This window comes from Parabacteroides sp. AF27-14, from assembly GCF_003635425.1.
GTDB lineage: Bacteria > Bacteroidota > Bacteroidia > Bacteroidales > Tannerellaceae > Parabacteroides > Parabacteroides distasonis.
In genome coordinates this window covers 288358-373579 of the sequence record NZ_QTLZ01000003.1, presented here as the reverse complement: position 1 = coordinate 373579, position 85222 = coordinate 288358, and the positions used below count along the sequence as shown (strand labels likewise).

The 85222-nt window shown below is 43.3% G+C and carries 63 protein-coding genes and 1 pseudogene (1 of these 64 cut by a window edge); 27 read left to right on the top strand and 37 right to left on the bottom strand.

Translation table 11 applies throughout. From position 1 onward, the window contains the following. Positions 1-798 precede the first annotated feature (798 nt). From DWY79_RS05435 to DWY79_RS05380, 13 genes are all read left to right on the top strand, one after another. On the top strand, positions 799-1335 hold the full coding sequence (locus DWY79_RS05435; RefSeq protein ID WP_122368977.1) for a DUF4255 domain-containing protein: 537 nt from the start codon (positions 799-801) through the stop codon (positions 1333-1335). A 91-nt stretch (positions 1336-1426) separates the two neighbouring features. After that, a complete protein-coding gene (locus DWY79_RS05430; RefSeq protein ID WP_122368976.1) occupies positions 1427-2182 on the top strand; it encodes a hypothetical protein in 756 nt (251 codons plus the stop codon). A gap of 19 nt (positions 2183-2201) precedes the next feature. Continuing rightward, a complete protein-coding gene (locus DWY79_RS05425; protein ID WP_122368975.1) occupies positions 2202-3710 on the top strand; it encodes a phage tail sheath subtilisin-like domain-containing protein in 1509 nt (502 codons plus the stop codon). Positions 3711-3747: 37 nt separating this feature from the next. Then, a complete protein-coding gene (locus DWY79_RS05420; RefSeq protein ID WP_005861441.1) occupies positions 3748-4200 on the top strand; it encodes a phage tail protein in 453 nt (150 codons plus the stop codon). Next, positions 4200-4703 (top strand): phage tail protein, encoded by a 504-nt coding sequence (locus DWY79_RS05415; RefSeq protein ID WP_005861439.1) that lies wholly within the window; start codon positions 4200-4202, stop codon positions 4701-4703. The genes DWY79_RS05420 and DWY79_RS05415 overlap by 1 nt, the downstream gene beginning before the upstream one ends. Beyond that, complete coding sequence (locus DWY79_RS22690; protein WP_199705192.1) at positions 4694-4861, top strand: hypothetical protein; 168 nt, start codon at positions 4694-4696, stop codon at positions 4859-4861. The genes DWY79_RS05415 and DWY79_RS22690 overlap by 10 nt, the downstream gene beginning before the upstream one ends. Positions 4862-4864: 3 nt before the next feature. Further along, entirely contained in the window at positions 4865-5521 is a 657-nt protein-coding gene (locus tag DWY79_RS05410) for a hypothetical protein (RefSeq protein ID WP_122368974.1), read from the top strand. A gap of 5 nt (positions 5522-5526) precedes the next feature. Beyond that, complete coding sequence (gene vgrG, locus DWY79_RS05405; protein ID WP_122368981.1) at positions 5527-7284, top strand: type VI secretion system tip protein VgrG; 1758 nt, start codon at positions 5527-5529, stop codon at positions 7282-7284. Between the two features lie 12 nt (positions 7285-7296). Beyond that, positions 7297-7701, top strand: a complete 405-nt coding sequence (locus DWY79_RS05400; protein WP_005867028.1) for a GPW/gp25 family protein — start codon at positions 7297-7299, stop codon at positions 7699-7701. Beyond that, a complete protein-coding gene (locus tag DWY79_RS05395; protein WP_122368973.1) occupies positions 7698-11069 on the top strand; it encodes a hypothetical protein in 3372 nt (1123 codons plus the stop codon). Before DWY79_RS05400 ends, DWY79_RS05395 begins: the two co-directional genes overlap by 4 nt. A 12-nt stretch (positions 11070-11081) precedes the next feature. Further along, the gene (locus DWY79_RS05390; protein WP_005861427.1) at positions 11082-11822 is read left to right on the top strand and encodes a hypothetical protein; all 741 of its coding nucleotides are present in this window, start codon (positions 11082-11084) and stop codon (positions 11820-11822) included. 2 nt (positions 11823-11824) lie between these two features. Next, positions 11825-13543 (top strand): hypothetical protein, encoded by a 1719-nt coding sequence (locus DWY79_RS05385; RefSeq protein WP_122368972.1) that lies wholly within the window; start codon positions 11825-11827, stop codon positions 13541-13543. 10 nt (positions 13544-13553) lie between these two features. Then, positions 13554-15677: a hypothetical protein gene (locus tag DWY79_RS05380; protein WP_057325980.1), complete on the top strand. Its 2124-nt coding sequence runs from the start codon at positions 13554-13556 to the stop codon at positions 15675-15677. A 1-nt stretch (position 15678) separates the two neighbouring features. Here the strand turns inward: DWY79_RS05380 and DWY79_RS05375 are convergent, their stop codons facing one another. The 3 genes from DWY79_RS05375 to DWY79_RS05365 are packed head-to-tail and all read right to left on the bottom strand — an operon-like array spanning position 15679 to position 20720. Beyond that, positions 15679-16986 carry an ATP-binding protein gene (locus DWY79_RS05375; RefSeq protein ID WP_057328099.1) on the bottom strand — a complete coding sequence of 436 codons (1308 nt, stop codon included), beginning with the start codon at positions 16984-16986 and terminating at the stop codon, positions 15679-15681. Further along, the gene (locus DWY79_RS05370) at positions 16983-17570 is read right to left on the bottom strand and encodes a DUF4157 domain-containing protein (RefSeq protein ID WP_005867018.1); all 588 of its coding nucleotides are present in this window, start codon (positions 17568-17570) and stop codon (positions 16983-16985) included. The genes DWY79_RS05375 and DWY79_RS05370 overlap by 4 nt, the downstream gene beginning before the upstream one ends. 21 nt (positions 17571-17591) lie before the next feature. After that, a complete protein-coding gene (locus tag DWY79_RS05365) occupies positions 17592-20720 on the bottom strand; it encodes a contractile injection system tape measure protein (RefSeq protein ID WP_057328098.1) in 3129 nt (1042 codons plus the stop codon). Between the two features lie 410 nt (positions 20721-21130). On the opposite strand from DWY79_RS05365, the gene DWY79_RS05360 reads away from it, so the two are divergent. Then, complete coding sequence (locus tag DWY79_RS05360; protein WP_122368971.1) at positions 21131-22423, top strand: DUF1080 domain-containing protein; 1293 nt, start codon at positions 21131-21133, stop codon at positions 22421-22423. Positions 22424-22527: 104 nt separating this feature from the next. Beyond that, entirely contained in the window at positions 22528-25344 is a 2817-nt protein-coding gene (locus DWY79_RS05355) for an NPCBM/NEW2 domain-containing protein (protein ID WP_122368970.1), read from the top strand. A gap of 57 nt (positions 25345-25401) precedes the next feature. Here DWY79_RS05355 and DWY79_RS05350 read toward each other — a convergent pair whose 3' ends face one another. The 13 genes and pseudogenes from DWY79_RS05350 to DWY79_RS05290 form a co-directional block, all read right to left on the bottom strand. Continuing rightward, the gene (locus tag DWY79_RS05350) at positions 25402-25785 is read right to left on the bottom strand and encodes a hypothetical protein (protein ID WP_005861419.1); all 384 of its coding nucleotides are present in this window, start codon (positions 25783-25785) and stop codon (positions 25402-25404) included. Between the two features lie 121 nt (positions 25786-25906). Next, complete coding sequence (locus tag DWY79_RS05345; RefSeq protein ID WP_057328096.1) at positions 25907-27085, bottom strand: glycoside hydrolase family 172 protein; 1179 nt, start codon at positions 27083-27085, stop codon at positions 25907-25909. Positions 27086-27118: 33 nt separating this feature from the next. Continuing rightward, on the bottom strand, positions 27119-28534 hold the full coding sequence (locus tag DWY79_RS05340) for a glycoside hydrolase family 140 protein (protein WP_122368969.1): 1416 nt from the start codon (positions 28532-28534) through the stop codon (positions 27119-27121). Between the two features lie 17 nt (positions 28535-28551). Continuing rightward, on the bottom strand, positions 28552-29892 hold the full coding sequence (locus DWY79_RS05335; protein WP_122368968.1) for a glycoside hydrolase family 28 protein: 1341 nt from the start codon (positions 29890-29892) through the stop codon (positions 28552-28554). Between the two features lie 111 nt (positions 29893-30003). Next, positions 30004-31593, bottom strand: coding sequence for a RagB/SusD family nutrient uptake outer membrane protein (locus DWY79_RS05330; RefSeq protein WP_122368967.1), 1590 nt, complete (start codon positions 31591-31593; stop codon positions 30004-30006). A gap of 12 nt (positions 31594-31605) precedes the next feature. Next, positions 31606-34782 (bottom strand): TonB-dependent receptor, encoded by a 3177-nt coding sequence (locus tag DWY79_RS05325; RefSeq protein WP_233563944.1) that lies wholly within the window; start codon positions 34780-34782, stop codon positions 31606-31608. A 281-nt stretch (positions 34783-35063) separates the two neighbouring features. Beyond that, positions 35064-36074, bottom strand: coding sequence for a FecR family protein (locus tag DWY79_RS05320; RefSeq protein WP_122368965.1), 1011 nt, complete (start codon positions 36072-36074; stop codon positions 35064-35066). A 68-nt stretch (positions 36075-36142) separates the two neighbouring features. Then, entirely contained in the window at positions 36143-36715 is a 573-nt protein-coding gene (locus DWY79_RS05315) for an RNA polymerase sigma factor (protein WP_122368980.1), read from the bottom strand. 328 nt (positions 36716-37043) lie between these two features. Further along, positions 37044-38245: pseudogene (locus tag DWY79_RS05310) on the bottom strand (glycoside hydrolase family 99-like domain-containing protein). 240 nt (positions 38246-38485) lie between these two features. After that, positions 38486-39907, bottom strand: coding sequence for a sulfatase (locus DWY79_RS05305; protein ID WP_122145180.1), 1422 nt, complete (start codon positions 39905-39907; stop codon positions 38486-38488). 15 nt (positions 39908-39922) lie between these two features. Continuing rightward, the gene (locus DWY79_RS05300; protein WP_122368964.1) at positions 39923-41365 is read right to left on the bottom strand and encodes a RagB/SusD family nutrient uptake outer membrane protein; all 1443 of its coding nucleotides are present in this window, start codon (positions 41363-41365) and stop codon (positions 39923-39925) included. Positions 41366-41376: 11 nt separating this feature from the next. Further along, positions 41377-44808, bottom strand: coding sequence for a TonB-dependent receptor (locus DWY79_RS05295; RefSeq protein WP_122145181.1), 3432 nt, complete (start codon positions 44806-44808; stop codon positions 41377-41379). Between the two features lie 184 nt (positions 44809-44992). Next, on the bottom strand, positions 44993-46051 hold the full coding sequence (locus DWY79_RS05290) for a FecR family protein (protein WP_122368963.1): 1059 nt from the start codon (positions 46049-46051) through the stop codon (positions 44993-44995). Positions 46052-46374: 323 nt separating this feature from the next. On the opposite strand from DWY79_RS05290, the gene DWY79_RS05285 reads away from it, so the two are divergent. The 4 genes from DWY79_RS05285 (at position 46375) to DWY79_RS05270 (ending at position 52434) form a co-directional block, all read left to right on the top strand. Continuing rightward, positions 46375-46926, top strand: coding sequence for an RNA polymerase sigma-70 factor (locus DWY79_RS05285; protein WP_122368962.1), 552 nt, complete (start codon positions 46375-46377; stop codon positions 46924-46926). Positions 46927-47056: 130 nt separating this feature from the next. Further along, on the top strand, positions 47057-49876 hold the full coding sequence (locus tag DWY79_RS05280; RefSeq protein ID WP_122368961.1) for a TonB-dependent receptor: 2820 nt from the start codon (positions 47057-47059) through the stop codon (positions 49874-49876). Positions 49877-50140: 264 nt separating this feature from the next. After that, complete coding sequence (locus DWY79_RS05275) at positions 50141-51700, top strand: sensor histidine kinase KdpD (protein ID WP_005861390.1); 1560 nt, start codon at positions 50141-50143, stop codon at positions 51698-51700. A gap of 2 nt (positions 51701-51702) precedes the next feature. Continuing rightward, positions 51703-52434: a response regulator transcription factor gene (locus tag DWY79_RS05270; protein ID WP_005861388.1), complete on the top strand. Its 732-nt coding sequence runs from the start codon at positions 51703-51705 to the stop codon at positions 52432-52434. Between the two features lie 53 nt (positions 52435-52487). Here DWY79_RS05270 and DWY79_RS05265 read toward each other — a convergent pair whose 3' ends face one another. The 14 genes from DWY79_RS05265 to rsmH all read right to left on the bottom strand — a co-directional run bounded on the left by DWY79_RS05265 (position 52488) and on the right by rsmH (position 69359). After that, the gene (locus DWY79_RS05265; RefSeq protein ID WP_008773831.1) at positions 52488-53897 is read right to left on the bottom strand and encodes a carbon starvation protein A; all 1410 of its coding nucleotides are present in this window, start codon (positions 53895-53897) and stop codon (positions 52488-52490) included. 115 nt (positions 53898-54012) lie between these two features. Beyond that, positions 54013-54462 (bottom strand): GatB/YqeY domain-containing protein, encoded by a 450-nt coding sequence (locus tag DWY79_RS05260; RefSeq protein ID WP_005861384.1) that lies wholly within the window; start codon positions 54460-54462, stop codon positions 54013-54015. Positions 54463-54481: 19 nt separating this feature from the next. Beyond that, positions 54482-55846, bottom strand: coding sequence for a cell division protein FtsZ (ftsZ, locus tag DWY79_RS05255; RefSeq protein ID WP_005866974.1), 1365 nt, complete (start codon positions 55844-55846; stop codon positions 54482-54484). 33 nt (positions 55847-55879) lie between these two features. Next, positions 55880-57238 (bottom strand): cell division protein FtsA, encoded by a 1359-nt coding sequence (gene ftsA, locus DWY79_RS05250; RefSeq protein WP_048927970.1) that lies wholly within the window; start codon positions 57236-57238, stop codon positions 55880-55882. 5 nt (positions 57239-57243) lie between these two features. Further along, entirely contained in the window at positions 57244-57972 is a 729-nt protein-coding gene (locus DWY79_RS05245; protein ID WP_005866972.1) for a cell division protein FtsQ/DivIB, read from the bottom strand. Then, on the bottom strand, positions 57969-59357 hold the full coding sequence (murC, locus tag DWY79_RS05240; RefSeq protein WP_122368960.1) for a UDP-N-acetylmuramate--L-alanine ligase: 1389 nt from the start codon (positions 59355-59357) through the stop codon (positions 57969-57971). The genes DWY79_RS05245 and murC overlap by 4 nt, the downstream gene beginning before the upstream one ends. Positions 59358-59362: 5 nt before the next feature. After that, positions 59363-60469 carry an undecaprenyldiphospho-muramoylpentapeptide beta-N-acetylglucosaminyltransferase gene (gene murG, locus DWY79_RS05235; RefSeq protein ID WP_008773833.1) on the bottom strand — a complete coding sequence of 369 codons (1107 nt, stop codon included), beginning with the start codon at positions 60467-60469 and terminating at the stop codon, positions 59363-59365. Beyond that, positions 60466-61773 carry an FtsW/RodA/SpoVE family cell cycle protein gene (locus tag DWY79_RS05230; RefSeq protein ID WP_005866970.1) on the bottom strand — a complete coding sequence of 436 codons (1308 nt, stop codon included), beginning with the start codon at positions 61771-61773 and terminating at the stop codon, positions 60466-60468. Before DWY79_RS05230 ends, murG begins: the two co-directional genes overlap by 4 nt. Positions 61774-61784: 11 nt before the next feature. After that, a complete protein-coding gene (gene murD, locus DWY79_RS05225) occupies positions 61785-63122 on the bottom strand; it encodes a UDP-N-acetylmuramoyl-L-alanine--D-glutamate ligase (RefSeq protein ID WP_122368959.1) in 1338 nt (445 codons plus the stop codon). 3 nt (positions 63123-63125) lie between these two features. Then, on the bottom strand, positions 63126-64385 hold the full coding sequence (gene mraY / locus DWY79_RS05220; RefSeq protein ID WP_005861367.1) for a phospho-N-acetylmuramoyl-pentapeptide-transferase: 1260 nt from the start codon (positions 64383-64385) through the stop codon (positions 63126-63128). 13 nt (positions 64386-64398) lie between these two features. Further along, on the bottom strand, positions 64399-65859 hold the full coding sequence (locus DWY79_RS05215) for a UDP-N-acetylmuramoyl-L-alanyl-D-glutamate--2,6-diaminopimelate ligase (RefSeq protein ID WP_008773836.1): 1461 nt from the start codon (positions 65857-65859) through the stop codon (positions 64399-64401). A gap of 2 nt (positions 65860-65861) precedes the next feature. Then, positions 65862-68057, bottom strand: a complete 2196-nt coding sequence (locus tag DWY79_RS05210; RefSeq protein WP_009276482.1) for a penicillin-binding protein — start codon at positions 68055-68057, stop codon at positions 65862-65864. A gap of 18 nt (positions 68058-68075) precedes the next feature. Further along, positions 68076-68429, bottom strand: a complete 354-nt coding sequence (locus DWY79_RS05205) for an FtsL-like putative cell division protein (protein ID WP_005861360.1) — start codon at positions 68427-68429, stop codon at positions 68076-68078. Between the two features lie 12 nt (positions 68430-68441). After that, a complete protein-coding gene (gene rsmH / locus DWY79_RS05200) occupies positions 68442-69359 on the bottom strand; it encodes a 16S rRNA (cytosine(1402)-N(4))-methyltransferase RsmH (RefSeq protein WP_005866965.1) in 918 nt (305 codons plus the stop codon). A 476-nt stretch (positions 69360-69835) separates the two neighbouring features. Between rsmH and DWY79_RS05195 the strand changes: the two genes are divergently transcribed. Both DWY79_RS05195 and DWY79_RS05190 read left to right on the top strand, forming a co-directional pair. After that, positions 69836-70660: a 1-acyl-sn-glycerol-3-phosphate acyltransferase gene (locus tag DWY79_RS05195; RefSeq protein WP_008780717.1), complete on the top strand. Its 825-nt coding sequence runs from the start codon at positions 69836-69838 to the stop codon at positions 70658-70660. A gap of 12 nt (positions 70661-70672) precedes the next feature. Then, positions 70673-71647, top strand: a complete 975-nt coding sequence (locus tag DWY79_RS05190; protein ID WP_005866962.1) for a GNAT family N-acetyltransferase — start codon at positions 70673-70675, stop codon at positions 71645-71647. Positions 71648-71751: 104 nt separating this feature from the next. Here DWY79_RS05190 and DWY79_RS05185 read toward each other — a convergent pair whose 3' ends face one another. The 3 genes from DWY79_RS05185 to DWY79_RS05175 form a co-directional block, all read right to left on the bottom strand. Further along, the gene (locus DWY79_RS05185; protein ID WP_122368958.1) at positions 71752-72483 is read right to left on the bottom strand and encodes a YjbH domain-containing protein; all 732 of its coding nucleotides are present in this window, start codon (positions 72481-72483) and stop codon (positions 71752-71754) included. Between the two features lie 66 nt (positions 72484-72549). After that, entirely contained in the window at positions 72550-74805 is a 2256-nt protein-coding gene (locus DWY79_RS05180; RefSeq protein WP_008780715.1) for a carboxypeptidase-like regulatory domain-containing protein, read from the bottom strand. Between the two features lie 11 nt (positions 74806-74816). After that, a complete protein-coding gene (locus DWY79_RS05175) occupies positions 74817-76067 on the bottom strand; it encodes a hypothetical protein (protein WP_034527693.1) in 1251 nt (416 codons plus the stop codon). Between the two features lie 597 nt (positions 76068-76664). Between DWY79_RS05175 and cls the strand changes: the two genes are divergently transcribed. Further along, positions 76665-78101: a cardiolipin synthase gene (cls, locus tag DWY79_RS05170; RefSeq protein WP_005866953.1), complete on the top strand. Its 1437-nt coding sequence runs from the start codon at positions 76665-76667 to the stop codon at positions 78099-78101. Here the strand turns inward: cls and DWY79_RS05165 are convergent. Genes DWY79_RS05165 through DWY79_RS05155 form a run of 3 tightly spaced genes read right to left on the bottom strand, consistent with a single transcriptional unit; the run spans position 78073 to position 80093 of the window. Next, on the bottom strand, positions 78073-78630 hold the full coding sequence (locus DWY79_RS05165) for an RsmD family RNA methyltransferase (protein ID WP_005861342.1): 558 nt from the start codon (positions 78628-78630) through the stop codon (positions 78073-78075). The two genes, cls and DWY79_RS05165, sit on opposite strands and share 29 nt — an antisense overlap. Further along, entirely contained in the window at positions 78621-79445 is an 825-nt protein-coding gene (locus DWY79_RS05160; protein ID WP_009018318.1) for a DUF3822 family protein, read from the bottom strand. Before DWY79_RS05160 ends, DWY79_RS05165 begins: the two co-directional genes overlap by 10 nt. Positions 79446-79457: 12 nt before the next feature. Beyond that, positions 79458-80093 (bottom strand): hypothetical protein, encoded by a 636-nt coding sequence (locus tag DWY79_RS05155; protein ID WP_005861338.1) that lies wholly within the window; start codon positions 80091-80093, stop codon positions 79458-79460. A 93-nt stretch (positions 80094-80186) separates the two neighbouring features. Here DWY79_RS05155 and DWY79_RS05150 point away from each other — a divergent pair, with 93 nt between their 5' ends. The 5 genes from DWY79_RS05150 (at position 80187) to DWY79_RS05130 (ending at position 84705) form a co-directional block, all read left to right on the top strand. After that, entirely contained in the window at positions 80187-81602 is a 1416-nt protein-coding gene (locus DWY79_RS05150) for an ATP-dependent RecD-like DNA helicase (protein ID WP_122368957.1), read from the top strand. Between the two features lie 109 nt (positions 81603-81711). Beyond that, a complete protein-coding gene (locus DWY79_RS05145) occupies positions 81712-82407 on the top strand; it encodes a hypothetical protein (protein WP_122368956.1) in 696 nt (231 codons plus the stop codon). Positions 82408-82416: 9 nt separating this feature from the next. Beyond that, positions 82417-83121: a 16S rRNA (cytidine(1402)-2'-O)-methyltransferase gene (rsmI, locus tag DWY79_RS05140; protein ID WP_005861332.1), complete on the top strand. Its 705-nt coding sequence runs from the start codon at positions 82417-82419 to the stop codon at positions 83119-83121. Between the two features lie 19 nt (positions 83122-83140). Continuing rightward, the gene (locus tag DWY79_RS05135) at positions 83141-84013 is read left to right on the top strand and encodes a hypothetical protein (RefSeq protein WP_005861330.1); all 873 of its coding nucleotides are present in this window, start codon (positions 83141-83143) and stop codon (positions 84011-84013) included. Further along, positions 84013-84705 carry a YjjG family noncanonical pyrimidine nucleotidase gene (locus tag DWY79_RS05130; RefSeq protein ID WP_008773844.1) on the top strand — a complete coding sequence of 231 codons (693 nt, stop codon included), beginning with the start codon at positions 84013-84015 and terminating at the stop codon, positions 84703-84705. Before DWY79_RS05135 ends, DWY79_RS05130 begins: the two co-directional genes overlap by 1 nt. Positions 84706-84836: 131 nt before the next feature. Here the strand turns inward: DWY79_RS05130 and DWY79_RS05125 are convergent, their stop codons facing one another. Further along, positions 84837-85222, bottom strand: partial view of an FAD:protein FMN transferase gene (locus DWY79_RS05125; protein WP_122368955.1) — the 3' end only. 622 nt of this gene lie beyond the right edge of the window; 386 of the gene's 1008 nt are visible here — the last part of the coding sequence; its start codon lies off the right edge, out of view — the gene reads right to left on this strand; it ends in the stop codon at positions 84837-84839.

The following is an 85222-nucleotide window of genomic DNA, read 5'->3' as shown; positions in this document are numbered from 1 at the left end:
ATTATGTAAATCTCTCAAAGAACTCTTTTGTCGCTTTCGTTTTGCGAACGTGGCTGCAAAGATAAGGACTTTTATTTTAAACCTCCAAATTATTTCGGAACTTTTTTTTCTAAAAGTTTGTTTCATCATTTTGTACCGGCGTTCTCTCTCGAATGCGGGTGCAAAAGTAGTGCTATAAAACATAACCTCCAAACTTTTTCGTAACTTTTTTGTGATATTTTTTTCATGTCTTAACAAGTTATATAATGTACGTGCAATAAGGCACAAGACATCGTATCCCTTATTTCATAATCCACTCATGTTACCTCCTATTTAAAGTAGCAAACGGTATTAAATAAAAAACTACTAACTAAAAACATTAGAATTAAATCAAAACAGTTTCTAATTCAAAAACATTTTTTTACAAGAACCACAAATTAAATGCGCCCTTTTTAGTTTACTGTATATCACATAATTATAAAGACGCACGTGTTTTCAAAAAAACATGTACGTCTTTTACCAGAAACACGTACGAGAATTTGGAAAAACATGTACGTGTTTTTTGACAAATGCATCAAAAACGGAAGTATTAAGAGAGAAAAATACAATAAGTATGGACTTTATTAATAATTAAAATGTTGGATGCCGATTCCGGTCTTAATATAATCGACGATAGTCACAATCATAGATTCCCCTCCTGCGGCATACAACTCCTCATAGTTCTTGGACGTACTAAGGAACTTTTGGAAATAAAAAACAAGAATAGTATAGAACACATAAATTTATTCCATATCTTTAGCAGAAACAAAATTAGAAACCATGATACACTTATTAATAAACACACTTGCCGAGAAAATGAATGATTTCCTTTCAAGCTATTATGAGCGAGCCGAAATTATAGTAGAAGCAGGAAGCATTGAAGCAACCCCTGCCGAAGATCAATCCGATAAAATCATACTTTCTATCGTAAACATCGAGCGGGAAACAGCCATGGGAATCTCTAGTCCTTACAGAAAGGCACAAGGCAATACATTCCAACGCACATCCCCACCATGGCATTTGAATATATATATTATGGTAGCCGCTATTTTCACCCCCAAAAGATATCTGGAATCCATACAAATACTGTCTGACACCATCTCATTTTTACAGCAAAACCCCAGTCTAAATATACCGGGGCAAGACATAGTAACACTTGAGCCTATTACTACCAGTATACAAGAACTCAGTAATATATGGAGTATTTTAGGTGGACACTATTATCCCTCAGTACTGTGTAAAGCACGAATGATCTCATTCGACGGAAAAGAAATAAAGGATATAAAACAAAGAATATCGAGTCAAGAAATAAATTAGGAAAAATGTTATCAAACATATGACAATGAATGCTTGATGTGTATTTTTTGTCTACTTTTGAAAATATTATTAATTATAAAATGAACCCATAATGAAAATAGAACCTTTAATCAATGTTGCATTTACTCATGAATATAATGACAAAAGCAATTCTTCAAGACTTTTCAACATAGAATCCAAAATAAAATCAAGGGCCGTATTAGGTGGGTCTCTATTTCCCTTCATTCATACAGAAGCAAACCGATACTCAATAGTTGGAGATAAAGAAGAGCTTCTTGATCATCTATCAACAACTCCGGAAGGCCTTAATTTTGAGTTTCGAGCACATTTGGCTGATCCTAATTTCTTATATTATACACGATCCCTTTTGCCTGATGAACAGAATGATCCGGATATACAAATAAGAATTATTGATAACCGGCTCAATCTGATGAGCGTAATCATTCATGTCACCAAGGAATTATTCAAAGCGGGGTGTCCTATAGAGAAAAACATACATTATCAAACAAAAGAAGCTTATTGGGACTTTATTTTGATCCCCCGTAACCCTGATTATATACCCACTGAGATTTTTATGGAGGATAATGGACCGGAAAATATTAGCTTCAAGAATCCCGAGCAAATCCGTTTCATGAATAAGGACATTTTTCGTATCAGCACAGAATATCCGATAAAGATTAAGGAAGAGTCTTATTACCAAAGAAGATCAGATATCACGATTTACGAGAAAAGAGAATATGCTAAAAGAATGCTATTAAGGCATGTTCCTGTTCCCTCTTTGGGACGTTTCCTTATAAAGGAATTACAATCTACCGAGAATTCTATTATACAAATTCTTTATATCTAAATCCTTAAAAAAATAACGTATGGCACAAATGAAAACCCCTGGCGTTTATATCATAGAGAAAAACGCTTTTCCTAATTCAGTCGTAGAAGTCGCTACCGCCATCCCTGCCTTTATCGGGCATACCCAATTCGCACGGGACGGTAACAAGGATTTGACCGATATCCCTTTCCGTATATCTTCTATGGCTGAGTTCCATTCGTTCTTCGGTTTCGCTCCCACCTTGCGATTCGGAATTCGTCCGGAAGATTCCGAGAGTGAGGACACCACCAATGACATAAACGTATTATTCCCCGACGGAAGTTGCCAGCTTACTTTGCCAAAAACGTTCTATGCTTTATATTATAATATGTTGTTGTTCTACGCTAACGGTGGAGGACCGTGCTATATCGTCTCCGTAGGAGATTATGAGCATGACTTTAAAAGCATAGACTTTACAAATGCGCTCTTAGCCTTAAAAAAAGAACAGGAGCCCACGTTGGTCGTCGTTCCGGAAGCCGTATATATGGAGGAAGGCGATTGTTACAAAGTTCAAACTGCCGCTTTGATGCACTGTGGTAACGATATGAAAAATCGCTTTGCCATATTAGATGTTTTCAACGGATACAAAGATGAAAACGGTGCGGTTATCAAAAGTTTCCGGGAAAATATAGGTAGCAATTTCCTTGCGTACTGTGCCTCCTATTATCCATGGATAAATACATCTATCGTCACCGAGAAAGATATCACTTTTTATAATATAGAAAAGGATAGTTTAGAGAAATTGGAGGAACTGATCTTGAACGAATTCTCAAAGAAGTCCGGTGTAACGAATGAGGCTGTCAATGAACTTATGGACAAGTTCAAGCTTTTGCTTACCATGAAAGAGGACGAGGCGGAACGTTTCCATACCTTATTATACCAAGTCAGTTCCGTATACCGCTCCATTTTGAGAGAGATTCGCTTGAGGATCAATTTACTTCCGCCTTCAGCTTCGATGGCCGGTCTTTATACTATGGTAGATAACACCCGGGGAGTATGGAAAGCCCCTGCGAATATTTCCATCAATAACGTAGTCACACCCGCACTCTCGATCACAAATGCCGAGCAAGAAGATCTGAACGTACCGATGAACGGAAAAGCCGTAAACGCAATCCGTAGCTTCCCCGGTGAAGGAATCAAGGTTTGGGGTGCCCGCACGATGGATGGTAACTCGTTAGACTGGCGTTATATTAACGTAAGACGTACGATGATCTTCCTTGAGGAATCAATCAAGAACGCCGCCCGTGCCTATGTATTCGAACCGAATGTGGCAAATACATGGGTAAATATGCGTAGTATGATAGACGGATTCTTACGGGGCGTATGGAAACGAGGTGGATTAGCAGGAACTTCCCCCGAAGACGCATATAGCATTCATATCGGATTGGGAGACACGATGACTCCCGAGGATATTCTGGAAGGTATCCTCAGGATATCTGTATTCGTGGCTATTACCAGACCTGCGGAATTTATCGAGATCACATTCCAACAACAAATGCAAAAAAGCTGATAATTTAAGAATTAAAACCTATTAAAAAAATACGAATATGGCAGGAGAAGCACAAGATAATGTATGGCCGTTACCCAGCTTTTATTTTAAGGTAGAATTAGGTAGCCTCGGGGAAATCGCTTTTAAAGAGGTATCTGGTCTGGATATGGAAGCCCAAGTAATTGAGTACCGACATGGTAATAGCCCGGTTTTCTCAAATATCAAGATGCCGGGACTGAAGAAGACGAGCAATGTCAGTCTAAAGAAAGGGGTTTTCAAAGCGGATAACAAATTATTCGATTGGTTTAACAAGATAAAAATGAACACAATACAGCGAGAAGATGTAACAATCAGCTTACTGGATGAAGCAGGAAGCCCTACGATGGTTTGGAAATTATCGAACGCATGGCCGACTAAGGTTACCGGTGTCAGCTTAAAATCCGATGGAAACGAGGCTGCCATCGAAACCTTAGATTTAGCGCATGAAGGATTGACCATAGAAAACGCTTAATGCTAAGGTTTGATCATATTGTCCCTCCTCCGGTAGCGTTTTATTTCAACGTGACTTTCGAAGGATTGATCGAGACCTCTTTCCAAGAGGTCTCGGGACTACAACTTGAAATGGAGACGGAAACGATTAAAGAAGGGGGAGAAAACAGTTTCAGCTATCAGGTGCCTACCCGACGAAAGCACGGTAACCTTGTGTTGAAACGTTCTTTAATGCCTTTGCCTCATGTGCTAGAGACATATGTGGTTAAAGTATTGGAAAATAATGGAAGTGCCCAGATCGTTCCCGTCAATTTAACTATATCATTGCTGGATGCCGGGCATTTTCCCCTAAATAATTGGTCTGTGCTCAATGCTTACCCTGTAAAATGGGACATTAGCGCATTGAATTCCCAAAAGAATGAGTTGGTGATTGAAACATTGGAGATGGCTTATACTAATTTGATCCGTATGTCGATAAGAGATACAGAAGATACGAAAAAAGAACAATTTAAGCAATGGCTATAACTATAAAAGAAATCCAAGTGTCCGCAAAAGTGACACAACAGAAAAAGGAACCCAACCTCCCTCTCTCCCGTGATTTGATACAACAAATCAAAGAGGAGGTAATTCGTGAGGCCAAGAAAGATTTGTCTAACCTTTTTTCTTGTAGAAAGGAGCGGTAAAACATGAACCAAAAGTTGATCATCGAGGCATATAAATCAATTGAATACAAAGGTGGCGAGAAATTGGGTAATATCACCGTCCAAATCAATCCGGATAGCTATAAGTTAAGCAGATCTACCTCCTATAAGAAAGACAAAAGCATAAAAGAGGATAAGCAACTACCGGAGTATAAACACACCAACCCCTCTACTCTCTCTTTTGATATACACTTCGATGGTACCGGTATTATCCCGACGGGGAAAAAAACCGTGACAGAAAGGATCAAGGATTTGGAGAATATCATTTTTCTACCTAGCGCGGAGATCGATCCACCCAGCCCTTGCTTCCTTAAAGTAATTTGGGGGAGTCTCATTTTCAAGGGGAGATTAACCAGCCTAAATTGGGATTACACCTTATTCTCGCCCAATGGCAATCCTTTACGAGCTAAAGGCTCCTTGTCACTAACAGAGGCGATTAGTAGTAGAGAGACACAAGCAAAAAAGAAAAATCAAAAAGCTGAGGGTAAATTCGTTACTTTTAAACAAGGAGACAGTCTAATCGGGTTATGCGCAAAAGAATATAAAAATTCTGGTTACGCTCCAATGATTGCCTCCATTAATAACCTAATCAGCTTTAGAGATATAAAACCCGGAACTCAATTATGGTTCCCTAAAATATAATGAATATGGATAATTCATTTATAATCAAACTATTCCTAAATGGTAAAGATGTAACGGAGCAATACTCCGTAATCAATGCAAAAATATACAGAGCATGTAATAAGATCGATAAAGCAACGATCTCCATCAGCGCTGATATTATCGACAACAGCCAATTTGAAATACCAGACAACAAAATATTCAATCCGGGTACGGAGCTTAAGTTTCAAGCGGGTCCAACAGATAAGGTCAGCACCTTATTTGAGGGATGCGTTACAACCCATCAGTTAAAAATCAATAGCGAACAACAAACTCTATTTGTTTTAGAATGTAGGGGGTTCGCATATCCTGCAACCTTTGGACGTAAAAATAATGTATATGAAAATAGTAAAGATGATGCCGTTATCAAGAAGATTCTGGGACAATACGGGCTTTCTGCCAAAGTAGATAGCACCGGTATAGAAATTCCACAACTGGTACAATATTATTGTACAGATTGGGATTTTGTACTCACACGAGCACAAAATAACGGATTAGTCGTTATCACTGACGGTAAACAAGTCAAGGTATGTAAACCGAATGTATCTGCCTCCCCGGTCTTAACCATCACCTATGGAGATAATTTAATCGCTTTCGATGGTTCTATATCCGCTTCCGAGCAATACACAGATACAAAAGCCTGCGCTTGGGACGTGAGCCGTCAACAAATTATCAAAGCCACCGCCAGCAAACCTTCTCTCAATGCCCAAGGCGATATCGCCGCAAAGGATCTATCCGGTCTGGCAAATGAAGTGATGCTTTATCAAACCAACGCTCCCATCGGCGACGCTTCTTTACATGCTTGGGCCGATGCGCAAGCTTTATGGAGCGGTCTGGCACGTTTTCAAGGCTCCATCACAATTTACGGGAATGCGTCTATTATTCCGGGCTGTATTATCAAATTAGAAGGATTAAGCAAACATTATAGTGGAAACGCATTTGTTCAATCAGTAGAACATACACTACAAGGAGGCGAATGGAAGACACAAGTCTATATGGGTTTCAGTCCAGTAGTCATTACCGAAGAGCCCGATGTAGTGGCTCCCGCAGCTAGTGGTTTTTTGCCCGGCATACGAGGATTACAAATAGGGATCGTTAAAAAGATCGGAGATAATAAAGATTTCGAGAATTTCATATTAGTCGATATACCCTTGTTACAATGTGAGAAGACGGAGATATGGGCTCGGCCGGTCAGTCCGTACGCAAGCAATGGGGTCGGCATGTTATTTCTACCGGAAGTCGATGATGAGGTAGTCCTGCAATTCATCAATGAGGACCCCTGCCACCCTGTGATTATCGGAAGTTTGTACAGTCGCAAACGAAAAACGCCGGTTTCTTTAGATCCAAAAAATAATTTAAAGACAATTGTTACAAAAAACCAGTTGAAAATTACTTTGGACGATGATAAAAAGATTATCACAATAGGGACTCCCGGAGAGAACACGCTCATATTGGATGATGACAAAAAGCAAATTCTGTTATCCGATGCTAATAAGAACAAGGTCTGTATGGATAAAAACGGAATTATGGTAGAATCCGGCAAAGATCTCATATTTAAGGCAAGAGGGAATGTCAAGACAGAAGGAATGGGTATCGAATCCAAGTCTAAGCAAGATACCAAGATAAATGGCTTGAATATCGAGGTTTCCGCACAAATGGGAGTTAAAGTAAAAGGGTCTGCCACCGCCGAAATATCCGCATCCGGCCAAACCGTTGTAAAAGGAGGCGTTGTAATGATTAATTAAATCGAATGATTTATGCAGAACAAAAATAGTTTTTTAGGTAAAGGATGGGCATTCCCCCCAGAATTCAGCCATAATGATAATCCCACCCGCATGTCTAATTATGAAGAAGACATCCGGCAAAGCTTGATCATCCTTCTCTCCACTCGCACAGGGGAACGAATACATCGTCCGGATTACGGTACGGAACTATATCGTTATCAGTTTGAACAATTAGATCTTACCATGGAGACCATGATTAAAAGCGCTATTGAGAAAGCTGTTCTCTTATACGAGCCTAGAGTCTCGCTTGATCGCATAGAAATTAATAAGGCTTCGATTCAAGATGGCATTCTGATTATCGAACTTTATTATACGATACGTATGAATAATGTCCAACAAGAATTGACCTATCCTATCTATTTTGATTCTAACCGATGAATAAACAATGGAATAAAGATGGATTGACAAGAAAAAAATTGGAGAATGATTTCCGGATACATGAGCCTTTTCAAGTACTCGAGAAAAATCTCTCCAATTTATTGGCTCGTGCCTTTTCGAAATCATCCTTTTTATATCATTACCAATCCTTAGCCATACTCAATGAGATCAAGCAAACAGACACAATCGGGATCGAACAGAGTTTCATTTTGTGGCAAAATGAGAACTCACCGGAAAGTAACAGAGAAATCACCTATCTAAGAAACTCTCTATACCATAAGTTCTCTGATTGGTATCAAAGATTGAATCATCGGATCTTTAGAGATTCCATGTCCGATTTATTTCTGGATATGGAGAAATATAACCAGAGACTTCAGCTAATAACCCTATCCAATCCTAAAACGGTTCGTAGAAGTCTCTACCTATTATTACGTATCCTCCGTAATTTACAAAACAAACGGGAGATTTACATCCAAGAAATCGCTAAAAGCGGAGAGACCGATCCCTCATTAGCTGTTTTAATCGCTTTCTTGAAAAACTATCAATATCTGGTAGATCAGTTCAATAAACGCTGGGAAGCTTATCCGTTATTTTATGTCAACCAAATATTGAAGGAATCTCCCCAAAAAGCGATTATTCCTTCCGCTTGGTTTATCGCCGTGAAGAATAATACCGCACAGCAAGCCCAGTTACCCAAAGGTACAGGTATTATAACACAGGTACCATTTCCTGCGCAAGATATCCAATTTTGTTATCGTACGGACGAAGATTATTCGGTCAATGACATGAAAATAACGAGTATACATTCGTTACTATTGGAAAAAGATCCGAAAAAATATCCAGCGAGCCGATTAGGCTTCGTTACGTCCATCTGGCAAAAACAGTTGAATGACAGGATCGGAAACGTTCCTTCTAAGAAGCCCAATCTGGACTCAGAGCTAATCTTTGAGAACCAATCCTCTATACAAGCTGGACTGATGATCGAATCTCCCATGTTATTACTTCGGGAAGGACATCGGGATATACATATCACATTCGGATTAGAAGAAGACTCCATATCATATTTCAAAGAATTAATCGCTACCACGGAACAATCTTCCCACGAAACCGGGCGTGTATTAAACGACGCTTTCCTATTGGAGTTAAGCACAGAGAAAGGTTGGGCCCCGATATACGCCTACACCTTGACATTCATCAACGAAAACTCCTTTTATCTGAAATTCGTCCTTAATGAGAAATTCGACCCTACAACACCTTGCTCTGAAGCTCATGGTTGCCAAACACGGAACCCAGCGCTCCGTATATTGATGAACACGGATGCTTGGTTATTCCCCTACTCTTGGGTACACCGTATTTTTATTACTAGCTTAAAGATAAAGGTACATGTATCCGGCATGTCATCCTTGAAAATCTATAATCCTCTGGGAGAAGTAGACGCAAGCGTACATTTCCCTTTATTCGGGTTAGAAGCTCAAAAAGGCTCATGGTTCGCATTCGGTAATTATGAGATAGCGATCAAGCCTATCCAATCCATGGGTATTACTTTGCAATGGGCGGATCTACCTTATTCGGAAGGAGGTTTCTATGATTTGTATCAAGCATATAAGACACCTATCGATAATACCACCTTCAAAATTGAATGGGAAAAACTAACAGACCAGAAATGGGTAAAATTACCGGGAAGTACATCTTGTCTTTTCAATACGAAAAACAAGCATACTTCCCCTAGGGGAAAGCTCTCGGAGTACAGCGAGATCGTTTACGACAAACCGTTCAAAAACATTACGGTCTCCACGGAAGAAGAGCAATATCAATATACGAAAACCCAGCAAGGCTTCTTCAGGATTAGACTCACAGATCCGAACGGCGGATTTGGGCAGACGGAGTACCGGATGCTCTTTGCGGATATCATGATAAGAAACAGCCATACCCGTAAACAGACCCCGGTGCCCAAACCTCCTTACAACCCTATGATTGAAAGTATAGGTATCGGTTATAGCGCCGAGGAAGAATACTTTTTCAATGGCGATACCCCAAGAGATAGATGCCGTATCTATCATATCCATCCATTGAGGCAAAAGGAATTACATGAAATCGATCTACGTCATCCGTTCCCAATGGTGGAAGTTCCCACAGAAGATGGGATTATTCTATTCGGTATTGGTAACTCGATCGGTAACGACCAGATCCGTTTATTCTTCGAGATGGCTGCCTTGAAACGGGAAATCGGAAAAGAATATCTTCCTTGCGTACAATGGTCTTTCTTCAACGGCAAGCAATGGGAGTTTATCAAACCGGGTAATTTACTTTCCGATACAACCGGGAATCTGTTGAATACAGGTTTGGTAGACGTCCTGCTTCCCTCACCTATTAGCGAGGAAATGCTAGACATAAATGGAGATTTCTGGCTTTCGGCAAAAGTATCTTGCCACACGCAAAATTGTTCATCCATACGAAATGTCTATCTAAACCCAGTGAAAGCCCGGTTAGAAATCCCCGAAGAAATGGAAGCCCTGATCAGTGAGGAACTCGAAAGCTTCACGGGACTCGTTTCTTTCGAGAAAAGTATGCCGGGACTTACGGATATTTACCAGATCATACCCGCTAAAGGAGGACGTTCGCCGGAAACGCCAGAGGATATGCGGCTCCGGATCACCCAAGAGATGTCCCATCGGAACCGGGCTGTATTGCCTAGGGATTACGAGCAAATAACATTGGCTCAGTTCCCCGAAGTTGAAAAAGTACTTTGCTTGCCCGGAATAGACAGTAAAGCTCAAAACAGGAGCCCGATCGTAACATTGGTCGTGATGCAAAAGGAGAAAGATAAAAAGATCTTGCCTTTATGCGAACATAGGCTACTCATGCGAATCGAAGATTATATAGGTGACAAGACAAGTCCGTTCATTACCGTTGACGCTATCACTCCGGTCTACGAGGAAGTAACCGTTTGCTGTAACCTCCGGATAAAGCCCGGATATCCCGTAGGAGATATACTCCGCCAGACAGAGGCACGCATTAATAATTGTATCGCGCCTTGGCGAGATAAGGAAGAGATCCCGGTATTTGGGCTTTCGTTCTCATCGACAGATCTTTATAACTCCATACGAGAGTGTGAAGCCATCGTGGACATTGATATATTAAGCGTAGCGCATGTCGTATATACGGCAAAAGACCAACAAAAGAGCTATTATCTAAACCGCTACCCGGAAGAGGCAAGGCAAAATTTCAACGTTAGCCCTTCCCAACCTTGGTGCATATTAGTTCCTTCTGATAGGCATTTGCTATATATTGACCAAAAAGACGAACTACTGGAACAACTCGGACTCGGATATTTAGGAGTTGGAAGTAATTTTATTATTAACAAATAAAACAAACCGGATATGCCTCGTACAAACAGAAATACACTAAAAGAATACTTTAAGCGCGGAAGTATGCCCAACCAAAAGCATTTCTACGAATTAATCGATTCCATGGTCAATATTTCCGACGACGGGATCGATAAAAATCCGGATGATGGCTTACGGTTAGCTCCTTCCAAGGAAAACAGTCCCGTCATCAGCTTATTCACGAACATACAAGACAATATTCCAGAGTGGAAAATATACCTAGGTAACAATAGCCAACTCCATATCATACGTCAAGGGCAAGATGAACCGATACTATCGCTTCATCCAAACGGTCGCATCGAGATGAACCAACCCGGTATGGATATACGTATCAACGGCAGTCTTTCCGCAACCCGCTTCGACGGTGCGATACGGGGTAAATTTCCCGCAGATGGCGAATGGCATACCCTGCAAATACCAACGGAAGGATGTCGTGCCTACCGCATCATGGCTGGATGCGGTAAGTTAAAAAGCGGACAATACGCATTAGTGGAAGCCACGGCTATCCATTGTTACGGAAAACATCGAAAAATCCGTACGAATCAATCCTGGTTCGGTTCCTTTTTTAACAAGATCAAATTCCGTTGGTACGGCCCCGGACAAAAATGCAAGTTGCAAATACGTAGCGGACGGGATTATGGAGACAACATCTTTGTTTGTTTCCAGATAACCGATTTATGGAAAGATTACCGGATGGACGCCTCCGACCGGAGAAACACCTTTAATCAAGAATAGCCATGGATGATCTGCCCAACCTGCAAGAGCTAAAAAAGGAGGAATCCATATTCGATAGCCTCCAAAAGAATGCCTTGGAAACAATCCGGGAGCTTTCAGGGCAACTGTGGACAGACCATGCCCCGCACGACCCGGGAATCACGACTCTGGACATCTTAAATTACGCCTTAAGCGAATTGGATTACCAAATGAGTTTCCCATTAGAACAATATCTCACCGGATCGGATAATCGTTTCAATCCGGAGGATTACGGCTTGTTCAGGCCTGAACGGGTTTCCGGGATGGCCCCTGTGACACCCAAAGATTACCGAGACCATTTTTTAGATCAATTAGATAACACTGACTTCTTAGTTAACTTATCGGACATACAAATCCATCCCTATAGATCCAATGATCAGATCTGTCACGGATGGTTCGACATATTTATAGAACTCTCGTCCTTTATCTCAGAAGATCAACACAAACAGGAAGAAAAGAAAATCAAGGAAAAGATTAAGAAACTATATCACGCAAACCGGAATTTAGGTGAACACCTACACGCAATCCATTTCGTAAGAAGGAAACCTTTATTACTCATTGGAAATATCGATATAGACGGTAGCATCTCTCCGGAAAAAACCTTGATCGCCATTTATACGGAGGCGATTCAATTATTCGCACCGGGAAGTCATTATACAGGTAGCGCACTTCCCATATACAAGCTTTTCAAAGGGATCAAGCAGATACAAGGGGTTTTATCGATACACTCTTTGGAATTTCAAGGTTTTGAAGAGGGTGAATACGCCTATACATTGGCATTATCTTCCCCTGAGCAAATCAAGATACGACTTTACCAAAACCAACAAGCGGTAGAGATTAATGCCACAAAAGTATTGAATCGTTTGCATTCGCGGAATAATATCAACCATGCAATACGAGAACAGAAAAAACAAGCCAAATCGATCCTCATGGACAGTCGCCATATCCATCTGAATGATTATAGCGTCACAAATGATTTCCCGATTTGCTACAAGGACTCGTTTACCGATTCATTCAAGGCATATCTTTCTATATTCGACCATCTCTTTTCGGAGGGACATGAAGAAATGAATCATCTAAAAGATTGGATGGCCTTAAATATGGAAACACCCGGTTCCGCTTCTATGGAACAAAACAAAGATCTGCTATTGGATACGTTGGATAAAATCTACGGAGAAAATAGCAACCTGCCTTTTCTCCGCTACTCCCATAAAGAGATAAACCGTCAACGAAGAGTCCGGTTCCTGCGACAACTACCGGAACTTATCCGGGACCGGTATCTGGGCTGTAATCTATTCGACGCAGACTCCCTTTCCGGATTGGAAAGATATCTCTATTCCATACTCGGATGGGAAGATGCGGAAGAGCAAATTTTCATTCTGGAAAACATACTCCTGCATTCACCGGAGGCGACTGATCATCCAGTCCCCTCCCGGGAATTTACCTTAACGGCAATCCTCTCGCAAACAGAACGTACGCAGCAACGGCCGGATTTTCAGCTTCGTCTTGAAGAATTCTTGCGAGAGAAGATACCGGCACATCTACGATTCACGGTTCATTGGCTTCCTCCGAAAGAGCTAGCCCTATTTGTCAAGGACTATAAGGCATGGAGAAAAGCTTGGGCCGATAATGACAACAAAGAGATTGGCCGCACCGGAGAAATCTTAAAGAATAATCTGATACGAATAAATATCGAACTTTAAATTTACCCTTATGTCAACCAGATATCGAACTACCTACCACGGCATTTTATTGGGCTTATTACTTCATGTAATCATGGCACAAGCCGTTAACGCCCAAAGAAGTCTCTCGGAGCGATTGGATTATTTCCGGAGTTTAGGAGAGCGGACCGAGTTGGAACTGGAAGAGATTCGTACCCCGATCGTCTCTTACCAGACTCTTATGGACTCGATCACCCAGCGTATCTTAACGGAACAATGCGGTTATATCGTTTATCCCGCTGAATTGGGGAATGCTTTCACTTTCGTAACAAACCCGGACGCAAACCAAGCGATCTCACGTTTGGGTTATTTACAGTCCCCAAGTTCCTTATTACCCGATCATGTAGAGCAATGCGCATATACACCTTGGCTGTTCGGAAACGAGTTATTAACCGCATCCAAGAATAAAGCCAATGCGGATCCTCTCTGCCGCTTCTTCGATGAAAAGCTTGGCCCAGTCAAAGTAACGCAAGCTTTGTGGTATTATTTCAATAAAAGAGAACCGGAAAAGATCTTGCCTCCCCCTACCGTCGAGAATATGTATTTCTTCAAAGGTAAAACCGGAGATCTGGATAATATGCAATCGTTGCTCAACTCCGATAAACAAGGCTATATCATTTGCCCCGTATGGACAGAAGACGTTACAGGAGTTCTGGACAATCCGGACGAGAATCCCTCCATCAGAGGAAGCGGAACGATTGAGTTTTTCATCAAGGAAGCTCCTCTTTCCATCGCTCTCAACATTACGCCCTGGGAAGAAGACGCCATCGGATACAGGGAAACCGGCTTCATCCCATTCGTCTACGACACCACTTACACGCAGGCCGTAAAGAACTGGTTGCTATCCGTGCGTGAACTGCGCCCCTCCACGGTTCGTACGTTCTTCTGTTATTTCGATAAACGTAGCAAAGAAGAGATCGCCGCACAAAAGAAAAAGGGAAATTGCAGTATTCCCGTATTCAAGGTAGATGGCGCATCATCGGAAACCGAACGCCTATCCGAACGTCTAAGCCAATACAACCAACGAGCTTTTCCGATCGTACCATATTGGCTGCAATCCGTATATGAGCAATTACCGGCAAACCTTATCCGGAAATTCAGCCGAATGGAATATCTAGGGTATGTAGTGGATACAGAAAGCAGGCAACCTAGCCAAGTAAGCGACTGGCAACAACAGGAGTGCTTGATAGATATGCCCGTTTATTCGGATACACCCGTCGATTTACTAGTCCTATTCCGAAACTCAAAAGCGACGAATGATTTCTTAAGATCGAAAGAATCCCAGATGGCTCTTTTAAATAACTTATTCACAAAGGGTACCGGTACGATCAACCGAAACCCGTCTCTCCGGAAACTCAACGGATTGACTCTTTACTTCCCTGATTTCGATTTTAAACTGGAGAACCGGAGAGAACTTGTACAATTCGTGAAGTCCACTAGTTTCGTAATTGATTCCTTTTGCGTGGATGGTAATAAAATATATAAAAACTACGATCTAAATGTCATATTCCCTATCAAGGAGAAAAAACATATCGGTTATCTATCCATTCTATTGAAATACCAATTGGTAGACCGCCTTTGTTTCGTCGATTACGATGAAATGGGCGTTCCCGTAACTACTTGTGAAAATCGAGAGAATAAGCAAGAACCAGTACTCAAGATGGTCATGTATGAGGAAGAATGCGAGGTATCCTTACTAGATAATCTTTTCAACTCTTTATTCTATTTGCTAAATCCTTTTCCGCAAGGCGAGCAACTCACCAGTTGCTCCGATGATCTGGCGCAACTGGCAAATACGGAATTCTCCAACCCGATGCTTATTTATTTCGTATTGGGTGATATATTCCTATTTCTCATACTATTAATCCTAATCACCCTGTATATGACATCCAGTAAGTTCTACATGTTGGCACAACATTATAAGCGATATGTCTTGCCTCTATTACTGGTATTCATATCCGAGATCGTATTGGTATTATACCTAATCACCAATATCGTATCCTCACGGGAAACTTTCGATATATGGACTCAAATGATACTGTTGGCGCTCCCACTCTTCTTTTTTCTCTTAATCATCGTACCGATCGGGCACCGGGAAAGAGAGCCGTTGCCTTAAATCACCACCGGCCCTCTTTATTCAATTCCCGGCGGATCGCCATAGATAAGATATCGGAATCTAGCCGGGGAGTGTCTTGCTTTAGCAACCGAAGGGCACAACGCCTGATCACATTCGAGATGGAGCCACCCGATAACTCATAAGTAGCTGCCATACGGATCATCTTGTCCGCATCCGCAGGTAGCCAAGAAGAGGGAAGCATTCTACGCCATAATTCCTCACGTAAGTCTTGATCCGGCATCGGGAAATAGATAATAGACTGGAAACGACGGGAGAAAGCTTCATCAATATTACTCTTTAAGTTTGTGGCTAAAACAACGGTTCCCGGGAAATCCTCGATCCGTTGCAGCAAATAAGCGATCTCTTGATTCGAATGGCGATCATTAGAAGTGTTCGTCGAGGTTCGTTTACCGAATAAGGCATCCGCCTCATCGAAAAAGAGAATCCAATTTCGGTTTTCCGCTTGGTCGAATACATTCGCAAGGTTCTTTTCAGTCTCGCCGATATATTTGGAGACAATCATGGAAAGATCGATACGATATACATCCATCCCGTTCTTCTTGCCGATCAAGGTTGCGCAAAGCGTCTTACCCGTTCCCGGCGGGCCATAAAACAAAGTGCGGTAACCGGCCTTCAAAAAACGACTCAATCCCCAGTCCGAAAGGATGACCCGATGCCCCGTAATCCAATTATTTATCTCCTCCAACTCCTCACGCACATAATAAGGCAATACGGCATCTTCCCAATTCAAAGCCGTACTAATCCGTTTGGCCGGAAAACCCATATTATAGTCCGGCTTATATTCTCCCTCAAAAGATAAACGGTACAAGAAATCCTCCGATATACGCAGTTGTCCGCTCAAGAACGGTTCACCATTCCCGGCTCCTTCCAAGCCAACGACATGATACATATGGAACCAATGCTCCTCACGAAATAGACGAACCACTTCCAGACGGCGTTCCACACGATCGCCCGCCAACAGGAAAACGACCGTCTCGCCCGTTGGCAAGAATCCTCCGTGCGATAGTCCTTTCCAACCGCCAAATTCCGTATAAGGACGGTCAAAATTCTTATTATGCACAAAAAAAATATCCAACATCTGCGGAGAAAGATGAGGCATTAAGGCCAACATCAACACCATCCACTCGTCGAAAGTAGGATCGACCTGTTCCGGCAACAACGCCTTCCAAAGCGGTCCTGCCTTCGGGAGTGGGATATCATAGACGGAAGATAAATCGCACTCCTGCCGGAAATACAAACGAATGGAGACATCCAATACCCGCTGGAACCAATCGATCCACTCGTTCATAAGACAGAAGCAGCTTTAGCACCCATCACATCCGCCTCGTGTTCCAAGGATAAATCATCGTTAACGGCCATTCCACCTACCTCGGTAGTAGGCTGCACACGTCCCTCGGCTTGCTGGATGACGTGTGTCAACTCATGTCCCAATAGCTGCTGTCCGGCAGACGTATCCGGTTTGAATTGTCCCGGGGCGAAATGGATATCCGTACCTTGCGTATATGCCAAAGCCCCAACCTCCGGCGCTTTCGATGAATCCGGGTGTACACGTACCGATGAGAAATCCGTCCCGAAGGAAGACTCCATGCCTTGGATTACATGATCCGGAATCCCTGTCTGGTTCTTAGTTTGCCGTTGGGCCACAAATTTTCCTTGAAGAAGCTCATCCTCATCTTCCACATCCCGCTGAACGGCGAACTTACCTTGCAGCAAATCATCCTCATCCATTGCGTCACGTTGCATAGTTTCCACCATTTTAGCCTGCAAGGCAGATTGTACCCGGTTATCTTCCATCAATTGTGTTGATTCACCTTTACGGTTTTGAAAGACCCGCGAAGGTCCTTCTTGAATCTGTATCCGATCCGCATTCATAATGTTATCTTTTAATGTTATTTACCGCCACTTTACTCTAAGTATTTTTTCCATCCATGGAGTTTTAATGAACCTGAAGTTCCAAGCAATCGAATCTAATAAGACGTCAAAAGCTCTCTCCTCGACCGTTAGCGTCCAATTATTCTTCTCCATCTTTAACACTCCCTTTCTCCGGATAAAAGTACTTTGAAGACCTTCCCAGCTCGTATTCCTCATCTTATCCCAATTCATAAGTACCGCTTTCTTCAATTGCTCTATCATCTCTAATTCATTCTCAGTTAAATCACACGAGCGAGGAAGCGGTTCCGGACTATCATAGCCCGTCAAGACTTTGTTTAAGAATAATTCTGGCTCCGGGATTTCCTTCTCATCCGTTACAAAACGTTGAGACGCAAAAATGGCCTTCACTTGGCATTCTCTCGATTTAAAGCCACGTCTGTCATCACTCAAGTAGCCTAACCTATGAAAAAGTATTGGCAGATAGACGGCTATGATCGTCAAGCCCGCATTGTTAATAGACACGCCATGATCTTCTAACTGGCCATTCAAAACATCCATATCCATATTATTTTTAAGTTGATATATAAAAACTGACAATTCAGATAAATTAGTTGTATGTCGACATATAAAAGTCTCTATCTTATGCAATTCCTCCTCTGACACAGACTCCCTCAAATGCTGCCAAAAGAGGAACAACAATCCATCTTTGGAGTAATTCCGGTAAACGTTGCCGGAAAGAGCCTGTAACCACCCCAACCAAACGTTCTCTTCCAACCCGAAGTTATTGAGACGAAACAAGCGGATTACCTCCTCGACAAGTAAACGCAAAGCGGGAGTCGCCCCTGTATATAATTCCTCCAATAATTCCATCTTTTGAGAATTGAACGGATAGATAGCGGGAGAAATCGTACGGATGGGAAGCTCGGGCACTTTCCCCTGTTTCGTACCCAGTAAAGCTTCCATAGTACGTGCGAACGCATCCATATCCTCCAACATACACTCATGCAATAATAAGCGCAACCGAGCGGCATCCCCAAAAGTACGGTTCTCTTTTACATTCGTAAGATATTGGATCAAGGATACTTGATTCGGAAAAGCCAGACCGTATTCACGGATGACAAACAGTAATAAGGAAGCGAAGATACGAGCGGCCTCTATCGGCTCTTCCACCCTTATTCCGGATGAAGGAATGTCCTTCAATTGCCGTAATTGGTCCAGTAAGATTTTCGGGTTCGTCTTCTCCAAACCACTCACGTACTCAAATAGATCGCCCAGCGGTTCATCGGAACGGCCCGTGATTATAAATTGTCCCAACCGATACGCTTTCCTCTCCTCATTCAACCAAACAGAGAATAAAAGCTCGGGAGATTCCTTATCCATATCCTCGTACAGCAGGTCTATTATCTCACGTAACTCTTCCGGAACCCACGGATATTCCCCATGTGTTCCCTCATGAAAATAGGAGATCAACTCCCGCACCGTGATATTATAATGAGCAGAGAACTGTCCCAACACCGAACGTACGAATTGTTTCCGGCTAAAAGCGGTTAATGGCCCGCTAAACAGTACCAGAAAAATAAACTCCCATTTCAACAGCCGGAACTCGCCGCCCACCCTTCCTTCCAAACGCCCTTGCTCTTTCCCCTTATCCAGCGTCTGCGCATACCGGATAATGAAATGGCTTTCCACCGGAACGATTTGCCTAACCACCGAATAGATTTGCTCCTCGCGCAAGGAACGGATAAAGCGACGGCACAAACCGGAATTAGACAACCGATCTTTCAAATCTTCCGGGTAATAAACGGATATATCGGCGGGAGAATCATCGAGAGCATTCAAGTACAAAGCAATGATCAATTCCCGAACGGCTGGATAAGCCGTTAGCAGCCCACTTGCCAAGGTACGGTAAAAATATCCCAATAACTCCATTACCGTCAGATTGTAATGCGCCGCCAATTCCTTTAACACGGAGAAGGCAAACTGATGGCGGGAAAATACGCTTCCCCCCCTACCGAAAATAACCTCGAAGATAAACACCCATTTCAGTATCCTGAAATCATTCCCGGCTTTCCCTTCGAGCATACCCAATTCCTTCTCCTTATCCAACGCTCTCGCATAGTCGATGACAAACGGACTCTCCGCAGGGATCACCTGTTCCACGATCTGGTAAATCTGTTCCTCATTATACCCAGATAAGAAAGTCAAGCTCTTCTCCCGCCGCACGAGCAAAGCCTTCAATTCTTCCAGAGAAAAAAGAGAGAGATTTTTAGTGAATTCCTTTTCCGATAATGTCTCTAGCCGGATATCCTTCAAGAGCGACAATAACTCGGGCATGAACAAGCGGGTAGAGGCGAACTTATCTAAATCATACGTCAGCATCCCCAGTAAATCCACAAAAGAAATGGAATAATAGCCGGATAATTCCCGCAGCGTGTACGTCACCATTTGTTTCCGGTTGAAATAGCCTTGATCCTGAGATAATAAATATCCCCATAGGATTATCCAGATGGCGTTTCTGTAATCATTCTTCCCTATCTCCGGACGCTTTATCTCGGGATAAGAGTCTTGCAAGAAACGGGCATAAGCGTTTATAAACGAACTTTCCGAGGGTGCCACCACATGTACCAAACGTTCTTGATAGATATCATCCAATTGAAAGACCAGACGTTTACGAATGGTAAGCGCCTTTCCCTTCTCACGCAGGAAATGACTTAATTCTATCGGGGATATTCGTACTAATTTATCTAGAAGTTCCGGTAAGGTGAGCCTCTCCTCTTCCAGCCAAGGCCAATATCCGTGCGACATATAATAGGTAAATACTTCCAGCCAAGATTGCCTGATGGGAACAACAGCGATTCGGTCGGGATGCTCTTCCTTACTTCGCAAATAAGAAGCGAAAGTCTCGTCCAGTCTCTCCGCTAGTCTACGGGGGAATTGCTCATAGAATTCATCTTCTTCTAGCTCACCTAGATCCAAGTCTAAACTCTCGATCCGGATCAACTCATCTTCCGTATCATAACGGCTTAAAATCTCATCCACGATCCCTTCTAAAGAGGTTCGGTTAAAGGTATCCCAACGACCATATAAATCATGAACGAAAGGTTCCCGATCCGCAACTAAATCTAGTTTTAAGGTGCCTATTGTTATCATATGGTTTGCAGGGTATTTCAGTCTTTATTAGATGCATGCAATATCTATATTATTCTTCGATTAAACAAGTATTATCCAGATTCTTTTCCACAAAAACATATAAAAGTTGATTGTGCCAGAATAAAACTTATGCGTACCTATAGGTAAGCCTGATCGGTACCTATTCTATTCTTAAATTATCGCCACTGATTTTACAATCAGCGGCGGCATTTGTATATTCAGCGGCTGTGAATATAAATTCAGCGTCGCCAAATTAAGAAATAGAGCTTATTCGACAAAGAATATATAGGCTCTTGGAGAAGTATTTCCTAGGGAGAGAAGCGTTTTTCCTCCAACAGAGAGAGATATCAAAGATATTTACGTAAATTTGCCATTCAGTTACAATTTATCAACCTAAATTCTTTATTTACATGGAATCTGTAATGAAAAAAACAGCCGCCACAAGCTTGTTAGCCTCTTGTGCGGTATCGCTGGCCTTGTTTTCCTCTTGTGCCAGTCAAGAACAAAACACACTTACTCCTGAGGAAATCGCTGACGGATGGGTTCTGCTTTTTGATGGAAAGACATTGGATGGCTGGAAAGATTACAACGGGACTACATTGACACAGCCTTGGCATGTAGTGGATGGTTGTATACAAGCCAAAGGAGATGGCAGCGACGCTAGTGGCTACATCGTAACCGATAAAGAGTATGAGAACTTCGAGCTTTCTTGGGACTGGAAATTGTCCAAGGGTGGCAATAGCGGTATGTTGTACCATGTGGTAGAGCGTCCCCAATTCGCTGTTCCTTACGTAACGGGGCCGGAGTATCAATTGATCGACGAGCCGAACTTCCCGGACCCATTGGAAGAGTGGCAGAAATTAGGTGTGGATTACGCAATGCATTTGCCGGATAAATCCAAGATGAAGGTGAATCCGCAAGGCGAATGGAACAACTCCAAGATCGTATTCGATAATGGACATGTGGAACATTGGTTGAACGGACAAAAGATCCTAGAGTTCGAGGCATGGACAGACGATTGGCACGCTAAGAAAAATAGCGGTAAATGGGCCAACGCACCGGAATACGGATTGGCGAAAAAAGGTGTGCTTTGTTTGCAAGATCATGGTTATCCCGCATCTTTCCGTAACTTGAAGATCAAGGAACTTCCTCGTAAGACCGGTAAGGAAGTGAACTTGTTCAACGGCGTGGATTTGACGGGATGGGAACCATACGGTACGGAGAAATGGTACGTAAAAGACGGCTTATTGGTTTGCGAAAGCGGTCCCGACAAACAATACGGTTATCTCGCTACCCGTGATTATTACGATGATTTCGATCTGACCGTAGAGTTCAAGCAAGAGGCTGACGGAAACTCCGGCGTATTCATCCGCTCTTTCGTGGAGGAAGGCGTGAAAGTAAACGGCTGGCAGGTAGAAGTAGCTCCGAAGGGTCACGATACAGGTGGTATCTATGAGTCGTACGGACGTGGCTGGTTGGTTCAGATTCCGGATGAGAAAGAGAATATCTTGAAAGAAGGCGATTGGAACACGATGCGTATCAAAGTACAAGGCGATAACGTACAGACTTGGCTGAACGGACAGGAAATGGTAAACTTGAATGATGAGAAGATCGGAGCGGGTAAAGGCCGCATCGCCCTTCAGATTCACGACGGTGGAGGCATCAAGGTTCTTTGGCGAAATTTAAAACTTACGACATTATAATAGAACGAAGCTAGATTATAAACCAAATAAGGTGTTTCAAAAGAAGTCTTTTTGAAGCACCTTATTTTTATCATTGATAACACCCTCTTTTATCACTGGATTTTATGAATAAACTTATCTTTACAGCTATCCTTTCGGGATTTGCCGGCCTCTACGCCATGGGCCAGAACGAGATCCGGCTTATGGACATGGACCTAAATAAATCCTACCAAACTTACGGTGGCGCCGTCAAAGGGAAATCAGTTACCAACGAGCCCGCCTCTATACAAGGAAAAACGTATGATGACGTGATCGGGGTACAAGCCAAAAGTCATATCAAGATCGATTTACACAAGAATGCGTCACGCTTTCAAGCGCAGGTCGGGATCGCCGACTCACATATCGATTATACGGATAAAAGCCTCACGGTTATCCCTTTTGTTGACGGAACGAAAATGTATTTCGATACCCGAAAAAACGCCAAGACATTTGTTGGTCTAGAAGGTAAAGACGGAAAAATACATCCGGGCTCGGCCTTATTTATCTTGAAAGGAGATGACAAGGAGCTTTATAACAGCGGTATCGTCAAACTTGGCGATGCCCCGAAAACAATCGATATCCCCCTAAATGGCATAAAGATATTGGATCTTATTGTAGAGCCTACCGACGATGGACCTAGCGGAGATCATGCCTTATGGATCACGCCCCAAATAGAGTATATGGAGATCATCCCCTCGATCGTCTCCACGAGCTATCAAGGGAAAGGGCCGGAAGTATCATCCGGTACGGAGAAGAAATTACTTGATAAAATCAAGCAATTACCCCAACAAGGGCTTCCTTTGGAAAACACCTCTTTCGACTGGCTTTTACAACCCTCACGATCAAAAGCCGGCATATATGCGACTCCAGATGGCAAAAGCATCTTATTGTCAAACGGAATGGTAGCACGTATGTTCCGTGTCTTGCCCAATCTTTCCACTCTCGATATCTTTAACCGGATGACCGGAGAAAGTATGCTTCGTGCCGTAAGTAGCGAAGGTAGTTTGACGATTGACGGGAAACGTTGGGAACTTGGCGGGCTGGCCGGCCAGCCCGAGCGCGGATACTTCCAAATGGAATGGGTCGACCAGATGACTACTCGCCCCGGTTCTTTTCTCATTAAGGATTTCCGCATAGAAGAGCTACAGGAAGATATCAAATGGGCCAGAAGCCGCTGGGCACTAAATAAGAACGTACCCACAGGGAAAAGACTGACTTTCGTATTGAAAGGAGAGAAAGAAACAGAAGGTGTCACCGTAGAACTCCATTACGACTTATACGATCACATCCCGGTTATCCGGAAAAGTATGGAGGTTACCAACAATACCCCGCAGTCCATAGATATCGATACCTTTCAATTGGAATATCTGGCATTCGCCGAACCGGAGTCGCCCGGCGGTGGAGATCCCTCTAAATTCAGGCTCCCGAACATACATGTAGAAAGCGATTATGCTTGTGGCGGAGAGTTTACCGAGCGGGAAACCGATATCACGGAGAAATGGGTGGCCGATCCGGAATATACCTCCCAACGCAATTATCCTTTGCTAACGCCTTGTATATTAGACGTATCCCCCAAGCTAGGTCCTGATTATACCCTAGCGGCGGGCCAGAAATTCAAATCCTTTAGCGTATACGAGATGCCGTTCGACAGCGATGATCGGGAACGGAAGGGTTTGTTTAAACGACGCTTACATTATACGGTAGCTCCATGGGCTACGGAGAATCCGATCTTCATGCACCTTACCTCTTCCGATCCGGATGTTATTCGTACCGCTATCGATCAATGCGCTACCGTTGGATACGAGATGGTTATCATCAGCTTTGGATCCGGATTGAACGCCGAGGATATCTCAGAAGAAAATATCGCCAAATATAAATCCTTGGTGGATTACGCCCGCAACAAAGGTGTAGAGTTAGGGTGTTACTCCCTCTTATCAAGCCGTTGGATCAGCGACGAGGTAGATGTTATCAATCCCAAGACAGGTAAACGAGGGGGGATGCGCTTCGGTAGCGCTCCCTGCCTTTGCAGCGATTGGGGATATGAGTATTTCCATCATATACGAACCTTCTTCGAGCATACGGGCATGCGTTGCTTCGAGCACGACGGCTCCTATCCCGGCGACGTATGTGCATCTACCCACCATACCTATCATAAAGGGCTGGAAGATTCCCAATGGAATCAGTTCCATAAGATAACCGATCTCTATCGTTGGATGTGCGAGAATGGCATTTATATCAATGTTCCCGATTTCTATTTCTTGAACGGGTCTACCAAGACAGGCATTGGTTACCGTGAAGCCAACTGGTCGCTTCCCCGGGATCGGCAGATCATCCATGCCCGCCAATTGAATTATGATGGTACATGGGATCGGATGGCTTCGGCATGCTGGAGCTTTGTTCCTCTCGTGGAGTATCAAGGAGGAGGAGAGGCCGCTACCTTGGAGCCCCTTCACGAACACTTGTTCGAATACAAAACACATATGATGCAAAATTACGGAGCTGGTGTCCAAGCTTGCTATCGAGGCCCACGTCTGTATGATACCCCGGAGACCCAAGCGGCCGTAACCGAGGTCATTCAATGGTATAAGAAATACCGCGATATACTCAACAGCGATATGATCCATTTACGCCGACCGGACGCACGAGACTGGGACGGGTTCATACACGTCAATCCCCACAAGAAGGAGAAAGGTCTAGCCATGTTCTTCAATCCGACCCATCAAGAGATCACCCGTACGATCCATATCCCACTCTATTATACCGGCCTGACACAAACAGCCCGCATCCGGGAAAAAGAGCAAAAGCCTGTCACCTACAAACTGAACCGGGACTATACGGTGGAGCTTACGGTTAAAATCCCTGCCAACGGATATACTTGGTATGTGGTTGAAGCAGCCGATTAGAACTAAAATGGCCGGGATAATCGCTACCCCGGCCATTTTATCTATCTATAGACTTCTTTATCTACGTCCGTTACCTAGATGTTTTCTGCCATGTTTATTCCCTTTAGGCTGCTGTTTCTCCAGATATTGTTTGTATTGTTCCTCCGTCAATATCTTTTTCATCTGGGCGTTCTTATCCTCACGCATGGCCAACATCTTTTCCCGTTGCTTCTCACGCTCAGCCTTCATCGCCTCACGTTCTTTCTGAGCCTTTTCCATATACTCTTTTTGAAGTTTACGGAACTCCACCGCTTGTTTCTCATCTAACTTCAAGTCGGCGATCATCTTCTCGCAACGTGCGGACGGATCCATCTTACGCTTGTCCATACGCCTGTTCTCACGAGCGAACACAGAAGTAGAACTCAACAATACAACCAAACACAATCCTATTACCTTTTTCATAAACTACTACTTATTACTTTTATTATAAATTACCTGTTTATGAAGCGCTTCGAAAGAATAGACATCGATAAAAAGGAAAGGTTTAATCGGAAATAACATTTAACATTTTACCACAGGCCATTTACCATCTCGGAATCTCCAAATCATCCTTACTGGGCAATGCCGGGAATTTAGCGTGTGGTTCCACCTGATACCAGAAAGTAGTCGATGAGATATCCGACTTTTGATTATTATACCTACCGTCGTGCCGCCAACCCAAATCTTGAATCGTAACCTTCAGATCCTTTTCAAAACGAACCGGGTCCAAGATATGCCAGCGATACAAGCCGAACGCCGTAACAGCCCGATATAGGCCATCCGGACGGATCACTTGGTGCATTCCCGCATAAGGAGTGGTGAATTCTTGGTATTGATGTGTTTTCTGATTCTCGAAGTTATACGAACCACAGAAATAATCCTCCGTACCTGTTCCACAGATTGTCGGGTATTCCTTGTCGCCATCCATATAGAACTTGATCTCTCCTTCACCCCACCAACAGTTATCATTGACACGCCAAGCTAAATAAGTTCCGACATATTGTCCCTTTCCCTTGATTCCATCCACCAACGTATGGATAGAGCCTTGTGTCGGGTTGGAACGACGGAACTGCGCATGGAAATATCCCTCATCCTCCGGCACTTCCGTCAAGGTATAATTAATCTGGTAATACAAACGCATCTCTTCCGCATTATTAATATTCTCCAACGTTATACGTGCTTTCTTACGGAACGGCATCTTCCAGTAGCAATTGAAAGCGCTCCCGGGATTTACACAGACCGCCAACGAGGAAAGTTGGGCATACTCATTAAAAGCACTGGCGAAGAAATCCCCGACCGGACATTCAACCGAAGGCTCTTTCTCGTCGTCCCAATACATACGGAGTATCGAGAATCGCCAGTTGCCAGTGGGAGTCATCCATATCTGCTGGATAGCCCCCGGGCCATCAATCTCTGCGATAGTAACTGTCTCCCCCGGTTTCACGATAATAAAAGGATTTACTTTCCAGCCTTTCCCCAAATCTTTCGCTGGGCCAGCCGCATTCGCCTTATTCCGGACATCCTTATCTCTCACGGGATCAGCCATCGCTCCTTTCCCTTTCTCCCCCGTAAAATTCTCCGGACTGATCGAACGACTCTGCGCATTCGACAAACGAGAAAGGTTTCCCATATTCATATCCAACCCGTTAAAAGGATACCGCTGGGCATTCGCCCAAAAACTTAACAGCAAAAAGGCTAACAGCAAAACATTGATCTTCTTCATAATGACTTTTATTATTTAAAATTTATACATCGTCTACCTATCATCTGCCTCCAAAATTAAGATCCAATCATTTCCCCTCTCTCCCGCTTCTCCGGGCGCATTGAATGTACGAATTCCCTTATTCTCGACCGCTCCGATCAAAGTTCTCGCCCCATTCCTCGGATTGAACCAATAAGCTTTACCAAAAGATCGCAATTTACTCATTTGTATTCTTACATCCTGCCCTTGACTCAAATAAACTAAAATAAAAGTATTATCTTTTGCTAAAACTGGAGTGATATAACTTGCGTCATTGTAATTAATTCCAAACAAAACGGATAGATCCGGACGGAAACGATCTAACGGATACATCGTAAACAAAGACTTTACATAGCGCATACATTCGGCTCCCGGCCTATCCAACGCACCATCCCAAAACGTGAGGCATGGTACATGATATTTACCTCCGGGCTTATACATTTGCCAAATAGCGTTATTCCCATATGTATATCCGGCAGCTCCAGACAAATAAGTCCAATAAGCCTGCATACGAATATCATAGTCATCGTAAATTCCATCCGTAAAATAAGTCGTATCCTTAATCAACCCGTTATCACCTATTATGTCCTCCTTTCTCTTCCCGAATTTAGCATAATCAAAATATTCCCAGAAACGAACCGGTATGTCCTCGTATGAAGGTTCCGCATTTACAAACGGTTTAATCGGACTCAATTGAGCATACATACCCGAAAAACGATATACCGGATCCATCCGGCGGTAATGTCCGCTTTGGAGAATATTGAATGATAGCCAAGACTCATTGTGGAACCAATAATGCGAGGAAATCTCTCCTGTCGGATGATAGGACATTAGTTGTGTTCCTCCATTTCCTTCTTGAATTCCTTTCGCCATAGACTGCCAGATTTCAAACTCCTTATCCGTAACTACATTTCTATCGCCACCAAGAATCCATATTACAGCTTCGTTTTTATACCGGGTTCCCAGTATTTTCCCGTACGTATACGCATTATCTGGGTTAAACAAAGCCGGATTTCCGTCTTTCTCTACCACATTACTCGCCCAAGTAGGTAAAAGCCCAATATACAGTCCTCGTTTTCCAGCCTCTCGAATCACGAAATCCACTAACTCAAAGTATCCTTCCGTGATTTGGGTAGGGTTCTTATCAACCAAGGGCAAATATCCGTACACATTCGGTTTATCCAAACCATCCAGTTCAGATAAGATAACAGCCTGTATTACCGTAAAGCCCTTTTCTTGCCGGTTATCCAGATAGTGAACGATCTCCTCCTTATCCAATACATGAAATAACTCCCAAGCCGTATCCCCCAGCCATAAAAAGGCACCGCCCTCTTTCTTATAAATAATAGGATCGTTCGGACGGACGATCAAATCTTGAGCCAAACAACCCAATACACAAAAAGCTAGACAAAACAAAAGATATTTTCGCATACTAATTCTTTTTAAGATTAAAAACTTACATTATAAATCTCCACGGACCCCACATTATCGAAGCAAGAGGCTGGGCTAACTTTCCCACTCTCACAAACTAATCGAACATTCCGTAAAATCACTCGATCTAAATTATGAAGGTAAAGCCCCCAGCAAGGGAGCGCACGATAATCGGTCAATGGCTTCGAGGGAGTACGTCCTACTATTTCTTGATCTTTATTCCCAATATACGATAAGGAAACATCCGAAAGCCGGACATCTTTCAAACTACTATCTCCCCAACTCTCTACCGAGGCGGCCGCTTTCATTAAACGTGTACCTCTTATATGCTCCAAACAGATCCGCTCTCCCCAGTTCCCCTCATTCAATGTGACTAGAAACGGATTATCCAATTGATCAAAAGAACAGCTAGATATCAATATATCCTTTACTTCCCCAAACGCAGGGAACCATGCGCCCGGTTGGAGCAATATACCAGAAAGCATATTCCTACGTTTTTGCTCACCGGAAGTCCGATGTGGATATTTTCCCGGACCTCTAAATTCACAATCAACGATCTTTAAACCAGTAGCCGGCATTATCAACCTTATCCCATTGCACGATGAGTTCATATAGCAATTCTCTATTACCACATTCTTCCATAGTCCACCCGCAACAGCATCATCACCCGTATAAAAACGGCAATTTCGGATACGGATATCTTTTCCGCCACGAATATGAATCCCATCCCATCCTTCCTCCACTAAAAGATTATCGAAAGAAGCCCTTTCAATATCATAACTCATAAAAGCATAGTTCGACGCTCTTCGTAGTTTAACTCCCGATATCTTAATCCCTTTCGATCTCGACAAAAAGAGAATATGAGGGCCTCTCATCCCTTCTTCACCTTTTTTATCTTGAATATGGGTACCATCAATTACCCCCTCTCCTGTAATTGACACATCTTCAACTTGATCTCCTAAAAGCAATGCCTTGTTCCAATTCCGGGGTTTTACTTTATAATAAGCCTCATCTTGATTAAGATCGGATATAGAACGGTACTTTTCCAAATTATTTATGCCTTTCACTACGGCATTACTTTCTAAGAATAAGTTTACTTTACTTTTCAGCAGAATACTTCCTGTCAAAAACGTTCCCTCCGGAATGATAACCGTTCCTCCCCCTCTCAAGGAACAATCTTCTATTGTCCTGTTGATGAACTGGGTATTGTCTGTTATTCCATCTCCTTTAGCTCCAAAATCCACGATATTATAGGTGCTATCATCATTTGAGGCCCAACCTATCCGCATAAAGAGCATAAACAATACAAAGAGACACCCCCGAAAGACTCTTACTTTCGACACATCTATCATCTTCATTATTCAATAAGATTTAATATGATCATAAAGGAATAAAAAAAGAATAGGATTAGCGATCCCAAGAGAACCATCCTATTCCTTTTCTTTGATGAACTTTTCAACAAGTTATATCTACTCGTTCTCGTAACCTAGGCTTTGTGTCATATTCGGATTATTCTCCATTTCAACCTTGGGTATCGGGAAATACAAATCTTTCGCATCATAATGCGGATTACCAACACGTGTCTTTCCATACCAACGGCTAATCTCCTCATCCAAGACCTTCCAGCGGCAAACATCTTGCCAATGTTGTACGCCCTCACCGCAGAACTCCATGAAACGTTCCTCCCGAATCGCATCTCTCAAAGCTTCTCCACTAGCCGTTATATCATGGGAACTATCTCCATTATAAGCTCTTCTTCTTACCAGATTCATATAGTTCCGGGCATTTACCTCATCTCCCGTAGCCTGACAAGCTTCCGCATACATCAAATATACATCCGCCAAACGCATCAAATACATATTAATACCAACCCCTAAATTCAACTCATTCACCGTACTTTTCAACGGATTGTATTTTCGCATGCTCCAACCTTGAATGTCAGCCTCCGTATCCTTATATTTCAGAACCTGCGTCTGCTGTCCATTCATAATAACAGGAGTTCCCGGACGCAAAGCGGCGATATCCAAACGAGGATCTCCATTAAAACGTTTAATATTCGCATCATGAAAGAAAATATTACCCCAACCGGCCGCCTCAACATCTCCACTTGCGTTCTGGAAACATAAGGCAGCGATCAATCCATATTGAGAACCTTCTCCATACCAAAAATATCCGGAAGTGTCCCCATTACGGAAATTAATCTCTAAGATCGATTCTCTATTAAATTTCTCCTGAGCCTCATTAAACATCTTCGCATATTCATTGAAAGGGAGCAATTCTTTTCCGGAAGAATCAATAACCTCTTTCAACGCTTTCTTTGCCGCATCATAATTACCCATATACAAATTCGCTTGCCCGATGTAACTAGTAACGGCAACAGAGGTTGGACGTGGATAGTCCGCCCGCTCTTCCCATACAGCAGGTAGCAAAAGTTTGGCTGCCTCATAATCTTTCAAGATCTGATCGTAAACCTCGGCCACCGTGCTACGTTCTATATTTAGCATATCCGGAGTCGATGCTACCTGTAAACGAACAGGTACACCTTTTCTATCGCCCTCCCCGTTGCAAGGATATCCCTCTCCAAAAAACGCTACTAACTGTTGGTGTGCCCAACCTCTCCAAAACAAAGCTTCTCCCTTCATCTGCGAAAGCCTTACTAAATCCGCATCTGTAAACTTCTCCTTGTCGATTCTTTCCAATTGCTCCAATACGGTATTCGCACAAGAAATCATTTTATAATAACCAATCCATAACGTCCCAATGTAAGCATTATCAGAAGTCACTTGATTGGTCGCCAACTGGTTCCAGTTGGCGTCACCAGTCCAAGCCATATCTACCGTATGATCCACACAGAATGTCCCTTTCGCCATAACCCTCTTTCCATACAAAGGCACAGCGACCATATTCGCATAAACTGATGTTACGATAGTCTCCATATCCGTCATAGATTTAGGGTAGACACTTGGAGATAACGCACTGGGATTTGATAAATCCAGAAAACTATCCGAACAACTATTAAAAGTTAACGCAGCAGCTAATAATATAACTAATTTCTTCATCTTCCTATTAATTTAGAGGGTTAAACTTAAACCGCCCATAATGGTGCGGGTGGATGGAGCCCGTTTCACAGAATACATATTTCGTTCCAAATATCCACCACCCAATTCAGGATCTCCTTGAAACTTTGTGATAATAAATAAATTATCGCAATTAATATAAAACTTCAAACCTTCTATCTTCAAATGAGAAAGTATTGATTTCGGTAAATTATAGCCGAAATGTAAATTCTTCAATTTAAAGAAAGAACCATCCTCCACAAAATAAGAGGAGACATTCTTGAAGTTTCCATTCGGGTCCTCTTTCGTTACTCGAGGATGTGAAGTAGCCCGGTTCGTCGGACTCCACGCCTCATATACCTTATAAGTCGTATTATAGTCGCCATAGAAACTTCTTTCATAAAGCTTAGCGCTATTAAAGACATCAACACCTGCGTTTCCTAACCAGCCCATACTTAAATCAAAGCCTTTCCATGACAAATTTATATTCAATCCATACATCAAATCCGGCCAAGGATTACCGATATATGTCTTATCCTCATTCGTCACCTTTCCGTCTCCATTTAAATCCTTATATTTCAAATCACCCGGAGCCGTACCTGCTTGTTGGTACACCCCATCCGGAGATTGAGCGTTTAAGGCATCGATTTCCGCTTGGTCTTGAATAATACCATCCACGACATATCCATACATCTGTCCCATCGGTTGTCCATTTTCCGTACGATAAATAGAACTATTCAAAGCCGCATCGCTTCCAGCCCAAATGATCGGATTCACTTGGTCACTTAACTTTACCACTTTGTTCTTGTTGGTAGACAACGTAAAAGCCACGTCATACCTGAAATCTTTATAGGAATCCCTCCATTGAACCATCCATTCGAAACCTCTATTGCTTATCTTTCCGATATTAGCCCGATAAGAAGAAGTCTCGCTAAATGGTTCCGAAGAAGGTCCGGCAGAAGGTGGCACACCTACTGAATATAACATATCGGAAGTTTTCTTATCATAATACTCGATTGTCGTATTCAAGCGATTATCCAGAAAACTTGCGTCAACACCTATATTCCATTGGGCCACGTCTTCCCATTTAATCGTAGCATTCGCAACATTTGAATACCAGAATCCTCTCTGCGTATTTTGCCCATCATATGAATAATATAGATAATTATTCGTAAAAGAAGGTTCATACAAGAATTGAGGAATTGTATTGTTACCAATTTTACCATAACTTCCTCTCAATTTCAACTGAGACATCCATGTTATATTATCCTTTACGAAGCTCTCTTTTCCCACATTCCAACCGACAGAAGCAGAAGGAAACACACCAAACCGATTCTCTGGACCAAAGTTATCATAACCATCCCGACGAATACTAGCCTCTAGCAAATACCTGTCATCATAAGCATAGTTTACACGAGCGAACTGGGATAAACTACGACCTTCCGTTTTCGTTCCGGATACATCTTTATCTCCCGTACCTAAACTAATATCATCCGAAGGCTGAACCAAAAAGCCGTTTTTCCAACCACCTGCCGAAGAAGCCGTCGCCCGATAAGCCTCGTAGCCAACCATACCTTTTACATAGTGTTTCTCCCCAAAAGTATGGTCATAGGTCAATGTATATAACATACGTAAATCATAACCGGAGCCATAATCTTTCGAGTAATAATCCTGTTGAGATAAAGATCCCAAATTCCATGACTCTAAGAACAAATTATTCGCATGGGAGTCAAAATTGGCAGAGAAATTCGCTTGGAATTTTAAATCATTGATAATCTCCCAATCCAAAATCGCATTTGCCCGGGCCCAAAACCTACGTTCATTCTCATGATGAGACATTAGTGTAGCCACATGATTAGGTCCCTCGTAGTAACCACCTGCCGGATGTTTTCCCCAACCTCCACCAGCTTCGTTGGTATTATCATAAGGCACCATCGTAGGAACTTGGCGGTAATAAACATAATCATTATTCGTCTGCCCATACAAATGGGGATCCGTATTATTAAAACCAACAGTCAGGATCTCGGAAAATTTCACGCGTTTACTTATATTTGTCTGGCTAGCCACACGGAAATTACCCGCATCCTCAAATGAATAACGTTCGATAAACTGATTCTTATAGAACTCCGCAGACATATTAAATGTAGTTTTCTCATTACCACCCGTCATCTGTAAAAAATAGTTTTGCCTAAAAGCATTACGCCAAACCAGATCTTCCCAGTCTGTATCTGGTAGCGAAGCGGGATTATCCCAGCCGGAATTGGGATTATTAGGGAAGCCTGCCGCCAATTTCCGGTCAATAAAGTCCGCGGTATGCAGCATATCCGGCAAATCGATCGGAGTCTCTATTCCAAAGTTTACTCTCGCATTAATAGAAAGTTTCCCTATCTTTCCCTTTTTAGTGGTAACAAGGATCACACCTCCTGCTCCCCGGGCACCATAAATAGCAGTCGAAGCCGCATCCTTCAAGATCTCGATAGATTCTATATCATTAAAATTAGGAGCGCTACCCGGCACTCCATCCACGATCCACAACGGATCTGCGCCATTGATAGAAGCCGCTCCACGAATGATAATATTCCCATTGGAAACATTGACACCTGCCACACGGCCTTGAATAACATGCGACACATCCATATTTAAATCATTAAAATCATCCGTCTTAATAGAAGCCACAGATCCCGTTACATTCGACTTCTTCTGCACGCCATAACCAACAACGACTACCTCATCCAGTTTTTGAGTATCTTCCTTCAAATTTATCATTAAACTTGATTTTCCGTTCACAGCTACATCTTGAGTATTAAACCCAATATACGAGATCTGTAAAATACCGCTATCATTTATATTTAATGAGAAATTTCCCGAAATATCCGTTACCGTTCCATTCGTAGTTCCTTTCTCAACAACATTCGCTCCGATAATCGGTTCACCGTTACTATCCACGACAGTACCAGATACCAGCTTTACATTACCGGCAGTCTTTAAAGTTACGACAATTGAATGCCCTGTCATCGTATATTGCAAGTCTCTTTGATGCAGTACATCATCTAACAAACGCCGAATCGGCTGATTCGTCACGTTTAAAGTTACCTCTTTCTTTCCTTCCACTATAGCATCCCGATAAGAGAATATATATGTGGTTTGCTTCTCTACAGCCTCAAAAAATTGCTTTAATGTAGCATTCTTCATGGAAAGAGTGACACTTCCTGTCTGAGCTAATACCAAAATAGGATTAAAAAACAGAAATAGAGCCAAAAAAATTATATAGCTACATTGATTTTTTCTACTTTTGAACATATATTATTTTTTAAAATTGATACAATCCGTTTTATGGCTTGATCGCCATTCTCGTAAATGGAGTATTAATTGGGGAACCGGAAAATCTCGACCATTTTTCGGTTCCGTTTTTATTATGAAGAATCTTGTCGCATAAGAACTGATTTAAGGTTATACATTTTATTTTCACTCGCTCAAGGATGTATAAAGATATCATCTCCTCGTATATCATATGTAAAGTCATAATGCCTCTCTAAAAGGTCCATTACCTCTACGATATATTCACTATCAAAATTTCCGGTAAATAAGTCATTCGCTAAAGAAAAATCATTCAAATGGATATTCATGCCATATCTACGCTCTAGTTTGGCCAAGACATCACTTAATTTCGTTGATCGAAAAACGAGGTCTCCTCTTAACCACGCCGTTTCAAATCGATTATCTGTTTTCTCCACGGTTATAATACCCGATTCTTTATTGAACAATGCTTTTTCATTTGGTTTTAGATAAACGACACGAGAAGGGTCTGAACAAGTCTGTATCTTGATCCGTCCCGATATCAAGGCCATTTCCATGACATTCTCCCGCTCATACGAATACACATTAAAACTTGTGCCCAACACTTCTATATCCAGATATTCAGTATGTACCACGAAAGGTTTATCCTCATTCCGAGTCACCTCAAAATAGGCCTCTCCCTCTAAATTGACCTGTCGAAGCTCTCGACCGAAATCGTGAGTGAAACTTAAGCTCGATTCCGCATTTAGTTTTACTTGTGTTCCATCCGGTAAAGTCACCCCCGATCTTTCCCCTCTATCGGCATGAACCACTAAATTGCCAATGCTACCCTTCTGATCGACTGGATTGAAATATAAATAACCAGACAATATACTTAATAAAGGTATTAATAGTATTGCGGCGATACGAGCCAGTTTCCTAAACACCATAACGAATCGTTCTTTTCTCGTTCGATTTTGAATCTCACTGAACATATCTCGTATGATTCTCTCATCAACCTCTTCAAAGGGTCGCCCATTTTCCCATAAATGAGACAATGACAGCGATAATTCATCATCATCAGACAAATTAACCAAAAGCCGTAGTGTTTTCAACTCTTCCGTAGAGATCGTATGATCCATGTACTTTGAGAGCAAATAATATGTATGTGATTCCTGCATAATATCCTTTTTATAAGGTATACACATGAGCCGTTAATTTATAACATGCCTTTTTAGATGTTATAAAACATAAGAATATTATTTTTCAATTTTATTTATCCGATAAAGAAAAGAGAGAACAGCAAAGCATACTTACCGAGCTCCTTTCTTAAAACATGTAAGGCTTGCGATAACTGGTTACGCACAGATTGTTCTGAAATTAAGGCTTTAGCCGCTATTTCTGTTATAGTTATACCTTGTTCCTTATTTAACTCAAACAGTTCTCGTTGGCGAGGTGTCAACTTTTGTTTCGCTATTTCCAGTCTATGGTTAAATTCCTCAAAAGATAATTTACGTTCAATCGCTGTTTCCTCTCCATCTCCAGACTCATTCAGTACAACATCTTCCAAAAAAAGCGGACCATTTGCCTGCCTACGAAACTCATTCAATAATTGGTTCTTGGCCATCGTAAATAGGAAAGCACTGAAAGACATATCTAAATCAATTTGTTCTCTCCGCACCCACACTTTGATAAATGTCTCTTGTACAATATCTTTTGCAAGAGCATCAGAATGAGTCAAGTGCAATGCGAACGCATATAGGCGTGAAGCGTATGATTCATACAGTTTCGTAAAGTCTCTGTATGAACCGCTTCGTAATCGTTCTAGGTATATCCGTTCTACATCCATCTCCTCTAGCACATATTGACCGAACAAATATAAAATAAAAAAATAAGAAGAGGTTATTTCCTCTTGAAAAGCAGGGTAACCGCATCATTTTTTACAGGAGACCGTTTGACTTTTACTACCTACTTCCCCATAAGATATATACTTCATCAGTAAATTAAGTAATACTTCATCGGTAAAGGAGATCTAGTACGTGGATCGGAATCAGAAGGTAATCAACGAAATTCCAAACTAACCGAATGAAGTCCTGTGTCAGACAAACAGAACAAATCGGCAACTTTTTCAAGCTGCCGATTCATTTTTTCAGGCTATAACTTATTCCGAACTCGCATTAATAAGCTTGATACTTCCCATTAACAAACACATCCTTCACCGCATTCAAATAGCCGAAACCATACTTCACATCCGGTAAGAGGTAAGCTCCTTCCACCCATTCATTCCAAGCGTAAACCGTGATTAGTTTAGGCTGTTCTGGATGCCTGTCACAATACTCTTTCGCCTTTTGCAAAAAAGCGGCAAAAGCCTCTGGGGATTGATTAAAATGCACCACGTCCTTCTGTGTTTTATGCGGGAAACGTGGCGTATCGTCCCAACCTATAGATGCGTTGGGGAAATAAGGGATAGAAACGGCTTCGCTCCATTTCTCCAAACGCTCGAAAGCCTCTTTTCCCCATTGAATGTAATCTTCCGGATGTGGGCCTCCCCAATTATACAAAGTTAAGCTATTAATACCTAACATCTCTATTTGCTTCAAGAAATCAGCATTCGGTACACCACCCGTCATTAATTGAACATGCAATCCGGGGAAACCAGCTTTCTTAACTTCCTCTCTGAAATAGTCCAAACCTTTGCGAGTTTCCTCCAATGAACTGAATGTTTTGATCAAATTGTCCATACTAAAAACAGAGAAGACAGCTTCCCCATTTATCTTATAATAATTGGGGCGTTTGAAATATTATCAATAATGCGCTTCACGATGATCTTGAAATTGGGCCAATCAATCGCCCCATTTCACAGACGAGAGTTATCCTCCTTATAACGATGTACATTCCAGTAATTACGAGCCACATCGTGATCGGCCCACATAATATAGAAATTCATCTTTTGGTTGTTCTTGGCTTTCAGGAAACCATCATTCAAACATCCCTCCAAGAACGGTCCATTGTTGAACCAATACCAATCAAAAATAAACGTATTCACCCCATGATCCGTGGCGGCCTCGATCCAACGCTCCATCACCTTGGGATCGTTATCCAACTCATAACCCCATAAGGGAATCTTAGGCTGGTAATGACCCGGAAACCGGGGATTACCTTTCTTGATGATCTCCCACTCACCCGTCTTCTCTGGCCATAATACTTCCCGTCCCATCGGGTCATCATGACAGGAAGGCCAAATATAAGCCGCAACTGTATATTCGGATGTCTTTCCCGAATGTCCCACGTTTTCATTTCCATTGTTATCAGCCTTTACACCAAGGCTCACCAATACTAACGCTAACAAAGTACCATAAAATACACTACATTTTCTCATAACGATTTTTATTAAAATTCACCAACATGGATTTTGTTTCAAAGATACACTAGAATGGCAAACTCTTCCTATCAACTTTATATTCGCTGACAAGAAGAGCTTGTCGTTTTATGAATTTACAATGTATACCTTATCGGATGCTTACCATAATAATCCCTCATAAAAAGGAGTATGCTTTTCGGCATACCCCTTTCTATTAAAACAGACAAAGCTCTCTTTCACACAACCCATTCAAAGGTATTAATCAGCCCAAAACGTCTCAGATCTAGGAAATATAGGGAATCCTGTCACCCTGTCATTCTGATCTGGTCTACGCCGCTTCCACCAAGGATGATCCTTTGTCTCTTTCTGCCATTCCACAAGTAGTTTCGCCAACTTCTTACAGTCTACCGCATAAGGGAGACGATCGGCCACATTCTCCAACTCATTGGGATCTTTCTTTAAATCATAGATCTCGACCATAGCCCTTGGAGCTACGAATATCTGAGACTGTTCAGGTTTCAAAGTCCCATTTCGCTGATTTTGTTTCAACTCAAACCAGCTTAAACTAGAGCTTAAATCCATCGCCGTACCATGCGGAATATCGTAATACGCATTATAGATCAGTTTGATATTCTCCGTGCGGATACAACGAATATACTCGTCCGTGTCATGCCAATTCCGCTCCGAGAAGATATAATCACGTCCCCTCAATGACGGATCAAACAACAGCTTGCGAAAGCTCTTACTATAAACGCACTCATCCATCCGTACTCCAGCAAAATCCAACAACGTAGCCGCCAAATCCACCGTGCTGACCAACCCACTAGAATGCACCTTATTCTCAGGGATCATACCCCTCCACATAAACACCAGAGGAGTCTGTATGCCTGAATCATATAAAGAACCCTTACAACGGGGGAATGGCATTCCGTTATCACTCAAAAAGACAATAATGGTATTCTCCATCAGCTTTTTCTTCTCCAAGACGGAGATCATCCGACCTATATGCCCGTCCATACGAGTAATCTCATCATAATAATCCGCCAGATCCCGCCGTGTATCCGCTCCATCCACCAAATAAGGAGGAACCTTCACTCTTGAAGGATCATTCTCCTGAGGGCAGACATCACGGAAATAAGGACGGTGGCAATCATGGAATCCTACCCAAAGAAAAAACGGATGATCAGCACTATCATCAATAAATCGCTCGTAATTCCGAAAGGTCTCTTCGGACAAATCCCCACCATTGGGAAGATACGTTCCCGAGATCATCCGATCAAACTGCTTATCCCCATTGGAACCCCAATGAGTTTTCAACATAGAGCCCGTAAAATATCCTGCCTCCTTAAAATAGGAGGGCATCATACGAGTCGATTCATCGATCGGCATATGCAAATCCTCTGTCCCAATCGTATGGGCAAACATACCTGTCATCATACTGGTTCTAGATGGACTGGACTGCGATGATGTCAAAAACGCATTTTGAAAACGGACTCCCTGCTTTGCAATTCTGTCTATATTCGGAGTTTTAATTGCCAAATTACCATAACAACCAAAGTCCATGCCTGCATCATCCGCTATGAACACCACGATATTGGGTTTCTCTTGAGCAAATAACAAGTTTCCAGAGCCCAAAACTCCACTAAATATCAAAAGTGAATTAAAACATGTATTTCTCATAATATTCTTATATTATTAATAACCTGGATTCTGAGTTAATTCTGGATTAATATCCTTTTCAACCAAAGGTATAGGAAATAACAGACTATTTTCAGATAAACTGATTCCCTTTGCATTAAATACCTCTAACGCCCGGTTAGTCCTTACCAAATCAAAAAAACGATGGAACTCAAAAGCCAATTCAACTCGTCTCTCATGCTCTACAGCCAACGCCAAATTATTATACTTTTTTGGATACGAATCACTTCCATATAAAGGAAGTCCTGCTCTAGCACGAACTTGATTCAAATAAGTTGCATCTCCTGTCAACTCCGAATACAATAATAAAATATCAGCATAACGAATAATCTCAAAGTTTTGTCCAGGGTTTTGCCAATCAGGATCATAGAACTTGCAAGTATAAGGATGATCAACCCAAATATTAGCACCTTCATCTTGATAACCTTGGACAATAGAGAGATTCATACGAGGATCATTTTCTTCATATTCTGCCAAAAGATCTTTACTTGGAGTATTTTTACCTCCTCCTCTAAAAGTGTCAGAAGAACCAGGTAAATGAAAAGACCAAAGAAAAGGAGTATATTGATTTTGATGTTCCGCATTTACATTGTCTACGCCCGACAAAAATTGAGCCTCCAGAATAGACTCTTTACAATTTTTTGTAGATGGGGCAAACAAATACGCATAATCTTCAACATCAACTTTTCCATCATTATTAGCATCCAAACTATATCTTTCAGAATCAATAATTCGTTTTAATTCTATTTTAGCAGAATCTTTATCCCCACGAATCAAATAAATTTTAGCCAAAATAGAAGATGCTGCATAAGTTGTTATTCTGCCAACATCCTTACCTTCATATGACTTAGGTAAATATTCCTTACAAAACAGTAAATCTGCTATAATCTGAGAATATATTTGATTTTTATCTTCACGCAAATAAGAATAACTCTCAGAAACAGTAACAGGTTTTAATAAGAAAGGTACATCACCAAACGCTTGAATCAAATTAAAATATATCAATGACCTAACAAAAATAAGTTCTGCTTTAATTCTATTCAAAAACTCATCAGACGTAAAAGAGACAGATGTATTTTCCAACCGATATAATACATCGTTAATTATTGAGATGGCATTATAAGCAGTTCGCCACGCTGATAGTATTGTTCCATTATCTGATTTAATTTTATGAAGCACTATATCTTCCGTATACGTATTTCCTCCATCTGTAAAAATCACACATACATTATCAGAGAATCGTTCTCCAAACAAATCAGGTAGCCCATTCGCATTATAGATCCGACATAATTGCCTATAAGCATCATTAGCCGCCAACGACAATTCTTCTTCGGTATTATAATAATTACCTTCTGTTAAATTTGTCTCGGGATAAAGCTCTAACTGATCACTACAAGAGACCATGACAGCCATTACGATTAACAAAATATACTTTTTCATCACATTATGAATTAAAATCCAACATTAACACCAAAAGAAAAAACTTTAGAAGATGGATATATATTTCCCATCACACCTCTTGCAGAAGCATCTGAGGCATCCCCTCTAAACGACTCAGGATCCCAAACATCAGTACCAGTTATCGTAAATAAGTTCAAGGCATTAAAATAAAATCTCACAAATTGCAAACTTGCTATTTTCGAAATATTTTTTGGAAGTGTATAACCAAAAGTTAAACTCTTCAACCTAATATAAGATGTCCGGTCAATCCACAAACTTGATCCTCTCTTTTCATATTCTCCTAAGTCTACAGACAATCTGTAATGCTCACCATCACCAGGATTTTCCTCCGAACGCCATCTATTTGTAACTTCTTTCAAAAAATTTCGACCTTCATGATACATCAACGAACGATGAGCATTATCATCATATATCGCAAAATCATGAGCACCCTGGAACAAAAAACTCAAATCAAAATCTTTATACTTAAAGTTATTTGTAAATCCCCAAATAAATTTCGGATTAGGATCTCCAATAAGAGTTCTATCACCTGCATCTAATACACCATCCTTATTTACATCTACGTATCGACCATCTCCAGGTCTTGCAGTTTTATAATGCGCTGGATCAGCATCGATCTCTTCTTGGCTCATATAAACACCATCATATTGGTATCCATAAAAATTGAACACAGAGTGACCAACCTCATTAATTTTTTGCATTCCACCAAAACTACTTGGAGTAAAGATCATAGAAGCACCACTTGGCCCTAATTCAAGAATCTTATTTTTATTTTTTGATATATTGAAATTCGTACTCCATGAAAAATCTTTATTATCAATATTTTGAGTAGTTATATTAAATTCAACACCTTTATTCTCCAATTTACCGATATTTGTAAATATAGAAGAATAACCTGTTATAGCAGGAACTGGAACATTCAACAACAGTCCATCTGATGTCGAATAATAATAATCTAATCCTACTTGTATACGACTCTTCAACACTCCCCAGTCTAATCCCACATTTAACTGTTGTGTACGTTCCCATTTCAAATCAGGATTAGTTATATTGGATGGATAATATGAAGTTGTTAAATTATTTCCAAAAGCAATTTTAGATTGATTTAATTTCGCCACCCAAACATAATCTTGAAAATGGTCATTTCCTGTCAATCCATAACTAACTCGCAATTTTAACATATTAATCCAATCCATTTTTTTCATAAAATCCTCTTCCGTCACTAACCATCCTAAAGAAATAGAGGGAAAATTTCCCCATTTATTATTCGGAGCAAAACGAGAGGAGCCGTCACGACGGAAAGCTGCAGAAAGCATATATCGGCCTTTATAGTTATAGTTTACTCTTGCAAAATAAGACATCAATGTATTCTTTGTGATTACATCACTTGAAGACAAAACGGTCTTTCCCGCACTTAACGCATGCAATAAATCATTATCATAGTCCCTTCTTGACTGACTAGTCTTATAATAGTCATTTTTATTAAATTCAAATCCTAACAAGAATGAAAATTCATGATTACCCCAAGATTTATCATACGTCAATAGATCCTGAAATGTATAATTCCACTTTCTAGCTTGATCAACTGTCATTTGTCCTTGAGTATAATAAGCCTCTCCTAAGTCATGATCTTTTGCCTCATAATTATTATAATCATTCCTTTTTAAATAATAATTAAAAGAAGATTTAAACTTCAGTCCAGGTAATAAATTTAATGACACATAAGCACTTCCTATCGTATTTAGAATTTGCCGATTTGCATCATTATTTTTCATATAAAGAGGATGGCCCATATTCGGTCTAAAAAGGATTGTATTATATTTTTCGAAACCAGGGAGATATGAATTACAACCAAGAAGACCATTCTCCGCATATACAGGGAAAACAGAAGGATATTGGACTGCCCACTCTGCTGTTCTCCAATAGACCTCTTTTTGATCTCCATAATTAAGACTCATATTGCCACCCACATCCAAATATTTATTTATATGAGTATTCAATTTAAGACTTAATGAGTACTTTTTATAATCAGAGTCTAATAAAATTCCTGCTTGATTGACATATCCAGCCGATATCAAGTAATCTGACTTTTCCGATTTACCCGAAATATTAGCATCCAATTTATGCATTGGTGCCGCATCAAATACGACATCTTGCCAATCAATATCATATAAACTTTCAGGATGCTCAAATGCTTCAGGCCATGTATATTTATATGCACCACGCGCCTCTATTGTATTAGGTGCGTTAGGATCACCACCACTATCAACCCAACCATTTTGTGCGGCATCCATATAAGCCTCTGCGTACTCCCGACTATTCATGACATCAATTTTCTTTAACAATTTTTGAACACCAAACAAGTAATTAATATTTACTCGTGGTTTTTCTGTTTTTCCACTCTTGGTTGTAATCAAAACAACACCATTCGCACCACGAGATCCATAAATAGCCGCAGAAGAAGCATCTTTTAAAATTTCGATAGACTCAACATCAGCATTATTGATCAAATTCATATCATAATCAGGAACAGCAACTCCATCTATAACTACGAGAGGAGCACTACTTGCAGAAATAGAATTAACACCTCTAATCTGTATTGAAGATGAACTACCTGGTTCACCAGAGCCTCCTATCACCTGCACACCTGCAACTTTTCCATACAAAGACTGCCCCACTTCAACAGCAGGACGACCAACAACATCTTCATCCATCTTAACAGAACCAACAGAACCTGTTAAATGAGATTTCTTACTAACCCCATACCCCACTACTACAACCTCTTCCAAAGCCTGAGTATCTTCTTTTAAAGCAATAGTCAGATTTGATTTACCCTCAACTGGGACATCTTGCACATTAAAACCGATAAAGGAAACAACCAATACTGCATTTTTCCCAACACTAATAGAGAACCTTCCATCTATATCCGTAATCGTCCCATTCGCAGTTCCTTTTTCCACGATATTCGCACCAATAACAGGTAAACCGTTTTCATCGACAACCGTACCAGTCACGGTCTTTCCATCTTGTCCTTGACTAAGATTTTTCAAGGATAAGATCACATCCTTACCTACTACCTTATACCCGATACTCGAATCCTTAAACACATTCTCCAACACAGAAATGAGATCTTCATCCTCTATATCAACTGATATCACTCGACTGACATCAACCAGCTTACTATTATAAAAGAAGTGGAAATCAGTTTGACTTTCAATCAGTTCCAAAACTTCTTTTATAGATTGATCTGTCGCTTTAAAAGAAAGTGAGGTGCTTTGAGCATTTGTTGTCATAGCAAATGACATACTAATTGATAAACATACAAGAAATAAGGTCAACTTCATAATTCTTGATATTTTAGATACCAACCTGACAAACGTTGATTTATCTCCATCAAGTTGGAAATATAAATTATTCATCATATTTTTGTAATTGATTTAAGATTAAAAAATAAATTTCTTAGTCGGTTTAAAGACCTTCTATCAAATTGTTTCATATGGGAAGATGCTGGTAACATTTTCCCATATGTTTTTTAGATAGACCAAGTCTACATTCTTGTTCTTTTATTCCATAGGCCCATATTATTTAATTATTATACATTTTTCTTTATTTTCCTTTCCAAAGTATAACTCGAGTACGGTTAGTACCTTTGCTGTCATCTGTCTTCATATCTTCTATACGATAATCAATATTTGAAGATATTCTCAAATAGTCTAGTGTCTGAGATAGCAACCTATTATCTAAAATACCGGTTAAACAATAGCTTTTAATCTCCGCATCCTGAATCACAAATTCAACATTATAGTAATATGACAATTTTTTCAAAGCCTCAGGTAAAGGCGTATCCTTGAACATCAGTTTGCCATCCATCCATGCGGTTTCATACATCGTGTTTATTTTCATCACAGAAATTTCTTCTTTATCCAAGTTGCAAATCGCTTTTTCGGATGGTAGTAACGTCCTATGACTCACATTCCCTGATTTATTCTTCACCTCGAGATTTACGGAGCCCGTCACTAAAGTAGTCGAAATTATATTCTCATCCCCATAAGCTTGTATATTAAATTCCGTGCCTAAAACTCTAACCCTATGCTGATCTCCTGAAGTACTGACAATAAAAGGTTGTTTTTCGTTGTGAGTGACTTTAAAATAGGCTTCTCCTGATAAATATACTTTTCTTTCTTTTTGGTCATAAGACATCGGATAGGATAAAACACTACCCGAATTTAGATAAACAACAGTACCATCCGGTAAATTAAAGCGTGTACGGACTCCCGCATTTGCCTGAAGTGTTATAATTTGAGGATCTCCAAATTCAGAATCAGCCTTTCTATGGGAAAATAAGGTTGATAGCCCAATGATAGCAATTATACAAGCCGCAGCGACAGAGAGCCTCTTCAGCCAATATAAACGGGTCCGTTTTGCTAATCGTTGTTCCAGCTTTTCGTAGGCAATCAATGGATTTCGGCTAGCGATCCGTTCCATCGCATTGTTCGCATAATATATACGGGCGGTCTGTAATAAGATCCTCTTATTATTTTCATCCGCTTCCAGCCAAGCTTCAATATAAGATTTTTCCTCATTGGAAGCTGTGTCCTTTATATACCGTAAAAGCATCATACCTTCCGGCTCTTGGAAATTAATATGTCTATTTTCAGTTTTCATTCTTATCTGTTTCTATAACTAAGACAATCCTGAAAGAACACACCCTTAACTAAAAAGCAATTTTTTTCAACTTTCTCATTTTTAGTCCAAGGTAACCGCATCAATTTTTTTTACGGAAGACCGTTAGACTTTTACTACTTACTTTCCCATAGGATATATACTTTATCAGTAAAGTAAGTAGTACTTCATCGGTAAAGTAAGTATATCTTGCGATAAGGATGTCCTAAAAGTGATATTTCGATGCGGTTACCCTAATTTTAATCTTGAATATCCAAGATAAAATATATCTTTGCTTACAGAAAAGAAAGGATGAAGAAGGTGCTATGGATGATTCTACTTTAATTGAACAAATACAATTAGGAAGTAAAGACGCTTTTAAACAGATGTTTATCAAATTTTATTCGCCGCTATGCGAATATGCTTCCCAATATGTTTCTGATGAGGATGCCGAAGAACTTATTCAGGAGCTAATGTTATTTATATGGGAAAACCGAAATTCCTTATTTGTAGAGATATCCCTAAAATCCTATCTTTTTATGGCTGTTAAGCATCGTTGCCTCAATGCGATCAAAAGGCAATTGTATCATGAGCGAGTACATAGCCTGATTTATGATAAGATTAAAGATCAATTTGAGAATCCTGATACCTATTTCGTAAACGAGCTTACAGAGAATATCGCGAAAGCGATCGAAGAATTGCCTGAGAATTACCGGGAGACATTTAAACTTAGCCGATTTGGAGAGCAATCTAATCCCCAAATCGCAGAGGCCTTGGGGGTTTCTATAAAAACCGTGGAATACAGGATTACACAATCCTTGAAAATATTGCGGGTTAAGTTGAAGGACTATTTACCTTTTATAATGTTCTTGTTCTAAGAATACTCTCCATAAATCCAAAGGCCTGCACGATTGTTAATAATATCAAATCCATAAAAGTTATATTAAACTATTTTGAGTGAACCTTGTCTATCTTTTCGTAATTGTAAACAATGTAATCCATATAGTTATGAAATCGGGAAAGTGCCTTTTGATGTTGTTGATGATCCTTTTTTCACCGATGGCTTTCGCACAGCAAAGCGGTGTTAATGTTACCGGATCTGTCGTTGAGCAAGGTAGTGATACCCCCATCGAGCAAGCAACGGTACGATTGCTGAACGTAAAAGACAGTGCCATGGTACGAGGTGTGGTGAGCGCCCGTAATGGTAGTTTTACCTTGAAAAACGTAAAGAAAGGAAGTTATTTACTACACATCACATTCATCGGATACGATCCATTGTACCAACCCTTGCAAATCACCGGAAAGAAAAACCCCGTAAACGTAGGTAAACTTGAATTAAGCGACGGAGCGATCGAGTTGGGAGAAGCCGTAGTTATAGGTAAGGCACCCGAGGTTACCGTTCGCAACGACACTGTGGAATACAACGCGGATTCTTATAAAGTAACCGAAGGCTCCGTTTTGGAGGATTTATTGAAAAAGATGCCCGGTGTGGAGGTAGATGGCGAAGGCAAGATCACCGTCAATGGAAAAGAGGTGAAAAAGGTAATGGTAGACGGAAAGGAGTTCTTCTCCGATGACCCGAAAGTGGCCTCCAAGAATCTTCCGGCCAAGATGATCGATAAATTACAGGTACTTGATAAGAAAAGCGATATGGCCCAAATGACCGGCTTCGACGATGGAGAGGAAGAGACCGTCATCAACCTAACCGTGAAACCCGGCATGAAGCAAGGTTGGTTTGGCAACGCATATGGCGGATACGGAAGTAAAGATCGGTATGAAGGCAACGCCATGGTCAATCGTTTCGTGAATAATGACCAGATCACGTTCATGGGGGGAGCGAATAACACGAATAATATGGGCTTTTCCGATCTAGCCTCAACAATGTTCTCCGGTATGGGAGGCGGTGGAGGCCGACGAGGAGGTTTCGGAGCGGGTAGCGGTATCACCTCTTCCGGAAACGCAGGTTTGAATTTCAGCAAGGAATTCAAGCCGGATAAACTAACTCTTGGGGGAAATACTCGTTATTCCCATTCCGACAATGACGCTCGTAGCAAGAGCGACCGGCAGAATATTCTTCCCGGAGATAGTTCCTCCTACGATAATAGCGAGGCGATGAGCCGTACGAAGAGCGATAACTTTGGCGTAGACTTTCGCTTGGAATGGAAACCGGACACGATGACTCAACTTATCTTCCGCCCGAGTTTCAGCCTCAGCCATAGCATGAATGACAATTTCAGTGATGCTACCACCTTGGATAACGAACGGGATACGGTCAATACCAACAAATCCAGCAATTACTCGGAAAGTAACGGGTACAACCTAAATGCCAGCATCGATTTCAGCCGTAAGCTGAATAACAAAGGGCGTGTGTTCAGCGCCACCCTTTCCGGAGGCAATAGCGATTCGTACAGTGACGGCATGAACCGTTCCGACATCGTTTATTTCAACCAGACTGATGCCTTGAAGAATAGCATTATCGACCAGCGCTCACGTTACGACAACAAAGGTTTCAATTACCGGGCCTACGTATCGTGGGTAGAACCGATCGGGCATAATAATTTCATCCAAGCCACTTATAGCATCAGCCAACGGAAACAAGAAGCCTTGAAGAATGTTTACAACCAAGACGCTGATGGTATATATAATGTATTAGATTCCGCCTACAGCCAAAGCTATCGCAATAACTTTATCAGCCAGCGGGCCAGCTTGAGCTTCAAGTCTCAACGGGAAAAGTTCAACTACACGATCGGCTTGAATCTGGACCCATCCTATTCCAGCAGCGAGAATTTCGTTGGCGACACGACCTTATCCAAGATAACCCGTAAGGTGGTCAACCTCTCCCCGATGGCTCAATTCAACTATATGTTCGATAAGCGTACGAATCTTCGTATCATGTATAATGGCCGTACCAGCCAACCGAGCATGACTCAATTACAACCGGTAGCGGATATCTCGGACCCGACGAATATCACGATCGGTAACCCGGATTTGAATCCCCGCTATACGAACAACGTATTTATTCGTTTCCAACAGTTCACGCCGGAGAAACAACGGGCCTTCATGATCATGGCAAACGGTAGTTATATCATCAACGATATCGTAAGTTATACCTCTTATAACCAAGAGACAGGTGTAAAGACCACCACTTACAAAAACGTAAATGGCAACTATAGTGGCAACGTCCGTATGATGTTGAATACCCCCTTGAAGAATAAGAAATTCTCCATCAACTCCATGACAATGGCCTCGTTCGCTAATAGCAACGGATATATCAACGAGGAGAAGAATACGAACCGGAATCTCATATTGTCCGAACGTGGTGGTATCGACTTCCGCTCCTCTTATCTGGATCTGGGCGTAAACGGGAATATTCGTTACAATGCCACCAGCAACTCTCTGCAAAAGGAAAATAACCAAAACACCTTCAATTACGGAGCCGGCGGTTACACGACAATCTATCTGCCCCTCAATTTCAAGATAGAGAGTGACGTGAACTGGTCTACCAACTCTGGCTACGGGGACGGATTCAAACAGAACGAAGTCCTATGGAATGCCTCAGCCTCCAAGTCTTTCTTAAAGAATAACCAAGGGACGCTCCGTTTCAAGATCTACGACATCCTGCAACAACGAAGCAATATCTCCCGTTCCGTTACCGCTAGCTATATACAAGACTCAGAATATAACACGCTAGGCAGTTATTTCATGGTACACTTCATCTATCGGTTCAGCATCTTCAAAGGCGGAGCCACTACCAGCGACGTGAAAACGCCGGGTAGAGGCGGACGGGGAAGAGGTCCGATGGGCGCTCCTCCGGGACATCGATTTTAATCCCCTAAGTGGAGACTTTATAAAGTCCGTACGCAACAAAAAACGCACCGGACTTGTTTTTACTTAGGATAATATATAAAAAACTTAGGATAAAATAACGCTAACTAGCGCATTAACAGCGGAGTTTCAATGCTTAGCTAGCATACATTCTCTATGCCCACAAAGTATTATTAACATCTTAAACGGATTATTTTTACCTTTTTTGTGTAAATATTAAACTAAAACATACGTTATTTGTTGCAATATTAAGAGAAAGATATTGATATGAGGAAGTCGACAATTTGGTTGCTTGCGGTAGTTATGGCTTTTGCCTTCGCCGGGTTATTATACCTACAGGTAAACTATGTGAGCATTATACTTAAGACACGCAGCGAACAGTTCAATGAGACTGTCAAAAGAAGCCTGCGCCAAGTATCTAAGAATCTGGAATTGGATGAGACCCGTAAATACCTTGAGGATGATATCAACCGGGATGAGACAAATTTCATGTATCAAAATGCCCCGGATGCCCAAAGCCTAGGACAAGTGATCAACCATGAGAAATACCAATTACAGATCAAGGATTCTAATGGAACCGTTCAACAAATAGAGATGCAAAGTTTTAGCGCCCATAAGTTCGAGCCGCTCTCTTCCTTGTCAAAACGGCAGTCTGCCAACAGCATCGTAAACACATCTAAAGATTTACAGAAGACACTAAAAAGACGTTACCAGTACCAAGGTGGACTGATAGAGGAGGTGATTTACAACATCTTATACACCGCGAATCTAAAGCCGATTGAGGAACGTATAGATTTTAAAAAGCTGAACAATTACTTAAAAACAGAATTTATTAACAACGGTTTGAACTTGCCGTTTGTGTTTTCTGTTATTAACAAAGATGGAAATGTAGTATACCAGAGCGGAGAATTCCAAAAGCAACCGATCGCCTCTGACGTGATCACCCAAGTGCTTTTCCCGAACGATCCCCCATCGAAACTAAACTACCTGAGAGTTTATTTTCCGACGAAAGGGGATTATATCTCAAGCTCTATTACTTTCATCGTTCCATCGGTTATATTCTCATTGATCCTGTTGATAACCTTCGTCTTCACGATTTACATCGTATTCCGTCAGAAGAAGTTATCCGAGATGAAAAACGACTTTATCAACAACATGACGCACGAGTTGAAGACACCGGTATCCACGATCTCGCTCGCCGCCCAGATGTTGAAGGATTCGGATATAACGAAGAGTCCGGACGTATTCAAGCATATATCCGGCGTAATCAACGACGAGACGAAGCGATTGAGCTTCTTGGTCGAGAAAGTGCTACAGATGTCTTTGTTCGAACGACAGAAAGCAGCGCTTAAATTGAAAGAAATTGACGCGAATGATTTGGTAGCGAACGTGGCTAACACCTTCGTTTTAAAGGTCGAGAAGTACGGCGGTACAATGGATATAGACCTGCAAGCTACAGAATCGGATATATATGTGGATGAAATGCATATCACCAATGTATTGTTCAACTTGATGGACAATGCGGTTAAATACCGCCGCCCGGAAGTTCCGCTTACATTGATGGCACGCACTTGGAACGAGAACGGAAAGCTGTTGATCTCCGTGGAAGATAATGGTATCGGTATCAAGAAAGAATATCTGAAAAAGGTATTCGACCGTTTCTTCCGCGTACCGACAGGCAACGTACATGACGTGAAAGGGTTCGGCCTCGGACTCGCTTACGTACGTAAAATTATTGAGGACCACAAAGGTACGATCCGTGCTGAAAGTGGTGCCGGAAACATTGGAACAAAATTTATTATTACTTTACCTCTTATAAAAAGTTAGTTATGGAAGAAAAACTAAAGATCTTCTTTTGTGAAGACGATGAGAATTTAGGAATGCTTTTAAGAGAATACTTACAAGCTAAAGGGTATGTAACGGACCTATTCTCTGACGGAGAAGCCGGATACAAAGGTTTTACCAAAGGTAAATACGATCTTTGTGTGTTGGATGTCATGATGCCAAAGAAAGATGGTTTCACCTTGGCACAAGAAATTCGCTCTATCAATCCTGATATCCCTATTATCTTCCTTACAGCCAAGACTATGAAGGAAGACATCTTGGAAGGATTCAAGATCGGTGCGGATGACTACTTGACAAAACCGTTTAGCATGGAAGAGCTATTGCTTCGTATCGAGGCTATCCTTCGCCGTGTGAAAGGTAAGAAGATGAAAGATATTCCTTTCTACAAGTTAGGAAACTTCTTGTTCGATACCCAAAAACAAACGTTGGCTATCGGCGACAAGGTTACGAAACTTACTACGAAGGAATGCGAATTATTAAGCTTGTTGTGCGCCCATGCAAATGAGATCCTTGAGCGTAACTACGCCTTGAAGACAATCTGGGTAGACGATAACTATTTCAACGCTCGTAGCATGGACGTTTATATCACGAAATTACGTAAATTGTTGAAAGACGATCCGGGTATCGAGATCATCAACATCCACGGCAAGGGTTATAAATTAATCACTCCTTCCGGGGAGGAACAAGCCCGTGAGGAAGGCATACAAGTGCTTTAATTCACTTGAACAATAACGACAGAAAAGGCTGGCTAAATGTAAGCCAGCCTTTTTTATACTTTCTTTCTTTTCCAGACTAAGAAGATCCCGAAAACGATCAATGTAACTAGTAGCCCCAAAAGTTGAGAAAAACCGGAGGAAAGACCAAACCCTTCCGGAGCTACAAAAATATAGGTAGAACATACCGCCGTCATGAATAAGGCGGGAATCAAGGTTATCACATATAATTTCTTTGCTTGTACCAAATATACGGTTAAGGCCCATAGGGTAAATACTGCCAACGTCTGGTTACTCCATGCGAAATAACGCCAGATCATATCGAAGCCATCCTTATCTTTTTGACTATATAATAAGATTCCTATCGCAACGATAAACATGGGAATACAGATCATCAGACGTTTGACCACCGTTTTTTGCTCCATATGCAGGAAGTCTGCGACAATCAGACGAGCCGAGCGGAAAGCCGTATCGCCAGAAGTAATCGGAGCTGCTATCACACCCAGTATCGCTAATACACCTCCGACAGCGCCCAGCCACTCTTTCGTGATACTGTCTACTACGACAGCGGCATTGTTCTCCTCCATTCCGTTATTATGGAAGAAATACGTAGCGGCGGCGGCCCAGATCAAGGCTACGATACCTTCGGTAATCATCGCTCCGTAAAATACGGGACGGGCGTATTTCTCACTTTTCATGCAACGGGCCATCAATGGACTTTGGGTAGCATGAAAGCCAGAGATAGCGCCACAAGCGATACTAACAAACATGATCGGAAAAATAGGCAAGCCTCCCGGATGCGTATTACTAAGTCCATCCGTAATCTCAGGTAACGGCGGCTGGTTAATAAATAACATAACCAAGATACCTACGGCCATAAATAGCAAAGCGATGGCGAATAATGGATAGATCTTTCCGATAATCTTATCAACAGGTAATAGAGTAGCCAGTATATAATAAATGAATACGACGATAATCCAGAACGTAGCATCTAGATATTCCGGAGTCAGTTTAGCCAGCAACCCTGCAGGCCCAGCTACGAAAACAGCACCCACCAAGATCATCAAGATAACCGTAAAGCCCCGCATAAATTGCTTAAAGTTGTTCCCCAGATACCGTCCGATCAATTCAGGAAGACTTTCTCCATCATGCCGCAACGAAAGCATTCCCGATAGGAAATCATGGGTAGCGCCCGCAAATATACTTCCCAATACGATCCAAAGGAAAGAAGCTACCCCAAATTTAGCCCCCATGATAGCGCCGAAAATAGGTCCCAGACCCGCTATATTCAAAAATTGGATCATGAAAATCTTCCAAGTAGGCAAGGGTATATAATCAACACCATCTTGTTTTGTGAAAGCGGGAGTAACCCGGGAGGGATCTACGCCAAACACCCGCTCGACAAATTTACCATACGTAAAATATCCAACGATAAGGGCTATCAGACAACATGTAAAAGTAATCATGGTTTTCTAAAGAATTAAATTGTCAAAGGAAAAGGTATATACGAGAAAACCGTACCAAGGGCATTCTAACGAGTAATTGTCAGAATGCCCTTAGTGCGGTCTTCGTATGAATCAATTAATTAAGTAAACGCTTAACCGTCTCGGAAATCATCCGTCCTTCGGCTCTTCCTGCCAATGCTTTTGAGGCTACACCCATTACCTTACCCATATCTTTCGGGCCAGCGGCACCGACTTGAGCGATAATAGCTTTCAATTCTTTCTCCAATTCCTCGGCAGACATTTGTTGAGGTAAATATTTCTCAATCACTTTTACTTGCTCCAACTCAACATCCGCTAGGTCTTGACGGCCCTGTTGCACATAAATCGTAGCGGAATCTTTCCCTTGTTTCACCAACTTCTGCATGATCTTCAAGGCATCCGCATCCGTCAGCGTATCATTGGCTCCCGGAGCGGTTTTCGCTTCCAAGAAAAATTTCTTTACATTTCTCAATGTCTCCAAGGCGACTTTATCTTTCGCCTTCATCGCGTTTTTAATGTCTTCACTGACTTGTTCAAATAAATCCATATCCTTATTATATTATTAACTATCGGAAACTGATCACTTGTTTACCCCCCCGCTGAGAATCTTGGCGAGGTTGGTTAGCCGGTTGCTTCGCCGTTGTCGGAGCCGATACTTGAATATCCTCTCCCGCTACTTTGGAACGGGCACGGGCCACGATCTTCGGATCCCGGTTATAAGTCGGATTATCCTCTATCAAAGCGATCAAGGCATCATCGTCCAACTCTTCCTGAGTCAAAACTACCGCTTTCGCACGAGAGGTAAAACGACCCGCCTTTTGTGCGGAAGCACCATAATATTTACCAATCAAATCACGCTCCTTACGCTCTTTCTCGATTCGCTCTTCTTCTAAGCGCAATTCTTCTTCCGTCATCTGAGCGGCTTCATTCCTGCGTTTATCAGCGATCAATGGAATATCATCCATCGTAAATCCAGTAGCGAGGATCGTCATTTTCACTTTATTACCTAATGTATTATCCACGGCAGTACCCCAGATAACCTCTATATCACGGTTGAACTCGGACATAAAGTTATGCACGTCGTTCATCTCCTCCATGCGCAACTCGGCTTCCTCGCTGAAATATACGTTGAACAGGATTTTCTTGGCGTTCTTTACGTCGTTGTTGCTTAATAGCGGAGAATTCAGAGCGTCTTCCACCGCTTGGCGAACACGTCCTTCTCCTTCACCAAAACCATTACTCATCAAAGCGACACCACCATCTTTCATCGTGGTGTTAACATCGGCGAAGTCGAGGTTGATAATACCCGGAAGCGTAATGATCTCCGCGATACTCTTGGCGGCGATCGTCAAGGTATCATCGGCCTTGCCGAAAGCGTTCATCACGGAAAGGTCCGAATAAATCTCACGCAAACGCTCGTTATTGATTACCAATAAGGCATCCACGTTCTTCGCGATCTCCTCCACACCATTCAAGGCCTGTATAATCTTACGCTCACCCTCGAACAAGAAAGGAATGGTTACGATACCTACCGTCAATATTCCCATATCCTTCGCGATACGAGCGATAACCGGAGCGGCACCCGTACCGGTACCACCACCCATACCGGCGGTAATAAATACCATCTTCGTACCGTCGTTCAACATACCTCGAAGATCGTCCAGACTCTCCTCGGCCGCCATCATCGCACGTTCCGGCTTATTTCCTGCGCCCAATCCCTGCGTGATCTCACGTCCCAGCAATAACTTGATAGGAACATCCGAACGGTTCAAGGCTTGATTATCCGTATTACATAACACGAATGTAACATCGTGTATGCCCTCCTTATACATATGAGTAACAGCGTTTCCGCCACCGCCTCCAACACCAATCACCTTAATGATTTTGGGAGTATCCGTAGGATAATTAAAATTTAATATTGTATCGTCCATTGTCTTCCGGTTTTATTACATTCGTAGATCACGTTATTTACTCTCGTTATCATCGTCATCGAAGAGGGTTTTACCAAAGGTATCGATTCCTTTTGTCAACCGCCCGAACAAGCCGGGACCTTTTTTCTTCTCTTTCTTCGGCTTCTCCTTGACGGGTTCCGGTTCCGGAGTCGGTTCCACTGTCGGTTCAGGCTCAACCACCGGCTCAATCTTAGGCTCCGGTTTAGGAGGAATATATAACGCGCAATTCTTAGTTCCTTTCGCCAAGAGGCCGACGGCTACCGCATATTCGGGATTGCTGGCGACCACTAAATCACCACTAGCGACAACCCCCTTGCGAACCGCTGAATAGCGAACCTCCATCTTCAAGCGTTCGCTCATAACAGCCGGTAAATTCTTCAAAGCGGCGCCTCCACCCGTAATCACGATGCCGGCACCGAGAACGCTCATCAAGCCTGTAGCCTCCAGACGAGCATATACATTCTCTAAGATCTCATCCATACGGGCCTCGATCACGCCGTTCAACTCGGCCAGCTTAATCTCACGCAAGCCCATTCCATCCGCTAAACTCACTTGGATGGTCATATCATTATCCCGGTCCGCTTTCGCGCTACCATAAGTGATCTTCAAGCGTTCCGCCTCAGACTCTACGACCCTGAGATTGGTTATATCTTTTGTTATCAAATTACCTCCAAAGGGAACAACGGAAAGGCTGGCCAACTTACCACCCTTATAGACAGATATCGTCGTCACGCCGGCACCGAAACCGATCAAGGCGCAACCCAAGTCCTTCTCATTGTCGCTCAAGACAACATCTCCCAACGCGAGGGGTGACACCAGAATACCGGCGATCTCGATTTTCGCTTGTTCCGAGATGCTATTGACAATATTTAATTTCAAGGAAGGACGTCCAACAATCAACTTATAACGAGCCTCGATACGGCTACAAGGCACGCCCACCGGGTTGGACTCTGGCTTATCATCTAAAAAATAGGAAGGAGAAACCACGTCAAGAACGGTCAACATATCCGGACGATAATCCTTACACTCTTGATAAAGAGAGTCTATGATCTCCTCCGTAACCACTCCTTCCATTCCCAACACCTTGCAAACCGTATGCTCGATAGAACGGAGTGACTGGCCACCCAGTCCCACATATACCTGCCCGATCTTGGTCCCCCCCAGTTTATTCTCCAACTTGAGGATCAAGCGTTTTATCTTACTCGCCGTCTCCTTCACGTTATATACACATCCTCTTCGTATGCAGGTGCCGGAGTTCTCAACTTCATAGGCGATGATTGAAAGAGCGCCCGTCGCATTCTTAGTCCCCACCATTCCTACCATATGGGAGGTACCTAGGTCAATAGCTGCTATAAAGTCTGTGTATGCCATATCATCTATTTTTTAGTACAAACAATCTGATTCTTATATTTTAAATTAATCATACTGTACTTTTCCCAACCCACTTTAGGGATCGCTTGTTCATAGAAAAGCTTTAAATTCGCAAGCTTTTCTTCGAATTCATCCAAAGTACCCAACATGATCCGGTGGTTACCCACTCTTGGAATAAGTTCTATATCATTATCCGGATAGACATAGATTTGTTCAATCTGGTCATTCCAGAACTCATTCTCTTGCAAAAATAATGCAAATTTGTATAAGTCGGTCACCGCAAGCTCTTTTTCCACATATCCACTCACAATTGGCACATGCGCGGCATACCGACGACTGATCGGCATGGTGGTTCCCAGATTATCCACGTAATAACTACCTCTTACGCCCATAATCCGGAGGATAGGCATCTTTTGCATGACCTCTAGTTTGATAATCCCCGAAGGAGTCTTATACGCCTCCACTTGGGCGATCATCTCATTTTTAAGCAATTCCGTCTCTATCCGATCCGTATTCACGTCGGCCATTGACCGCTTGATCGGATCTAGCCCAGCTTTCTTCAGTATAGACACAAGGTCACTCTCGCTCACGAAGTGTTTATCCAGACTGTCTTTCACCACGACTTGCAGATCTTGGCAAATAGAGTCCTGACGTATTTCCCGAAAGAAAAACGACACAAACACGATGTAACAGAACAACAACGTGGCTACTACTATGGAAATTATTCGGATCACGGTTTCCTTATTTGTTTACATAAAATCTCTTTTACAGGCTCCACCAAACGGTCGATATTACCGGCGCCTATCATTAATACTACCTCATATTTCCCGGCGGCAACCACGTCCAAAAGCTCTTCCTTCTTACACAGCGTCTTGGAAGGGATCGTCACCTTATCAAAAATGATCCGAGAGCTCACCCCCGGAATCGGTTCCTCACGAGCCGGATAGATATCCAGCAAGATCAACTCATCCAATAAAGAGAGACTCGCGGCGAAATCACCAGCGAAATCCCGGGTACGGGTATATAGATGCGGCTGGAAAATACCTGTCACCTTACGACCCGCATATAATTCCTTCACCGACAAGATACTCTGTCGCAATTCGGCCGGATGATGGGCATAATCATCGATCAATACCACTTGATCAGTCTTCAAATGGAAATCGAAACGGCGGCGAGGTCCGGCAAATGTAGCCATACCCTTTTTCAAATCCTCCGGTTTCACTCCGTTCAACCAAGCGATCGCCATAGCCGCTACCCCGTTCTCTATATTAACCTTTACGGGAACACCTAATTCCACATCAGGAATACGGATTTCCGGACCAACGAAGTCAAAGGTAATATTTCCGTCGCAAATACGAATATTTTCAGCGTAAAAGTCCGCTATTTCCGTAACGGAATAGGTATATTTCTTGACACCCTCCTGTAAACGGGGCGTTACGTTGATTCCTTTCTTGATCAGTAGACAACCATCGGGACGAATTAAGGAGGTAAATTTCTCGAAACTCTCCCGGTAAGCCTCCGCCGTACCGTAAATATCCAGATGATCTGGATCTGCGGAAGTAATCACTGCCATATAAGGAGTAAGCCAATGAAAAGAACGATCGAACTCATCCGCCTCGATCACGGTAAAGTCGCTCGTATCAGACAACATCAAATTACTCTCGTAGTTCTTTAGGATTCCTCCGAGGAAAGCATTGCAATCCACCGGCGATTGTTTCAGCAAATGAGCCAGCATAGAAGAGGTCGTTGTCTTGCCGTGCGTTCCCGCCACGCATAAACCCCGGCTGCTTTTCGTAATCTCTCCCAAGACACGTGCCCGCTTCATCACCTCAAAACCGTGCGCCCGGAAATAGGTCAATTCCGTATGCGACTCCGGGACCGCCGGCGTATAAACCACCAGCGTATCATCGGGCGACTTGAACGCCTCCCCGATCAAAGCTACATTATCCTCATAGTGAATATCGGCTCCCTCCTTTTTCAACTCCTCGGTTAAATCGGAAGGGGTCTTATCGTATCCGCCCACTCGTTTTCCCTTAGCGAGGAAATAACGGATCAAGGCACTCATCCCAATGCCCCCGGCACCTACGAAATACACCGCTGTCACTTTATTTATATCCATATTCCTTATTTCTTATCTATAATCTTAACAATCTCATCCACGATACGGTCTGCGCTATGGCGTTGCGCCAAGGTCTCGATATTACGGCTCAACGTACGCAAACGTTCATCGTCATGAACTATCTTCAAGGCAGTAGGCACCAAATCCTTTTCCGCGTCTTTATCGGCGATCATAACGGCGGCATCCTTATGGACCAAGGCCAAGGCATTCTTGGTCTGATGATCTTCCGCCACATTCGGCGAAGGCACCAAGACCACCGGTTTTCCTAATAAGCAAAGCTCCGAGATAGAACTAGCCCCCGCACGGGATATCACCAAATCGGCCGCTGAATAAGCATAATCCATACGGGTAATAAAGTCTGAGCACCAAACCGGCATTCCCCGGTACGCCTTCAAATGCTTGGAAGCGTCGCTGTAATAATACCTACCGGTTTGCCAAATAACCTGTACATCCGAGGCGAAGAACTTATCCAGATCCCCTTGAATACTCCGGTTAATCGTCCGTGCGCCAAGGCTACCACCTACCACAAGGATCGTTTTTTTCTCCGGAGAAAGCCCGAAGAACGCCAACGCCTCCTCTTTCTTGCTCAGCGCCTCTTCCAAATCCTGTCGCACCGGATTTCCCGTAATCACGATCTTATCCGCCGGAAAGAACTTCTCCATGCCCTCGTAAGCGACACAAATCTTGCTCGCTTTCTTCGCCAACAACTTATTGGTCACACCGGCATACGAGTTTTGCTCCTGTATCAACGCAGGAACACCTTGCGAAGCCGCCATCCATAAAGTCGGTCCACTGGCATAACCGCCCACGCCGACCGCTATATCTGGCTTGAACTCACGGATCGTCTTCCTCGCCAAGCGCAAGCTTTTCGCTAAACGAGCCATGACCTTCACGTTGTTCATCAAGTGGGCACGATCAAACCCACTCACTGGTAAACCTACGATTTTATAACCAGCTGCCGGAACCTTATCCATTTCCATGCGGTCTTCCGCCCCCACAAATAAGATTTCCGCATCCGGAAAACGTTTCTTGAAAGTATTAGCGATAGATATGGCCGGGAAGATATGGCCTCCCGTACCACCACCACTTATTATGATCCGGTACTTTCTCATACTTTTGACTCTACAGTTATCGTTTCGACAGCCGATAGCGGATTATCTTCTTTCTCTCCCTCGACCGCCTGATTTATTGTCTCTCCGGATGGCTCGTCGGAAGGATTCTCTGGATTCTCCGTATCCTCCTCTTCCTCATCCTCATTTCCGATATTGGCTCCAAAACGACTTACGCTCAATATGATCCCGAAATAGATACAAGATATAAGCGTAGACGTACCACCCCGGCTCACCAACGGCATCGGTTGCCCGGTAACGGGCACTAAATTCACGGCTACCGCCATATTCGCCAAGGCTTGGACTACCACCAGCAACCCACATCCCAACACTAGGAATTTCGGGAATGATTTATCACATTTCCGGGCGATCATCCCGACCCGCACTAGCAGCATTATATAAAGCAACAGTACAAAGATCCCCCCAACGATACCCAGTTCCTCTATGATAATCGCATAGATAAAATCAGAATACGCCTGTGGCAGGAAGTCACGCTGTTGGCCATGTCCGGGCATCTGTCCTAATACGCCTCCCCTGGCAATAGCTATCTTCGCATGGGTTACCTGATAATTATCATCGGTTATCTTATACGTACCACTCTCATCCAAATTATCCTTATGCCCGTCGAAGAAACGCTCCAAACGCCCCTGCCAAGTAACGAATCGATCCGGCAAATACTGAGTAATAGCGGCTGGCGTAAACTTAAGCAACACCAAGAACAATACCAACGCCAACATCAAGATGCCCGCCAGCTTCGCCAACTTACCAAATGGCAACTGACCGATAAACATCATCAGGAAACAAACCCCGAATAGCATAAACGCCGTAGAGAAGTTCTCCGGCAGAATCAAGACACAGGTCAGTCCTACCCCAATCAGTATATACTTAAAAATCTGGTTCTCCGTTAATTTCCCCCGCTTACTGAGCAAGAAAGCGACAAACACGACACAAGCCAGCTTCCCGAACTCCGAAGGCTGGAACTGTATCCCCATGATTTCCAACCATCGATGCGCATCATTAGCGTCCACGCCGATAAAGGGCGTCACGATCAACATCAACATCGAGACCGGCAATAATATAATAAACGCAGAGAAGAAACGACACGGTATATTATGTAACAGCAATACCATGACGAAACCTCCCAATAAAAAGGTGGCGTGCCGTACGATAGGCGCCCAGTGATTCGCGTTCTTATAAGCGATCGTACTGGTCGCGCTGAACACCTCCACCACCGATATAAGACACAGGAACATGAAGATGATCCATATCACCCGGTCGCCCTTAAACAGTTTACTCGCCAGATCCATTTTATCCTTTATTACAAATTACGTACGCAAGCCTTGAACTGATCGCCCCGATCCTCATAGCTCTTGAACAGGTCGAAGCTGGCGCAACAAGGAGAGAGCAATACCGTATCTCCCTTATGAGCCATCTTATAAGCTTTCGCCACAGCCTCCTCCATCGAGCGGGCGTCTTCAATATTCGCCACTTTCCCGTCGAAGAACGCATGCAGTTTCGTATTATCCACACCCATGAAAATCAATGAATGTACCTTCTTATTCACTAATTCCTCGATCTCCGAGTAATCATTCCCTTTATCCGTGCCCCCTAAGATCAAAACGACCGGAGTCGTCATGCTCTGCAAGGCATACCAACAAGAGTTTACGTTCGTAGCTTTCGAGTCATTGATATAATCAACACCACGCACGCGAAGCACCTTTTCCAAACGGTGCTCAACACCCGTGAAATCACTGAGTGAGGCACGTATTTTCTCATCATGAATGTCCACGATCTTGGACGCTATCCCCGAAGCCAAAGAGTTATACAGGTTATGCGTACCAGTCAATGCCAATAGGTCTTGTTCCATCGTAAATGTTCCGTTTGCCGTTTCAATAACTACTTGATTATTTTCCGTATATCCCTTCACGCCGTTCTCATATGTCTCGGCGAATGGGTAAAGAGTAGCCTCAGGATGCCGTTTGACGATCTCACGGGCTATGATCGGGTCATCGTTCCAGAAAATGAAGGCGTCGTCCTTCGTCTGATTTTGCAAGATGCGGAACTTAGCGTCTACATAATTCTGCATCTCATAGTTATAACGGTCCAGATGATCCGGTGTTATATTCAATATAATAGCGATATCCGCTTTAAAGTCGTACATATTATCCAGTTGGAAACTGCTCAACTCGATCACGTAGACCGCATGTGGATCTTCCGCAACCTGAAGCGCCAAGCTGTTTCCGACATTTCCGGCCAAGCCCACGTCCACGCCCGCTTCTTTCAGTATATGATACGTAAGCATCGTCGTTGTCGTCTTGCCGTTGCTACCCGTGATGCAAATCATCTTCGAGTCCGTATACCTTCCGGCAAACTCGATCTCGGAGATGATCGGCGTACCTTGCTTCTTCAATAACTGTATGATAGGAGCCTTGTCGGGAATACCCGGGCTCTTGACAATTTCGTCGGCATTCAAGATGTCGGCTTCGGTATGCTGTCCCTCTTCCCAACGAATCCCGTGGTTGTCCAGCATCTCCTTATACTTAGGTTTGATAGACGATTTATCGGACACGAACACGTCGAATCCTTTCGCCTTCGCCAAGACAGCGGCTCCCGCGCCACTCTCCCCGGCCCCTAATATAACCATTCTCTTACTCATCTTTTATCTCATCTTTAACGTAACTATCGTCATAACAGCCAAAATAATACCGATCAACCAGAAACGGACCACGATCTTCGATTCAGGCACGACATTGAACGGCTTTTGGATCAATGCCTGTATACCCGCGTTTCCCGGTTTCTGGAAATGATGGTGTAAAGGAGCCATCTTGAAGATACGGCGACCTTCCCCATACTTCTTCTTCGTATATTTAAAGTAGGCCACTTGCAACATGACCGATATATTCTCCACCAAGAAAATACCGCAAAGGATCGGAATCAACAACTCCTTACGGATGATGATCGCGAAAACAGCGATAATACCTCCCAAGGTCAAGCTCCCCGTATCTCCCATAAATACTTGGGCCGGATACGAGTTGTACCATAGGAAACCGACCGTGGCACCGATAAAGGCAGCGGCATAAACCACCAACTCCTCCGCGCCGGGTATAAACATGATATTCAAGAACGAGGCGAACTCAAAGTGGGATGACATATAGGCCAAAATACCGAGCGCCACCCCGATGATCGCCGATGTCCCGGCAGCCAAGCCGTCCAATCCATCCGTCATATTGGCTCCGTTCGACACGGCGGTCACCACAAAGATCACCATCAACACGAACACCAGCCACGCGGCCTCCTCCTTATAATCGCCCGCCCAGTTCACCAAGTTGGCATAATCGAAATTATTGTTTTTCAAGAACGGGATGGTCGTCTTTGTCGATTTGGTCTCCACCGTATGATAACGCACCTCCTCGATCACGTTATCATGGCGCACCTCCATATTCTCCTTGATCACCACGTCCGGGCTCATGAACAATACCAAGCCAACGATCAGGCCCAGTCCTACCTGCCCGACGATCTTGAAACGTCCGTGCATGCCCTCCTTATTCTTCTTGAACACCTTGATATAATCATCCGCGAATCCCAAGGCACCCAGCCAGACCGTAGTCACCAACATCAATATCACATAGATATTATTCAGCTTGGCACACAGTAAAGTCGGGATCAATATAGCGATAATAATGATAATACCTCCCATCGTCGGCGTTCCCTTCTTGCTCATCTGGCCCTCCAGCCCAAGATTTCTCACCGTCTCGCCGATCTGCAACATTTGCAACTTATCGATGATACGCCGGCCGATCGCCGTAGAGATAAACAAGGACAAGATCAAGGCCAATCCCGAGCGGAAAGATACGTACTTAAACATACCCGCTCCCGGGAAATCCAACTGATCCAAATAATTAAAAAGATAATAAAGCATGTCGTCTTAAATATTATGATTGTTGTGTCGAAAAAATCTCGCGTAACTTCTCACGGTCGTCAAAGTGATGTTTCACCCCCTTGATCTCCTGATAGTCTTCGTGGCCTTTTCCGGCAACAAGGATCACATCCCCTTTCTTCGCCAACATCGTAGCGGTCTTGATCGCTTGCGTACGGTCCGTGATACATAAGGTACGTTCCATATCCATTTTCGTCAATCCGGCTACCATATCGTTAATAATATCATCCGGTTCCTCAAAGCGCGGGTTATCGGAAGTCAGAATTACCTGATCGCTCAGCTTGGCAGCCTCTTTCGCCATCAACGGGCGTTTCCCCTTGTCCCGGTTTCCCCCGGCACCTACCACGGTAATGATACGTCCTTTCCCATCCAATACCTCATGAATGCCATTCAGCACATTCGTCAAGGCATCCGGCGTGTGAGCGTAATCCACGATCGCCGTATAACCGAGCGGAGACTGGATCGTCTCGAAGCGACCGGATACGGAGCGAAGCGTGCTCAGCACGATCAACACTTCCTCGGGATCTTTCCCCAAAGAAACTGCGGCTCCGTACACGGCTAGTAAGTTATAAGCGTTGAAACGTCCCACGAAATGCACCATAACCTCCCGACCGTTAATGATCAAGTCTGTACCCTCGAAATGAGATTCCAATATCTTTCCCTTGAAATCGGCCAAGGTACGCAAGGAATAGGTCAGCTTCTTCGCCTTCGTATTTTGCAACATCACCAAGCCGGATTTATCATCGGCATTCGTCAAGGCGAAAGTCCCAGCAGGCAGGTCATCGAAGAATTTCTTCTTCGCTTTCAAGTAATTCTCCACGGTCTTATGGTAATCCAAATGATCGCGGGTCAGGTTCGTGAAAATCCCCCCGTCGAAAGACAAGCCGCTGATGCGCCGCTGATCGATCGAATGAGAGCTAACCTCCATAAAAGCATACTCGCATCCGGCCTCTACCATCCGGGCCATCAAGGAATGAAGCGTAAGCGGGTCCGGTGTCGTATGATCCGTCGGTACCGCCTCGCCATCTATATAATTACATACCGTGGAAAGCAATCCCACCTTATGCCCCATCTTCCGGAACATCTCATATAATAAGGTAGCGATCGTAGTCTTCCCGTTCGTACCCGTCACGCCTACCAACACCAATTTCCCGGAAGGATCACCATACCAGCGGGAAACCAAAAGACCCAGCGCCTCCGCCGAATCCTTCACCACGATAAACGAGCATCTCCCCTCCAAATAGGACGGAGCCTCCTCGCATACGATAGCGACAGCCCCCTTCTCTATGGCGCTGTCCATATAGGCATGGCCATCCACGGCCGTACCTCTCACAGCGACAAACAAAGACCCTTTCGTCACCCGACGAGAGTCCGATTGAATATTCGTGATATCCACATTATCCGCCCCCATCAACATAGGAGCTTCCAACGCACCGATTAAATCCCTTAGTTCCATACCTATTTCAATGTTAATAATACGGTCTGCCCCTTAGACACTCGCTGTCCGGGTTGAATACTCTGCGAAACGACCCGTCCGACACCCGACAAAGAGACACGCAGACCGGCTTGCTCCAACAAGAAAACCGCATCTTTAGCACCCATGCCGACTACCCGGGGTACCAGGCCCTCACGAATCGTCAGATCGCTTAATTTCACCTTATTCTCTTCTTGCTCGGCGGAGGCTACGACCCACTTTGTCTCCAAACTGTCCGTATCCGCCTTAATATCCAATTCATCTAATACGTCCTCTACCGCCCTCAGATCGCCGCCTTTCACACGAGGTACCATCACGGCCATCGAATCCCGTTCCATATCCCGGACATCGAACGACATATGGCTGGCGTATATCTTCTCGGCGATCGCACGCACCACGCCTCCCGACATCGTACCGCCCGAAGGATAACCAATACGGGGACGGCGGATCACCACGATACAAGAATACTTCGGATGATCGGCCGGGAAATAGCCACAGAAAGAGACTTGGTGCCCGCTCGTACGGTAGACACCGCCCGTAGCGATCTGCGCCGTACCGGTCTTTCCGGCGATCCGGACAATATCCGAATGAACCGCCTTACCGGTCCCTTTCTCCACGACTCCCAGCAACATATCTTTTATCAACGCCAGCGTATGATCCGAGCAAATCGAAGAGTTGATCACCTCCGTGGAAAAACTCTGCACGGTCTTGCCGTTATGTAAGATCTCTTTCGTAAACATCGGGCGAACCATCTTCCCGTCGTTCGCGATCGCGTTAAAGAACGCCAGCGTATTGATCGGCGGTACCTGCGTCTCGTAACCGAACGACATCCAAGGCAAGGTGGTCTTGGACCAATAACGGGTCGTATCATCCGGGCGACGTATCTTGGCACGTCCCGCCCCCGGTATCTCCAAACGAAGATCCGCGTTCATACCGATACGGTACAGTCCCTCCACGAACTTTGTCGGGTTATCCGAATAACCTTTCAGGATCGTCTTGGCTACACCGATATTAGAGGAATACCAAATCGCCTGCTCCACCGAGATCCGACCGTATCCGCCTTTATTCATATTATGGTCCGTCATGCGGGCCCCCTTATACATATATATACCATTGCCTACATCGACCGTATCTCCCGGATTGCATAAACCATCCTCCAAGGCCACCATGATAGAGGCCACCTTGAAAGTAGAGCCCGGCTCGATCTCGTCCGCCACGGCATGATTCTTCGTCTCGCCATATACACCCTCACGGATACGCCCCATATTCGTGATCGCCTTGATCTCTCCGGTCTCGACCTCCATCACGACAGCCGTACCAGACTCGGCATCGATCGCCTTCAATTTATCGACCAGCGATTTCTCGGTTATATCCTGTATATTGATATCGATCGTGGTACGGATATCCATGCCATCCACCGGGTCCACCTCAATCACGTTCGTCCAGCCTCCACCGACACGGCGAACGGAACTCAACCCGGCCTGCCCCCGCAGGAGCGAATCGTATTGCAACTCCAATCCATTCTTCCCCTTCGTAGTTCCACCCTCCTCGATCTCTCCGTAGATATCACCGATCGTACGAGACGCCAAGGTCCCGAAAGGTTTCTGGCGCTGCACCATCTCCTTCGTATAAAAACCGCTCTTATAACGTCCCAGACGAAGGAACGGGAACTTACGGATCTCCTTCAAGTCCGAATACGAGACCTTCCCCGCGTAAATCGGGAACTGGCGACTCTTACCGCTCAGCCCTTTCAGCAGATAAGCCTTATAGCCCGCCGGCGTACGATCCTTCAATTTACGGGAAAGATAAAACGCCAACGAGTCCACCCCATCCTTCTTGGACGTCTTGAACGTATCCAGCCAATTATACTTGGCATCCTTAGCCGGAGTATACGCATCCGCCTTAAAGTCGATATACATATAATAACGAGGCACGCTGGTAGCCATCAACTTACCGTCCGACGAATAGATATTGCCACGTCCGGGCAACACCAAACGGTTCGGTCGTTTCTGGCTCTCGGCCACCTTCATCCATTTATCCCTCTCCACGAAGGCCGTATCAAAGGCACGGAACAGGATTCCTACGGCCACAAGCCCCAGCAACAGCACGACCACGAAGTAACAGAATAAAATCCGGCTACCTTTAGGCTCTATTTCTTTCGGTTCGTTTTCTTCAGACATACCTATTTACACCTTATCTCACTTATATAACTCATAAGGAGGGGTTTTCGCACCCTCCAGATCAATACCTTGCTCCTCGATCAGCAACTCGATTTGCGATTGGCGGCTATTGCCGGTCAACTCGGATGAGATCGACAACGCCTCGAAACGCACATCCCTCAATTGCTGTTGCAACCGGTCGATCTCACGCAGCTTTTGCATACAAGTATACCGGTTACCGATAAAGAAAAACGCCAACACGACAAGTAACACGATCATGCGCGTATGCCTCAAGATAAAATCCTCTTTCAGCACGCCGCCACCGAGTATATACCAGAACGAAAGACGCTTCTCCTTCTTCCTCGTTTTCTTATGTTGTCCGTTTTCTTCCATATCTATTTCTCCTTATACCTTCTCAGCGATTCTCAACTTGGCGCTCCGGGAACGGGGATTCCGCTCCACCTCCTCGTCGGTCGGGACGATTACCTTATTATTGACCAAGCGGAAAGGCGATCGTACGTTCCCGAAGAAATCCTGCTCGCATTTCCCCTCGAAGTTTCCGGTCTTCAAAAAGTTCTTTACCAGACGATCTTCCAAGGAGTGATACGTGATAACCACCAAACGTCCTCCCGGCCTCAACACCCGCAAGGTACTCCGCAGCATCTCTTTCAGCGCCCTCATCTCATCGTTCACCTCGATACGAAGCGCTTGAAAGACTTGCGCCAAGAATTTCTTCTCCTTGTCCTTCCCCGTAAACGGCTTGATCACCTCCAAGAAGTCCCCGATCGTCTCTATCTTCTTTGTCTCACGGGCTTTCACCAGCACAGAGGCTAATTTCCGTGACACCTTCAGCTCGCCATATAGATAAAACACATCGGCCAACGCCTCCGCCGTATAATTATTCACGATATCGGCGGCGGTCTGCCCCGCACGCGTATTCATCCGCATATCCAACGTCCCGTCGAAACGGAAAGAGAAACCGCGATCCTTATCGTCGAAATGATGGGAAGAGACACCTAAATCCGCCAACAGACCGTCTACCTCCCCGCTTTCTCCATAGTAACGCATAAAATTATACAAATAACGGAAATTACTGCGCACGAAAGTGAATCGTGGATCTGCCGGGATATTATGCTCCGCGTCCGCGTCTTGGTCAAAGCCGTAAAGTTCGCCCCCGCTACCCAACCGTTTCAAGATCTCGCGGGAATGTCCTCCACCGCCAAACGTAACATCCACGTAAATCCCGTCGGGACGGATATCCAATCCCTCCAGACTTTCCCGCAGCATTACCGGTACATGATAGCAACTATCTTTTTCTTCCATTCGTCGTTCTTACGTTAAACTTCCTCCTAAAATCAAGCGCCGTACTCCTTTGATACGCACGCACATGCCTTATCGGTGGGTAAAAGTACACATTTCCAAAATTACCCGCCAACATTTATATAAGAAAAGTAGGAAAAAGTTATCAACAGGTCGTTAACCCTTCGTCTTTTCGTCCTTATCTCTTACGCTTTTCACCGGTATCCGTTAACCAATTCTTCCTTTCACCTTCATCTTCTAACGGCCGTTGGATGATCATGCAACAGTTGGTAGATGATCTTCTAACAGTTGGTGCATGATCGTCCAACAGCCGTTAGATAACCGATAGTCAAGCTCCCGGGGACTAACCTCCCTAATGGTAGCGGCTAAAAGATCAAGGGGAAAAGGCCAAGATAGCTGGCGAAAAAGCAAAAACTTCACTCAAACCTCTCTCGTTTTAATTATTAACTTTATCTTTGCCCCTTGACAAGCTTATATAGATGGCAAAACAAGGTGTGACAAAGATAGATATTAAGCAAGTATTGGCACAAAAGGCGCCCAAGGCGTCACGCAAGATTCCGGGATTTATCGTGGACTACTTGATTCGCACGGTTCATCAAGAGGAACTGAATGATATATTAACCCGTTACCACGATAAGGAAGGGGTAGATTTCATGCGTGAGCTTATCGGCTATTTTGACCTTACCCTCGATCTGGTACATGCGGAGAACATCCCGACCGAAGGGCGCTATATCTTCGCCTCCAACCATCCGCTCGGAGGATTGGACGGTATCTGTCTCTCCGCCGTTATCGGTTCCCGGTTCGAAGGCCGCATCAAGTATCCGGTCAATGATTTATTACTTTATCTCTCCAATCTAAAATCCATCTTTGTACCGATCAACAAACACGGCACCCAAGGAAAGGACAACGCACGGATGCTGGAGGAGGCTTTTGCCTCGGACGACCAGATCATCACTTTCCCCGCTGGATTATGCTCTCGCAAGATTGGTGGCAAGATACAAGACTTGGAGTGGAAGAAATCGTTCATCCAGAAGGCGGTGCAATACAAGCGGGATATCGTACCGGTCTATTTCGACGGGAAGAATTCCAATTTCTTCTACAACCTCGCCCGGATACGCAAGGCGCTGGGTATAAAGATGAATTATGAGATGATTTATTTACCGGACGAGATGTTCCGGAGCAAACATAAGACCTTCCGGATTTATTTCGGGAAGCCTATCCCTTGGCAGACATTCGACAATAGCAAGAAACCCGCCGAATGGGCTGAGTGGATAAAAAACAAGGTTTACAAACTCAAGGATTAACAGACGAAACATATGCAAGACATTATCAATCCCATAGACAGGGCACTACTGAAGGCTGAATTGACCAAAGAGAAGAGGTTGAGAAGTACCAATAAATCGAAGAATGAGATTTATATCGTCACGGCGCACGACTCACCCAATGTCATGCAAGAGATAGGGCGTCTGCGGGAGGTCGCTTTCCGTTATTACGGGGGTGGCACGGGATTCCCTGTGGATATCGATGAGTATGACACGATGGAAGACGCTTACCGCCAGCTGATTGTCTGGAGCCCGGAAGATGAGCAGATCTTGGGGGGATACCGTTTCCTTTGCGGTTCGGACGTTAAGTTCGACGAGAATGGTAAACCGATCTTGGCGACCTCGCACTTGTTTAATTTCTCAGAGAAATTTATCAAGGAGATCCTTCCTTATACGGTAGAGTTGGGACGCTCGTTCGTGGCTCTGGAGTATCAATCCACCCGTTCCGGGGCGAAAGGCTTATTCGTGTTGGATAACCTGTGGGATGGATTGGGGGCTTTATCCGTGGTTGATCCGAGCTTGAGGTATTATTTCGGGAAGGTGACTATGTACAATACGTACAACCAAGAGGCCCGTAATATGATCTTATACTTCCTCGGATTGCATTTCCCGGACGCAGACCAACTGATCACTCCGGTATATCCTTTGGAGACTAATATGGATGTAGAGAAGATGAGATCTCTTTTCCCTCACGATAATTTCAAGGATAACTACAAGGTACTGAACCAAGAGGTTCGTAAATTCGGCATCAACGTGCCTCCTTTGGTAAATGCTTACATGAGCTTGTCGCCTAAGATGCGTGTATTCGGCACAGCGATCAACCATGAGTTTGGAGAGGTGGAAGAAACGGGTATCCTAATCGCTATTAACGAGATATTAGAGGATAAGAAGAAACGGCATATTGAGACGTATCTGGAAGAGGAGTACAAGTCCGCCGAGTTGATACGCAAGAATTTCATCGGGGAATAAAGCCGTAGATATGGCTAGCGCGACAGCGTAACAAGATATAAAAAGGTTCAGCCTAACCGTTCGCCTCCAAGCGGATTAAAAACGGACAAAGGCTGAACCTCTTTTTATCTCAAATAAATCTTATAGCATAGTCCACCGGAGAAATACTTCATTCGCTGCAATTCGAATTGAAAATGTATATGATTGAATAGCAGGTAAGTGGCTCCCATAGCGAAGTCTTTCGAATCGTATTCGGCTATGACGTTCAAATGCGGGGCGAATGAAGGATTGTAGGTGATACCTCCCGCCACACCGTTCAAGGGATAATCCTCACGGCGGTTATACAGATAGGATAAATGAATGCCTAAGGTTTCCCTTCCCAGCTGAAAATGTTTGGTAGCGGCCAGATAATAACGGCAGAAATAGCCGTTTCCCGTAGCCGAAGCGAATTTATGCCCGGATGACGTAAAAGGGTCCGAAGTCCCCAGCACGACAGCGGGGATGTATTTGCTTTCTTTCAACACACGTAAGCGGGCGGAGAAATAACGATCTTGGTTCGTGAATCCGGAATAGCCATGCTTATCCAATCCAAGGCTCTCGGCCGTAAACAGCGTACAAGTATACGCTACTTCCAGAAACGGGAAGATCGTCACGTTCAAATAATAATTCCACGTATTAAAATTAAACTTGGGAGGCGTAAGCTCTTGATGCAAGAAGTTTCCGCCAAGCATCACGGTCTTGTCCTTTTGCATATCGGCGGACGGGGCATGCAATAGCCCTGTCGTGCCATAAGATAATTGAGCCGGAAGTAAGGTCCAGCAACTTAAGAATATGATTAATAAGAGTAATTTCTTCATTTTTCTTTGTTTACTTATAAACTTCCGGCTCAACATTATTTATAGGGAGGTCAGTCTTCTTGTTGATTATTTACCAAAAATACCGCCTCCGGCATTGTTTCCATTGCCATGGCCATGTCCGTGGCTTTGCTCATAAAGAGGAGCAGGATTAGCCTCTTTCACGCTCAACACCGTAACAGATACCGATTCCAAAGAACCACCTTTATTCAGATAGTAGACAACATATTCTTTAGCCGCATACTTAACAGTAATGTTTACACCCTTAAGAGTCATGCCTTCGTCGACCTTCACGTCATATGATTTTTTGAAAGAGATCAGACCACCATCAGCGTTGATTTTCTTGCCTAAGCAGTTCTTCAAATAATCCTTAGCCGCATTTCCATACGGAACTGAAAGGACAGCTTTATCCAAATCTTTATTATTTAAGAAAGTCGCATTATAAGTAAACTCTACCGAAACCATCTTGTTGTATTCTCCAAACTCCGATTTCTCGATAAAGAACGTACTATCAGAAGGAGCGGTTGTAGTCTTAACCGCCATCAATAAACCTGCGCTGAATTGAGAATAGTGAGCTACAGGGATATTCAATTGGCCATTCTTAAGCTCTACTTTAGCATCTTTATCAACTACCCAATTATCTCCATTCTTATACAGAAGGTTTAGAGGCATATCGGATACGTTCTTGAAGTCCGCAGGAGCGGAAGCTTTAATCACCATAGCCGGAATAATAACCGTACCGTCAGGCTTTCCTGTATAAATACGGGTAACAGCTGCGGCTGGAGAACCGCTTTCTGCTACTGTGCTAGCATCCGTTCCAGTCTCAATCTCCGCTGCTTTCTCACTATTAACCGTTAATTCCACCGTAGCATCACGTTTAATAGAGAAATCCTCCGTAGTGTTATTAGGAGTCACGATAACAACACCTGTATTAGAACCTTCGGTAGAGAATGAAATTTCATCAACCTCAGATTTGTCCTCTACTACAGATTCAATCTTGCCCAAACTTGCAGCGAATGTCTCAGGATTGGCAACAGCCACATTTGCGCCAGATTCATATTTATCCGCAACAGCCTCCGGTATCTTTACAGCAACCTCTACTGTCTTTCCTGTCTCATCTTTTACCTCGACCTTTTTCTCTTGATTAGCTTCAATCTTTTCCTCGACCTTACCTACTTGCTCAACGCCGATTTCCGGATTCACCTCTGTAATCGGTTTAGAAACCTCTCCGCCCTTAGTTACAGGATCGGGATCTGGGGTTGGGTCTGGGGTTGGAGTCGGATCTGGAGTCGGTGTAGCAGGTGTCAAATGGAAATCAGCGATCACATTCGCAGTCTCACCCGGTTTCAGCTCATCCAAAGTAAAGTTGTAAGAATATGCGGCATATCCTTCTGCGACAACACGAATTGTAAATCTCATTTGAGCCGTAACAGCATCTTGAGGAATTACAAAACGATAATGAGAGCCTGTCACAGTCTGAGTCTCAAACCCAGAACGGTAAATCATCTTTGTTAAAGCGCCCGACAAAGTAATTGTCGCATTAACAGCTTTACCATTCACATCCTTAACATCACCTTCCACAATATAAGAAGGACCTGTCGGAGTAGGCGTAGAAGCCTTCAATACCAAATTAGCCGGATACTTCACGTCAAATGTATCACCGTCACCCTCAGCCTTCTCTTGGTCCTCAACCGGAGAAACAACAACTTTAGCGACTGTCTTCTCATAACCGGAAGCCGTAGCGGTAATATCATACGTACCCGTTGCCACGTCAGACAACTCAAAGCTAGCCTTGTTCTCCTTAGCGATTTCCTTGTCACCTAATTTAACGAGCACTGAAAGATCGGAAGCGGTAATATCTTTTCCAGCCTCGTCTTTCACGCTAACGGTCAAGAAATACTTCGCCTTCTTGTATTCCGGCGTAGGCTCGGGAGTTGTTCCCTTTTCCATCACGGCATTCTGGATATTCTCACCCAAGCCGGATTCTACCTTCTTAACGGTTATATCATAGCTTCTCTCGATATAACCTTCTTTAGAGAAAGTCACCTTATAGGCTCCGGCAGCATTCTTTCCCAAGTCGAAAGTATACTGTCCGTCAGCAGCAGTCTTAGCGGACATTGATTTAGCTCCAGATAACGCGACATTCACATCCGCCATAGCAGCACCGTCCACGTCTGTCACTTTACCACTGATCGCATAAGTGGCTTCATTGCCCGGAGTAGGCCCAGGCACATCCCCATCGTCATCCTTACAGCCAGCGAAACCGATCATGGCTGTTGTCAAAAACAAGACCAATAAGGTCTGTAACTTTGTAATTGTTCTCATAATAAAACTATTTAAAAATTGAGTAATTCCGACTTTATAAAGTACGGGTTGAATTGATTTTGCTTCATCATGTTATCTTCCGGCAACGCATAATAGTTCTTATAATAATACCGTTCGTTTCCGGCATTATAAGACATACCCCAATTGTCGGAAGTTGTCACCCTTGCATATTTACGTTTGTATTTATAGGGAGGAAGAGCCACTTGGAAGCGAAAACCTCCATTCTTCAAAGCACCTTGCGCCTTCATCGCATAGAAACCAATCGAGCAATATCGGAAATGACGAATCAAGTCGATTCGTCCTCCAACCTCATGCAATAAATATTGTTCCGCCTTCAACGATATCTGCGTATTGTATTTTGGCCAGTAGAAACTCCCCCCCAACGACCAAGTGATTCGTTGATGCTTACCATAATGAAATTCGAACCCATTCCAATACCCCGTCCCGGTACAACCAATCCGCCCTTCCACAGAAAAACGTTCATCCTTGAAATAATGTACCGCCTTCAAATCTATACCATAGCGATCCGAATCAAACAACCCTACGCTTACTCTCGCAAACGTACGCATCGGTAAGCGGAATGATTGAGAAAGAGCGATTGTTCCCGGGTGAATCTTATCCATCCGCTTTCCATATCCATCATTATATATAGGAAACACCATCTGCGCCGTCAGCTTCATCCCATTCCAGAAAGAGACCTCGATCGCAGGCGAGAGGTTGAATAATACTTGGTAGATTTGCGTGATAATGAGGTTCTTCAGATACAACTCCGGATAAACCACCACGTCTACTTTAAATAAGGAGCTATTCATACGGTACTCTTTCTTCACCTTATCCCAGCTATCGCCCAGATCGTAAGTAGCATCCCAGGCGGAACGGGCCGCATAGGAGCCGGGAGCCGCCTTCAAGCTGTCCGGATTTGCCGTATAGATCAATGAGATCTGCGGTATATTATTATCCAATACGACGATACGGCAGGATTTGCCCTTCTCCGGCAAGCCTGTTTTCTGGATGCGGTCTATGGCATGGGCCAGTCCCACACCCTGCAAACGCCAAGGGGTATTCTCCAAGACATACACTCTCTCCTTCTCGTCTTCCGACCAGACAACATTCTCAAAACCCATATCGACCAGCATATTTGCGGTGATATCCGCATATACCTTATTATATTGGGCCTTTGTAAACATAGGCAATAGTAGCAAAAAGAATAAAAGGCATTCCTTACGGAGTAAAATGGCTCGTATAGAAGACTTTCTATTCATATCTCTAGAGTTTGATTCCAAGTTATCATTGGTTTACTGTTTTTCTTATTCTTACCCTTCCACATAAAAAACGACTAGTGAAAACGATCGTTTAGATCTTGCATTTTTTTAGAAAGTAAAAAGATGATGCTCTTTTGTCATATTCGTGACACTTTGATTAATCTATCCTGTTGAGAAGAAGATATATAGCAGGACAAAATTTAATCGGAAAAGGTTGCCGGTCTCGGAGAAATGCCTACCTTTGCAAACGACTAATTGAAACGATCGTTTTTTACAGTCGTTTTCAATCTAAATATTTTTATTGTTATCATAGATACTTCTCATAATAGCCTGCGCCAAAATCAACAAATGACACTTTATATTTAGAGAACGACCTCATTATTTTAAGATGTACATAACCCCGCATCCAAAGTCAGCTAGCTTCGTTGGCAAAGTAAGTTAACTTACTCGGGCATTTAAGTTAGCTTACTTTGCCATTTAAGTTAACTTACTTTTTGGCCCTTCTATACAGTCCAAAAAGAATACGGAAATTTGCTATTCTCGGAAAGCATTCTTATCTTAGCAAATTATAGCAGATTATAGCAAAGAGAGAGTTTCATGTTAGCAGCCATTCATATACAGTTAATCGTTGGTACGATATTTATCATATTGTATAGCGTCACTATATTAGGACTGGTATTAGTTATCATTACAGAGAATAGGAATCCGTTAAAGACAATTCCTTGGGTAATCGTCTTATTATTAGCACCCGGTATCGGACTGCTTTTCTATTTCTTCTTTGGACAAGATAACCGGAAACAACGGATCATATCGAGGCGTACCTATAAACGCATCATGAAAAGGCCGCAAGAGGGTAAATTACCTCAAGACGCCTGCGTAGTTCCGGACCCCTATAAACCTTTATCGACCTTGTTGACTAACACCAACCAATCCTCCCTCCTATACGGAACACAAATCACGATTTATACGAATGGTACCGATAAGTTCAAAGACTTGCTGGAAGAGATCCAGAAAGCGACCCACCATATCCATATACAATATTATATATTCTGTGATGACGAGATAGGAAAACAGGTGCAACAACTCCTTATCAAGAAAGTAAAAGAAGGTGTGAAGGTACGTGTACTTTATGATGATGTGGGTTGCTGGAATGTAAAAGACGGCTTCTTTAAGGAAATGAAGGAAGCGGGTATCGAGGTATATGCGTTCTTGAGGGTAGCGTTCCCCGTTTTCACCAGTAAGGTGAATTACCGGAACCACCGCAAGATTATCGTGATAGACGGTAAAGTCGGGTTTATGGGAGGCATGAATATAGCCGACCGATACGATAAGGGAACCTCTTGGGGCACATGGAGGGATACGCATTTCAAATTTGTAGGGAAAGGAGTGCACGGGCTTCAATCCGTATTCCTCATCGATTGGTACGTGGTTAGTAAAAAACTCTTGAACGATCGGATTTACTATCCGGCCGCCCAAATCTATAGCGATAATATTATGCAAATCGCCACTAGCGGTCCGGTAGGTCAATGGAGAACTTTGTTGCAAGCGACCATTTTCATGATCGCCAACGCCAAGAAGTATATCTTTATACAAACCCCTTATTTCCTGCCTACCGAAGGATTGAACCAAGCGTTGCAAACCGCCGCCTTAGGGGGAGTGGATGTTCGTTTGATGCTGCCTAAGCGTTCCGATACACGCTCAGCGAATATGGCCAGTCATTCCTTTATCGACGAGATGGTAAAGGCCGGCGTAAAAGTATACCTCTACAAACCGGGCTTCTTGCATTCCAAGCTAGTCGTGTCCGACGACGCATTGACAAGCATCGGGTCCGCCAATATGGACTTCCGTAGCTTTGAGCATAACTTCGAGATTAACGCTTTCGTATATCAAAAGGAATTCGCCCTGCAAATGAAACGGATCTTTACACACGACATGCATCACTGTGAGCGCTTGATCCCTTCCCGCTGGTTAAAGCGCCCCCTCAAGCAACGCATGGCGGAATCATTTATGCGTCTGTTTTCTCCCCTTCTTTAAGGAAGATGCTAAAGTTCACGGAGCCATACACCCGGTGCTGATAAAAATAAGGCAAAGATGAGAAGTCATTGGTCTTAGGATGTTCCATGATGAATATCCCTCCATCCCTTAGTAAATCACGCTCGAAAACCAAGGCGGGTATTTCCGGCAACTCCGGCAAGGCATACGGGGGATCGGCAAAGATGAAATCGAAACTTTGCTTAGGGGCTGAATTCAAATAACGGAAAACATCCCCACGAATCAGAGCCAATGCATCCGTCTTCAGCTCTTTCGCTACCTTGGCTATAAAAGAGGCATGAGCGTTATTTTTCTCTATGGCGGTTACATTCCGGCATCCTCGTGAGATCAACTCAAAAGAGATACTTCCGGTTCCGGCAAAAAGATCCAACGCATCCATGCCTTCCAGATCCACCAAATTATTTACTACGTTAAAAATATTCTCTTTCGCAAAATCCGTCGTAGGACGTGCGCTAAACGAAGAGGGCACGTCAAAACGCCGACGACCGTATATACCGCTTATTATTCGCATATTAATAAAGATATTAAATCCATAGGGGCTTTCGTTACATCCGTTCCCAACAAATAGGCTTCCGAAGGGATCTCCACCGGCTTAACATGGCGTAAATAGGCTCGCAATCGCTCCAGAACCCGCATTCGCGAGGAAGATTCCCCCGCTAAAAGCAACTGGTCCTTTTCTTGGTTCAATCCCGCCTGTTTCCATACATATAATATATAGTATACTATATCGTCCGATTGGTCGATCGGGTAAGAGTTCACAAATAAGAGTTTCCCTTGAGCATAGCAGGCCACATCCATCCGCTTTCGTTCTATCACGACATACATTTGCCGGGGTAAGCTAGCACTACTTTCTTTTGTCCATAGCGTTAGCGGAGAAGTCATGTAGTGGGAGAAAAAAGGATGCAAAAGAGAACGGGAGCAAAATTCGTAAACCTCCTCGTCTACACCAAACACCAACTTAGCCTGTTGTTCCTTTAAAGTATCGGTTAAGCAATGCAATTCCAGTGTAGAAAAGCTGAAATCCAATAAACGCCCTTCCTTACCGTCCCCCCAATAATTATCAGGGACCAAGCTATATTCCGGAGATACACAGATCACGTTAATCCGTTTATAAGTCCACGTAAGAAACTCATGAGCGAAGAAAAACTCCTTAAGGGAAGAAATGAAAGAGACCGCCCGATCGAATTCCGTTTCCCGATAAAAGAAACTTCCTCCAGCCGAGGGATCATACCCGGAAAAAGAAAGTCCACCCGACCGAAGCCGGATGGACACTATATACTTTTCCGAATTATCAGTAGTTAACGTATCAGGAATGCTGATAGTCATATGAGCCGCTGATTATTCCCAGTTACCTGCGTTGTTATTAATTTCTTCCAAAGAACCTACGCGCAATCCCGGGAACTTACCTTGTTTCTCTGCCTTGTCGATCAAGTTATAAGTCAACTGAGCATCCATGTCACGCAAATATTCTTTGTAAGGAACCTCACAAGCGAATACTTTGATCTCATAACCCGAACCAGATTTCAACGTAGCCGTATCCATCTTGAAAGTAATCTTTTCACCCGGAACGGCCGGAACATAACGCATAGCCGCTACATCATAGTTCTTACCCAGCAAAGTATCTTTCGCCAATACCCACATGGTATCACGTCTGATTAAACCTTTCTTAACAGCCTCTGCTTCTGTCATACCTTTCTCCAACTGCTCATCCGTCAATACACCTTCCTTGATCAAGAACGGCAACTTATCCGTATTCAAGAATTTCTCCAAATCGTCGAAACTTCCGGCATGAGTCTTATACATGTTCTTGTATTCGATCTGAGCCTTACGGATTTCAATCAAACGGGCGATGATCGCATTGTCACGAATAGTCTTCTGATCATCATACTCAATCGGACCAGTGACGCTCTTGTAGCACATGTAAACTAGCAGTACAACTGCGGCAGCTAATAAAATCTTTAATGTAACTTTCATGGTTTGTATTGTTTTTTGAATTTATTTCGTTCGGCAAATTTAAAAAAGAATATTTAATACACTACCTTTATCGCGAAAATTATTGCGATCAAAATGATAAATAGTTACATAAGCCAGCAAATCGAACGAAATTTCCCCTATAAACCGACGGATGATCAGTTTTTAGCGCTTCATACGCTTACCGAATTTCTCTTGTCTGAGGAACCGGACAGCCTTCTACTGATGAAAGGCTACGCAGGAACCGGAAAAACCTCTCTGGTCGGGGCTTTGGTGAAAACGCTTAACGAACTAAAGCAAAAAACGTTTTTGTTGGCTCCAACCGGACGAGCAGCCAAAGTTTTCTCGGGTTACGCTGGCCAAAAAGCGTATACAATTCATAAAAAAATATATCGTCAACGGGCGTTTTCCAATGAGCCGACGGGCTTCATGCCGGCAGATAATTTACATAAAGATACACTTTTTATCGTCGACGAGGCTTCTATGATCGCCAACGAGGGGTTGGATTCATTTGTTTTTGGTTCCGGACGCCTGTTGGACGATTTAATCCAGTATGTCTATTCCGGGGAAAACTGCCGTCTTATCCTAATGGGAGATGTCGCACAGCTTCCTCCGGTAATGCAAACGGAGAGTCCCGCCTTGAATCCTGAGATATTACGGGGTTACAACCTACAGGTTTGGGAGATAGCGTTAACTCAAGTCGTACGCCAAAGCGAGGACTCGGGAATCCTGTTCAACGCAACCCGGCTACGAGACGCACTACGAAACCACACGGTCGAGATCTTTCCGAAATTACAATTAAAAGGCTTCTCCGATTTCACGAAAGTCAATGGAGATGAGCTAATTGAGGAAATATCTTCCGCCTATAGCCGCGACGGGATGGAAGAGACAATGATTATCTCCCGCTCGAATAAACGAGCCACGATTTATAATAACGGCATACGTAACCGTATCCTATACAGGGAAGAAGAGCTATCGTCCGGCGATCGTTTAATGGTAGCGAAGAACAATTATTATTGGACAGCGAATTGCAAGGAGATGGACTTTATAGCGAACGGAGAGATCATTCAAGTCATGCGGGTACGCCGTGTCACGGAGATGTATGGCTTCCGCTTTGCCGACATCACGGCTCGTTTTCAAGATTATGATCTGGAAATCGATTTGAAAATCCTATTGGATACTTTACAGACCGACTCCCCCGCCCTCCCTAAGGAGCTAAACGACAAGCTCTTTTACACCATATTGGAAGATTACGAGGACATTCCTACCAAGGCGGGAAAAATGAAAAAGATGAAGGTAGATCCTCATTACAACGTCGTCCAAGTAAAATACGCTTATGCGGTAACCTGCCATAAAGCCCAAGGCGGCCAATGGCTGAACGTCTTTCTCGATATCGGTTACATCACGGAGGAAATGCTTGGTGAGGATTTCTATAGGTGGCTCTACACGGCTTTTACCCGGGCGACCCATCACCTATATCTGGTGAATTTACCGGACGAGTTCGTCGAATGATTTACAATATTTTAAGATCGAAACTGGCAACATTGACAAGAAATACTTATTTTTGTTGCAAAACATACGTATGTCCGGATGATTTATAGCATCTGAAAAACATATAGAAATGGCAAACAAGGAAAAAATAGATTATCTATTGATCGATATCAGGGAGCTGGAGAAGTTGGTAGCCGGAATGAGGGACGCGGAAATTTATCCCGCCTCTTTCTTCAACCAGACCTTCCAGTTGACCCACAAGGTATTGAAGGAGCTTCATACGCTGGAGGAGTTTCAGTTAGAGGCTTTGCGTAAACAAATGGAGGAACATCAACGACTTATCGATTCTATTCCCGTAAGTAAACCTTTACAGATGCCGGAGGTGCAACCGGCTCCGGAAGTATCCCCTACGATCAAGGTCGTACAGGTACAAGAACCGGTCGTTGAGGAACCTATCGTAGTAGAACCAATTGTCGAAAAAGTGATCCCAGAAGAAAAGATCGTACAAGAGACAATCCCCTTGAAAGAGATAGAGATTCCACATAAAACTATATTAGCGGATAAATCCAGTATTTCACTGAATGATATATTGGAGAAAAAGAATCTTTCTGATTTCCGTAAGGCATTCAGTTTAAATGATCGTTTCCGCTTCAGAAGGGAATTATTCGGAGGAAATGAGGAGAAAATGAATAAGGCGATCTCAGACCTGAACGATCTTAGCTCGTACGAGGAATCGGTCACTTATCTGAACAAGGTGTTGAACTGGAATATAGAAGACGCTTCCGTAGCCGATTTCATCAAGCTATTGGAAAAACGCTTCTCATAAATATACGATATGGCAAAATTGACTGTAGTCCCAACCCCTGTTGGTAACTTGGAAGATATGACATTCCGGGCGATCCGTGTGCTAAAAGAAGCAGATCTTATTTTAGCGGAGGATACCCGTACGACCGGCATCTTGCTGAAACATTTCGAGATACAGAACAAGATGCAGTCCCACCACAAGTTCAACGAGCATAAGACGGTGGAGCAAATCGCGGCCCGTATCAAGGGAGGCGAAAATATCGCCCTTGTTTCCGATGCCGGTACGCCGGCCATCTCCGATCCGGGATTCATGTTGGTGAGGGAATGTGTTCGCCAAGGGGTAGACGTAGAGTGCCTGCCCGGAGCTACGGCTTTCGTGCCCGCCTTGGTAGCGTCCGGATTACCCAATGAGAAGTTCTGTTTCGAGGGGTTTCTCCCTCAAAAGAAAGGAAGGCAGACCCGGCTAAAAGAATTGGCTTTGGAATACCGGACTATTATTTTTTATGAATCACCTTTCCGTCTGCTCAAGACCTTGACGCAATTCGCCGAGTTTTTCGGTACGGACCGCCAAGTATCAGTATCCCGGGAAATCTCCAAATTACACGAGGAAACCGTACGAGGCTCCTTAGAAGAAGTAATTCAGCATTTTACCGTGAACGAACCAAGGGGTGAGATTGTTATTGTATTAGCAGGCTTAAAAGATAAAAAGGACAAAGAGACAGAAAAAGATGTTTAACTTAACAAGCAAAAAGAACATGAAGAAAGTATTATTAGTATGTGTCTGCACAGCCATGCTGGCCTCTTGTGGCCAAAATTCAGCGGATTACAAGAAACTAAAGGCTGAGAACGATTCTCTACGTATCGAGAATACGAAGAACACGGATGAGCTTAATGATATGCTCTCCACCCTAAATGATATTGAATCTGATTTTCAATCTATACGTGATGCCGAGAATTATTTGACAATCCAACAACAAACCGGCGGTGAGCTAAATCAGTCACGCAGAGATCAAATCAAGCAGAACATGCAATTGATCAGCGAGACCTTGAAGAAGAACAAGGAGCAAATCAGCCAGTTGGAGGAGAAATTGAAGAAAAGCGGTATTCAATCTTCCGCATTACGAAAGACGATCGATCGTCTTTCCTCCGAGCTGGATCAAAAGGCAACGATGATTGTCGCTTTGCAAGAGGATTTGGCAAAGAAGAACGTACGTATCCAAGAATTGGACGAGATGGTAAGTTCCTTGAATGAGGATGTGGAAAGTCTGGCTACTACCGCAGCCGCTCAATCCGAGAAATTGAACGCTCAAGATAAAGCCCTTCATACGGCTTACTACTGTTTCGGTACTTCCAAGGAATTGAAGGAACAGAAGATCTTATCCGGTGGTGGCCTGTTCTCTAAATCTAAAGTATTGCAGAGTGGTTTCAACAAGGATTATTTCATCTCTATCGATATCCGTGAGGTAAAAGAAATTCCTTTGTTCGCAAGCAAGGCTAAACTAAAATCCAATCATCCGGAAGGATCTTATGAGTTCGTAGAGGATGAAGACGGAAACTTGACCTTGAAAATAAATGACGAGAAGGCTTTCTGGAGCCTAGGCAAGTATTTAGTGATCGAAGTTGGATAATGATTTATAAAAGTATATTTATCGATTTGGACGATACCCTTTGGGATACGTACCATAACAATAAAGAATGCCTTGAAGAGCTATATACCGATTACCACTTTAATCGGTATTATGCCTCCTTCGAGGCTTTCTTTGATATTTATATGCCTCATAATCTAGACTTATGGGCCAAGTACCGTTCGGGGGAAATAGACCGGCAAACCTTAATCTTGGATCGATTTCTCTATGTACTTCGTCCGTTAGGAATAGAGGATAAGAAAACCGTCTTATCGGTAAATAATGATTTCTTGCAACGCACGACCACCAAAACCCGATTAGTGCCCGGAGCCATTGAATTACTGGAATATCTCCGCCCTTCCTATCGGTTATTTATTTTATCCAATGGATTCCGTGAGGTACAATTCAAGAAACTTAGCAACGCTGGCTTGGCTCCTTATTTCGAACGGATGATCCTGTCCGAGGACGCTAATATACAAAAACCCCATAAAGGTATTTTCGACTTCGCCTTAAAGAACACGAACTCACGCCGGTCCGAGAGCTTAATGATCGGGGATAGCTGGGAAGCTGATATCATTGGGGCTTACCAATCCAAGATCGACCAGATATGGTTGAATCCGGAAGGATTACCTGCCGATGGATTCAACCCGACCCATACAGTCCGCTCTCTGGAAGAGATCAAATCCATCCTATAAACAGACCTTTCTTACAATGCCCATTATAGCATGCTTACGATGGGCATTATAAGCTCCTTAGAATGGGCATCATAAAGATCTTACAATGCCTATTCTAAGAACAACATCTTAACAGCTTATAAATAAATCGATTACTTATCGGCAGTCACCAGATATCGGCGAAAGCCCTCAGAGTATTCCGGATGATACCCGCCTCCTATCGAATCGGAACAAATAATAAAATAGTCAAGGCCGGGCACTTTAGCGCATAAGGATTTAGCCTCCTCCGAGCCTAAGACCATAAATGCGGTAGCATACGCATCAGCGGTCATGGCATCCGGAGCGACGATCGTAGCGCTAAGGATATCCCGCTGTACAGGGCAACCTTCACGAGGGTCGATCGTATGGGCGTATTTACGTCCATCCTTTATATAAAAATTACGGTAATTACCTGATGTAGCCATTCCTAACGGTTTAGGGAAGCTAACGATCTGCTCGAGTTCTTGATTCATGCCGGCAGCGTCATCCGTAGGCTTCG

Bases quoted from the DNA above. Each gene is read 5' to 3' on its own strand.
- DWY79_RS05280 (WP_122368961.1), top strand. From the start codon at position 47,057: ATGAAATCGGGAAAGTGCCTTTTGATGTTGTTGATGATCCTTTTTTCA.
- DWY79_RS05190 (WP_005866962.1), top strand. From the start codon at position 70,673: ATGCAAGACATTATCAATCCCATAGACAGGGCACTACTGAAGGCTGAA.
- DWY79_RS05180 (WP_008780715.1), bottom strand. From the start codon at position 74,805: ATGAGAACAATTACAAAGTTACAGACCTTATTGGTCTTGTTTTTGACA.
- DWY79_RS05325 (WP_233563944.1), bottom strand. From the start codon at position 34,782: ATGAAGAATGCTACATTAAAGCAATTTTTTGAGGCTGTAGAGAAGCAA.
- cls (WP_005866953.1), top strand. From the start codon at position 76,665: ATGTTAGCAGCCATTCATATACAGTTAATCGTTGGTACGATATTTATC.
- DWY79_RS05155 (WP_005861338.1), bottom strand. From the start codon at position 80,093: ATGAAAGTTACATTAAAGATTTTATTAGCTGCCGCAGTTGTACTGCTA.
- ftsA (WP_048927970.1), bottom strand. From the start codon at position 57,238: ATGGCATACACAGACTTTATAGCAGCTATTGACCTAGGTACCTCCCAT.
- DWY79_RS05370 (WP_005867018.1), bottom strand. From the start codon at position 17,570: ATGAATGCGGATCGGATACAGATTCAAGAAGGACCTTCGCGGGTCTTT.
- DWY79_RS05320 (WP_122368965.1), bottom strand. From the start codon at position 36,074: ATGTGTATACCTTATAAAAAGGATATTATGCAGGAATCACATACATAT.
- DWY79_RS05395 (WP_122368973.1), top strand. From the start codon at position 7,698: ATGAATAAACAATGGAATAAAGATGGATTGACAAGAAAAAAATTGGAG.
- DWY79_RS05390 (WP_005861427.1), top strand. From the start codon at position 11,082: ATGCCTCGTACAAACAGAAATACACTAAAAGAATACTTTAAGCGCGGA.
- DWY79_RS05230 (WP_005866970.1), bottom strand. From the start codon at position 61,773: ATGGATCTGGCGAGTAAACTGTTTAAGGGCGACCGGGTGATATGGATC.
- DWY79_RS05285 (WP_122368962.1), top strand. From the start codon at position 46,375: ATGGATGATTCTACTTTAATTGAACAAATACAATTAGGAAGTAAAGAC.
- DWY79_RS05135 (WP_005861330.1), top strand. From the start codon at position 83,141: ATGAAGAAAGTATTATTAGTATGTGTCTGCACAGCCATGCTGGCCTCT.
- DWY79_RS05365 (WP_057328098.1), bottom strand. From the start codon at position 20,720: ATGATAACAATAGGCACCTTAAAACTAGATTTAGTTGCGGATCGGGAA.
- DWY79_RS05185 (WP_122368958.1), bottom strand. From the start codon at position 72,483: ATGAAGAAATTACTCTTATTAATCATATTCTTAAGTTGCTGGACCTTA.
- DWY79_RS05425 (WP_122368975.1), top strand. From the start codon at position 2,202: ATGGCACAAATGAAAACCCCTGGCGTTTATATCATAGAGAAAAACGCT.
- DWY79_RS05420 (WP_005861441.1), top strand. From the start codon at position 3,748: ATGGCAGGAGAAGCACAAGATAATGTATGGCCGTTACCCAGCTTTTAT.
- ftsZ (WP_005866974.1), bottom strand. From the start codon at position 55,846: ATGGACGATACAATATTAAATTTTAATTATCCTACGGATACTCCCAAA.
- DWY79_RS05375 (WP_057328099.1), bottom strand. From the start codon at position 16,986: ATGAACGAGTGGATCGATTGGTTCCAGCGGGTATTGGATGTCTCCATT.
- murD (WP_122368959.1), bottom strand. From the start codon at position 63,122: ATGAGTAAGAGAATGGTTATATTAGGGGCCGGGGAGAGTGGCGCGGGA.
- DWY79_RS05335 (WP_122368968.1), bottom strand. From the start codon at position 29,892: ATGAAGATGATAGATGTGTCGAAAGTAAGAGTCTTTCGGGGGTGTCTC.
- DWY79_RS05355 (WP_122368970.1), top strand. From the start codon at position 22,528: ATGAATAAACTTATCTTTACAGCTATCCTTTCGGGATTTGCCGGCCTC.
- DWY79_RS05165 (WP_005861342.1), bottom strand. From the start codon at position 78,630: ATGCGAATAATAAGCGGTATATACGGTCGTCGGCGTTTTGACGTGCCC.
- DWY79_RS05400 (WP_005867028.1), top strand. From the start codon at position 7,297: ATGCAGAACAAAAATAGTTTTTTAGGTAAAGGATGGGCATTCCCCCCA.
- DWY79_RS05305 (WP_122145180.1), bottom strand. From the start codon at position 39,907: ATGAGAAATACATGTTTTAATTCACTTTTGATATTTAGTGGAGTTTTG.
- DWY79_RS05150 (WP_122368957.1), top strand. From the start codon at position 80,187: ATGATAAATAGTTACATAAGCCAGCAAATCGAACGAAATTTCCCCTAT.
- DWY79_RS05360 (WP_122368971.1), top strand. From the start codon at position 21,131: ATGGAATCTGTAATGAAAAAAACAGCCGCCACAAGCTTGTTAGCCTCT.
- DWY79_RS05260 (WP_005861384.1), bottom strand. From the start codon at position 54,462: ATGGATTTATTTGAACAAGTCAGTGAAGACATTAAAAACGCGATGAAG.
- DWY79_RS05290 (WP_122368963.1), bottom strand. From the start codon at position 46,051: ATGAAAACTGAAAATAGACATATTAATTTCCAAGAGCCGGAAGGTATG.
- DWY79_RS22690 (WP_199705192.1), top strand. From the start codon at position 4,694: ATGGCTATAACTATAAAAGAAATCCAAGTGTCCGCAAAAGTGACACAA.
- DWY79_RS05295 (WP_122145181.1), bottom strand. From the start codon at position 44,808: ATGATGAATAATTTATATTTCCAACTTGATGGAGATAAATCAACGTTT.
- DWY79_RS05385 (WP_122368972.1), top strand. From the start codon at position 11,825: ATGGATGATCTGCCCAACCTGCAAGAGCTAAAAAAGGAGGAATCCATA.
- vgrG (WP_122368981.1), top strand. From the start codon at position 5,527: ATGGATAATTCATTTATAATCAAACTATTCCTAAATGGTAAAGATGTA.
- DWY79_RS05430 (WP_122368976.1), top strand. From the start codon at position 1,427: ATGAAAATAGAACCTTTAATCAATGTTGCATTTACTCATGAATATAAT.
- DWY79_RS05145 (WP_122368956.1), top strand. From the start codon at position 81,712: ATGGCAAACAAGGAAAAAATAGATTATCTATTGATCGATATCAGGGAG.
- DWY79_RS05175 (WP_034527693.1), bottom strand. From the start codon at position 76,067: ATGAATAGAAAGTCTTCTATACGAGCCATTTTACTCCGTAAGGAATGC.
- DWY79_RS05330 (WP_122368967.1), bottom strand. From the start codon at position 31,593: ATGAAGAAATTAGTTATATTATTAGCTGCTGCGTTAACTTTTAATAGT.
- DWY79_RS05410 (WP_122368974.1), top strand. From the start codon at position 4,865: ATGAACCAAAAGTTGATCATCGAGGCATATAAATCAATTGAATACAAA.
- DWY79_RS05130 (WP_008773844.1), top strand. From the start codon at position 84,013: ATGATTTATAAAAGTATATTTATCGATTTGGACGATACCCTTTGGGAT.
- DWY79_RS05415 (WP_005861439.1), top strand. From the start codon at position 4,200: ATGCTAAGGTTTGATCATATTGTCCCTCCTCCGGTAGCGTTTTATTTC.
- murG (WP_008773833.1), bottom strand. From the start codon at position 60,469: ATGAGAAAGTACCGGATCATAATAAGTGGTGGTGGTACGGGAGGCCAT.
- DWY79_RS05315 (WP_122368980.1), bottom strand. From the start codon at position 36,715: ATGGATGTAGAACGGATATACCTAGAACGATTACGAAGCGGTTCATAC.
- DWY79_RS05435 (WP_122368977.1), top strand. From the start codon at position 799: ATGATACACTTATTAATAAACACACTTGCCGAGAAAATGAATGATTTC.
- DWY79_RS05210 (WP_009276482.1), bottom strand. From the start codon at position 68,057: ATGTCTGAAGAAAACGAACCGAAAGAAATAGAGCCTAAAGGTAGCCGG.
- DWY79_RS05160 (WP_009018318.1), bottom strand. From the start codon at position 79,445: ATGACTATCAGCATTCCTGATACGTTAACTACTGATAATTCGGAAAAG.
- rsmH (WP_005866965.1), bottom strand. From the start codon at position 69,359: ATGGAAGAAAAAGATAGTTGCTATCATGTACCGGTAATGCTGCGGGAA.
- DWY79_RS05340 (WP_122368969.1), bottom strand. From the start codon at position 28,534: ATGCGAAAATATCTTTTGTTTTGTCTAGCTTTTTGTGTATTGGGTTGT.
- DWY79_RS05265 (WP_008773831.1), bottom strand. From the start codon at position 53,897: ATGATTACTTTTACATGTTGTCTGATAGCCCTTATCGTTGGATATTTT.
- DWY79_RS05215 (WP_008773836.1), bottom strand. From the start codon at position 65,859: ATGGAACTAAGGGATTTAATCGGTGCGTTGGAAGCTCCTATGTTGATG.
- rsmI (WP_005861332.1), top strand. From the start codon at position 82,417: ATGGCAAAATTGACTGTAGTCCCAACCCCTGTTGGTAACTTGGAAGAT.
- DWY79_RS05205 (WP_005861360.1), bottom strand. From the start codon at position 68,429: ATGGAAGAAAACGGACAACATAAGAAAACGAGGAAGAAGGAGAAGCGT.
- DWY79_RS05380 (WP_057325980.1), top strand. From the start codon at position 13,554: ATGTCAACCAGATATCGAACTACCTACCACGGCATTTTATTGGGCTTA.
- DWY79_RS05275 (WP_005861390.1), top strand. From the start codon at position 50,141: ATGAGGAAGTCGACAATTTGGTTGCTTGCGGTAGTTATGGCTTTTGCC.
- mraY (WP_005861367.1), bottom strand. From the start codon at position 64,385: ATGCTTTATTATCTTTTTAATTATTTGGATCAGTTGGATTTCCCGGGA.
- DWY79_RS05300 (WP_122368964.1), bottom strand. From the start codon at position 41,365: ATGAAAAAGTATATTTTGTTAATCGTAATGGCTGTCATGGTCTCTTGT.
- DWY79_RS05195 (WP_008780717.1), top strand. From the start codon at position 69,836: ATGGCAAAACAAGGTGTGACAAAGATAGATATTAAGCAAGTATTGGCA.
- DWY79_RS05345 (WP_057328096.1), bottom strand. From the start codon at position 27,085: ATGAAGAAGATCAATGTTTTGCTGTTAGCCTTTTTGCTGTTAAGTTTT.
- DWY79_RS05350 (WP_005861419.1), bottom strand. From the start codon at position 25,785: ATGAAAAAGGTAATAGGATTGTGTTTGGTTGTATTGTTGAGTTCTACT.
- murC (WP_122368960.1), bottom strand. From the start codon at position 59,357: ATGGATATAAATAAAGTGACAGCGGTGTATTTCGTAGGTGCCGGGGGC.
- DWY79_RS05270 (WP_005861388.1), top strand. From the start codon at position 51,703: ATGGAAGAAAAACTAAAGATCTTCTTTTGTGAAGACGATGAGAATTTA.